This window comes from Kitasatospora purpeofusca, from assembly GCF_000718025.1.
Lineage (GTDB): Bacteria > Actinomycetota > Actinomycetes > Streptomycetales > Streptomycetaceae > Kitasatospora > Kitasatospora purpeofusca.
Genome location: NZ_JODS01000010.1, coordinates 57,672 through 171,082 on the forward strand (window position 1 = coordinate 57,672; position 113,411 = coordinate 171,082).

Genomic DNA, 113,411 nt, shown 5'->3' on the forward strand with positions numbered 1-113,411 from the left:
CGTGCACCCGGCCGCCGAGTGGCGGCAGTCCTACGCGGAGGCCGCGCGGATCGTCCGGGACCAGTTCTGGGACGAGGGGATGTGCGGACTGGACTGGCCCGCCCTGGTCGCCCAGTACGAACCGCTGCTGGAACGGATCGCCGGCCCCGACGACTTCGCCGACCTGCTGCGCGAACTCCTCGGCGAGCTCGGCACCTCGCACGCCTACGTCACCCCCTCCCGGCGCGGCGAGGGCCCCTCCCTCGCCCAGCAGCCGGTCGGCCTGCTCGGCGCCAACGCCCACCGCTCCCCGGACGGGCACTGGCTGGTCGACCGCATCCTGCCCGGCGAGTCCTCCGACCCGCGCGCCCGCGCCCCGCTCGCCACCCACGGCGTGCACGACGGCGACGAACTGCTCGCCGTCGCCGGGCGCCCCGTCGACCCCGTCCGCGGACCGCTGCCGCTGCTCGCCGGCACCGGCGGGACCAGCGTCGAACTCACCCTGCGCCGGGGCGGCCCCGAGGGCACCGCGCGCCGGATCACGGTCACCCCGCTCACCGACGAGCGGCCCATCCGCTACCAGGACTGGGTGGTCAAACGGCGCGCGCTGGTAAGGGAGTTCAGCGACGGCCGGTGCGGCTACCTGCACATCCCGGACCTCGGCGGCTCCGGCTGGGCGCAGTTCAACCGGGACGTGCGGCGGGAGATGGACAAGCCCGCGCTCGTCCTGGACGTGCGCGGCAACGCCGGCGGCAACGTCTCCGAACTCGTCCTGGAGAAACTCACCCGCCGCGTCCTGGCCTGGGACTTCAGCCGCGGCCGGGAACCCGTCCGGTGGCCGCGCGACGCACCGCGCGGGCCGGTGGTGGCACTCGCCGACGAGGCCACCAGCTCGGACGGGGACGTCGTCATCGCCGCGATCCGGCTGCTCGGGCTCGGCCCGGTGGTCGGCAACCGCACCTGGGGCGGAGTGGTCGGCATGACCGGGCGGCACCTGCTCGGCGACGGGACGCAGATCTCGGTGCCGAAGAACGCCTCCTGGTTCACCGGCGGGCTCGGCTGGTCGATCGAGAACCGGGGCGTCGAACCGGACGTGCACGTGATCCGCGCACCCAGGGACTGGGCCGCCGGGCGCTACCCGGAACTCGTCACGGCGGTGCGGCTGGCACTGGAACTGCTGGAGGACGCGCCCGCCGCGGTGCCGCCGCCCGCGGACACGCCGCGCCCGGACCTGCGGCGGCCGCCGCTACCGCCCCGGGAGCGGTGAGCGGCGGCTGTCGCGATCCGGCCGCGGATCCGGACGTCAGCCCCAGGGGTCGCCCTCGGCGGTCATGTCCTGGCGGGCCCGCTCCTCCGCCTCCCGCTCGCCGATCGCGGCCGACTCCCGGGCCTCGCGCGCCTTCTCCGCCTCACTGCCGAAGGCGTCGGCGGCCTCGTCGTGCGCGAGCGCGGCACGCTGGGCGGCGTCGTTCATCGCGGTGGTGTCCTGCTCGGGGCCCCCGCCGAGCGAGGACCTGGCCTCCTCGGCGGAGTGCTGCGCCTTGTGGCGGAACCTGTCGAAGATGCCCATGACTCCTCCTCCGGGCGAATTCCGGTTTGCCCCCACTCTCACACCGCAGTGCCGGGGCCGCACCCGCTGGCATTGAGCCCTTGGTCCCTGGTGGTGGGCACCGAAAGGCCGTAGCCGGGGCAAGCGGGCGGGGGAAGGCTGGGAACCGTCAGCCGGTCCGTCCACCCCAGGAGCCCGCCGTGACCGTCGCCGCCCGCCCCCGTGTCCCCCGTCCGAGCGAGGACCCGCACGGCGGGCCGCGCCGACTGGTCGGCTCACTGGCCGCACTCGGCGGACGGCTGCCCGGCGCCCACGACCTGCTGCTGATGCAGTGCACCAGCTCCCTGCGGCCCCTCGACGGCGGCGAACTTCCCGCCTGGGCCCGACAGGTACTGCGCGCGCATCCCTGGGTGACGGTCGCGCGGGCCCCCTCGGTGGCGGGGTCACCCGTCGACACCCCGCATCCCGTGCGCTGCACCCGGGACGTGTCGGCCGCCGCCGAGACCTGGATCCCGGTCACGGTGCGCGGTCCCGAACGCGGGCAGAGGTTGGACGCACTGGCACCTCGGGCGGCGGTGGCCCGCACGCTGCGCCCCGAGCAGTTGCCGGACCGGATCGGCCTGCTTCCGCCCGGGCGGACCGCCGCGATCCCGGCCCTGGCGGTGCTGCCCGCCGCCGGGCAGCTGATCGCGGACCACCGGCTGGCCTGGGGCCCGATCGGCGCGATCGGCTACGAGCTCGCCACCGGCGAACCGGTGGCAGGACCGCTCAGCCCGCTGCGGGTGGTGCTGCGCGCCCCGCAACCGGTCAGCCGCCGCGACGCGCTGCAGCTGCGGCGGGCGCTGAGCAGGCTGCGGGTACCGATCCAGGCCGAGCTGGAGACGCGTCATGGAGCGGTCCAGCTGGCCGAGTACGCGGCCTCGCCGCTCGCGCTCACCCTGTTGACGCCGGACGGACCCCGGGAGGTCCACGACCCCTGGTTCCCCCGGGAGTTGTGAATCCTCGGGCTCGGCGACCGAGGACGACCAAGGGTTCTCGAAGGGCTGTTGAGCGCGCCGCCTCGCCGACGACCTCAAGAGCGGGTGATCACCCGGTTGCCCCACACTTTCTCAGGCGGCCGCCCGGGTCAACCGCACCCCGCGGCCGGGAACGTCCGACCCCACCCCCATAATTCTCACCAATGCTCCGCAGACACTCCATCGGGTCGGACACGGCCCGACCGGGTCGGGAACGGCCCCGAGTGTCGCGGCTTTGACGACTCTTGGGGGAGAAGTACACCGTGCGCATCCGTCACACGGCCGGCCTGGGCGCCGCCGTGGTCTCCGCCGTGGTGAGCCTGCCGCTGCCCGCGACGGCGGCCGAACCGGCCGCCGTCCTGTACGTCCAGGGCTCCGACGGCGCCTGCACGAACAGCGGTCCGGGCACCCGGGCCCAGCCGTTCTGCACCATCCAGGCCGCCGCCGACCAGGCGCTGCCGGGCCAGACCGTGGAGGTCGCCCCGGGCACCTACGCCGAGGACCTGGTCATCAAGCGCTCCGGCGAGCCCGGCAAGCCGATCACCTTCCGCGGGGGCGGCAGTCTCCTCGAGCGGAAGTCCTTCCCGGTCATCAGCAGTGCGCAGAAGCAGCCGGTGAAGATGTCCGGTCGGCACGACATCGTGTTCTCCGGCTTCAACCTGACCCACTTCGAACTCGACGCCGTCAGCCGGGTCGAGCTCTCCGGCAACTGGATCCAGCAGCCGAACGGCGACATCCGCCGGCCCGCCGTGAGCATCACCGGTGCCAGCGACGGCGTCCGGGTCGAGCGCTCGCTCGTCAGCCTGCCCCACGGCGGCGTGAAGGTCGGTCCGGGCGCCACCGGGACGGTGATCGCCGGCAACGACTTCAGCTCCACCTTCGGGTCGGCCGTGTCGGTGACCGACGCGCCGAACACGGTCATCACCCACAACACCGTGCGCTACCAGTGGAACGTGTCGACCGCGATCGACCTGGCCGGCGCGTCCCACCACGCGACGATCACCAACAACGTCGCCGACGGGTCCGTCGTCCAGGTGTCGGCCGGCTCGACCGAGGCCACCGTCCTCGACCACAACACCGTCGTGTCGCCCTCTCCCGGTAACATCCCGGTCTACAAGTGGGGCGGCGCCGACTACCTGGAGGCCCCGCAGCTGAAGGCCGCGACCGGCCAGGGCGCCCACGACCTGAACCCGTACTCGATGAGCTTCGACTTCGACCAGTTCCCGTTCTCGGTGCCGACGGCCGTACTCGACACCTGGCAGCCCGGCATCGTGGTCGACTCCGCCGGTCCCGACGTGCCCGGCACCCCGGCCGTCGACCTGTTCGGCCACCGCCCGATCGACCACCCCGACGCCCCCGACGCCGGCCCGAGCGGCGCGTTCCGCGACCGCGGCGCCTACGAGGTCGTCGGCTCCTTCAAGGCCGACCTCAAGGTGACCCCGGAGAGCGGCTCCGACCCGCTGGCCGTCCGGATCGACGCCAACCCCGTCATGCCGACACGGATCGCCAACTACTCCTACGACTTCGGCGACGGCACCACGGTCTCCGGACCCGACCGCCCCGTCGAGCGCCACGTGTACGCCAAGCCCGGCAACTACACGGTGAAGCTCACGGCCACCGACGAGCTCGGTGCCACCCTGACGGGCCAGCGGTGGTTCAGCGTCGACTACACCCCGGCCGGCTACACCGCGATCGCGCCGACCCGTGTGCTGGACACCCGTGAGGCCGGCAGCCGCTACCCGCGGCTCGGCGCCGGCGAGACCATCGCCCTGGACGTCCGCAAGCCCGGCTCCGCCACCCTGGTGCCCGCGGGTGCCACCGCCGTCGTGCTCAACCTGACCGCGACCGAGGGCACCGCCGACAGCCACCTGGACGTCTACCCGTCCGCCGCCGCCCGGCCGACCACCTCGAACGTGAACTTCGGCCCCGGCCAGGACGTCGCCAACCTGGTGACCGTCCCGATCGGCCCGGACGGCAAGGTCGTGGTGCGCAACAACTCGGGCACCGTGCACGCCGTCGCCGACGTCCTCGGCTACTTCACGGCCGCCGCCCCCGACCGCTTCACCTCCCTCGCCCCGGCCCGGCTGCTCGACACCCGCTCCGACGCCACCCCGCTGACCGGCGGCACCCCCCGACGCCTCCAGGTCGCCGGCACCGGCGGCGTCCCGGCGGGCGCCACCTCCGCGGTGCTCAACGTCACCGCCACCGAGTCCGCCTCGGCCGGCTTCGTCGCCGTCTACCCCGGCGGCGCGGCCCGCCCCGCGGCCGGCTCCAACCTCAACACCGCCCCCGGCCGGAACATCGCCAACCAGGTCGTCGTCCCGCTCGGCGCCGACGGCAGCATCGAACTGTTCACCAACGCCGCGAGCTCCCACCTCGTGGTGGACGTCTCCGGCTACTACAGCCCGGACGGCAAGGGCCTGTTCACCCCGGTCACCCCGACCCGCCTGCTGGACTCGCGGGGCAACGTCACCTTCGCGCCGTTCACCAGCCAGCGGGTCTGGCGCGTGCCCACCGGCGCGAGCGCCGCGGTGGTCAACCTGACCGCGACCGGGACCCTCGGTGCCACCCACCTCACCGCGTGGGCCACCGGGACGGCCAAGCCCGACACCAGCAACCTCAACGCCACCCCCGGGATGGACGTCTCCAACCACACCACCATCCCGGTCAGCCCCCAGGGCACGTTCGAGATCGCCAACCACGGCGGCACCACCGACGTGATCGCCGACCTCTTCGGCTACTACCGCAACCAGTAGCAGCGGCCCGGAGAACCGAAGAACGCCTGAGGCCCGGCTCCCTCCCACGGGGGAGCCGGGCCTCAGGACGGCGTCACAGGTTCCTGGGCCGACGCGACCGCCGGCCGGTCCGTCCGTCACCGTCCCAGAAACTGTTGTGCAACTGATCGACTGCGCCGGAGCGAGTGACCACCCGGTTGCCCGACACTTTCTCAGCCGGTGATGCTGGCCGTGCCGGTCTCCAGGTGGCCGGTGAAGCGCTGGGACCAGGTGGCGTCCACGTTCACCGTCACGGTGAAGTCGTACCAACCGTTGGTGTAGGCGACGGCGTTGAAGAAGTCCGTCACGCTGCCGCCGGCCGGGACCTGGTACGTCCAGGGGCCGTCGGTGCGGTAGTTGGTCGAGGTGATGGTGAAGGTCATCGCCGTGGTGCCGGTGTTGGTGAGCTGGAAGTACACCGCGAGCTTGCCCGTGCCCGGCTCGACCGCGTAGGAGCAGGTGACGGCCGCGTTCTTGCCGGCCTTGTTGGCGTCGCCCTTGAAGCGGCGGAGGAAGCGGTTGGGGCCGATCACGCTCAGGTCGTAGGGGCCGCCGCCGAAGCCGGTGCCGCAGTTGAAGAAGTCGCTCTGGTTGCCGCCGGGGTCGACGGTGTACTGCCAGGGGCCGCCGCTGCGGTAGGCGTTGGCGTAGGCGGCGAAGTGGGCGGACTTGGTCGCCACCGCGCCCTCGTTGGCCATCTTCAGCCAGACCTTGATGGCGCCGGCCGAACCGTACTCCAGGTGGTCCAGGTTGGCGTTCGGCTGGTGGGGCAGGGCGCGGGCCGGGCGGGTGCCGGGCTCCTGGGTGGGGAGCTTGTTGTCCACCGGGGCCGGGTTGGGCAGCGGGCCGCAGCTGGACATCCCGACCACCGCGCCGGCCGTGTCGGGCAGCCCGGGCAGGCCGTAGACCGGGTTGGCGAAGTCGAACAGGCCGGTCAGGTCGCCGCAGACCCGGCGGCGCCAGTCGCTGATGTTGACGCAGTTGGCGGGCTTGCCGATGGCGGCGGTCCACTTCTCCATGAAGCGCAGCACCGAGGTGTGGTCGAAGACCTCGGAGGAGACCCAGCCGCCGCGGGTCCACGGGGAGACGGCGATCAGCGGGACCCGGAAGCCGAGGCCGAGGTTGGTGCCGCCGTAGAACTCGCCCGGGGTGCCGGCCGGGGCGGCGGGCGGCGGGACGTGGTCGAAGAAGCCGTCGTTCTCGTCGTAGTTGAGGAACAGGACGCTGGAGTTGAAGACGTCCGTGTCCGCGTTGAGCGCGTCGATCACCCGGTGGACGAAGTGCGCGCCGTCGGCCGGGGTGGCGTAGGGGTGCTCGGAGACCTCCTGGTTGGGGACGATCCAGGAGACCTGCGGGAGCGTCCCGGCCAGCACGTCGGCCTTGATCGCGGCGACGATGTCGTCCGGGGTCTTCCCGGTGACCTTGGGGACGGAGCCCATGCCCTTGACGGCGAGCGGGCTGCCGGCCGGCGCGTTGGCGAACTGGGTGAAGTAGGCCAAGGCGTTGTCGCCGTAGTTGTCGGCGGCGTTCTGGTAGACCTTCCAGCTGACGCCCGCGTTCTCCAGCGCCTCGGCGTAGGTCTGCCAGCGCAGGCCCTTCTCGTCGCCGCCGTCGTAGGCCGGGCCGCCCGCCGCGCCGGTGGGGTCGATCTGGCCGGACCAGTGGTAGGTGCGGTTGGGGCCGGTGGCGCTCAGCATCGAGCAGAAGTAGGCGTCGGCGATGGTCCAGTTCTCGGCGAGCGCGTAGTGGAACGGGATGTCCTGGCGGGTGAGGAAGCCGAGCGGGCGGTTGTTGCCCTTGGCCGCCACCCAGGAGTCCATCTTGCCGCCGTTCCAGGCCCGGTGCTGGTCCCCCCAGCCGTGGGCCAGGTCGCCGTTGCACTGGGCGAGGCGCTCCGGGTCGGCGCCGCCGGCCGGCTTGGTGAGGCTGAACTGCCACGGGTACTGGCGGCCCAGGCCGTTGGGCTGGTTGAAGACGGAGTAGCCGCCGGCGATCTGGATGGCGGAGCGGTCCGCGAAGCCGCGGACGCCGCGCAGCATGCCGAAGTAGTGGTCGAAGCTGCGGTTCTCCTGCATCAGGATCACGATGTGCTTCGCGTCGGCGAGGGTGCCGGTCTGCGACAGCGCCGCCGAGGGGGCAGTGGCGGGCACCTCCCCCGGCGCTCCGGCGGCCGGGGCGGCCCCCGCTCCGGTGCTGCCGGCACCGGCCGCGGCGAGGCCCGCGGCGGCGGCGCCGGACATGGTCACGAACTTCCTACGACTCAACTCGGCCATCAGCCCAGCCCGTCCCTTCACTGGCGAGGTTGTGCACACAACTCGGGCCCACTCGATCGCGCAGCATCTTCCACCCGCCCGGAACGACCCGACCAGAGGCCGGGGGCAGGTTTGTCGGACTGTTCTCCCGGCCGTCACCGAACGACCGGAAGCTGAACGGGCGGCTCAGTCGTCCTTCACCGTGATGCCCAGGGCCTGGGCGAACTGAGGCGCCAATTCGAGGAGTTGGGTGGAGCTGATCAGGGCGCCGCGCAGGCCCTGGTGGCCGTCGGGGAGGTCGAGGGAGACGGCGCCGCGCAGGTCGACACCGCTCAGGGTGGCGCCGCGCAGGTGGACCTCCTCCAGGGTGGAGCCGGGGAAGGACACCCCGGTGAGCTTCGCGTCGCCGAAGTCGACGTCGCGCAGCAGGCAGTCCTCGAAGACGACGTCGCGCAGGACGGCGGCGCGCAGGTTGACCGCCTCCAGCTTGCAGCCGCGCAGCACCACCCGGCGCAGCGCGGCGCCGTGGGCGGCGATGCCAGCCAGGACGCCACCGGTGACGGCGCTGTCCTGCCACTCGCTGTCGACGAGGTCGCACGCCACCCAGCGGCCGGCCTGCGACCAGACCTCGTTGAACCGGGCCTGGCGGAGCTTGACGCCGCTCAGGGCGACGCCGGTCAGGGCGCACTCCAGGAAGGTGGCGCCGGCGGCCGACTGGTCGGTGTACTCGCCGCCGTCGAAGTGGACGGTGTCGTAGCGGTCGTCGCCGCGCAGCGGACCGCGGTGCGGGACCAGGTGGTCCGCGTACGGCAGGTCCTCCAGGCGGTCGGGGACGTGCTGGGGCTTGGACGGCGGCATGGCGGCGGCACCTCGTGGTCGGCGGCGGACTGGTCCTCGTCCGCATGCTCGCACGGGGCACCGACAGTGCCGGGGGGCGGCGCGAGCGGGCGCGGCGGTGGCACGGTGGGGCGCCCACCGCCGGCCCTGCTCAGGTGCGCCTCCAGGACATTCCCGGGGCGGGAACGCACGCGGGGCGGCCCGGTCGCCGGGGTTCCGGCGACCGGGCCGTCCACTGCGGTGCGGGAGGAGGATCAGCCGGCCAGGCCGTTCCGCCACAGGGTGTTGACCCGGCTGCGCTCGGCGCTGTTCGGGTTCGGGTTGGTGCAGGAGGTGCCGGGGCCGCCACCGGACATCAGCTCGCTGCACGGGCCCGAGTAGTGGTCCGGCAGGCCGAGCACGTGGCCGGTCTCGTGCGCGACGACGCGCAGCGAGCTGTACTGGCGGTTCTGCGCGTAGTCGAGGAAGACGTAGCCGCTGCCGTGGCCGTCGGTGCTCGCGTAGGAGCCGCGCGAGTCGTTGCCCTCGTAGTAGCGGAAGTCGGCGGCCGAGCCGGAACGCAGCTGCACGTTGGTGACCGAGCTGTTCCAGATCTGCGCGCTCTGGGCTATCTGGTTGCGGAAGGTGGGCGCGCTGCTGGCGTCGTAGGTCACGGTGACGGCGAGCAGGAACGGGTTGGCGGCCTGCTTGGCCCGCGCGGACTTCATGACGGCCTCGTAGAACGCCTTGTTGTTGGCGTCCTCGGTGGGCGAGCCGGCGTAGGCGGAGCCCGAGGCGGTGTAGCCCTGGGTCGGCGCGGCGGCGGCGGTGGTGGTCGGCAGGACGGCCAGACCGGCGGCGAGCGCCAGTCCGACGGCGGCGGAAAACGTGCGCGAGACACGGTTCATGTGGGGGCTCCCGTTCAAGGACCGAGGGATGGGGGTTACTGCGGGTGGGGGTGCTTCGGTGCTGCGGTGGTGCGGGCGCGCCGGACCGGCCGGAGGGGCGGCCGGGCGGCGCGCGTCGGGGGGCCGCCCGCCGGACGGGCGGGCCGCGAAGGGTGGACCGGCAGGTCGGCAGGCCGCCGGGCCGGAAGGCCGGAGAGGAAACAGGTCAGCAGGTCAGCGGGCCGGAAGACCGGCGTCAGCCCGCCAGGCCGTTGCGCCAGAGGGAGTTGACCCGGCTGCGCTCGGCGCTGTTCGGGTACGCGTTGGTGCAGGACGGGCCGGGGCCGCCACCGGACATCAGCTCGCTGCACGGGCCCGAGTAGTGGTCCGGCAGGCCCAGCACGTGGCCGGTCTCGTGGGCGGTCACCCGCACCGAGGAGTACTGCTGGTTCTGGGTGTAGTCGAGGAAGATGTAGCCCTGGCCGTGGCCGTCGGTGCTCGCGTAGGAGCCGTTGTCCGGGTCGTCGCCCTCGTAGTAGGCGAAGTCGGCGCCGGAGCCTTCCTGCAGCCGGACGTTGGCGACCGAGCCGTTCCAGATCTGCGCGCTGCGGGCTATCTCCGCCGCGAAGGAGGGCGCGTTGCTCGCGTCGTAGGTGACCACGACGGCCCGCAGGTACGGGGTGGCGGCCTGCTTGGCCCGCGCGGACTTCATGACGGCCTCGTAGAAGGCCCGGTCGTCCGCCTTGCCGGCGCTCTTCGCGGCGGCGCCCGGGGTGTACCCGTGGGCGGCGGCCGGACCGGGGGCGGTCACCGGGGCGGCGGTGGCGGCGGCGGGCAGGGCGGCCGTTCCGAGGGCGAGGGCGATTCCGAGCGCGAGGGAAAGCGTTCGCGGCACGCGGTTCATGTGGGGGCTCCGATTCGCGAGTGCGCCGCGGACGGTGGGGGCCGGACCGCGGGCATCGGATGAATGCTTGCTGCCCACAGAGCTTCGGCCAGGCCGGCGGCCCGGCGGATGATGTCAACCGGCGATAGCCCGAACCAATCACCCGCACCCGCCGGGGATCGGTCCGGGAGATCGGCCCGGGAGTCGGCCGGGTGTCGCCCAGGGGTCGTCCGGGGGTCGTCCGGGATCCGCCCGTGCGGTCCGGCGCCCGTGCCCCTGCCGACCCGACAGCCTGTCATGTCCCTGGCGTCATCCCGTTTTGGCCGTTACGCTCCCCTGTGTGGAGCTCGACGTGAGACACCTGCGGGTGCTGTGCGCGATCGCCGACACCGGAAGCCTCCGCAAGGCCGCGCTGCAGCTCGGGATGACCCAGCCGTCGCTCACCACCCAGCTGCACCGCATCGAACGGGCTGTCGGCGGAACGCTGTTCACCCGGGAGCAGACCGGCAGCCGGCCGACCGCGCTCGGCCACTCCGTGCTGTCCAGAGCCAGACCGGTGATCGCCGAGATGGCCGCGCTGGTCGCCGCCGCGCGCCAGGAGGCCAGGGAGGCCGCCGGCGGCGAGCGGGCCCGCCGGCTGCGCATCGGCAGCGTCGGCAGCCGGGCGGTGGCCGCGTGGCTGCGCCGGGTGCACGAGCGGCTGCCGGAGACCGACACCACGATCCAGATCGACATCTCCGCCAACGCCCTGCTCCGGATGATCGCCGCCGACCAGCTGGACGTCGCCTTCGTGCACGAGAGCGAGGGCTTCCCGGTGCGGCTGCCGCCGGACGCCGAGCACCGGGTGCTGCTCGCCCGCGAGCCGCAGTTCGTCGCGCTCACCTCGGGCCATCCGGCGGCCGCGCGGCAGGTGGTCCGGCTGGCCGAACTCGCCGAGGACACCTGGATGGTGGACCCGACCGCCGACCACGAGTACGCCGCCATGCGCCGGGTTTTCCGCGCCGCCGGGCTCAATCCGCGCGTGGTCCAGGTCCGGGACAACGCCACCGCCGCCGAGCTGGTCGCCTCCGGCGAGGCGGTCCGCCCCTGCCAGCCGACCTCACTGCCCGGACCGGGCACCGTCGTCCGGCGGCTGCAGGGCGACCCGCTGACCGTGCGGCTGCTCCTGGTCTGGCGGCCGCGCGCCCTCGGCCGGCCGGCCCGCGAGGCGCTGTACGAGGAGCTGCGGGCGGCCTATCTGGACCTCGCCCAGGCCAGTCCCGCGTACCGGGCCTGGCTGTCCGGGCACGGCGAGGTCCTGCACGGCCTGCTGGGGCCCTCGACGGCCGACCCGCCGCGCGCGGACGCACCGGTCGCGGCGGGCCTCGCCACCGGAGCGGGCCTCGCCACCGGGGCGGGCCCAGTCACCGCCGCCACCGGGGCGGGCCCAGTCACCGCCGCCGCCGGGGCGGGCAGCGGGAGCAGGCCCACCGCCGCGAACCGGTCGAACGGCTCCACCGCCCCGGCCGGCCCCGCCGCGCTCGCTCAGCGCTCCCTGGCGTGCAGCGCCACCCCGACCGCCACCGTCAGCGCCGTCACCAGGCCCGCCACCAGGACCCCGGAGCCGCCCGCCGCCGTACAGGCGAGCACCGCCACCGAGGCGCCCGGCAGCAGCGCCTGAGCCGCGCCGGTCTTGACGTGCCGGGAGTGCAGCGCCCACACGGTGACGAGGTAGAGCGCGGTCGGCACGGTCACCGTCGCGGTGGCGGCCGTCTCGGACACGTGCGCCTTGTGCACGGCCGATTCGACCGCCACCTCCAGCCCGGAGCCGATCGCCGCCGCCGCGCCGAAGACCAGGTAGTGGCCGTACCCCCAGAGGAAGGCCTGCCGGTTGGAGCGCAGATGGTCGTGCACCGGCCGGGCGAAGTAGATCCACCAGGCCGAGAAGCAGATCAGCAGACCGCCGGCCGCGACCGGCAGCAGCCGGGTCAGCCCCTCGTGCTCGTCCACCGCGGACTGCACCGCGACGGTCGCCGCCGCCACCGTCTCACCGAGCACGATCAGCGTGAACAGGCCGTACCGCTCGGCGATGTGGTGCGGGTGCCAGGAGGTCTGCATCCGCAGTTCGGCGACCACCGGCACGGACAGCTCGGCCAGGATCCCGATCGGGATGACCACCGCCCGGACGTCGTGCGGGAGCACCAGCACCACGGCCCAGCCGATCTGGCAGAGGGTGATCCCGGCGGCGTAGCGCAGCGCCACACCGCGCGCCGGCCCCTCCTCGGCGGCCGCCGCGCGCAGCCACTGGGTGACCATGGCCAGCCGCATCACCACGTAGCCGACCACCGACAGCACGATGTCCTGGTCCGCGAAGAGCCGCGGCACCCCGGCCGCGAGGATGAGCACACCGGCGATCTGGACCAGGGTGGTGACCCGGTACGGCACGTCGTCGCAGTCGTAGGCGGAGGCGAACCAGGTGAAGTTCATCCAGGCCCACCAGATGGCGAAGAAGGCGAAGAAGTACCCGCTCAGCCCGTCGCCCCAGTGGCCCTCGGCGAGGTCGTGGGCCAGCTCCCGGCCGGCCTGGCCGACGGCGACCACGAAGCAGAGGTCGAAGAAGAGTTCCAGCGGGGTGGCGACCCGGTGCGGCTCCTCCCGGCCGCGCGGGACCATCCGGCGCACCGGGCGCGGGTCGGCGTGGTGCGGGCCGGCGTGGTGTGTTGGGGGGACTGCGGCGGACTCGCTGCTCATCGACGGTTCTCCGGACTGCGGACGGGCGGGCTGACCCGCCGCATCCTGGCAGCGCGCGCAGCCCCGCGCACGCACCGTCGCCCGCTCCGGCGCGGTCGGCGGAGCGCTCCGATTGCCCCGCAACGGCCCGATTTGCCCTGTCGTCAGCGAGAGTTGACGCCTCGGTGCGCGAACCGGGTGACAGCACGGCGGGTTTCCGGGCGCGCCCCGCGCGGTAGGGCGCGAGGGCCGGACCGCCCCGCTAGATTCGTCCCGGTTCGAAGCGAGCGGGGTCCGGGGACGGACCCCACGACACGGGCGGCCTGCGGGCATCGCGGAAGGTCAAGGCGGGTGGCAGGACAGCGGGGGCGGCAGCGCCGGTACCCCCGTGTCCGTACCACCGGCCTCGTGATCACCGCGCTGCTCGCCAGCGCCTGCCGTGCGCTCGCCGGCCTCCGCCGCGCGCCCGCCCCCGCTGCGGCCGTGCCTCCGGCAACGGCCCCGCCCCCGGCGGCTACTTCTCCCAGCCGACCTTGGTGTAGTCCGTGCTCGCCAGACCGAAGGCACCGTAGTTGGCGAGCCCCTTGCGGGCCGCCACCACGGTCGGCCGCTGGTACAGCTCGAAGGTGTGGCCGAGCTCCCAGATCTTGGCGTCCGCCTGGTTGTAGAGCTTCGCGGCCTCCACCGGGTCGATCGTGCCGGCCGCCTTCTTCAGCAGTCCGTCGATCTCCTCGGTGCCCAGCTTGGAGAAGTTGCCGAACACGTTGTCGCCCTGCGGCAGCCGGAAGTTGGTGAGGCTGCTGGAGAGCGGGAACGAGTCGGTGTTGCGCCAGCTGGCGATGTCCCACTTGCCGGGGTTGACGTACTTGGTGAAGAAGTCGTTGGCCGCGACCTTGTCGACCTCCACCTTGACCCCGGCCTGCAGCCACATCGCCTGGGCGGCGGTGGCGAGGTCGACCTGGGCCTGCGGGGTGGACTCGTTGAGCACCCAGTGCAGGGTCAGCGACTGGCCGTCCTTGGTGCGCGGCTGGCCGCTGCCGGCCTCCTTCCAGCCCGCCTCGTCCAGCAGCTTCTTCGCCGCGGGCACGTCGAACTTCGCCCACTCGCCGGAGTTGTCCTGGTAGCCGGCCTGGTTGGGCATGAAGATGTGGTTGCCGAGCGGCTTGAACTCCACCGGCACACCGTTGTTGGCGATCTTGATGAGCGCGTTGCGGTCCAGCGCCTTCCCGAGCGCCTGCCGCACCTTCTGGTCCGCCAGCGCGCCGCCGCCGCCGAAGGAGATGTGCACCTCGTCCCAGGGGCTGGCCGAGCGGATCACCGCGTCCTTGGCGTCCTTGAGCTGCCCGTAGGCGGTGGCGGTGCCGGCCGTGGCGTAGTCGATCTCGTTGTTGAGGAAGGCCTGGGTGGTCGCGGACTGCGACATCACCCGGAAGACGATCCGCTCCGCCTTGGGCTTGGCACCCCACCAGTTCGGGTCCGGGACCAGGGTCAGGGTCTGCGCGGTCTTGTCGGCCGTGCCGATCTTCAGCGCGCCCGCGGTGATCGGGACCTTCTCCACCCAGCCCTTGTTGAAGTCGTCGGCGGTGGCGATCCCGGCGGCCGGGATCAGCGGGCGGAAGAGGTTCTGCCAGTCCGCGTACGTCTCGGAGAAGGTCACCTTGACCTCGGCCGGGTCGGCGCCCTGCTCGACGGCGGAGATCAGCTCGTAGCCGGCCGAGTCGGCGATGTTGTAGCCGTCCTTCTTGCCGTTGCTGGCCTCCCAGTCGGCCTTGAAGTCGAGGTAGCTCAGCGGCTTGCCGTCCGACCACTTGGCCTTCGGGTTCAGCTTGTAGGTGACCACCTGCGGCGAGGTCGAGGTGACCTTGGCGTCCACCAGGTAGTCGGCGTTCGCCTTGAAGGTGCCGGTCTCGTCGGTGGTGAAGAGGTCCGGCTCGACGGTGCGCATGATCTCGACCGCGTCGCCGTACCGGCCGTCCACCTGGAACGGGTTCCACTGGGTGATCCACTGGTAGAGCGGGAAGCGGACCTCGCCGCCGTCGCGGATCTGGTCCACCGTCTTGGCGTTGATGTCGATGGAACCCTGCCCCGGCGCCGCGCTCTTCACCGCCGTGTCCGCCGAGCCACCACCGCCGGAGCTGCACGCGGTGGCCGCGAGGGCGACGGCGAGAGCGAGGACGGCGGCGCGGCCGAGTCGGCGCGCAGGCGTGGCGGAAGCGTGCATGAGGGTTCCCCCCGTGAGGTCCGGCGAGTGGTGAGAGATGAGCGTCGCGAGGTGTGGCGAGGCTTGAGCGTGGGCAGCCAAGTCGGTGCCGGGGACCGAACGTAACAGCCGATCAGGACGAGTACCAGGGGGCGTGGTGGACACCTGATCCAAACGAAACGGGGCGCAACACGACCGCAATACCGCGGCCGTGCGCCGGTGCCAGACTCTGACCTGCGCGCTTTCCTGACCACGGTCAAGAAGGCGGCCGGGACCACCCTCGACCCACCCGCCCCCGGTACGCCGCACCCGCATCCGCGCCACGGCGCCCCGCTCCCCCACCCTCGACCCGAAGGCCACCCTCCGATGCCCACCAGACGCGTCGGCCCCGCCCCCACCCAGGGCGGCCGCTGATGCTCCGTTACCTGACCAAGCGGTTCGCCTACTACGCCGTCCTGCTGGTCGCCGCCGTCTTCCTGGCGTACGCGCTGGCCGGCGCCGCACTGCAGCCGCGCGTCTACTTCGAGGCGAAGGTGCCGCGCCCGGCCGCCGCCTCGGTCGAGCGCCAGCTCACCGACCTCAACCTCAACGACCGCACCCCGGTCGTCGAACGGTTCGGGCACTGGGCGGGTGACCTGCTGCTGCACGGCGACCTCGGCCGCACCATCCACGACACCCCGGTGATGGACGACTTCCGCCGCCGGGTCTGGGTCTCGCTGCGGCTGCTGCTGATCGGCAGCCTGCTCGGCATGGTGCTCGGTGTCGCCGCCGGGGCGTGGAGCGCCGTGCGCCAGTACCGGATCTCCGACCGGCTGCTCACCGTGCTCTCCTTCGTCCTGCTCTCCACCCCGGTGTTCCTGGTCGCCCTCTTCCTCAAGAACGGCGCCATCGCCGCCAAGGACGCCGTCGGCCACGAGGTCGTCCCGTTCACCGGGTACGAGACCCCCGGCCTCAGCGGCGGACTCGGCGCCCACCTCGCCGACTGGGCGCTGCACCTGCTGCTGCCGACCCTCTCGCTGGCGCTCGGCGGCCTCGCCACCTACAGCCGCTACCAGCGCGGCACCATGCTCGACGTGCTCGGCGCCGACTACCTGCGCACCGCCGAGGCCAAGGGCCTCACCCGGGGCCGCGCCCTGGTCAAGCACGGGCTGCGGACGGCGGTGATCCCGATGTCGACGATGTTCGCGTACAGCTTCCTCGGCATCTTCACCGGCGCCGCGTTCACCGAGACCATCTTCGGCTGGCACGGCATGGGCGAATGGTTCATCCAGTCCGTCAACGAGCAGGACGTCAACGCGGTCGTCGCGGTCAACCTGTTCGCGGCGGTCGTGGTGCTCGCCTCCGGCTTCCTCGCCGACACCCTGCACGCCGCCCTCGACCCGCGCGTGCGGTCCTGAACCGAGGAGAGCCCTCTTGACCGCCGTCATCGCGGAGTCCGCCGGCCCCGCCGAGCCCGCCGGACCCGGTTCCCCCGCCGCTCCCGCCGTTCCCGGGCCGACCGGCCGGGGGCGGATCGTCCTCGCCCGGCTGCTCGCCGCCCGCTGGGCGGTGGTCGGCGCGGTGATCGTCCTGCTGCTGTTCCTGCTCGCCTTCGGCGGCGGGTTCCTCACGCCCTGGGACTACGCCACCCCCGACTACGGCGCGCTGCGCCAACCGCCCTCGGGCACCCACTGGTTCGGCACCAACGGGGTCGGCCAGGACGTCTTCGCGCAGACGGTCCGCGGCCTGCAGAAGTCGCTGGTCATCGGCCTGCTGGTGGCGCTCTTCTCGACCGTGCTGGCCTCCCTGGTCGGCGCCTGCGCCGGCTACTTCGGCGGCTGGACCGACCGGCTGCTGATGTTCCTGGTCGACCTCATGCTGGTCTTCCCCAGCTTCCTGGTCATCACGATCGTCTCGCCCCGGCTGAAGGGCGCCGGCTGGCTCGCCTTCGTGCTGCTGCTCGCCCTGTTCAACTGGATGATCACCGCCCGGGTGGTCCGCTCGATGACCATCTCGCTGCGGGAGCGGGAGTTCGTGCGCGCCGCGCAGTTCATGGGCGTCCGTCCGCTGCGGATCATCTCCCGGCACATCCTGCCGAACGTCGCCTCCTTCCTCATCATCGACGCCACGATCGCGGTCGGCGGCGCCGTGATGAGCGAGACCGCGCTCTCCTACTTCGGCTTCGGCGTCAAGGCGCCGGACGTCTCGCTCGGGACCCTGCTCGCCGCCGGCACCAGCGAGGCCCCGGTCTTCCCCTGGCTGTTCTACTTCGCCGCCGGGCTGCTGGTGCTCTTCGTCCTGGCGGTCAACCTGATCGGCGACGGGCTGCGGGACGCGCTCGACCCCACCTCCGAGGGCGCCCGGCGGCCCCGGCGGTCCCGGCGGTCCCGCACCCGTGCCGGTGCCGGTGCCAGCGCCGGTGCCAGCGCCGGTGCCAGTGCCGGTGCCAGTGCCAGTGCCAGTGCCAGTGCCAGTGCCAGTGCCAGTGCCAGTGCCACGACGAAGAGGACCAGCGCGTGACCACCACCGCCACGACCACCGCCACCGGGACCCCGCTGCTGCGCGTCCGCGACCTGCGGGTCGAGTTCACCGGCCCGCGCGGCGCCGACCCCGTCCCCGCCGTGCGCGGCGTCGACCTCACCCTGCACCGGGGCGAGACCCTCGGCATCGTCGGCGAGTCCGGCTCCGGGAAGTCCGTCACCGCGCTGGCCGTGCTCGGCCTGCTGCCCGGCACCGCCCGGGTCCGGGGCTCGGTCCGGCTGGACGACCGCGAGCTGATCGGCCTGCCCGGACGCGAACTGGCCGCCGTCCGCGGCCGCCGGATCGCCATGGTGTTCCAGGACCCGCTCTCCGCCTTCACCCCCGTCTACCGGATCGGCGACCAGCTCGTCGAGGCGCTGCGGATCCACCGGCCCGGCCTCGACCGCGCCGCCGCCCGCAAGCGGGCCGCCGAACTGCTCGACCTGGTCGGCATCCCGGCCCCCGACCGCGCCCTCGACAGCTTCCCGCACGAGTTCTCCGGCGGCATGCGGCAGCGCGCCATGATCGCCATGGCCGTCGCCAACGACCCCGACGTGCTGCTCGCCGACGAACCCACCACCGCCCTGGACGTCACCATCCAGGCGCAGGTGCTCGACGTGCTGCGCACCGCCCGCCGCGAGACCGGCGCCGCGCTCGTCCTGGTCAGCCACGACCTCGGGGTGATCGCCGGGATGGCCGACCGGGTCGCGGTGATGTACGCGGGCCGGGTGGTCGAAACGGCGGGCGTGGACGAGCTGTTCGCCGCGCCGCGCCACCCGTACACGCTGGGCCTGGTCGGGGCCGTCCCCCGGCTGGACGGGAACCGCGGACCGCTGGTGCCGATACCCGGCACGCCCGCGCCGATGGCCGAACTGCCGCCGGGCTGCCCGTTCGCCGCCCGCTGCCCACTGGTCGAGGACCGCTGCCGCACGGCCGAGCCGCCGCTGACCGGCGACGGGACGTCGGGCTCGGACCCCGGCACGGGGGCCGACGGCGCGACCGCCCACCTCGCGGCCTGCGTCCGGGCCGGTGAGCTGGCCGAACGGCGGCCCGCGCCCACCGAGGTCTACCCCGTGCCCGAGGTCCCGGCCGCGTCCGCCGCCGCACCCGTCCCCCGGGAGCAGCGCCCGCCGGTCCTGGAGGTCGAGGGGCTCACCAAGACCTTCCCGCTGCTCAAGGGCACCGTGTTCAAGCGCCGGATCGGCTCGGTCCACGCGGTGGACGGCGTCGAGCTGTCGATCCGGGAGGGCGAGACCCTCGGCCTGGTCGGCGAGTCCGGCTCCGGCAAGTCCACCACCCTGTTCGAGCTGCTGCGCCTGGCCGCCCCCGAGTCCGGGCGGATCGAGCTGCTCGGCCGGGACACCGCCGCGCTCTCCCGCGCCGAGGCCCACCGGATGCGGTCCGATCTGCAGATCGTCTTCCAGGACCCGATGGCCAGCCTGGACCCCCGGATGCCGGTCGGCGACATCGTCGCCGAACCGCTGCGCGCCCAGCGGGCCGCGAAGGAGGAGATCGCCCGCCGGGTGCCCGAACTGCTCCGTCAGGTCGGCCTCGACCCGGCCCACGCCGTCCGCTACCCGCACCAGTTCTCCGGCGGGCAGCGCCAGCGGATCTCGATCGCCCGCGCGCTGGCCGTCCGGCCCCGGCTGCTGGTCCTGGACGAGCCGGTCTCCGCGCTGGACGTCTCGATCCAGGCCGGGGTGCTCAACCTGCTCCAGTCCCTCAAGGCGGAGCTGGGCCTCTCCTATCTCTTCGTCTCGCACGACCTCTCGGTGATCCGGCACCTCGCCGACCGGGTGAGCGTGATGTACCTGGGGCGGACGGTCGAACAGGGCGAGGTGTCCGCCGTCTTCGACCGCCCGCGGCACCCCTACACCCGGGCGCTGCTCTCGGCCGTCCCGCTGCCGGACCCGGCCGCCGAACGGAGCCGGACCCGGATCCTGCTGGCCGGCGACCCGCCCTCCCCCACCGTCCGGCACACCGGCTGCCCGTTCCGCGCCCGCTGCCCGGTGTACGCGGGACTCGACGAGGGGTCACGCGGCCGGTGCGAGACGGAGGCGCCGCCGCTCACCACCGCGGGGCCGGCCGCCGCGGGTGCGCCGGAGCCCGACCACCGGGCCGCCTGCCACTTCCCGGAGGGGTGACGGGGCGTCCGCCGCCGGGGCCTTCGAGATCCTTCTCGCCGGACCGCCGGTCACCCACCGCCCCGCGAACACGGTGGGTGACCGTCCTGTCGCGATTCGGCGGATCGGCCCGATTGCGTGTAATGTCTTCCAGGTCAGCAGGCGCCGCTAGCTCAGTTGGTTAGAGCAGCTGACTCTTAATCAGCGGGTCCGGGGTTCGAGTCCCTGGCGGCGCACAGACGGCCGAAGGCCCCCTCGCAGCAGCGAGGGGGCCTTCGGCGTTCCCGCACACTCCCGATCGTTCCCTCCCGTTCCCCGGAAGTCCCGGAAACGGCGGCGGGTCGGCGGATAGCGTGGGTGTCCGTCCTCGCACCGGAGGTGCTGTCGCCGTGACTCCCCTCGGTCCGCCCGATCCGTACGCCGCCTCCGACCGCCTCCCGCTCTCGCTCGCGGAGGAGCTGGTCCTGCTCTTCACCGACCCGGACAGCGGCACCCTGCGGGTCTCCCGGAACGGCTTCCAGCGGGCGATCGCGGCCGCCGTGCTCGCCGAGCTGCTGCTGACCGGCGGCATCAAGGTCCAGGACCGGCGGATCACCGGATTCCGCCCGGACGGGGCGCGCGACGAGGTCACCGCCGAGGTGCTCGACCGACTGGGGCGGGCCCCGGAGTGGCGCCGGCCCGGGCTGGACGCGGCCCTGCGGCGGGTGCCGCGGGGGCCGGCGGTGCGGATCTTCCGGGAACGGCTGGTGGCGAGCGGGCACCTGACCCTCGAACACCGCCGGTTCCTCCTGCTGGTGCCGTACCGCGCCTGGCTGCCGGTACGCGCCACCGTCGGCGCCGAGATCGCCGAGCGGATCGCCGCCACCCTGCGGGGCGCTTCCGGTCCGCGCGGCGCCTCCCCCTCGGCCCAGCGGGACCTGCACCTGGCCGGACTGCTCTGGGCCGCGCAGCTGGACCGCCGGCTCTTCCCCGGCCGGGTCCACTCCGAGCTGCGGAAGTCCTTCCGGGCGGTCGCCCGGGAGCAGCCGATAGCCCGGGCCCTGCGCCGGGTGGTCGGGGCGGACAACGCCAGCGGCGGCTGAGCCGCCCCGGCGGCCCGGCCCGGCGGGGTTCAGCCCGGCCCGCGGGAGGTGTCCAGGACCGCCGAGGCCACCGCGTCCGGCCGGTCGAACATGAGCAGGTGCCCGGCCGGGGCGGTGCGCCGGTACTCCGCGCCGAGGAGTTCGGCGAGCCCCTGCTGGGCGGCCAGCCACTCCTCGGTCCGGGGGCCGCTCAGACCGTCGTCGGCGGCGAGCACGGTCACCGGCAGGCCCGCCGGCAGCGGGGCGGTGCCGCGCAGCGCGGCCAGCTCGGCGGCCATGTCCAGGTAGTGGGTGTTCTCCCGGAGCAGTGCCCGCAGCGAGCGTCCGGTGCGGTAGCAGTGCCGGACCAGCGGCGCCGGGGCGAGGTCCTCGTGCCGCACCGTGGTGGCGCGGGCGACCGTCCGGCGCACGGCGGGCCCGAGCAGGTAGGGCACGGCGACGGCGGTGGCGGCGGCCGCGGTGGCGCGCGCCGCGAGGTCCCGCAGACGGGGCGCCGGGCGCGGCCGGGGGTCCGGTTCGACGCTGCCGTCCAGCAGGACCAGCCCGGCCGTCCGCTCGGGGTACAGCCGGGCGAACGCCTCGACGTGGAAGCCGGCCAGCGAGTGCCCGGCCAGCGTGCAGCGTCCGGGCAGGCCGAGCGCGTCGAGGACGGCCCGGATCCGGGCCGCCTCCCCGGCGGCGGTCGGGACGGGCCGGTCGGCCGGTTCGGGGGCGCTGAGGCCGTAGCCGGGCCGGTCGTAGCGGACGACGGTGCGGTACGGGGTGAGGAAGGGGACCACCAGGTCCCAGTCGAACCAGCTGCTGCCGAGCCCGCCGGTGAGCAGGCACACCGGCCCCCGGCCCTCGACCCGGACGTGCAGCGGGACGCCGTCGATCCGGACGAAGGCGGCCGGCGCCGGGCCGGAGCGGGAGGCGGGCGGGTCCTCGGAGCCTTCGGCCCCGCCGTTCGCGGCCGGGCCGCGATCGCCGGTCATACCGGATCCCGCCGTTCGGTCCGGGACGGCGCGGCGGCGGCCGGGGCGTCCCGGACCGTGCCGTCGACGAGCGTCCCCCGCGGTCCGACGCAGTCCCGGCCGCCCGTCCGGCCGACGGCCGCCGCGAGCAGCGCGAGCCAGAGGGCGACGAGCAGCACCTGGAGCCGCTGGCCGGCGCCCAGCGCCCAGGTGCCGCGGCCCGCCTCGAAGGCGGCGATCGCGCCCAGGCTCCAGCCGGTGGCGAGCAGCTCGGCGCCCAGCAGCCACGGCCCGTACCGGGCCACCGGCGGCCACCGGTGGTAGCGGCGGGCGGCGACGGTGAGCGCGGTCAGCCCGCCGAGCGCGCCGAGCACGGCCAGGCTGCTGGTCACGGCGTGCGCGGTGTGGGTGGCGGGGACGAGGCCGGCTGTCTCGCGGGCGGCGCACATCTCGTCGCTGGTGGGCGCGCAGCTCAGCGGCAGCCGGGAGTCGGCGGCGGTGGCCGCGCCGAACAGGGCGAGCGCGGCCCAGCCGCCCGCCGCCCAGGCCCGCCGGACCGGGCTCCCCCCGGCCTCCGGGGGTGCCGGGCGGCGGAAGTGGAAGGCGGACAGCGCGAGCAGGGCGGCCGCCAGCACGGCGAGTCCGGCGACCAGGTCGGTGGCCCGGAAGAGGCCGCCCAGCGGCTGGTCCTCGGCGGCGAGCTCGCTGATGTAGGCCTGGACCGGGTCGAGCCCGGTGCTGAGCACCACCTCCAGGACCCACGCGGTGTAGGCCACCGCGCTGAGCAGCAGCAGGGCGGCGACGGCCCTGGCGGCGGCCTCCGGCCGGGCCGGAACGGACACCGGGGCTGACACCGGAGCGGACGCGGGTGCGGAGATCGGGGCGGGGGTGCGCCGAGCGTTCCGGCGACCGGGGTGGGAGCTGGGCACAAAACCACCCTAACCGTCGACAAACGGCACCCCAACCGGGCGGAAACGGACAGGCTGCCCCCGGTGACGTCCGGGTGGTTCGAGGCACCCTTCGGAAGCGTGTATTGTTTTCCCCGTCAGCAGGCGCCGCTAGCTCAGTTGGTTAGAGCAGCTGACTCTTAATCAGCGGGTCCGGGGTTCGAGTCCCTGGCGGCGCACCGACACCGGGGAGCCTCTCGTACACACGAGGGGCTCTCCGGCTTTTCGCTGCCCATTGACGCCCGATTTGTGTGTGATGTCGGTCTCGCTTCCCGCCGTGGTGGAGCCAACCGGTACCTTCGGCGCGTTCTGGGCTGTACACCGGAAAAGGGGCAAAGGCCCCCGACCGCCGACGGTCCTGTCCGCGCGGGCCGGCCCGGCCGTACGTGCCGCCGCCCGCCCGTGCACCCTCCCCGTCGTTCGCCCGCAGGAAAGGCCGCCGCTTTGTCCCGTAACGCCCCGAGCGGCGCGCCGCGCATCCGGAAGACCAAGGTCCGACGGCCCAGGCGCACCGGCTGGCGCCGGCTGATACCGACCTGGCGATTGACCCTGGTGGGCCTGGTGGCCTCGGTGCTGCTCGGGGTCGGCCTGTTCGCCCTCGGCATCGCCCTGGTGAAGGTCCCGGACGCGCACGCGGCCGCGACCACCCAGAGCAACACCTGGCTCTACCAGGACGGCTCGGTGCTCGCCCGGACCGGCCAGACCAACCGCCAGAACGTCCCGCTGGACAAGGTCTCCCCCGCCGCGCAGCACGCGACCCTGGCCGCCGAGGACCGCAACTTCTACCACGAGGGCGCCGTCAACGTGGCCGGCATGGTCCGCGCCGCCGTCAACACCGCCAAGGGCGAGGGCACCCAGGGCGGCTCCACCATCACGCAGCAGTACGTGAAGAACACCTACCTGAACCAGCAGCAGTCGGTCACCCGCAAGGTGAAGGAACTCTTCATAGCGATCAAGGTGGACGCCACCGAGACCAAGGACGAGATCCTCTCCAGCTACCTCAACACCTCGTACTACGGGCGCGGCGCGTACGGCGTCCAGGCCGCCGCCCAGCAGTACTTCGGCATCGACGCCGCGCAGCTCGACGCCGCCCAGGGCGCCTACCTGGCCACCCTGCTGAACGCCCCCAGCGCCTACGACGTCGCCACCGCCACCCCGGCGGGCAAGCAGAACGCGGTCAACCGCTGGAACTACGTGCTCGACGGCATGGTGAAGGAGGGCTGGCTGTCCGCCGAGGAGCGGGCCGCCACCGCCTTCCCCGAGGTCAAGGACCCGCAGGCGCAGCTCGGACTGTCCGGCCAGGCCGGCTACCTGGTCAACGCCGCGACCGAGTACCTCACCACCAACCAGGTCATCGGCGAGTCGGAGCTGGCCAAGGGCGGCTACACGATCAAGCTCACCGTCGACCCGACCCGCCAGCAGGCCCTGGAGGACTCCGTCCAGGCCCAGCTGCACGACACCCTCAACCCGGACAAGCGGAAGAAGGACGCCGCCGTCCAGGCCGGTGCCGCCTCGGTGGACCCGAAGACCGGCGCCGTGGTCGCCCTGTACGGCGGGGTCGACTACACCAAGCACTACATCGACAACGCGACCCGGCGGGACTACCAGTCGGGCTCGACCTTCAAGGCGATCGCACTGGCGGCGGCCCTGGAGAACAACGCCAAGACCCAGACCGGCCAGGCCGTCACCCCGCGCACCGTCTACGACGGCACCAGCGAGCGCAAGGTCCGCGGCGGGAAGGGCACCGCGTACGCACCGCCGAACGAGGGCGACAAGAGCTACGGCCAGATCACCCTCCAGCAGGCCACCGACTGGTCGGTGAACTCGGCCTTCGCCCAGCTCGCCCAGGACACCGGGCTGGCCAAGGTGCGGGACACCGCGATCGCGCTCGGCCTGCCCAGCAACACCCCCGACCTGAACGCGGTGCCGTCGATCCCGCTGGGCACCTCCACCCCCAGCGTGCTCGACATGGCAGGTGTGTACGCCACGCTGGACAACGGCGGCAAGCAGATCACCCCGTGGCTGGTGCAGTCGGTGGACCGCGAGGGCGAGGCGGTCGCGCTGCCCGCCCACAAGACCACCCAGGCGGTGAGCGAGCAGACCGCGCGCCAGGTCACCTCGATGCTCCAGGGCGTGGTGGCCGACCAGGGCGGCACCGGCTGGCGGGCCAAGGCGCTGGGCCGCCCGGCCGCGGGCAAGACCGGCACCACCGACGAGCACCGGTCGGTGTGGTTCGTCGGGTACACCCCGGAGCTGGTCACCTCGGTCGCGCTGTTCGGCCAGGACCCCGGCACCGGGGCCCAGGTCAGCCTGAACGGCACCGGCGGACTCGACGGCGCGGCGGGCGGCCAGTACCCCGCGCAGATCTGGACCGCCTACATGAAGGCGGCGCTCAAGGGCCAGCCGGTCTCCGACTTCCCCGCGCCCGCGGGCGCCGACGACTCGGGGCGTGGCGGCTGGGGCTCCTCCGGGGCCGGCGCCTCGCCCAGCCCCTCGGGCGGCGCGAGCTCCGCGCCGGCCACCCCGGACGGGTCGGCGACGCCCTCCGGCCAGCCCTCGCCGCCGGCCGGCCAGGGCGGGACGGGCGGCTCCGGCGGGACGGGCGGCTCGGGCGGACCGGGCGCCGGTCCGGAGCCCACCGCCACCCCGTCCGGCGGGCCGACCACCGCACCGCAGCCGACCGGCGGCACCGGCGGGGCGACCAGCACCCCGACCCAGCCGACGACGCCGCAGCCGACCAGCCGGCCGACCAGGACCCCGGCACCCACCACCGCCCCGACCACCGGGCCGACCACGGCACCGCAGCCGACCGGCGGCACCGGCGGCACGGGCACCGGGTCCGGCGGCGGCACCGGGGCGGACGCGGGCACCGGGACCGGATCCGGCCAGTAACTGCGGCCAGTGGCTGCGGCCGCGGCGCCGGTCGGTAGCTGCCGACCGGCGCTGCGGTCGGTGGCGGGGGCTCACCCCCGGGTGATGTGCAGGACCGAATAACGAAATGACCCCTTACCGAATTGCGGTCCTACTGTCACAATTCGTCGGTGCACAGCTCGAAGCCCCCGCTCGGCCGCCCCTCGGGCCGGACCCTCGGTCTCACCCTCGCCCTCGTCTCCGCGATCGCCTTCGGCGGCTCCGGCACCGCGGCCAAACCACTGATCGAGGCCGGGCTGTCGCCCCTGCACGTGGTCTGGCTGCGGGTGACCGGCGCCGCCGTCGTCCTGCTGCCGCTGGCCTACCGCCACCGCGATGCCGTGCTGCGGCGGCCCGGCCTGCTGATCGGCTTCGGCCTGCTGGCCGTCGCGGGCGTGCAGGCCTGCTACTTCGCGGCCATCTCGCGGATCCCGGTCGGCGTCGCCCTCCTGATCGAGTACCTCGGCCCGCCGCTGCTCATCGGCTACGTCCGGTTCGTCCAGCGCCGGCCGATCAGCCGGGGCGCGGCGATCGGCGCCGGCGTCGCGGTCGCCGGACTCGCCTGCGTGGTCGAGGTGTGGAACGGGCTGAGCTTCGACCTGCTCGGCGTGCTGTTCGCCCTGGGCGCGGCCTGCTGCCAGGTCGGCTACTTCGTGCTCGCCGACGCCGGGAGCCGGGGCGACCGCCCCGTCGACCCGATCGCCGTCAGCGCGTACGGCCTGCTGATCGGCTCGGTCGTGCTCACCGCCTTCACCCGCCCCTGGCAGGCGGACTGGAGCAAGCTCGGCGGGGACGTGGTGATGAACGGGCACACCCTGCCCGCACTGCTGCCGGCCGCCTGGATGGTCCTGATCGCGACCGTGCTCGCCTATCTGACCGGCGTCGTCGCCGTCCGCCACCTGTCGCCGCCGGTCGCCGGTGTGGTGGCCAATCTGGAGGCGGTCGTGGCGACCGTGCTGGCCTGGGTCCTGCTCGGCGAGCACCTCGGCCTGCCGCAGGTGACCGGCGGTCTGCTGGTACTGGCCGGCGCCTTCGCGGCGCAGGCGAGCAAGCCCGTCGCCGTGGAGATCACGGGAACGGCGGGGACGACCGGCAGGGACGTGGAGGACGCGGGCCGCGCGGCGGTCCCGGCGGGCGCGACCGCGCTCGGCGAGCGGCTGGCACGGGCGGCCGGGGCCGAGGCGGGCGAGGCCCTGGAGAAGGAGCGGTAGCCGGGAGGAGCCACCGGCGCCCGGCCGCAAGGCCGGGGTCGGGGCAGGGCCGGGGCCGGTCCCGGCCCCGGCCCCGGCCGGATCAGCGGCCGACCCAGCCGAACCAGTCGAGATGGCCGAGCGGCCACACCACGGCCGACACCGGACCGACCACGTTGTCCACCGGCACCGCGCCCCCGCCCGGGCCCCGCTGGTGGTACCGGGAGTCGGCGGAGTCGCTGCGGTGGTCGCCCTCGACCCAGACATGGCCCTGCGGCACCGTCACCGGGCCGAAGTCCAGACCGGCGCAGGAGTCGTCCCCGGGGTGGAGGTAGGGCTCGTCGACCTTGGCGCCGTCGACGGTCAGCGTGGTGCCCGCGCACTGCACGGTCTGCCCGCCCGTCGCGATCACCCGCTTGACCAGGTAGTTGTCGTCCTTCGGCGGCACCAGGCCGACGAAGGAGAGCGCCGAGCCCAGCGCGTCGGTCAGCGGGTTCCCGTCGGTCGCCTGCGGCGGCAGCCAGCCCCCCGGGTCCTTGAACACCACGGGCTGGCCCGGCTCGGGCTTCCAGCCGGTCAGCGGGGCGAGCTTGTTGACGCCGACCCGGTCGCCGATCCGCAGGGTGTTCTCCATCGAACCGGAGGGGATGGTGAACACCTGGAACAGACAGGTCTTGATCAGCAGCGCGACCACCAGGCCCACCGCCGCCATGGCCGGGATCTCGATCCACCACGGCCGCGGCCGGCGCCCCGGGCGGCCGTTCTTCGGCGAACCGTTCTTCGACGGCCTGCTCCGGCGGCCCTCGGCGGCCCGCCGTGCCCGCCGGGCCTCGGCCCGGCCCCCGACCGGGGCACCGGGGGCGGCGGCACCGGCCCCGGCGTCGCCGCCGTGCGTGTCCGGCAGGTTCACCGCCATCGTCGCTGCTCCACTCTCCGGCTGCGGGGGAACCCGCACGCTACGCCAATCGGGGATCCAGGCGAAATCGGGCTTTTACCCATGTCCGACATCCCCGGGCCCGCCGTCCGCCCGGGCCGGCGGTGACGGCGGCACCGGCCCGCGGCGACGGGCGGCACCGTCGGCCCGGGCGGCGGCGCGGGCCGGGTCGGCCGTCAGACGGCGTCGTTCCCGCCGGTCACGGTGTCGCTCGCGATGGCCTCGTGGTGGCGGATGACCTCGGCGATGATGAAGTTGAGGAACTTCTCGGCGAACACCGGGTCCAGGTGCGCGCCGGCGGCCAGCTCGCGCAGGCGCTTGATCTGGGCGCGCTCACGGGCCGGATCGGCCGGGGGGAGCTTGTGCTCGGCCTTGAGCCGGCCGACCCGCTGGGTCGCCTTGAAGCGCTCGGCCAGCATGTGGACCACCGCGGCGTCGATGTTGTCGATGCTCTCGCGCAGGCTGGTCAGCTCGGCCCGCACGGCGTCGTCGACCCCCTCGGGCAGTCCGGCATCGGGGGTCGTGGGGTGGTCCGTCATCGGGCAGGCTCCGCGGCTCTCTCGTCTTGCGCCCGGCCGTCCGGCGGCCGGGCCCGGGCCCGGGCAAATCTAACAGGGCGCCCGACGTCGGCCCGCACCATTTGGCCGATCGGTCCACGATATGGACGGCACACGGACCGACCGCCGGACGGCGCTCCGAGCTGCCCGGGCCCGCCCGCCGGAGGCCGCGCCCACCGGGGCGGCCGAGGGATTTTCGGACTCGTGAGACCGGGGCGCTACTTGTGGCAGGCCCCGGACCTGCACGTAGGCTGGGGCGCGGCAGGACCGGACGTGACGAACCAGCAGTTCCTCATTCGACGGAGGTACCGATCGTGGCAACCACTCGCACCGCGCGCACCGCTTGGGAAGGCAACCTGCTCGACGGCAAGGGCCAGGTGACGTTCGCGTCGTCCGGCATCGGCGAGTTCCCGGTGTCCTGGCCGGCCCGCGCCGAGACGCCGAACGGGCTGACCAGCCCGGAGGAGCTCATCGCGGCCGCGCACTCCGCCTGCTTCTCGATGGCGCTCTCGCACGGCCTGGCGGGCGCGGGCACCCCGCCCACCAAGCTCGACACCCAGGCCGATGTCACCTTCCAGCCGGGCACCGGCATCACCGGCATCCACCTCACCGTGACCGGTGAGGTGCCCGGGCTGGACGAGGCCGGTTTCGTGGCCGCCGCCCAGGACGCCAAGGCGAACTGCCCGGTGAGCCAGGCGCTGACGGGCACCACCATCACCCTCACGGCCAACCTGGCCGGCTGACCGTCCGGTCCTCCGCTCCTCCTGCTCCTCGGGCCCGATGGGGCGCGCGTTGGCGCTCCGCCGGGGCCCGAGGGCGCACTGCCGGAGCACGCGCCCCCGGTGCACATCATGTGATGTGTACCGGGGGCGTCCGCATGTATCGCCGCACTTGACCCCAAAGCCGACGAATCACCCTGGCGGCGGTCACCGCGCGTTGCCGTCGCGTCCTATGATCGGCCGCAGCACCCTGTTCCTCACGGTTCCTCAGGCGGGCTTCGGCCCGGCCCGCTCCGTCCCGAGCGTTCCGCCGCGCCGCCGCCCCAGGAGCCCCGGCAGGGTGCGGAGCCGGCCGCCGCAGTCGGGTGACCGGCCGGACCAGCGTCAAGCGTCAGCAGCGGACGGGAGCATGCCGTGCCGGGCCAGAACGAGGGGGCCGACGCTCACCACCCCGGCGTACGGCGCGAAGAGGCACGCGCGCACCACCGCCTCCCGCCGCCCGCCGGCAGCACCAACGGCACCGGCCCCGGCAGCACGAACGGCACCACGAACGGCACCACGAACGGCACCGGCGTCGGCACCACCCAGGCCGTCCTGGACGGCGTGTCCGGCGGCGCCCTGCTCTGCCCGACCTGTGCGAGGCCGCTCGCCGACGACGCCCACCGGACGGCGGACGACAGCCCCGGCACCGGGCCCGCACAGCCGGGACCGGCCACCGCCGAGGACGGGGACCCGCTGCTGGCCGCCCTGCGGGTGAGCGAGGCCCGGCTGCGGGCCGCCTTCTGGGACGCCGGTATCGGCATGGCCCTGATCGACCCCGAGGACCGGATCATCGAGGTCAACCCCGCCTTCGCCACGCTCACCGGCCGCACCGTCGGCGAACTGGCGCGGACCCACATCCACGAGATCTTCGACCCCGAGGGCATGCCGCACCGGCTCTTCCCGGCCCTCGTCCACGGCGAGCGCGACCGGCTCCGGGTCGAGAAGCAGCTCAAGCACCGCGAGGGCCGGACGGTCTGGAGCAAGGTGACCGTCTCGCTGATCCGGGACGCCTCGGGCGGGCCGCTCTACACACTCGCCCTGGTCGAGGACATCACCGAGCAGCGCCGGCTCGGCGACCGGCTGGAGTACCAGGCCCTGCACGACCCACTGACCCGCCTGCCCAACCGGACGTACTTCTTCGAACGCCTCGACGCGGCCTGCCTCACCGCCGACCGGTCGACGGCGCCCCCGCCGGCGCCCGCACCCCCGGACCCGGCCACCGGGGCCGAGGACGAGGGCGACGGCCCCCGGGTCGGCGTCTGCTACCTGGACCTCGACGGGTTCGCCGCGATCAACGAGACGCTCGGCCACCACATCGGCGACCAGTTGCTGATCGCCGTGGCCACCCGGCTGCGGCGCGGCTTCACCGCGCACGGCACCCAGCTGGTGGCGCGGATGGGCGGTGACGAGTTCGCCGTCCTGGTGACCGACAGCCGGGGCAGCGACCAGCTGACCGACCTGGCCACCCGGATCCTCGAAGCCCTGGAGCGCCCCTTCGACGTGGCCGGCCACCGCCTGGTGGTCACCGCCAGTGTCGGCGTCGTCGAGCGCTCCGTGCAGGAGACCACCCCCACCGACCTGGTCAAGGACGCCGACGCCACCCTGTACTGGTCCAAGGCCGACGGCCGGGCCCGGTGGACCCTCTACGACCCCGACCGGGGCGCCCACCAGCTGACCCGCCAGCTGCTCGCGACCGCGCTGCGCCCGGCGCTGGAGCGCGGCGAGTTCACCATCGAGTACCAGCCGCTGGTCGGCCTCGCCGACGGTGCCGTGCACGGCGCCGAGGCCCTGGTCAGATGGCGCCACCCCCGCTACGGGACGCTCTCGCCGGACCGCTTCATCCCCCTCGCCGAGGAGTCCGGGGCGATCGTGCCGCTGGGCAAGTGGGTGCTGGAGGAGTCCTGCCGGCAGGCACGGCGCTGGCTCACCGAGTTCCCCGAGACCGAGACCTTCGTGAGCGTCAATCTGGCCGCCCGCCAGATCTGGGACTCCGACGTGGTCGCCGATGTCGCCCAGGCCCTCGAACGCACCGGGCTGCCGGCCCGGCTGCTGCAGCTGGAGATCACCGAGAGCGCGCTGCTCGGCCCCGGCGGACGCCCGCTCCAGGCGCTCCAGGCGCTCGCCGACATGGGCGTCCGGATCGCGATCGACGACTTCGGGACGGGCTACTCGAACCTCGCGTACCTCTCCCGGCTCCCGGTGCACGTACTGAAGCTGGACGGCACCTTCATCGAGGGCTTCCGCGACCCCTCCCCGACCGGCTCCCGGGCGGAGATGCCCGGGTTCGGCGCGCGGCGCAGCGACGCGGACGAGCAGATCGTCGGCGCGATGGTGCAGCTGGCCCACACCCTCGGTCTGACCGTGACCGCCGAGGGCATCGAGAGCGCCGCCCAGGCCGAGCGGCTGCGGCTCACCGGCTGCGACACCGCCCAGGGCTGGTACTTCGCCCGCCCCGGCGAGGCGGAGCTCGTCGCGGCGATACTCCGCGACAACCGGGACGGGCGGGACCGCCAGGACAGCGGGGACAGCCGGGACGGGCAGGACGGGCGTGAGGGCCGCGAGGGACAGGACGGCCGCGAGGCCCGGGGCTGACGCCGGTCAGCCGGCCGAACCGCCGGCCCCGGTCAGGCCGTACGCCTCGGCGATCAGCCCGTAGGAACGCAGCCGCGCCTCGTGGCCGTGGATGTGCGAGGTCACCATCAGCTCCTCCACCCCGGTCCGCTTGCGCAGCGCCTCCAGCCCGTCGGCCACCTCTCCCGGCGAGCCCAGCACGACATTGCCCAGCCACTCGTCGATGAAGTCCGCCTCCATCGGGCTGTACGGGTAGGACTCGGCCTCCTCCGGGGTGGGGATCGGGCCCGGGTTGCCGCGGCGCAGCCGGAGCATGCCGAGGGCCGCGGAGCGGGCGAGGCGGCGGGCGGCGTCCCGGTCGTCGGCCGCGACCGCGCCCACCCCGATCAGCGCGTACGGCTCGTCGAGCACGGCCGAGGGGCGGAACTCCGAGCGGTAGAGGTCGAGGGCGGGGAGGGTGTTGACGCTGCTGAAGTGGTGCGCGAAGGCGAACGGCAGCCCCAGGCGCCCGGCCAGCTGGGCGCTGAAGCCGGAGGAGCCGAGCAGCCAGACCGGCGGCCGTCCCTCGCCCTTCGGGACGGCGGTCAGCCGGGCGTAGGCGTGCTCGGCCGGGAAGCTGCCGTCGAGGAAGTGGGTCAGCTCCGCGAGCTGGCGGGGGAAGTCGTCGGCGCCCTCGCCGAGGCCCCGGCGCAGCGCCCGGGCGGTGGCGGCGTCGGTGCCGGGGGCCCGGCCGAGGCCGAGGTCGATCCGGCCGGGGTGGAGGGCTTCGAGCAGGCCGAACTGCTCGGCGATCGCCAGCGGGGCGTGGTTGGGCAGCATCACGCCGCCCGAGCCCAGCCGCAGGGTGGTGGTGTGGGCGCCGAGGTGGGCCAGCAGGACGGCCGGGGTGGAGCTGGCGACACCGGGCATGCCGTGGTGCTCGGCCACCCAGAAGCGGTGGTAGCCCCATTCCTCGGCGCTGCGGGCGAGGGTGGTGGTCGCGGCGAGCGCCTGCGCGGGTGTGTGGCCGACCCCGACGGTGGCCAGGTCGAGAATCGACAGCGGGGCGGGCGCCGATCCCCGGGCCGTGCCCCGGATCGCGTCCGCGGCGGGTGCCGCGCTCCCGCCGTCCCGCTGCTCCGCCCGCCTGTCCTCGGTCGTCATACCGTCCGTCCTCCTGGCCGTGGTCGTTCCGTCCGCCGGTGCGGTGCACCGGTGCCGGCCACCGGGTCGGCCGGTGCCGCCGCCGGTGCCGACAGTGGTCAACCCCGGCCGCGGTCCACCTTGTTCCCCGCCCCGGGCCCGGCCGCGCCCCGGGCGACCCGTTCGCGAACGCCCGTCCCTTCCGTCGCCCGGGCTCCCCGGGGACCCGGCTCCCGGTTGACACAGAGCCAGCGGACGAACACCCGTGGCGACTTCACGCCAGCGCGGGAAGTCGCCAGCCGGAGGGCTCGCGGGCGGCCTCCGGCGTCCGGCAGGCTTGGTTCCCGGCGGATCACCCAACCGGATCCGCACTCACCAGCAAGATCGTCGGGCTGGACCAGCGCCGACCGATCCCCGCGAGCCCCCGGAGCGGCACCCCGCCCCGGGGGCTCGTGCCATTCCGGGCCCGATCGACTCCGATCGACTCCGACCGCCTGCCGGGCAGGTCGGGGCATGTGGGCCCCGACACCTGTGAGCCGCCGCACAACCGGGGTGCTTCATGGCATGAAAAGTCGAGGCGCTAGCGTTGTCCCTTGCAACCACTGCTCCCCCGGGCAGCCTGGAGGGAGGAAGTACATGGACATCGCGACACTGGCCGGATCCTCGTGGATCTGCGCCCTGGCGCTCTGCGCCGTCCTCGGCGACGCCTTCCTCCCCTTCATCCCGAGCGGGACGCTCGTCATACTCGCCGTGCTCAAGACGGCACAGATAGACGGCGCGCCCGTACTGCTCGGCCTGGGCGTGGCCACCGCCTCCTTCCTCGGCGACCTGCTGCTGCTCCAGCTGGCCCGGCGCGGCGCGCCCATGGTCAACCGGCGGCTGGAACACCGGCCGAAGCTCGCGGCGAGCGTGGCCCGGGTCCAGCAGGCGCTGGACGGGCGCACCACCCGGGCGGCGGCCGTCATGGTCGTGGTCGCCCGCTTCGTCCCGGCCGGGCGGACCGTCCTCGATCTGGCCATCGGCCACTCCCCCGAGCACCCCCACCGCTTCCTGCGCTGGTCGGCGCTGGCCGCGATGATCTGGGCGGCGTACATCGTGACCCTGGGCTGGCTCAACAGCCACTGGTTCGACACCGCCTGGCTGAGCCTCGCGGTCTCCTGCACCGCGGCCACCGCGGTGAGCACCGCCATCGCGCGGATCGTGCGCCGCAACCGCCGGCTCTCGCTCGGCTGACGCCGCGACGGCACGCCCCTCGAATCGGGCGAAGCGTCACAGGACGGCAACAGAAGACATTTCTTCGCATCCCGTACAGGCGTATCGAGCGTGTTCATGGTCGGCGGCCCCCCGGGTTCCTTGGTGACCCGTGTGTTCGCATGCAATCCTAACGACGGATAATCACTCAATTGTCCGAATTGACTGATACGGGCGCGGCCACGGCCACCACCCGGTCCGGACGACCCCAGGGGAGACGATGGGCAGCATCTCGCGCAGGACCGTGCTCACAGCCACCGCCGCGACCGCGGCCCTCGGAGCGGTGACGGCCTGCTCCGGGGGCGGCTCGGGTTCGGCCGCCGCCTCGGGCTCCAGTTCGGGTCCCGCCCCCGCCCCCACCACCGGCACGGCGAGCACCGGAACCGGCACCACCCCGAGCGGCACCCCGACCAAGGGCAAGCCGATCGGCGACGGCTCGACCGCCGACACCGGCCCGCAGCCGAACCAGCCCAAGCCGGAGAAGCTCAAGCCCGGCGAGCGCCCGCCGCAGTTCGTGGTGTTCTCCTGGGACGGTGCCGGGGCGACCGAGGACGGCCAGTTCCCCCGGTTCCTCAAGCTCGCCGAGGAGCACAAGGCCGCGATGACCTTCTTCCTCTCCGGCATATACACGCTGCCCAAGGGCAGGTCCGAGCTGTACCACCCGCCGCTGCACTCGGTCGGCGCCTCCGACATCCCCTACCTGTCGGACGGCGCGGTCAAGAACACCATCAAGCTCGTCAGCCAGGCCTGGCTGGCCGGCCACGAGATAGGCACCCACTTCAACGGGCACTTCTGCTCGACCCGGCCGGACGGCAACGGGGTCAACAAGTGGAGCCCCGACGACTGGAAGAGCGAGATAGACCAGGCCGTCGGCTTCGTGACCCAGTGGCGGACCAACACCGGCTTCACCGACGTCGACCCGCTCCCCTTCGACTACAAGAAGGAGCTGATCGGCGGCCGCACCCCCTGTCTGGAGGGGCAGAAGGCCCTGCTGCCGACGGCCGCCGCCCTCGGCTGGAAGTACGACGCCAGCTCCTCGGGCGGCCAGCAGATCTGGCCCCAGAAGGTGCAGGACGGGAAGGTCTGGGACCTCCCGCTGCAGAGCATCCCGTTCCCCGGGCACACCTTCCAGGTGCTCTCCATGGACTACAACATCCTGGCCAACCAGTCGAAGGTCACCAATGGGGACCCGGCCAAGTTCAACGACTGGCGCACCCAGGCCAGGGACTCCTACCTGGCCGGTTTCGACCGCGCCTACAACGGCAACCGCGCGCCGTTCTTCATCGGCAACCACTTCGAGCAGTGGAACGGCGGCATCTACATGGACGCCGTCGAGGAGACCCTCAAGACGATCGCGGGCAAGCCCGAGGTCCGGCTGGTCTCGTTCAAGCAGCTCGTGGAGTGGCTGGACGCGCAGGACCAGTCCACCCTGCGCAAGCTGCGCACCCTCAATGTGGGGCAGGCGCCGACCGGCGGCTGGGAGTCCTTCCTCGGCACGGCCGGCTGAGCGTCTCCTTCGGGCTTGTGGGTCTCCGGCGGCCGCCTACCCTGTGGCGGCCGTCGCCAGGCCCAGTGCGTACGGGAGCCAGAACTCGCCCGCCCGGGGCTCGCCCCGGCCGCACTCGCCGTCCGACTCGCCCGGGTTCTTGATCCAGAGGAAGGCGTCGACCCCGGGCTGCCCGGTCTCCGTCGTGGGCGGCGTGCCGAGCGCGCGGCCGGGCGGGTTGCACCACGCCTCCGCTCCCAGCGGGCCGTTGCCGTTGCGGCTGGTGTCGACGACGAAGTGCTTGCCGTCCAGCAGGGCGGACAGCTGGGCCCCGTACGCGGTCGTGCGGTCGGTGGCGTAGAAGTTGGAGACGTTCAGCGCGAAGCCGTCGGCCGCCGCGATCCCGGACTTGCGCAGGGCCTCGGCCAGAGCGGCCCGGTCCTGCACCCAGCCGGGGTTGCCCGCGTCCAGGTAGACCCGCACCTGCGGGCGCTTCTTCAACTCCTGGACGGCGAAGGCCAGCAGGCCGTAGCGCTCGGCGGCGGCGTCGCCCTTGACCCCGCAGGCGTCCAGGGTGTGCGCGACCGCGTCGGGCTCCAGCACCACCCAGGCCCGGCGGTCACCGAGCGCCTCCGCGAGCCCGGTGATCCAGGCCCGGTACGCGGCCGCGTCGGTGGCGCCGCCGGCCGAGTAGAGACCGCAGTCCCGGTGCGGGATGTTGTACGCGACGAAGACCGGCGTCCGGTCGGCCTCGGCGGCGCGGCGGCTCACCTGCTCGGCGGTGCTCCGGGCGGCCTGGTCGGTCAGCCACTGCGAGGAGGGCCGGGCGGCGATCCGCAGCAGGGTGTCCGCCTCCGCCGTCCGGCCCTGGCCGCGCAGCGCGGTCACCTGCTGGGCGGCGGCGGTCCGGTCGGAGACGTAGAAGGTCTGGCCGGGCAGCTGCGGCAGGGCGCCGGGCAGTGGCGCCCCGGCTGCGGTCGCTGACCCCGGCACCGCCCCGGACGCGACCGCCGCGGATGTGGCGGGTGTGGCCGCCTGCGTGACCGCTCCCGTCGGGCTCCCCCCGGCGCAGCCCGCGAGCCCCGCCACGAGCCCCAGCAATGTCGCCCCCACGGCCGGCCGGAACCCAGCCCCTCGCCCAACTCGGCGCACGTACCGCCCCTCCCAGATCCGGCCCGGCGACCCGGTCCGGCCCCAGCTTCGCACACCGGGCACCGCCCGCCGTCCACCGGAAGGTGAACGACGGGCGGCCCGCAGCGCGGAGACGGAGCGTCAGGGACGGACGCCGGTCCGAGCGGATCGGTCCGGGACGCCCCGGCCCGGCTCAGGCCTGCTTGAGGTCCGGGATCCGCCAGTCGATCGGGTCGACGCCGAAGCCCTCCAGCGCGGTGTTGATCTGCGAGAACGGGCGGCTGCCGAAGAACAGCTTGGCGGACAGCGGCGACGGGTGCGCGCCCTGGACCACCACGTGCTTCCCGGTGTCGATCAGCGGGAGCTTCTTCTTGGCGTAGTTGCCCCAGAGCACGAAGACCACCGGCTCCTCGCGCGCGCTCACCGCCTGGATCACCGCGTCGGTGAACTTCTCCCAGCCCTTGGCCTTGTGCGAATTGGCCTCGTGCGCACGGACCGTGAGCACCGCGTTGAGCAGCAGCACGCCCTGCTCGGCCCAGTGCATCAGGTAGCCGTTGTCCGGCGCCGGGATGCCGAGGTCGGCGTCCAGCTCCTTGAAGATGTTGCGCAGCGAGGGCGGCGTCCTGGTGCCGGGCAGCACCGAGAAGCTCATGCCGTGGGCCTGGCCGTCGTCGTGGTACGGGTCCTGGCCGAGCACGAGCACCCGGACCTTCTCGTACGGCGTGGCCTCCAGCGCGGAGAACTCCTGCCCGCTCGGCGGGAAGACCTGGTGCTCCGCGCGCTGGGCCGCCACGAAGGCCGCCAGCTCGGCGAAGTACGGCTTCTCCGTCTCGGTGCCCAGCACCTCCCGCCAGGACTCCGGCAGCTCCAGACCGGCTCCCGATTCCGCCCCGCCCACGTTCGCCTCGACCGTGTCCGTCACGACGACATCTACCTCCCACCGGACGGCCGCTCACCGCGGCACCGCCCCGACCTGCGGGCATATCGCGCCCCTCGCGCCGTACGCCCTCTTTCACCCCGAACGCTACACAGGCCCACCGACAACCGGGGCCCCGGCCGCTTCGCCGGAGGACTCCCCGACCGCTTCCGGAGCCGCTTCCGGGGGCGTTTCCCGGACTGCTTCCCCGGCCGCTTCCGCGACCGGTTCCGCGGCGGCCGCCGCCGCGTTCACGCGCCGGTGCTCGACCACGTTCAGCACCACCAGCACCACCGCGAGCGTCACCAGCGCGGCCAGCGCGGGCCAGCGCACCATCGCGGGCGCGAGCGCCAGCACCACCGCCGCCGCCACGATCCGGGTGGTCGCGAGCGATCGGAACATCATCCAGCGCGTGTAGCCGAAGGTCAGCAGATACAGTCCGCACCCGCCGTACAGCAGCCCCACCGAGGCCGCGCCCAGCGCCCGGCGGGGATCGGCCACCGTCTCGCCGAAGCCCACCGCCACCGCGATCACCGCGGCCGCCAGCGCCAGGTGCCCGTACTGGAAGACCCGGCGGACCATGTCCCGGCGCGAGTCGGCGACGGTGACGGCGTGCCGCATGGCATCGGCCGCGAAGACGAAGTACTGCCACCAGAGCCCGGCCGAGATGGTGAACGCGGCCGTGACCGCGACGAGTTCGGCCGCGTCGAGGCGAACGGCCGCCGCGCTCGCGCCGATCCCGACGATCGACTCCCCGAGCGCCACCAGCAGGAACAGGGCGAACCGCTCCGGCATGTGCGACGGGTGGTAGGCGACGGCGGCCAGCTTGCGGCGGAACACCACCGGCCCGGACAGGTCGCAGAGCGCCGCCAGCGCCCAGAGGCAGACCCTCGGCCCCTCCGGCAGCAGCCCGCCCGCCACCAGCAGCGGCCCGCTGACCAGCACACCCACCCCGTACGGCCCGCGCCAGACCCCCGGGATGCGCGCCAGCAGGAGCAGCAGCACCACCCGGGCCGCCCAGTACCCGGCGCCGAGCAGCACGCCCCGGTTCCCGTACGCGCCGGGAACCGCCAGCGCCATGACCAGGCCGGTGAACCCGACGGCCAGGATGCCCAGCCGGTCGCGCGGGGTGTCCACGTCGCGGATGTTGGCCTGCACGGTGGTGCCGACCCAGCACCAGTAGACCGGGACGAACACCACCAGCGCCTGCGCGATCCCGAGCGGGTCGTGGCGGTGGTGCAGCAGGCCGGAGACCTGGGTGATCGCGAAGACGAAGATCAGGTCGAAGTACAGCTCCGCCCAGGTGACCCGCTTCTCCGGCGCCTCCCCGGCCTGCTGTTTCCCCTCCGGCTGCCTCCCCGCCGGCCGTCTCCCCGTCGGCCGTCTCTTCTCCGACCGCTCCCCCGTCCGGACCGCCGATTCCTCGGCCCCCACCGGAAGCTCCCCCGTTGTGCTCATCCGCCCCTCCTCGGCGCACACAGCGAACGGGCCCGCCCGGGACATCGGCCGGGGCGGGGCCCGCAACAGCAGTGCCGAGGCTAGACCAGCCCGCCCCGGCCCAGCGCCCCGGTCCACCGGTCGGCAGCCCCTACGTGCGGCGGCCCGGGACGACTAGGCTGATCGCTGTTGGGGCAGCCATTGGCGCCCGGCCGGCCGCTGGTGTCCGGTCCGGTGCGATTTTCGAACCATCGCAAGACCTAGGAGACACCACCGTGGCAGACCGCAAGCCCATCGACACCTGGCTGACCGACATGGACGGGGTCCTCATCCACGAGGGCGTGCCGATCCCCGGCGCCGATGCCTTCATCAAGCGGCTGCGTGAGTCCGGCAAGCCGTTCCTGGTGCTCACCAACAACTCCATCTACACCCAGCGCGACCTGCACGCCCGGCTCTCCCGGATGGGCCTGGACGTCCCCGCCGAGCACATCTGGACCTCCGCGCTGGCCACCGCGAAGTTCCTCTCCGACCAGCGCCCGAACGGCACCGCGTACGTGATCGGCGAGGCCGGTCTGACCACCGCGCTGCACGACGTCGGCTACGTGCTCACCGACACCGACCCCGACTTCGTCGTCCTCGGCGAGACCCGGACGTACTCCTTCGAGGCCATGACCAAGGCCGTCCGCCTGATCAACGACGGCGCCCGGTTCATCGCCACCAACCCGGACGAGACCGGCCCTTCGGCCGAGGGCGCGCTCCCCGCCACCGGCTCGGTCGCCGCCCTCATCACCAAGGCCACCGGCGTGGAGCCCTACTTCGTCGGCAAGCCCAACCCGCTGATGATGCGCGCCGGCCTGAACGCCATCGGCGCCCACTCCGAGCGGAGCGCGATGATCGGCGACCGGATGGACACCGACATCGTCTCGGGCATGGAGGCCGGCATGTCGACCTTCCTGGTGCTCACCGGCCTCACCCTGGCCAGCGAGGTGGAGCGCTTCCCGTACCGGCCGACCCAGGTGGTCGACTCGATCGCGGACCTGGTCGACCTGATCTGAGCCGCGGTCACCGACCCTCGGTGCCGAGGCACCTCGAAGGCCCTCCCGCTTCCGCCGCGGGAGGGCCTTCGCCGTGGCGGCCGCCGCCCGGCGCGGTCCGGCCGCCCCTCAAGGACTCCTTAAGCCGCCCCTAACCGCACCGATGACCCTCAGCGGCGCGGCCGGGCGCGGTTAACGTGAGCGCCACGCCGGGTCCCCCACACCGGCGCCGGCGGCCACCACCGTCGGTCTCCACCCGGGTCTGCCGCCGCCGCGCCCCCCACCGCGGCGGCGGCAACACCTGGACGGCCCGGTCCGACGACACCGGGCCGAATGCCCTCTGTCCACAGGCCCTGAGCCCGAACGCCCCGGTCCGAACGCCCCGGTCCGACGCCGAAACCGGGGCCAACCGGGCACACCGTGGTTGAGTAGGGCTCATGACCACCTCCGCGCGCCCCGCCGCCCCCGGAGCTCCCGGCTCCCGCCCGCCCTTCCGCGTCGGCCTCGTCGGCTACGGCCTGGCCGGCTCCGCCTTCCACGCGCCCCTGATCGCCACCACCCCCGGACTCCGGCTCGCCGCGGTGGTCACCGCCAACCCCGACCGCCGCGCCCAGCTGCGGCAGGAGCACCCCGACGCCCAGGCCGTCGACACCCCCGAGCAGTTGCTCGCCGACCCCGACGCGCTCGACCTGGTCGTCATCGCCTCCCCCAACCGCACCCACGCCCCGCTCGCCCGCGCCGCCCTGCGGGCCGGGCTGGCCACCGTGGTCGACAAACCGCTCGCCGCCACCGCCGCCGAGGCCCGCGAACTCTGCGCGCTCGCCGGATCGAGCGGCACCCTGCTGACCGTCTTCCAGAACCGCCGCTGGGACGGCGACTTCCTCACCGCCGGCCGCCTGGTCCGCGAGGGCGCGCTCGGCCGGGTGCACCGCTTCGAGTCCCGCTTCGAGCGGTTCCGGCCCAAGCCCAAGGCCGGCTGGCGCGAGCTCGCCGACCCGGCCGAGGTCGGCGGCACCCTCTACGACCTCGGCAGCCACCTCGTCGACCAGGCGCTCACCCTCTTCGGGCCGGTCGACACGGTGTACGCGGAGATCGACGTGCGGCGCGACGGCGCGGTGGTCGACGACGACGCCTTCCTCGCCCTCACCCACGCCAACGGAACCCGCTCCCACCTGTGGACCAGCGCGATCACCCCGCTCGTCGGCCCCCGGCTGCGGGTCCTCGGCGACGCCGCCGGATACGTCAAGACCGGCATGGACCCCCAGGAGGCGGCCCTGCGGACCGGCCTGCGTCCCGACGGCACCATGCCCTGGGGCACCGACGACCCCGCCCAGTACGGCACCCTCGGCACCGACGGGTCCACCACCGCACTGCCCACCGACCCCGGCGACTACCCCGCCTTCTACGCGGGCGTCGCCGCCGCCCTGGCCACCCCCGGCACCCCGCCCCCGGTCGACCCGCGCGACGCCGTCGCCACCCTGACCGTGCTGGAGGCCGCCCGCGCCTCGGCCGCCACCGGGACCGCGGTCCGGCTCGAAAGCCTTCCCGCCTGAGCCCGCCCCGTCGGCCGCCCGCGCCCCTGCTCCGGGTGCGGGCGGCGGGGTGCGGGCGCAGGGGCACTCAGATCCCGATGACCTCGACCGCCGAGCCCAGCCCCTTGAAGTCCGAGATGTTGCGCGTGTACAGCGGCAGCCCGTGCGCGGAAGCGATCGCGGCGATCATCAGATCGATCCGCCGCGGACGCGGCTGCCGCCCGGCCGCGATCGTCAGCGTCACCAGGGTCCCGTAGCGGGCGGCGGCGGCCCCGTCGAAGGGCAGCGGCTCGAAGTCCGCCATCGCCGCGCCCAGCACCTCCAGCCGGGCCGCCCGGCTGACCGGGTCGCGCGCCATCGACACACCCTGCTGCAGTTCCGCGAAGGTGATCGCGGTCAGCTCCGGCACCGCCGGCAGATCGGCCGGGCTCAGCAGCGCCAGGTCGATGTAGACACACGTGTCCAGCACCCCGGCGGGCCGCCGCCGGGGAGCCCGCCGCCGCTCAGCCACGCGGCCGCTCGAACGGGTCGCCGTCCTCGTCCCCGACCAGCTCCTCCGGCCCGAAGTACTCCTCGGACTCCTTGCGCATCTGCTGGTAGTCCACCCGCGGCAGCTTCACGTGCCGCGCCACCAGTTCCTCGGCCGTGAGCCGTCGGCGCCCCGCCACCGGCCGCAGCTCCGCGACCTCGACCCCGTTCCTGGTGATGTGGAAGATCTCCCCCGCCTCCACCGCGTCCATCACCGCGGCGGAGTTGTTCCGGAACTCCCGCTGGGTAATCGTCTTCATGCTTTCCAAGGTAGCCCCGTGTAGCACCCACGGCTACGCCCCGCGCACCGGTCCGCCGAAAATCCACCACCCCAGCACCCGCCGCCGCGTTACCGTACGACATCGACCGATCACGCTGGGGGGCTCCGACCGTGGCCGACACGACCACCGAAGCACAGCAGAATCCGTGGCTCCACGGCCAGGACGGCCCACCGCCCGGCATCCCGCGCCCCGCCGCCGGTCCGGCCCCCTGGGCGAACGGCCCCTCGGCCGGCGCACCCGTCCACGTCGAACCGGCCGCACTCCGGATCGCCGCCACCGCCTCCCGCCGCCTCCAGGGCGAACTGCGGCAGGCCGTCGGCCACGCCGAACCCGACACCGGCGCCGCCGCCACCGCCCTGACCGCCGACGGCTTCGCCACCGGCGCCGCGCTCACCCAGGTCCTCGGCTGGTGGAAGACCCGCTGGACCGGCCTCGACCAGCGCCTCGGCCTCGCCGCCGACCGGCTGGAGGCCACCGCCACCGCCTACCGGTCGACCGACACCGGCGCCGCCTCCGCGTTCCGGGCGCCCTGAGCCGTGGTGACCTTCGACCGGCTCCGGCACGCCGCCCTCGCCCCGCTCGACCGCACCGGGGACACCTGGAACGGCCTCGCCGGCCACGCCGAACAGCTCGCCGGCCAGGTACGCTCCGGCGTCCTCCAACCGCTCACCGGCGCCGCGCCGAGCCCCCTCGCCACCGCCGGCGCCCGCGCCTGGACCGGCGTCGCGGCCGACGAGGCCACCCGGGAGATCGGCCTGCTCGCCGACGAGCTGACCGCCTTCCACTACGAGGCCCTCGCCGTCACCGCCGCCCTGCGCCGGGCCGCGTCGGTATTCACCGGCGCCCAGCAGGACCTCCGGCGCGCCATCGACGACGCCGAGGCCCTCGGCGCCACCGTCACCACCGACGGCACCGTCACCCTGCCCCCGCTCCCGCCCGAGGACCGCAACGACCCCGACGCGATCGCCTACCGGCGGCGGCAGTGGGAGGAGCTCCAGCAGCACGTCGAGGCAATGCGGAAGGCGGTCACGGCCGCCACCGAGGCCGATGCGGTGGCCGCGGCGGCGCTGCGCACCCTCGACCCGGCGGAGGTCGACCCGGCGACCCACCCGGGGGCGGTGGCGGCCGCCAAAGCCGATGTGATCGGCGCGGTCGGCATGCCGAAGGACCGCAAGGACATCCCGGCCTGGTGGGCGACAGTGGACCCCGCCGTCCGCGCGCAGTTGCTGGAGCTGGCACCGGGCCGCCTGCTCGAAGCCGGGGTCCTCGACCCGACCTATGTGTGGACGGCCCCGGACAGTGGGGCGGGCCCGTTCTACTCCCGCGAACCCGGTGTCGGCGAACACTCGTTCCGCGCGTTCGCCGGGCTGCTAGTGGCTGGCGGCACCTTCGCGGACCGCACGGACGCGGCCCGCAATCTGCAGCACTTCCTCGAAGGGACCGGTGAGCCGCTGACCGTGGATGTGGACCGGATGCTTCGCGACGACCCCCAGTTCCGCGACCATGTGGCGACCCTGCTCACCGCGAACGACGCCCAGTGGCGGGAGACGGCGCTGGCCGCGTACCAGAAGTCGGGCGGCGCTCCGGTCGCCATTCCGGTGGAGACCCAACGCAACCAGGACAACGACTACACGTTCCCGGAGGGCAGTCAACCGAACTGGTTCACCGCCGTGGGCAGTCAGGCGTGCGTTCTGTCGGGCGTGGTCACGGTGCGGCCCGGGCCCGACGGCAATCCCTCGGTGTCCATGAAGTACCAGGTCAATGTGTGGGACCGGTACAACTGGGACGCGGGAAAGACCACCAACATCGCCGGTGTGCGCGTCTCGGACTCGGACATGCAGGGCCTCCATCAGACCGGCCTGGCGCAGGAGTACGACCTGAGCGGGCGGAGTACTCCCTACGACCGGGTGGTCGGTCCCGGCACACCGCTCGTACCGAAGGGCACGGGTGAGCGCTACAGCGACCGCGAGGGCGGTCTCGCCGACCCCGGGAGGGAGACCCGATGAGTTCCACCATTCGCCCGGCACCGGCAGCCCCCCGCTCCCGCCGGAGGCTGCTGCTCGGCGTGCTCGCGGCGTTCATCCTGCTCCTGGCCGCCGGGGTGGCCGGGCTCTACTGGGTCGACTACGACCTGCGCCATCCGAAGCCGGACAGCGGGCGGCCGGGAGCCTGGATGACCGTCGACCGGGACGAGGTGTCCGGGTTCGCCCACGTGACGGTCCCGGTGTCCGCCCAGGATGTCCGATGGGGTTACCAGAACGGCTTCCAGGACGACTTCGCCGTTCTCGCGTTCCGGATCCCACAGGACGAGCTGGAGGAGTACAAGAGCTCTCTCCCGGCTTCCGAGTGGACCGACAGGCAATATGTCCAGCGGGTCGACCTCGACGGCTTCCAACACATCGGCGCCCCCGCTCCCTCGACCACTTCTCCGCTGACCTGCGGAGGCTTCTACACTCCCGGCAAAGCCAAGAACATCGGCACCCGGATCTGCCTCACCTCCCGGTCCGACGGGACGAGCCAGGTCTGGGTCAGCGCCTTCCACACACCCTGAGCGCCCCGTCTGGCATCATCAATGGCAGTACTGGTCCGGAGCGCAGAGGAGGCAGGGACGTGGCCGTGGTCGCGATGCTGCTCGGGCTGCTCCGGGTGCTGAGTGGGGAGTGGCTCGCCGAGGGTGGCGGGTCGCTGACGTCGGTGGCGGCAGCGGCCGCCGTGGTGCTGGTGACCGGGGCGGTCGCGGGGGCGCTGGTCGTCGCGCGGCTGCTGGGGGCACGGGCGCCGGCGAGTGTGCGGGCCGGGGTGCTGCGCCGACGCGCGGCCCGGACGGCCTTCCTCCCGCAGCGTGATCCGGATGCCCGGGGCCGTCAGCGCCCGAGGGCCCCGGGAGCGGTCCCGGCGGCCGCGTAGCACCGGGATTCCTTCACCACCGGCCCGTCGCGGCCGTCCTCCGTCGATCACTCGTACCCCGAGACCCCCGGAGGGCTCGCTCCACCATGTCCGTTTTCGCAATCCTCGACCCGGCCGTCGGCCTGGCCCACGATGTCGTCGCCGCGCTCGCACAGGTCGTCCCGACCGCGCTCGCGATCGTCCTGTTCACCGTCTGCGTCCGGCTGGCGCTGCACCCGCTGGCGCGGGCGGCCTCGCGCGGCGAGAAGGCCAGGGCCCGGCTGGCGCCGCGGATCGCCGAGTTGAACCGCAAGCACAAGGGCCGTCCGGAGAAGCTCCAGGCCGCGCTCGCCGAGCTGTACCGGGAGGAGAAGGCCTCGCCGTTCGCGGGCTGCCTGCCGATGCTGGTGCAGATCCCGTTCTTCTCGGTGATGTACCGGCTGTTCACGACCCCGAACGATCTGCTCGGCCACACCCTGTTCGGCGCCCCGCTGGGGTTGCACGTGGGCTCGGCGCACGGTGCGGGCGAGTGGGTGGTGTTCGGGGTGCTGTACGCGGGGCTGGCGGCGCTGGGGTACGTCAACTTCCGGCGGGCCCGCCGGGCCCAGGCCAAGCAGGCAGCACAGGCGGCCCAGTCGCCGCAGTCGGCCCAGGGCCAGGGCCAGGGCGCGCAGGCACAGCCCGCGCTCGCGTTCCTGCCGTACCTGTCCTTCGGCACCGTGCTGTTCGCCGCCCTGGTCCCGCTGGCGGCCGCGGTCTACCTGCTGACCACCAGCACCTGGACGGCGGCCGAGCGGGCCTGGCTGTACCGGGACGGGGCGCCGGAGCCGGCGGTTCCGGCGCTGGCCTGAGGCCGGGTCCGCCGGTCCGCCCCGGCTCCTCCAGCCTGTGTGATCGTTTGGGCCGGTCGGCCGGACGATCACGCAGGTGGACTCGGGTGAAGGGAAGGGTGGCGTCATGGCGGTCGCTGCGCCGGCGTTGGCGGAGTTGCGGGAGGTCTGTCAGCCGCGGGCGAAGCTGGCGAGCCGCAACGGGGAGCACTGGGCGGGCCGGATCTACATGCGCGCGGTGTCGTTGCGGGTCACCCGGCAACTGGTGCGGACCTCGGTGTCGCCGAACACCCTGACCTGGCTGATGGTGGCCTGCGGGGTCGGGGCGGGGGCGGCGCTGCTGGTCCCCGGGTTGCCGGGCGCGGTGCTGGCGGCGGTGCTGTTCCAGGGCTTCCTGCTGTTCGACTGCGTCGACGGCGAGGTGGCCCGCTGGAAGCGGCAGTTCAGCACGGCCGGGGTGTACGTGGACCGGCTCGGCGCGTATCTGGCGGACGCGGCGCTGATGGTCGGCGCGGGTGTCCGGGCGGCCCGGGGCGGGTCGGAGTTGTGGGTGTCGGTGGGCCTGGCGGCGGCACTCGGGGTGGTGCTGCTGAAGGCGTCGACCGATCCGGTGGACGTGGCGCGGGCGCGCAGCGGGCTGGCTCCGGCGGACGAGGAGTCGACGCAGCCGCGTTCGCAGGGCATCGCGACGGCGCGACGGCTGGCGTCGGTGTTCAAGATCCACCGGGTGACCAACGGCATCGAGGCCTCGCTGGTGCTGCTCGCGGCGGCGGTGGCGGACGTGGCGGTCGGCGGCATCGGCCCGACCCGGGCGGTGGTGGCCGGCATCGCGGTGATCACCTGGGGCATGGTGGTGGCGCACCTGGCCTCGATCCTGTCCTCCTCGCGACTGCGGTAGGCCGCCGCGCCGTCGGGCGCTGGAGTGGCGAACTAACCTACGCGGAGCCCGCGTTGGCAGGCACAGGGGCTGCCCGCCGTCAAGCCCGGTGATGCCGAGCGGCCGCCGCTCGACCCCCGCCGTTCGACCGGGGCACCCGCTACCCCTTTCGTACGGCCGGGGGCGGCCGGGGCCGGTCCGCAGGATGACGCGGCCCGGCCGGGGCAACTGCGAGCCTGGACCCGGAGGGCCCGAGGTCCGGGCCGGAGGGGTTCACCATGACGTTCAGTCAGAATTTTTACTTGGCGCAGAAGTTGCGGGGTCATGGCCGACTGGGCCGGAGGCTGGCCGCCGCCGCCCTGGCGGGTGCCGTCGTCGGCACGCTCGCCCCGGCCGCGATGGCGGCGCCCGCACCGGCCGGGGCCGATGCCCGCCGGGGCGGGGTCGACGCGCGGGCGGAGCTGCGGGCGTTCCTTGCGGGCGACGCCTCGACGGCCGCGTTCGCCGAGGTCCGGGAGGACGGCCGGCGGATCTGGCGCGACGCGGTGGGCACGTCCGACCTGGCCACCGGGCAGCCGGTCAGGCCGGACGGCCGGTTCCGGATCGGCAGTGTCACCAAGTCCTTCGTGTCGACGGTCCTGCTGCAGCTGGTCGGGGAGGGCCGGCTGCGGCTGGACGACCCGGTCGAGCGCCACCTGCCGGGCGTGGTCCCCAACGGCGGCGCGATCAGCGTCCGCCAGCTGCTCAACCACTCCAGCGGCCTGTACGACTACCTGGAGGACCCGCAGTTCTTCTTCCAGGACGAGGCGAGCCTGCGCGACTACGCGCTCGGGGACCGCCGTTGGCAGGACTACCGGCCGGAGCAGCTGGTCGCGATCGGCGTCGCGCACGCGCCCTACTTCGCCCCGGGCCAGGGCTGGAAGTACTCGAACACCAACTACATCCTGGCCGGGATGCTGATCGACAAGCTCACCGGCCACAGTTGGCAGAGCGAGGTGACCCGGCGGATCGTCCGGCCGCTGCACCTGGACGACACCGTGTTCCCCGGCTCGGAGACCGGGCTGCGCGGCCCGCACGCCCGCGCCTACGCCAAGCTGCCGGAGGGGCCGGCGGACATCACCAGGCTCAACCCGACCGTGGGCGACGCGGCCGGCAACGGCATCTCCACCACCACCGACCTCGACCGCTTCCACGCCGCCCTGTTCGGCGGCAAGCTGCTGCGGCCGGCCGAGCAGGCCGCGCTCACCACGACCGTGCCGACCGGGTCGGGCCACAGCTTCTACGGGCTCGGCGTGGCCCAGGCCGACTTCGGCTGCGGCCCGCTGTGGGGCCACGACGGGGGCCTGCCCGGCTGGGGGACGCTGATGTTCGGCACGGCGGACGGGAAGCGGCAGGTGGCGCTGTCGTACAACCCGTACGAGGGCAACGACCAGTCCGGGCTGGAAGCGGCGGTCGTCTCGCTCGCGGTGAAGACGCTCTGCGGCCCGACGGCACCGGCCGGGGCGGCCTCGGCGGCGGCGGACGCGCTGTCGGCCCTGCGGGGCGCCGGCCGCTGAGGAGCGGCGGCCGGTAACCGAAAAACACTTGCCCCACCGGGGGCACGACGGTCGGATAGTGCCCCATGAGCAGCGACACCGTGCACCTGCACCCCGGCCAGCACCCCATCGACGAGGACCTCGTCCGGCGCCTGGTCGCCGACCGGTTCCCGCAGTGGGCCGGGCTGCCGGTGACCCGCTTCCCCTCCGGCGGCACCGTCAACGCCATGTACCGGCTGGGCGAGGCGATGGTGGTCCGGCTGCCGCTGGTGGACTGGGGGGCGTCCGACGTGGCGATGGAGCAGGAGTGGCTGCCGAGGCTGGCGCCGCTCCTGCCCGTCGCCGTCCCGGAGGTGCTCGGCGCGGGCGGGCCCGCCGAGGGCTACCCGTGGCCGTGGTCGGTGTACCGCTGGCAGGAGGGCGCCAACCCGCAGGCAGGCGCGCTGCGCAAGCCGGTGCGGCTGGCCGAGGACCTCGCCGGCTTCGTGACCGCGATCCGTTCGCTCACCCTGCCGGACGCCCCGCCCGCCCACCGGGGCGGGCCGATCGAGCTGCTCGACGAGGAGACCAGGACGGCGATCGGGGAACTGCGGGCGCTGCCCGAGGAGGGCGTCGACTGCGCGGCCGTGACCGCCGTCTGGGAGGACGCGCTGGCCGCACCGGCCTGGGACGGGCGGACGGTGTGGCTGCACTCCGACCTGATGCCGGGCAATCTGCTGGTGGACGAGGACGGACGGCTGACCGCGGTGATCGACTTCGGCTGCGCGGGCGCCGGCGACCCGTCCTGCGACCTGTTCCCGGCCTGGAACCTGCTGCCGCCCGACGCCCGCGCGGTCTACCGCGCGGCACTCGACGTCGACGACGCCACCTGGCGGCGCGGCCGAGGCCGGGCCCTGGCCCAGGCCCTGAACGCCCTGCCGTACTACCGGGAGACCAACCCGGCGATGGCCGAGAACGCCCGGCATGTGATCCGAGAGGTCCTCGCCGAGTCCTGAGCCCTCCTCAGGGCCGGACCAGAGTCCACCAGATGCGGTGGTCCGTGCGCATGCTCATGGTGAGCCGGTGCCCTTCGCCCTCGGTGGCGCTGTTCGTCAGCATGAGGTAGCACCGCTGGGGCGCGTCGAACCGGACCGTCACTATGTACCCGGCGTCCGATTCGTAGTAGTCCGACCAGCTGCCGTCCGTAACCTCCCACAGGGCGGCCGCCCCCATGGCCGCCGCAGGTTCGAGGCAGGCGGCGGCCGGTATCACGGACGGGCCGAGCCGCCCGCCCTCCAGCAGCTCCAGCCCCGTTCCGTCCGTCCCCTGCCCGACCCACCGGCCGACCGGGCTCGGCGGCGCGGGTTCGACGAGGACGGCCCGCAGGACATACAGGCCGAGCGGCACAAGCAGGAACGCGAGCACGACCGCCGGTATCGCATACCTCGTGGCTCTGGTCATGCCGGGACGCTAGCAGCACGGCCCGTCGGGGCTCCGCCTGCGCTTCGGGGAGGAGCACGCTCCCGCCGATCGGCAGATGGACGGCGGCTCCTGACCCCGGGGACGATGAGGTGCGCCCCCGACCTGGCCGACCGGGCAGCCGGTCAGGCCGGGCGCGCACGGCCATTCGGACATGCGGTGGTTGTCCTCGTGGTGACGGTCGTGAAGGAAGCCCGACCGGAGCCGTCGACGGCGGGGGCGATGTTCGACGCAGCCTCCGGCCCGCCGAGGTGGCACAGTTGACCCCTGCTGAGTTGGTCGACCTCCTGGCCGGGGTCCGCAGCGGGGAGTTCGACGTCTGCCCCCGGCGCCCCACGGCCGGTGCCCCGACCCTCGGGGTGCCGACCTTCCCAATTTCCCCAAGATTCTCTGGAACCGTCTCCGCCCTGCGGACACCAGATCTGCGTGGAGTCCTCCTTGTCCAGTAAGCAGACGCAGGCCGGCGAGCGCCAGATCTTCGCCGAGCTCTACGATCAGCACGCTCGCACGGTCTTCGCGCACGCGTACAGATCGACCGGGGACCGCGACCTCGCGGACGACATCGTGTCGCTGACCTTCCTCGAAGCCTGGCGGCTCCGGAAGAAGCTCCGCGACGAGGTGCTGCACCCCCGGGCGTGGCTGCTGGCCATCGCCACCAATGTGCTCCGCAACACCGCCCGGACGGCGCGCCGGCACCGCGACGCGATGTCCCGCCTCCCCCGCCGTGATCCGATCCCGGACTTCGCCGACGAGGTGGTCGGCCGGATCACCGACGCCAATACGGCCGCGGCCGCCGTCCGCGCGCTCGACCAGCTCGCCGTTCCCGAGCGCGAGGTCTTCACACTCGTCGTCTGGTCGGGGCTCGGCTACGCGGAGGCCGCCCGGGCGCTGGGCATACCCGTCGGCACCGTCCGGTCCCGGCTCTCCCGGGTCCGGGACAAGCTCCGCCGGATTGTCGACGCCGAGGATCCCCCCGCGCCACGGGTCCCCTCCGCCTCGTCGACGCCCGCCGGTCTCACCATCAGTCATCAGTCCGTGGGCCACCACCAGGAAAGGCGGCCATGACCAACCCACGCACCGACCACACCGAGTGGGACGAGCACTACGAGCGCCGTGAACTCGCCCGGCTGCTCCCCCCGCCGCCCCACTTGGAACCCTCGCTCTCCCAGCTGGCCGACCGCCGTGACTTCCTGCTCACCGAGTTCGCCCGCCCCCGCCCCCTCTCCGGTCTCACCACCCGGTGGCGGGGCCTGGTCCTGGTCACCGCCGTCGCCACCGCCGCGGCCATCACGGCGATGACCCTCGCACCGGACTCCTCGTCCACGGAGGAGGCCCCGCCCGCCACCGCCGCCTCCGTCGAGCTCCTGGACCGGATCGCCAGGGTCGCCTACACCCAGCCGCAGCCCTCGGCCCAGGACAGCCAGTACACCTACATCAGGACCGTCGGCCACACCACCGCGCTGGCGGAGGCCGCCGACGGTTCGATGCAGCGCAGCACCACCACGACGAACACCGAGCGGTGGACGGCGGTGAACGGCGCCCGCCCGGGCCTCCAGCGCCGGGACGGCGGTGACCAGCAGCTTCCCGCGCCGGACCCGGTCTCCCTCAACGCGCCCAGCTACCGGATGCTGGCCGGTCTGCCGAGCGACCCCGAGGCCCTGACCAAGCTCATCTACGCCGATGCCGGGTACAACCACGGCGCCGGGTCCGCTTCGACCACCGGTTCCGACCAGGAGGCCTTCGTCACCATCGGCGACCTGCTGTGCAACGCGGTCGCGCCGCCCGCCGTCTCCGCCGCCCTGTACCGGGCGGCGGGCCGGATCCCGGGTGTGACGACCGTCGACGACGCGGTCGACGCGGTCGGGCGGCACGGGGTGGCCGTCGCCCGGGTGCACGACGGCACCCGGTTCGAGTGGATCTTCGACCAGCGGACGATGCGACTGCTGGGCAAGCGCGCCGTGCTCGTGAAGGACGGTCCGTGGGGCCGGGCCGGGGACGAGGTGAACTCCGTCGCCCTGGTCGCGCAGGGCATCGTGGGTGCTCCTGGTGAGGGGGTCGCTATCGCGACCGCAGAATCAAGCCAATGACCGAATTCGGTCAGCCATTGTCCGGTCCTCGTCGGAACTATTGTGCGAACGGCGGATCCGGCGTTGGGTCGTGGCAGCACTGTCCTGCCACGACTCACCAAGGGAGAAGCTGACCGTGCGTTCCTTCCGCACGCTCGCCGTCGTCACCGCTGCCGCCGGCGCGCTCGCGCTCGCGGCCCCGGCGGCCATGGCGACGCCCGCGCCGTCCGTTCCGACGGCCCCGTCCGCCGACGCCCCGCAGTCCGTCAGCCCGGCGAAGGCAACGCCGTCGACGCCGGTGATCGCCACCTACCGGGGCAAGAAGATCGACCTGGCCAAGGGCTGGGCGGGCGCCAGCGTCTGCACCGAGGTGAAGGGCGGTGCGGTGTACTGCCACGACAGTGTCGCCGAGGCCGACCAGGCGCTCACCACCCTCGACCCGGCGGCGGCCCGCGCCGTCCAGGCCGCCAAGGCCGCCGGCGCCGCGGCCCCCGCCACCGGCGGCCAGGTGGCGCAGTCCACCGCGGACTGCCCGTCCGGCTGGGCCTGCCTCTGGGAGGACATCAACTTCTCGGGCCTGCTGCTGCGCTGGTCGGAGCCCGGCACCAAGTACCTCTCCGACTGGTCGTTCCGCGACCGGGCCAGCTCCGCCTGCGTGTTCCGCAACGGCGGGGACCTCACGCTCTACGACGACCGCACCCTGCAGCCGGACCCGTCGGTCTACCTGTGGAACGGCAACTGCTACAACCTCACCGGTCTCAGCTACCCCTACGGCGGCAGCTGGAACGACAAGGCCGACTACATCGTGCTCTGAGGCGACCTTCTGAGGCGACCCTCCGAGTACCCCGAGGCACGCGAAAGGCCGGCCCCCCGTGACGGGGGCCGGCCTTTCGCGTGCCTCAAGTGCCTCGTACCGGTCAGACCGCCAGCTCGGCCACGTCCTCCTTGGCCGCACCGGGAGCCCCGGGGGCCTCCGCGGGGGCTCCCGGCTTGCGGTTCCGCAGCACCAGCGCCGCCACCAGGGCCGCCGCCAGCACACCCGCCGCGCTCACCATGAGCGTGGTCGACATCGCCGAGGTGAACGCCTCCCGGGCGGCGTGCACCGCGGCGGGGTCGCCCTTGGCCTCGGCCAGCGCGCCGACGATCGACTGCTTGGCCTGCTCGGAGGAGCCGGCCGGCATCTTGTCGGCGTAGCCGCTGGCCAGCAGGGAGCCGAGGATCGCGATGCCGAGCGCGGTGCCAGCCTGCTGGATGGTGTCGTTGAGCGCGGAGCCGACGCCCGCCTTCTCGGCCGGGATCTCGCTCATCAGCGCGCCGACCGCGGCCGGCATCGCGAGGCCGGCGCCCAGGCCGAGCAGGCCCAGTGCCACCGCCGGGATCGTGAAGCCGGTGTCCGCGTCGACCGTGCTCAGCAGGACGAACGAGCCCGCCATCAGGGCCATGCCGACCAGGACCAGCGGCCGGTGGCCGGTCTTCGCACTCAGCCCGGCGCCGGCGCCGTTGCCGATCAGCGCGGCGACCGCCATCGGCACGAAGGCCGTGCCCGCCTTGACCGGCGAGTAGTCCAGGACGAACTGCAGGTACTGGGTGAGGACCAGCAGCAGGCCGCCGTTGCCGATCTGCACCAGGGTCAGCGAGAGCGAACCGCCGCTGAAGTTGCGCTTCTTGAAGAGCGCCAGCGGCACCATCGGCTCGGCGACCTTGTTCTCCCAGACCACGAAGCCGCCGAGGGCCCCGACCGCGACCAGCAGGGAGACCAGCGAGGCGCCGCCGAACGCGCCGTGCTTCGGGATCTCGATGATCCACCAGATCAGCGCCGTCATACCGACCGCCGAGAGGACCGCGCCCAGCGGGTCCGGCTTCTGCCAGGGCCCCTTGGACTCGGGCATCAGGAGCAGCGCGGCCGTGATCGCCACGACCACCACCGGCACGTTGATGAAGAAGATCGAGTGCCAGGAGAAGTGGTCGATCAGCACACCGCCCAGCACCGGGCTGCCGACCAGGCCGAGCATCGAGACCGAGCCCCAGGCCGCCATGGCCTTGCCCCGCTCGTCCTCGTCGAAGACGGTGATGAGGATCGACAGCGTCGAGGGCATGATCAGCGCGCCGCCCACGCCCATCGCCACCCGGCTCGCGATGACCTCACCGGGGTTGGTGCAGAGCGTCGCCGCCAGCGAGGCCGCGCCGAAGAGCAGCAGACCGGCGATCATCACCTTGCGGCGGCCGAACCGGTCGCCGAGGCTTCCCGAGGTCAGCAGCAGGCCGGCGAAGACCAGGATGTACGAGTCGAGGATCCACTGCGTGTCCTGCGCGGTGGCCTTGAGGTCCTCGGTCATCGACGGCACCGCCACGGTGAGCGCCATGCTGTCGACCACCAGGACGAGCGTGCTGAGGCACAGCACGAGCAGGATCCACCAGCGCCGCGGGTTACGGCCTTCCATGTTTTTTCCCCTCCGAAGTACGCCCGATGCGTACGATGTACCGTCGATGCGAACACTGTACGCACAGCGGAACAGTGTGCGCAACCCTGATTCCTGTACGCTGATGCGAACGGTGTACGCAGGGATTTCCGTTACCGACTCCAAGGAGGACCAGCGGTGGCCGCCAAGGCGACGAACCCGATCCCGTCCGTGTGGGCCCGGCAGCAGCGGGAGCCCGAACAGCCCGCGCTCAGCCGGGACGCGATCGTCCGCGAGGCGATCGCGATGCTCGACGCCGACGGCGTCGAGGCGCTCTCCATGCGCAAGCTCGGCGCCCGGCTCAACGCCGGCGCGACCTCGCTCTACCGGCACGTCGCCACCAAGGACGAGCTGATCGAGCTCGCGCTGGACGAGGTGTTCGGCGAGATCCCCGTCCCGGACCCGAGCGCCGCCGACTGGCGCGCCGATGTCACGCTGACCTGCGAGTCCTTCCGGGCCACCACACTGCGCCACCGCTGGCTGGGCTCGGTCATCGGGCAGGCCGGCCTGGTCCACCTGGGCCCCAACCTGCTGACGGTGTCCGAGCGGATGGCCGCGCTCTTCTCGGCCGCCGGCTACCCCGAGCCGTCACGGGCCATCGACACCGTGCTCTCCTACGTCCTCGGGATGAGCACCACCGAGGCGGCCTTCCTCACCACGGTGGCCAGGAGCGGCGACACCGAGGGCGAGTTCATCGCCCGGCTGATGCCCGCCGTCGCGGAGACGGTGGCCGGGCACGACTTCCTCGCCGACGCCTTCGCCGAGGCCGCGGCCGACGCCGTGGCGAACCCGGCGGCCCTGCGCGACCAGAAGTTCAACTACGGCCTGGAGGTCGTGCTCGACGGCCTGGCGCTCCGCCTGCCGCGCTGATCCCCCGCCGACGCCACTGACACCGACCGGCGCCGGGGCGACCGCTCCCCGGGGCCCGCGGCCGTCCCCCGTCCGGACGGCCGCGGGCGGTCTGGAAGGCGAGCCCTAGGCGCGCCGGATCACGATGTCGCCGACCTGGGTGCGGGCCGTGAGCCGGACGGTCTCCCCGGTCCCGGCGGGCGCCTCCGAGGCGTCCAGTGCGTTCCGGACCGAGCCGACCTGGGTGTGCACGTCGAGCCAGGCGGCGGTGCCCTCGGCTATGCCCACCTCGACGGTGCCGATGGCGGTCTCCAGCGCGGCGCGGCCCCGGACGAGCTCGCCGATCCGCAGGCTGCCGTTGGCGGACCGGAGGTCGACCCCGGCCAGCGCGGTGCCGACGGTGACGCCGCCGTTGGCCGCCTCGCCCCGCAGATCGCCGCCGACCTCCCCGACGACGGTCTCGCCGTTGAGGTTCTTGACCTTCAGCGTGCCCCCGACGGTGCCGATCTCCGTCCGGCCGGAGGACTCCACCTCGGCGTCCCCGTCGGCCCGCCCCAGCCGGACCTCCCCGAGCTCGTTCCTCAGGTCGACGGCCGCCGCCTCGTCGATCCGGATCCGGCCGACCGCCGTCCTGATCCGGCAGTCGCCGAAGACACCCTCCAGCAGGAAGTCGCCCATCGGCGCGTCGGCGTCCACCGAGGACCCGACCGGGACCTCGACGGTGATGTCGACCGATCCGGTCTTCCCGAAGATCCCGCGCTTCTTCGGGACCTTGACGACCAGGGCGCCGTCGGCGCAGGAGACCGCGGCCTGCTCGGCGAGCCGGACGTCCAGCGCGGCGCCGGGATCCGTCGGGCGGACCTCGACCAGGGTGTCGGTGCGCTTGGCGGCCGCGATCCGGACCGAGCCGATGTCGAACCGCAGGGTGGCGCGGATCGGGCCCGGAGTGTCGAAAGAAGGCATGGCTGTTCCGTCCTAGTGGCTCTGTGCTGCGTTTCCGCAGGTGAAAGGGGTGACTGACGGATGATCGAGGGGCGGGGGCCGGAGGCTAGCGGACCCAGCCCGTGAAGCCCTGACCGACCCCGCGGCCGGTCCTCGGCCCGGGCCTGGCGGGTGCGGCCGGCTCCAGCGCGGCGGCGACGGCCCGGACCAGCCAGGCGTTGACGGAGAGGCCCTCCTGCCCGGCGGCCTCCTCGACCCGGGCCTTGAGGTGGCCGGGGAGCCGGAAGTTGATCCGGGCGGTGGTGCCGTCCTCGGCCTCCCCGGCCGCACCGGACGGCGCCACCGGTGGCGCCATCGACGGTGCCACCGGACCGGGCCCGGTCGGCCCCGCCTCGTGGAACGGCCCCGGCCCGTGGAACGAGTCGGCACCCGGCGCCACGGTGACCACGAACTCCGGGTCGAGCCCGCGCAGCCGGACGTCCACCGATCCGGGGGCCAGCTCCCTGGTCACCTCCCCCATCGCGGCGGAGAGTGCGTTCAGCAGCGTGAGCCGGGCGGCCGACTCCAGCGGCAGGGTCAGGCGCTCGGCCAGAGCGCGCGCTTCGTCCCCGCCCGCACCCGCGGCCACCGCGAGCTCGTGCCGGAGATTGTCGACGTACGGCGTGAGGTCCATGTCCAGAAGAATGGCACACCCGTGGCGCCATGTCGAGCGATTTGGCGCCATCATCTGGCGCCACTCGAACGAGTGAATGGCGCCATCCCCGGCGAACGGCCCCACCGGGAACGCCGACCCGGCCGGCCCGGACCGGCCCGGACCGGCCCGGACCGGCCGGGAAACGCCGAGGGCCCCGTCGGCAACCGCCGACGGGGCCCCGGAGCTGCGGGAGGCCGCCGCTCAGGCCTGGCGCCACCGGGTCAGGTGGGCGTCGATCTCCCCGGCCAGCCGGGCCTTGCCGGTGGCATCGAGGAAGGACGCCTCCACCGCGTTCTTCGCCAGCGCGGCCACCCCGGCCTCGTCCAGGCCGAGCAGTCGCGCCGCCACCGCGTACTCGGTGTTGAGGTCGGTGCCGAACATCGGCGGGTCGTCGCTGTTGACGGTCACCAGCAGCCCGGCGTCGACCATCCGCTTGATCGGGTGGTCCTCGATCCGCTCCACCGCCCGGGTGGCGATGTTGGAGGTCGGGCAGACCTCCAGCGGGATCCGGTGCTCGCCCAGGTGGTCGATCAGCGCCCGGTCCTTGACCGCCTGGGTGCCGTGGCCGATCCGCTCGGCACCGAGCACCCGCAGCGCGTCCCAGACCGTCTCCGGCCCGGTGGTCTCCCCGGCGTGCGGGACGCTGCGCAGGCCGGCCGCCCGCGCCCGGTCGAAGTAGGGCTTGAACTGCGGGCGCGGGACACCGATCTCCGGGCCGCCGAGGCCGAAGCTGACCAGGCCCTCGGGCGCCAGGTCGACGGCGAGCCGGGCGGTCTCCTCCGCGGCCGCGAGACCGGCCTCGCCGGGGATGTCGAAGCACCAGCGGAGCACCACCCCGAGCTCCTTCTCGGCACGGTGGCGGGCGTCCTCGATGGCCTCCATGAAGGCGACGTCGGGGATGCCCCGGCTGACCGAGGAGTACGGGGTGACGGTCAGCTCGGCGTAGCGGATGTTCTGCCGGGCCATGTCCTCGGCCACGCCGTAGGTGAGGGCGCGGACGTCCTCGGCGTCCCGGACCAGGTCCACGACGCTCAGGTAGACCTCGATGAAGTGCGCGAAGTCGGTGAAGGTGAAGTACTCGGCGAGGGCCGCCGGATCGAGGGGCACCTTGGTCCGGCCCTCGTGCCGGGCCGCCAGTTCGGCGACCACCCGGGGCGAGGCCGATCCGACGTGGTGGACGTGCAGTTCCGCCTTCGGCATCGCGGCGATGAACGCCTCGATGGAGCGGTCCGCGGACTCCGCGGGGGTGCTGCTGGGGGTTCCGATCCGACTTCCGTCCGGCTGGACCACGGTGGTGCCCTTTCTTCCTCTGCCTCGACGAGCCGCCGCGCCGCGCGCACTTCTACGCGCGTACGAGGTGGTGCTGGCAAGGATAGAGGCGGGCGGAGCGGTGGGGACGGCGGGCACACCCCCGTGCCGCCCGCTGTCCCCGCCGTCCCGCCCGCCACCGCGTCGTCGATCTGCGGGCGGATCTGCGGCCCGGTCGATCACCGTGCCGCGGAACCTGCTGGGACCACTGTGGCGCACGCCGCCGGGGCCGACGGACCGTTTTCGGCCGTCCCACCGCTCCCCCGACCCCCGCCGAAGGCATTTCCGCAGGTCAGAGCCCTGGTGCGGGTGGTGTCTCAAGCTTCGTTTGGAGACACCGGCGCTGTCTCAGCCGCCGAACGCGACCGCCACCGAGTGGATCAGCAGCCCGGCCAGCGCGCCGACCACCGTGCCGTTGATCCGGATGAACTGGAGGTCCCGGCCGACGTTGGCCTCGATCTTGCGCGAGGCGTCGTCGGCGTCCCAGCCCGCCACCGTCTCGGAGATCAGCGAGGTGATCTCGGCGCGGTAGGTGTCGACCAGGTACTGGGCGGCGTCCTGCAGCCAGCCGTCCGCCTTGGCCTGGAGCTTGGGGTCGGTGGCCAGGCGGGTGCCGAAGGTCCGCACGCCCTCGCGGATGCGCCGGCGCAGCTCGCTGTCCTCGTCCTCGGCGGCGTTCAGCACCAGCGAGCGCACGGCCGCCCAGGTGGAGGCGATGAGCTCCTGCACCTCGGGCCTGACGAGCAGCTCGCCCTTGGCCCGCTCGACCCGGGCGATGGTCTCCGGGTCGGTCTGCAGCTCGGTGGCGAAGTCGGCGAGGAAGTTGTCGATCGCGCCGCGCGCCGGGTGATCCTGGTCGTCCCTGATGTCGGTGACGAACCGCATCAGCTCCTTGTAGACCCGTTCGCCGACCTGGTGGTCGAGGAACTTCGGGGTCCAGCCGGGGGTCTTCTGGGTGACCCGCTGGACCACCTCGGCGTGGTTCTCGGCCAGCCAGTCGTGCGCCCGGACGGCCACCAGGTCGACCACCCCGTGGTGGCCGCCGTCCGCGACCACCTTGCCGAGCATCCGGCCGGCCGGTTCGGCGACCGAGGTGGCGGCGGCCCGCCGGGTCACCGCCTCGGCGACGACCGCCTGCACGTCGTCGTCGCGGAGCACCGCCAGCACGCCGCGCAGCGCCGCCGAGGCCTCCTTGGTGACCCGTTCGGCGCTGCCGGGCGCGGCCAGCCACTCGCCCAGCCGGCGGGCGATGCCGAGCGCGGCGAGCCGCTCGCGCACCACCTGGCCGGAGAGGAAGTTCTCCCCGACGAAGTCGCCCAGCGACCGGCCGAAGGAGTCCTTCTTGGTCGGGATGATCGCGGTGTGCGGGATGGGCAGGCCGAAGGGGCGCCGGAACAGCGCGGTCACCGCGAACCAGTCGGCCAGCGCGCCGACCATGCCGGCCTCGGCGGCGGCCGCCAGATAGCCGGCCCAGGCGCCGGCGCCGGCCGCCTTCGCCCAGGTGGCCAGGGCGAAGACCAGGGTCGCGAAGGCCAGCAGGCCGGTCGCGATGGTCTTCATCCGGCGGACGCCGCGTCTCTTCTCCTCGTCGGCCGCGGTGAACCGCATCCCGGGGCCGGTCCCGCTCAAGGCTTCGTCGCTCACCCCGCCAGTCTGCCCGTTGCCCGGCGCGAACGGACGGCGCGTCCGGTGGCCGCGCGCCGGTCGACCACCGCGCCCGCCCCGCGCCCGCCCCGCACAGCGGGCGGTCACCCGGCCTCAGGCGCCCCCGAGCACGATCCGGCGCACCCCCGGCACGCCCGCCCACCGGTCGGGATCGGTGCACCGCCGGCCGTCCAGCAGCACCCTGACGCCCGGCAGGTCGGCCGGGGCCAGCTCCCGGTACTCCGGGTGGTCCGCCTGCAGCACCGCCGCCGCCACCGGCTCGCCCCCGTACGCGGGCAGGCCCAGCGCCGTCAGTTCCGCCGCCGGGTACAGCGGGTCGGCCACGTACGGCCGGGCGCCCGCCGCCCGCACCGCCTCCACCAGCGGGAACACCCCCGAGTAGGCGGTCTCCTTGACCCCGCCCCGGTACGCGGCGCCGAGCACCAGCACGCCCTGCCCGGCGATGCCGCCCTCCAGCGCGCCGTCCAGCACCCCGACCGCGTAGCCCGGCATCTCCAGGTTGGCCGCCCGGGCCGCCCGGACCACCGTCGCCGAGGGGTCGTTCCACAGGTAGAGCCGCGGGTAGACCGGGATGCAGTGCCCGCCGACCGCGACGCCCGGCCGGTGCAGATGGCTGAACGGCTGCGAGTTGCAGGCGTCGGCGACGGCGGCGAAGTCCACCCCGATCCGGTCCGCGTACCGGGCGAACTGGTTGGCCAGGGCGATGTTGACGTCCCGGTAGGTGGTCTCGGCGAGCTTGGCGAACTCCGCCGCCTCGGCGGACTCCAGCTCCCACACCCCGTTCGGCCGGCCCTGCGCCGCCAGGTCGGGGCGCGGGTCGAAGTCCAGCACCGCCCGGTAGAACTCGGCGCCGCGCCGGGTGGCGGCCGGGTCGGTCCCGCCCACCAGCTTGGGGTAGCGGCGCAGGTCGGCGAAGACCCGGCCGGTGCGGACCCGCTCCGGGCTGAAGACCAGTGCGAAGTCCCGGCCCGGGGTCAGCCCGGAGCCGGCCCCCAGGCGCGGCGCCCACCGTCCCCGGGTGACGCCCACCGGCAGGGTGGTCTCGTAGCTGACCAGCGTGCCCCGGCGCAGCCCGGCCGCGACCGCGTCGGTGGCGGCGTCGAGCAGGGTGAAGTCGGGCGTGCCGTCGGCGGCGGTGACCAGCGGGACGACCAGGACGACCGCCTCGGCCCCGGCGGCGGCGGCCGAGGTGTCGGTGGTGGCGCGCAGCCGGCCCTCGGCGACCACCCGTTTGAGCGCCTCGTCCAGTCCGGCCTCCCGGGGGAACGGCGGCCGGCCCTGGTTGACCGCCTCGACCACCGGCGGGGCGACGTCGGCGCCGGTCACCCGGTGGCCCTTGGCGGCGAACTGGACGGCGAGCGGCAGGCCCAGCTTGCCCAGGCCCACCACGCAGATGTCGAGCGGGCCCATCGCCGTCCCCCGTTCCGACCGGCTCATCGCCGCTCCCCCTTCCGGCCGCGTCATCGCCGTCCCTCTTTCCGGCCGCGTCATCGCCGTCCTCCGTTCCGGCCGTCGGCGGCCACGGCGTCGGCGAGCCGGCGCCAGGCCGGGTAGCCGCGCAGCCGGCGGCGCACCTGGGCGGGCACCGCGCCGCGCCAGAGCTGCTGCACCAGCGTGGGCGGCAGCCCGCCCCTCCCGCCCGCCTCCGGGTCCACCGGCGCCTCCGCCCGCTCCTCCCCGAGCAGGAACAGCTCGTCCGGCAGCCCCGCCGCGCCGTCCCGGAACACCGGGTAGGCCGCGTACCGCCGCCGGACCCCGTCCGCCCCGGTCTCCGACACCTCCGGCGGCGCGCCGTGCTCCGCCTCGTGGGCGATCAGCTCGCGCAGTTCCGCGTACCGCCCGGTGGCGGCCAGCTCCAGCCGGACCCGGTCGGGCACCGCGAGCCGGTGGTACACCTCGCGGGCGCCGAACTGCCGGACGAGTTCGCCGACGCCTTCGCAGACCTGGTCCCGCAGCCCGGTGTCGAGGGCGAGCAGGCCCTCCTGGAGCAGCTGCGGCACCTCCCAGCCGAAGTGCCGCGCCCTGATGGCGTCCAGCTGCGCGCCGGGAGCGGCCAGTTCGGCGGCCACCCACTGCACGGCCGCGACCCCGCGGATCCGGTCCAGCGCGCCGGCCCGCTGGGTGACGTTGCCCCGGTCCTCGCGCAGCACCAGGAAGTAGTGGTCGTAGTCGGCGAGGACGGAGATCCGGCGGGCCCGCAGGCAGGCGGCGAGGGTGAAGGGCTGGTCGGAGTAGACCTTCAGCTCCTCCTTGCGCGCCAGGTTGTGCCGCCGGACCAGGTCGAGCCGGAACAGCTTGGTGTCGGCGAGCGCCCAGGCCAGCGCGGAGTCCTCGAAGCCGACCGAGGCGGCGGTGGTGTCGAAGATGCCCTGCGGCACCAGCCGGCCGTTCACCCCGACCTGCTTGGGGATCAGGACGTCCGACCCCCAGTCGTCGGCGGAACCGACCATCCGCGCCAGGGCCTCGTCACCGAGCCAGTCGTCGGCGCCGAGGAAGAGCACGTAGCGGCCGCGGGCGAGCGCCAGCCCCCGGTTGGTCGGCGCGGCCGGGCCGCCGGAGTTGGCCTGGTGGACGACCTGGAACAGCCCGGGGTGCCGGGCCGCGTAGGTGTCGAGCAGTTCGCCGCCGCCGTCCGTGGAGCCGTCGTCGACCGCGACCACCTCCATGCGCGCGTGCCCGATGGTCTGCCGGACCAGCGAGTCCAGACAGGCGGTCAGGTACGGCATGGTGTTGTAGACCGCGATCACCACGGTCACGTCGGGTACGGTCATCGGGCGCTGCCCTCCGGTGCGCGGGTCGCCGAGCGGTCGCCGCCCGGCGACGCGCCGTCCGCGGAACGGGGCGGGCGGCGCGTCGCCGGGCGATGCAAGGTCAACTCGGCGGCACGCCGTGGGGTCACGTCCGCCACCCGCACGAGCGAGGCGGGCCGAACGCCCGGCCGAGCACCGAACGCCCGGCCCCTCCAGGACGGCGGCCCCGACCGCTCAGCTCGCCCCGCCGATCGCCCGGCCCACGGCTCAGCCGATCGCGACCTCCGCGTACATCCGGGCGATCACGTCCTCGATCGCCGGCTCCCGCACCGACAGGTCCACCAGCGGGTAGCGGGCGGCGACGGCCGCCACCACCGGGGCCGCGCTCTCCTGCGACGGGAAGGCCAGCCACTGGCGCGGGCCCTCCACCCGGACCACCCGGGCACCGGGCACCTCGATCGGCGGATGGCTCCCGGCCAGGTCGACGACCAGGGTCCGCTCGCTGTCGCCGGCCGCGTGCAGGGCCTCCAGCCCGCCGTCGTGGACCACCCGGCCGTGGTCGATCACCATGACCCGGTCGCACAGCTGCTCGATGTCGGTGAGGTCGTGGGTGGTGAGCAGCACCGTGGTGCCGAGGTCGCGGTTGACCTCGCGCAGGAAGTCCCGCACCTTGGCCTTGCTGACCACGTCCAGGCCGATGGTCGGCTCGTCCAGGTACAGCACCCGCGGGTCGTGCAGCAGGGCGGCGGCGAGGTCGCCGCGCATCCGCTGGCCGAGCGAGAGCTGGCGGACGGGGGTGTCGAGCAGCGCGCCGAGGTCGAGCAGTTCGACGCAGCGGTCCAGGTTGGCGCGATATCGGTGGTCGGGGATCCGGTAGAGCCGGCGGGCGAGTTCGTAGGAGTCGCGCAGCGGGAGGTCCCACCAGAGCGTGGTGCGCTGTCCGAAGACGACGCCGATCCGGCGGGCCAGGGCGACCCGTTCGCGGGCCGGGTCGACGCCGGCGACGCGCAGCCGTCCGGCGGTGGGGACGAGGATGCCGGTCAGCATCTTGATGGTGGTGGACTTGCCGGCGCCGTTCGGGCCGATGTAGCCGACGCACTCGCCGGCCTCGACGGTGAAGGTCAGCCCGTCGACGGCGCGCACCTCGCGCTTCTCCCGCCGCAGCCGCCCGGCCTTGGCGCGGACGGTGAATGTGCGGCGGACGTCGTCGAGTTCGATCAGAGCCATGGTGCTTCCTCAGGTGTCGGGGAGGGGGGTCAGCCGCCGGCGCCGCGGTAGGCGCGCAGCCCGGCGCGCCAGGCCAGGCCGGCGACGGCCAGGGCGAGCGCGGCCGCGAGCGGCGAGGCGTACTGGAAGGCGGTGGGCAGGCCCAGCGGGTCGGGCCGGTCGAGGATCCGCAGCGCCGGCAGCCAGTTGACGAAGGCCAGCGGGATGCCGAACACGGTGCCGGCGACGAGCTCCTTGGCGAAGACGGTCGGCGGGTACTGCAGCACCGTGGCGCCGCCGTAGGTGAAGGAGTTCTGGATCTCCTTGGCCTCGCCCCACCAGAACTGGAGGCTGGCGAAGCCGATGAAGACCGCGGCGAAGATCAGCGTGCCGCAGACCACCAGGACCGGCAGCAGCAGTACCCGGTCCCAGGTCCAGTGGACGTCCAGCGCCGTCAGCGACCAGAGCAGCACGGCCGCCGCCTGGGCGGGCCGGCCGAGCCGGCGCAGCGAGAACCGCTCGGCGCACAGCTGGGCGAGCGCGGGCGCGGGCCGGACCAGCATGATGTCCAGCGTGCCGGTGCGGATCCGCTCGCCCAGGGCGTCGACGGAGCCGACGAAGAGGTTCGCCAGCCCGAGGGCCAGCGCCGAGGTCCCGTAGAGGAAGCCGAGTTCGGGCAGGGTCCAGCCGCCGAGGGTGTCGGTGTGGCGGAACATCAGGATCACCACGACGAAGTCGAGGAAGGTCACCACGACGTTGGCGCAGAGCATCATCACGAACGACGCCCGGTAGGACATGATCGCCCTGGTCCACATGGCGGCGGCGAGCCACCAGGAGCGCACCGCCCAGGCCACCCTGGCGGCCGGGGACTCGCGGGTGACGGCGGGCAGGGGCGCCCGGGTCACGACGGCCTGGTCAGCCACCCTGGACCACCACCTTGCGGGTCGCCAGCAGCTGGACCAGCCGGCCGGCCGCGAGCAGGACGACGGCCCAGCCGAGCTGGAAGCCGAGCGCGCCGAGCAGGCCGGGGCCGGTGACGCGCTCCAGGAAGACGTCGGTGGGCACCTTCACCAGCGCCGCCCAGGGCAGCAGTGGCGCGAGGTCGCCGAGCAGGCCGGGGAAGAGCGCGAGCGGCAGCAGCATCCCGGAGAAGAACATCGACACCACCAGGGTCACCGAGCGCACGCCCTCGGAGTCCTGCAGCCAGAAGCCGGTGAGCGAGACGAGGAAGCGCACGCCGAAGCTGACCACCACCGCGAGCACGGTAGCGAGCAGGAAGTACACCCAGGTCAGCGGGTGTTCGGGCAGCCGGACCCGGAACACCAGGGAGCCGACCAGCATCGGCGGCACGCCGCGGGCGAGCAGGTGGAAGGCGGCCCGGCCGAGGTCGGTGGCCAGCCACCAGCCCTGGAAGTCCACCGGTCGGTAGAGGTCGATGGCGATGTCGCCGCTGCGGAAGCGCTCCTGGACGTCGTCCTGGAAGCCGCCGCCCATGACGGCGACGGTGACCAGCAGCCCCTGGCTGACCCAGATGTAGGTGACCGCGGTGACCTCGTCGTAGCCGCCGAGGCCGGGGCGGGCGTGCCAGAGGGCGAGGAAGGTGGAGGCGAGGATGAGACCGAAGACGGTGTTGGTGAAGGCCCCGGCGAGGCTGGCAGCCCGGTAGGTGGCGAAGCGCCGGAACGCGCCCCGGGCGACGGCCGCGTAGAGCCGCAGGGCCGCGAGGAGGTCCGGTGCGAAGCGCCCCGGTGCGGCGTCCGGCCGCCGCGGGCGCGGGGGTGCGGGGGTGTCGCCGACGGGATCAGGAGGATGGAGTCCAGCGTTCTGCATATTGTCTCCTTGTCGACAAAGAGCGGCGCAGGGAGACCCCTGGCCGCGGGAGCGCATGCCGGACCGGCCCCGACCACCGCACCCGGGGGGTACCGGGCCCGACGGGCGGAGCTGTCGCGGGCCGGAGCCCGAAGTGGCCGCGCTATGTCGTTAGCACCTTTCACCGTAGCGCCGGACAACCCACCGCGCACCCGGTTTTCCCCCGACCGCCCGGCCCCGCCCCACCGCCTGATCCACGGTCAAATAGCACATAATCTCGGCATGACCTTGAGCACCCGCCGCAGTGCCAGACGGGCCGCCCGCCGCGAGGCACGCCGCGCCCTGCCGCTCCTGCGGCGGCTGCTGCCCACCTGGCGGATGTGCCTCGGCGCCCTCCTCGGCGCCCTGCTGATCGCCGTCGGCGCCTTCGCCGTGCTCTACGTCATCGTCCCGCTGCCCGACCCCAACGCCCAGGCCGTCGCCCAGAGCAACGTCTACCTCTACGCCGACGGCGTCACCGAGATCGCCCGCACCGGGACCGTCAACCGCACCGACGTCGGCATCGAGCGGATCCCCGTCAGCACCCGGCAGGCCGTCGTCTCCGCCGAGGACCGCACCTTCTACCAGAACCGCGGCATCGACCTGAAGGGCATGGTCCGGGCCGGCTGGAACACCCTCACCGGCCAGGGCATGCAGGGCGGCTCCACCATCACCCAGCAGTACGTCAAGAACTACTACCTCACCCAGAGCCGGACCATCGAACGCAAGGGCCGCGAACTCCTGATCGCCCTCAAGGTCGACCAGCAGCGCGACAAGAACGAGATCCTCGCCGGCTACCTCAACACCAGCTACTTCGGCCGCGGCGCCTACGGCATCCAGAGCGCCGCCCGCGCCTACTACGGCGTCGACGTCTCCGAACTCACCCTCCCGCAGAGCGCCTACCTCGCCGCCCTGCTCCAGGCCCCCAGCGCCTACGACGTCAGGACCGCCACCCCCGCCAACCGCGAACGCGCCCTGGCCCGCTGGCAGTACACCCTCGACGGCATGGTCCAGCTCGGCTTCATCAGCGCCACCGAACGCGCCGACGCCGCCTTCCCCGACCCGATCGACCCGCAGCCCGCCACCGGCCTCGCCGGTCAGGCCGGCTACCTGGTCGGCGTCGCCGACGACTACCTGGTCACCAACCGCATCCTCGACTCCGCCACCCTCAAGGCCGGCGGCTGGCGCATCACCACCACCTTCGACCAGGACAAGCAGGACGCCTTCGCGCGCGCCGTCCACGAGGAACTCACCGACGAACTCGACCCCGCCGCCCGGCCCGCCACCGACACCGACGTCCGGGTCGCCGGCGCCTCCGTCGAACCCGCCACCGGCCGCGTCGTCGCCGTCTACGGCGGCCCCGACTACGCCAAACAGCCCTACAACGACGCACTGCGCCAGGACAACCAGATCGGCTCCACCTTCAAACCGATCGACCTCGCCGCCGGGATCAGCTCCCACCGCGGCAGCAGCTCCGACGGCCTCCCGATCAGCACCGAGACCCGCTACGACGGCACCAGCGAACGCCCCGTCACCGACGGCCCCACCCCGTACGCGCCGCCCAACGAGGACGACCTCGACTACGGCTCCATCACCCTGCGCCAGGCCATGGTCAAGTCCGTCAACTCGGTGTACGCGCAGGAGGGGGTGGACGCCGGCCTCGCCCACGTCCGGGAGACCGCCGTCCGGCTCGGCATCCCCGCCGACGTGCCCGGCATGGACCCGGCCAACACCTCGATGACCCTCGGCACCGCCACCCCCAGCGCCCTCGACCTGGCCGGCGTCTACGCCGCCCTCGCCAACCACGGCGAGGCGCACCGCCCCTGGTCGGTCGCCAAACTGGAACGGGTCAACCCCGGCCCCGGGCAGCTCGACGTACCGGACCTGCCCGACCAGCCCGCCACCACCGCCCTCGACCGCGGCACCGCCGACGCCGTCACCGACGTCCTGCGCGACGTCGTCGGCCCGCACGGCACCGGCGCCGCCGCCCTCGACCTCGGCCGCCCCGCCGCCGGCAAGACCGGCACCACCGACGCCAACCTCTCCGCCTGGTTCGCCGGCTACACCCCCGAACTCGCCACCACCGTCGGACTCTTCCGGGAGAACCCGAAGACCCACGCCAAGGAACCGCTGGCCGGCACCGCCGGCTACGCCCGGATCAACGGCGGCGCCTTCCCCACCCGGATCTGGACCAGCTACATGGGCGACGTCCTGGACGGCACCGTCGTCCGCTCCTTCGACCTCCAGCCCACCGAGGCCACCAAGTGGCCCGTCGTCGCCGGCCCGAGCACCACCCCGAGCACCACCGCACCGGCCTCGGCCTCCCCGTCCGCCACCCTCGCCCCGTCACCCCCGACCGGAGGCACCGGCGGCACCGGAGGCACGGGCAGTACCGGCGGCGCGCCGGTCCCCGCCGCCCCGGCCCCGACCGCCCCCCGCCGACCCACCGCCAGCACCGGCCCCGGCACCACCGCACCGGACCCGGTCATCACCATCGTCACGCCCGAACCCCCCACCCTGGTGCCACCCACCCGGCCCGAACCCACCCAGACACAGCCCTCCCCCACCGCCCGACCCACCAGCACCCGGCCCACCACCGAACCCGGCACCACCTCCCCCACCCGAACCCCGGAACCCACCCGCTCGCCCGCACCGCCGCCCACCGGCGCCACCAAGCCCCCGAGCACCAGCAGGCCCCCGGCCACGGCCGACCCGGCCGGCCCGCCGCCCGCCTGAGCCCTCCCGCCCCGGCCCGCCCCGCACCGACCCGCCCTGCCCTGCCTGCGGGCGGCTCGGGCAACCAGCTCAGGGCACCAGCTCGGGCAACCAGCTCAGGCCACCAGCTCGCGCTCCAACGGCGTCCGGAACCTCGGCGTCACCCGCACCTCCCCCAACCAGCCCACCAACCGCTCCGCCTCCGCCCCCACGGCCGCCACCGCCTCCGCCCCCACGTCCTCGAACAACCGCCACACCACCTCGCCGTCCGCCCGCTGCGCCCAGCCGCCCACCACCCGGCCGCACCACCACACCGTCGGCCCCGCGTTCCCCGCCCGGTCGAACAGGGCCGGCACATCCTCCGGCCGCAGGTACCAGTCCCGCCCCCGCCAACCCATCACCGCCGGATCCAGCCCCGGCAGCAGCGCCGCCCACGGCTCCGGCTCCGCCACCGGCGCCTCGTCCCCCGGCAGCACCGACCCGGCCACCGAACCCCCCGCCGCACCGCCCGACAGCGCCACCTCCACCGCGCCCACGTCGGCCAGCGCCCGGCGGACGTCCCCCAGCGTCCAGCCCGTCCACCACTTCACGTCCTCGACCGTCCCCGGCCCGTACCGCGCCAGCCAGCGCCGCACCACCTCCGCCTTCGCCTCCCGCACCGGCAGCTCCGGCCACTGCGCCACCGGCGCCCACGGATAGCTGCTGCTCAACCACGACCCGCGCGGCCGCGACCGCCGCACATGCCCGTCCGAGGCCAGCAGCCGCAACAGCCGGCTCCCCACACTCTGCTTCGCCTCGTACGGCTTGCCCACCGCCATCAGCATGGTCTCCCGCAGCGCCGGCACCTCCGCGCCCAGCTCGGCCGTGGTCGCCTCCCCGCGCGCCGCGAGCACCGCCAGCACCGCCCGCTCGGTCTCCGCCAACCGCGCCTCGCTCCACCCCTCGGCGAACTCGCCCAGGTGCTTCAGCAGCGTCGCCCGCTCCTTCACCGCGATCGGCCGGGCCGCCGCCGCGCTCACGTACGGCGCGAACTCCTCCGTCACCGCGAACAGCGTCCGCCGCATCGACAGCAGCTTCACCAGCGAGACGTCCTCGTACAGCGCCCGCTCCACCTCCCCCGCCGACGGCTCCCGCAGCCGCGCGCACGCCGACAGGTACACCGTCGCCGGATCGGAGGCGTGCAGCCCGACCACCGCGTCCGCGGTCTCCTCCACCCGCGCCACCCGCGCGGCCGGCGCCAGCAGCTGCCGCAGACCCAACCTCGCCCGCCGCTGCCCGTCACCGACCGGAACCGCCCCAGTGCTCACCATGCGCGGATCCTACGACCCGTCACCGACAACTACCGGAAAGGACTTTCGACCGGCGCGGACACCGGTCTTGACCAGACCCGGCGCGCCCGGGCGACACTGGGAGCGCCCTGAGCGTCCGCCGTCGCCACGGCCGCCAGGCCACCACCGAGGAGTTCCCATGAACCGTTCCTCCGCGCTGCGACTGCGCGCCGCCGCGGCCCTCACCCTCCCCGCCCTCCTGTTCGGCGGAGCCGGCACGGCCCTGGCCGCCCCGGCCACCCCCACCCGGGCCACCGCCGCCCGGACCGCCGCCTGGACCGCCGCCTGGACCGAGACGGCGGTCTTCGTCGGCACCGCCCACGGGCACACCCCGAACTCGGCGATCGTCGCCGCCGGCGAGGTGGCCTACACCAAGGCCGTCTCGGCGTTCTGGCTGCGCAGCCAGTGCAACATCGGCCTCACCAAGGCGACCCCGGACGGGATCGGCTGGTACCTGGGCGAGGCCCGTCTGTACTGCCGACGCTGACCGGCCTCCGGGGTGCACCGGACACCCCGGTGCGCCCCGGGGGGCTCAGCTGTCGGGCGAGAGGATGAACAGCGGCAGCACCCGGCGCTCCGGCACCCCGCCGGTCTCCGCCATCGCCGCCCGGATCTCCCGCAGATGGTCGACCGTCAACTGCAGCGGCACCTCGTACGGCTGGTAGGTGTACCGGATCGGGTAGTCCACCCCCGGCTTCACGCTCATCTCGATGTGGCAGCCCAGCACATGGCCGACCGCCCGACCCTCGCAGAACTCCACCAGCCGCCCGATCGAACGCCCGAACGCCGCCCAGTCCTGGATGTACAGCCGCCCGGGGTAGACCGTGTCACCGGTGAGCAGGAACCCGGTCCACGGGTCGAAGAACGTCACCGCCGCCTCGTGGTGCCCCGGCGTCGCCAGGCACTCCAGCACCCGGCCCCCGAGGTCGACCCGCGCCACCGCGTCCGGGTCCGCGTCGAAGCCGAGGAACGCCCACGCGGTCGCCTTGTCCGCCCGCACCAGCCGGGTGTCCGGCCGCCCCTCGAACTGCCCGTCCCCCGCGACATGGTCCCCGTGCGCGTGGGTGTGCAGCACCAGCAGCTCGTACCCGTCCCGCGGGTTGCGCTCCAGCCACTCGCCGAGGAGCCCGTCGACGGTCTCCCGCAGCGGGAAGAACTCCGCCGACGCGGTGGCCCCGGTGTCGATCAGCACCGCCCGCTCATTGCCGAACAGCAGGAACAGGAACGGCGCCTCGTAGTTGACCGCCATGTTCTGCCGCAGGATCACGGTGTGCTCGTCGTAGCGGTGGACCTGGATGTCCGGATCGGTGTTGTGCTTCGCCGACTCCGAGCCGTGGATCCACCGCACCCCCTCCAGCCCCCGCACCTCCGCGGCGGTCCCGCCGAAGTCGATCGAAGAGCCGTTCCCGCCCATACCCGTCCCCCTTGCTCCGTGTACGCCGCCACCTGGAACCCGCCCCCTCGGCGACGCTACCACCGCGCCGCACCGTCCCCCGGGGTCCCGGGGAACGACGGCGGGCCGCCGCGCCCACGGCACGGCGGCCCGCCGGAAGCACGCGCTCAGCGGCTCACAGGTACAGCCCGGTCGACCCCTCGGTGTCGCCGAAGCGCATCGCGGCCACGGCGTGCAGATCGCGCTCGCGCAGCAGCACATAGGTGGCGCCGCGGACCTCGACCTCCAGCTTGTCCTCGGGGTCGTAGAGCACCCGGTCGCCGGGCTCCACGGAGCGCACGCTCTGGCCGACGGCGACCGCCTCGGCCCAGGCGCAGCGCTTGGAGATCTCGGCCGTGGCCGGGATGAGGATGCCGCCGGTGGAACGGCGCTCGCCCTCCCCGGCCTCGGTCCGCACCAGCACGCGGTCGTGCAGCATCTTGATCGGCAGCTTCTCGCCCAACCGGTCGTGGCGCCGCTCGTCGGCCTCGGCGGGGAGGGACTGCTGGGTGGGTTCGTCGTTCGTGCTCACGACCCCGAAGGTACCGCCCCCGGGCGCGCCGCGTGACGCCAGCCCGGCCCCGCCATCACGGGCGAGGCCGGGACGCGCCCGCCCCGTCCCGGCCCCGCCCCGGACGACGTCGGGCCGGGCACCAGGTGCCCGGCCCAGGACGTACCGCCGCGGATCAGCCCTTGCGGCGCTTGCGCGCGGAGGCGAGCAGCAGCACCAGGCCGACCCCGACCAGCGCCGCCGGGACGATCCGCTCCTTGCGCGGCTGCCCCTTCTCGTCCACGAACTGCGCCCGGGCCTGCTCGACCAGCCCGCTCGCGGCCACGTACGCCCGGCCCGCCTTCTCCTCGACCGTGGCCACGGCCTTCGCCTTGACCTGGGCGGAGATGGTGGTCGGATGCACCCGCACGGCGAGCTCGTCCAGGGTCGCCGCCAGCTGGGTGCGGGTACGGGTGATGTCCGCCTCGATCTGGGCGGTCGTCCGCGCCGACTTGTCCGTAGTGCTCGCCTCGCCCACTCGGGCCACCCCATTCACTGATGTTGTCCTGTGCGACTGACCCAGTGTGTCAGCTGCCACCCGGGCCCGCGCGGCCCCACCCACCATCAGGGGTAAGTTGGCCGTGGTACGACTGCCCGCCCAGCACCAGGAGAAACCCCGTGAGTGAGCGTCTCCAGCCCGGTGACACCGCGCCCGCCTTCACCCTGCCCGACGCCGACGGCAACGACGTGTCCCTGGCCGGACACCTCGGCCGCAAGGTGATCGTCTACTTCTACCCGGCCGCGCTCACCCCCGGCTGCACCAAGCAGGCCTGCGACTTCACCGACAACCTCGAGGTCTTCGCCGGCGCCGGCTACGACGTCATCGGCATCTCGCCGGACAAGCCGGAGAAGCTCGGCAAGTTCCGCGAGGCCGAGGACCTCAAGGTCACCCTGCTCTCCGACCCGGAGAAGAAGGTGCTGGAGGCCTACGGCGCGTTCGGCGAGAAGAAGCTCTACGGCAAGACCGTCACCGGCGTGATCCGGTCGACCGTGATCGTGGACGAGCAGGGCAAGGTCGAGCACGCGCTGTACAACGTGAAGGCGACCGGCCACGTGGCCAAGCTGCTGCGCGACCTCAAGGTCGAGGCGGCCTGACCCGAGGCCCGACCCAGGGCCTTCCCCGGGGCCTTTCCCGGAGCCCTTCCCGGGGCCTCCTCCGAAGGACGAGAGCCCGGACGACGCAGCGGTGGCGGCGCACCCCCCGACCGGGTGCACCGCCACCGCCGTCTCTCACCTCAGGCGACCGCTGTCATCAGCAGGCGCCGAGGTCGCTCCAGACACCCCAGGCGCCGCTGGCGCTCGGGTCGTCGCCCTTGGTCCACCACTTGTTCTGGTAGTAGTGGCCCTTCCAGGAGACCTTGGTCGTGGTGGCGTAGGTGGTACCCGCGTCCCAGCTCGGCGCACCCGCGCAGCCGGCCGGCGGCGTGGTGGGCGGCGTGGTCGGCGGGGTCGTCGGCGGGGTCGTCGGAGGCGTGGTGGGCGGGGTGGTCGGCGGCGTCGTGGGAGGCGTCGTCGGCGGGGTGGTGGGCGGCGTCGTCGGCGGCGTGGTCGGCGGGGTCGTACCGCCGTCCACCGCGCCGCGGGTCAGGTCGCCCTTGAGCCCGTACAGCGTGCCCGCCACGTTGACCGTCCAGTTGGACGGCGTGGACACCGGCAGGTAGTAGACGAAGTCCAGGTCGACCGAGGCCCCCGGGGCGAGCGACTGCCAGCCCGGCAGCTTGACCGACACCCGGTTGTAGTTGCCCTTCAGGCCGCCCACGTTCGGACCGGTGTGGTCCTGCTTGATCACCGTCAGACCGAAGCCCGACTGGTCCTTGGCGTTGCCCGGGGCCGAGTTGCCGTAGTCGAACTGGAACTCGGTGCCGCCCGGCAGGGTCAGCGTCGAGTTGTTGACGATGTGGATCTTCGGGTTGATCGGGTAGTTCGAGTCACCCAGCGCGAAGTTGGTGAACGACACGTCGACCGGCAGCGTCTGCTGCGGCAGCGCCGTCGTCGAACGGATCGCCCCGTACGGCGAGGCCGCCTTGAACTTGTCGTACATCAGCGAGGTCAGCGTGCTGCCGGGCACGTACTGGCCCTTGCCGCCGTTCGCGGCCGCGTCCCACTTGTAGTCGCCCGCGAGCTCCCAGATCATCGCGCCGCCGGCGCCCTGGTTGACGATGTAGTCGGCCTTGGCGCCGACCGACTGCTCGTCCTCGGTCGACAGGAAGACCTTCTTGGTGTCGTTCCACAGCCACGGCGCGACCAGCGAGGAGCTGTAGTTGCGCACGTAGCTGCCCTGCAGCGCGGTGTCCTTGACCCCGTACTTGGACAGGTAGTCGGGCAGGATGCCCTTCTCCAGGTTCTTCGCGTGCCACATCGGGTTCGACCCGGCCGGGGACTCCTTGCCCGCGTCGTCCTTGTCGTTCCAGATGTTGTCGATACCGACCGCGCCGTCACCGCAGGAGGTCAGGCCGGCGCCGACCGGGCAGGTCGTCGCCGCGGCGGTGCCCCAGAGGCCGTTGGTGCCGCCCTGGACGTTCTTGAAGCCGCGGGTGTAGTACGGCAGGCCGACGTTGACCCGGCCGCCCGGCATCGAACCGCGGAAGTAGTGGTACGACCAGTCGGCGTTGAGGTACCCGATCCCGCCGTACTGGCCGGTGCCGTAGACGTTGGCCGCCGCCAGCTCGCCGTCCTTGCCGTCGTCGAACAGCGAGGCGTTCGGGCCGACGTACTTGTTCCAGGCGCCGTGCAGGTCGTACGACATGATGTTGACGTAGTCCAGGTACTGCGCCACCTGGAAGGTCTCCATGCCGCGCAGCAGGTAGCCGGACGACGGGGCCGCGACCGAGAGCAGGTAGTGCTTGCCGTCGGCGGCACCCGCCCGGTCCAGCTTCTCCCGCAGGGTCTTCATCAGGGCGGCGTAACCCTTGGCCAGCGAGCCGCGCTTGCTGTTGGCGAGCTGCCAGTCCAGCGGGTTGCCCGCGTCCTTCATCGAGGTCGGGTACTCGTAGTCGATGTCGACGCCGTTGAAGCCGTACTTCTTGATGAAGTCGACCGACGAGGCGGCGAAGGTGTCGATGCCCGCCTGGTTGACGCTGCCGTCCGGGTTGACGGTCATCGAGTAGAAGCCACCGGTGTTGACGCGCTTGCCGTCGTCACCGAAGTAGCCGCCCGTCTCCGTCCAACCGCCCACCGAGATGAGGGTCTTGACGTTCGGGTACTGCTTCTTGTACTTGGTCAGCAGGTTGAAGTGCCCCTTGTAGGGCAGCGACGGGTCGAGCTCCGCGCCGGGCACGCCGGGGAACGAGATGCCGGTGGCCTCGTTCTTGTCGTTGTCGGTGCCGACGGACAGCTTGTTGTCCGAACCGACGTGGCCGAAGGCGTAGTTGAGGTGGGTGACCTTGTCCCACGGGATGTCGCTGACCAGGTACGGCGGCGTGCCGTCCTTGCCGGTGCGCCAGCCGGTGAAGTAACCGATGATGCGGCGCTGGTGGTCCGCGCCCATCTTCTCGCGGCCGTTGGTGTCGTAGACGCTGCAGTACGGGACGTCGACGCCGGGCGTGGCGTAGAGGCCGTCGGGACGACAGGCGGCATTGTCGACGGTGGCGGACGCCTGGGAGGGCGCCGCGCCCAGCGTGGCCATCAGCAGGCCGGCCATGGTGGCCGCAGCCAGCGAGGCCAGGCCGGCGCGGGCCGCCGGGCTCTTGGACCGACGGGCAGCGGTGGGACGCCGCTCCGCCGTGGATCGGATCAACACTCGGTCCTCCGGGCAGAGTGTCGGCGCGTGCCTGTGGGGGAGCACGCACGTGGGGGAAAGCAGATTGGCGCTGAAGCTATGTGGTCTGAACCACATAGGTCAATAGGTCTGTACCAATTGGTAATCAATTCCCCAACCCCGCCGGTCCGGCAACCCCCCTCCACCCGTCACCCGAACCCCACCAACCCCACCCGCCCCACCACATACCGACCGGATCACCCCTCGGGGGCAACCCCCGTAACCGATCGCCCCCGCACTCGTTCGCACACACGGGGGACGGGCACACACGAGCCCGAAGGGGGAGCACCATGCCTGCCGAGTACACCCGTGACCTGCTCGCGGAGAAGGCCGCGGCCGCCGCATCGCTCGACGAGATGCTCGTCGCGCTGGGCAAGGAGCCGAACAAGGACCGCCGCAAGTACCTGCGGCGCAAGCTGACCGAGTTCGCCGTCGACACCTCGCACTTCCGCCCCGGGGGAAGCGTCTACACCCGGGACCTCCTGCAGGAGGCGGTCGACGCCTCCCACAGCATCGCCGGGGCCGTACGCCACCTCCAGCTCCGGCAGGCCGGCGGCACCCAGGCGCACATCGGGCGCCGGATCAAGGCCCTCGGCATCGACATCTCGCACTTCACCGGGCAGGCCCACGGCCGCGGCAAGCACTCGACCAAGCGGCTCTCCCCCGAGCAGGTCCTGGTCCGGCGGCCGCCGGAGGCCAAGCGGCTGCCCGGCGCCCGCATCCGCGCCGCACTGGCCGAACTCGGCCGACCGGAGCTCTGCGAGGGGTGCGGCACCGGCCCCGAGTGGCTGGGGCGTCCGATGACCCTGGAGGTCGACCACATCAACGGGGACTGGTCCGACAACCGGCCGGACAACCTCCGCCTGCTGTGCCCGAACTGCCATGCCGTCACCGACACTTACTGCGGCCGCAACAGGAAGCGCCGGCCGGAGCCCGCACGGTGCGGCACCCAGGGCGGCCCGCGCCCCGGAATGACGGTGTCCCCGCACCGCACGACCCCCTAGACTGAAGGCCGTGCGGCCTTGGCGTAACTGGCAGCCGCGTGGGTTTTAGGTGCCCATGGGAGAAATCTCGTGAGGGTTCGAGTCCCTCAGGCCGCACTGGGCTTCGAAACGAAGGCCCGCCCGGAGTGATCTCCGGGCGGGCCTTCGTCGTTCGCGGGGTTCCGGATCAGCCGATCAGGTCCTTCACGACCGGGGCGAGGGCGCGGAAGGCCTGGCCGCGGTGGCTGATGGCGTTCTTCTCGGCGGGGGTGAGTTCGGCGCAGGTGCGGGTCTCACCGAGGGGCTGGAGGATCGGGTCGTAGCCGAAGCCGCCGTCGCCCGCCGGGGTGGTGCGCAGGGTGCCGAGCAGGCGGCCCTCGACGACGCGCTCGGTGCCGTCCGGCAGGGCGAGGGCGGCGGCGCAGAAGAAGTGGGCGCCGCGGTGCTCGGGGGCGATGTCGGAGAGCTGGGCGAGCAGCAGGTCGAGGTTGGCGCGGTCGTCGCCGTGCTTGCCGGACCAGCGGGCGGAGAGGATGCCGGGGGCGCCGCCCAGGACGTCGACGCAGAGGCCGGAGTCGTCGGCGACGGCGGGCAGTCCGGTGGCGCGGGCCAGGGCGTGTGCCTTGAGCAGGGCGTTCTCGGCGAAGGTGATGCCGGTCTCGGGGACGTCGGGGATCTCCGGGTAGGCGTCGGCGCCGACCAGTTCGACGTCCAGGCCGGCGTCGCCGAGGATGTCGCGGAGTTCGGCGACCTTGTGCTGGTTGCGGGTGGCGAGGATGAGTCGGGTGGTCATGGATCCACCCTAAACGGACAGGGCCCGTGAGTCCTCGTCAGTCGGCGCGGAGCCGGTCAGCGCGGAGCCGCTCAGCGCGGAGCCGGTCGGCGCGGAGTCAGCCGGTGCAGACCTTGGTGAGGTTGGAGGCGGCGTTGCCGAGCGGCTTGAAGTCCGGGACCTGCTTGTTGTTGACGGCCTGCTGGACCTTGTCGACCTGGGTGTTGAGGTCGTTGATGGCCTGGACGACGTCGGTGTCCTTGGAGTTCTTGCCGAGCTGGTCGAGGTCGTTCTTGAGCTTCTGCAGTGCCTGCCCGGCGGCGGCCGAGTCGTTGCTCGCGTTGCTGTAGGCGTTGCTGACCTCGTTGATGTCCCCGGTGATCTTGACGGCGGTGTTGCCGCAGTCGAGTGCCTTCTGGGCCGCGGAGCAACTGACCGCGCTGAGGGGGAGGATGGCGATCAGGCCGGCCACGGCGAGCATGGTGGGGCGGGCAATGCTCTGGGGCATCCGGTCCTCCTGGGTGCGCGGGTCTCCGGAAGGGAAGGACGCGCGCTGAGGGGTGCGCGGTTCCCGGAACGGGGTGCTGCGGGAACCGTACGGGCTCCGGACCCGGCGTGTACAGCGGCCTGGTCCGGAGCCCGGGGTATTTCGCGGAACCGAAACGGAACCGGTATACGGGCGTGCCGGCGTCAGCTCTCCAGCTCGCCGAGGACCTTGCGCTGGACCTCGTCGAGCTCGGCGCAGCCGAGGGTGCCGAGGTCGAGCAGCTGGTCGAGCAGGGCGCGGTCGAAGGGGGCGCCCTCGGCGGTGCCCTGGACCTCGACGAAGCGGCCGTCGGAGGTGCAGACGATGTTCATGTCGGTCTCGGCGCGGACGTCCTCCTCGTAGCGGAGGTCGAGCATGGGGGTGCCGTCGATGATGCCGACGCTGACGGCGCTGACCCCGCCGGTGATCGGCTTGCCCTTGGCGCGGAGGAGCTTGCGCTCGCGGGCCCAGCCGACGGCGTCGACGAGGGCGACGTAGGCGCCGGTGATGGCGGCGGTGCGGGTGCCGCCGTCGGCCTGGAGGACGTCGCAGTCGAGGACGATGGTGTTCTCGGCGAGGGCGCGGTGGTCGACGACGGCGCGCAGCGAGCGGCCGATGAGGCGGCTGATCTCGTGGGTGCGGCCGCCGAGGCGGCCCTTGACGGATTCGCGGTCGCCGCGGGTGTTGGTGGCGCGGGGGAGCATGGAGTACTCGGCGGTGACCCAGCCTTCGCCGCTGCCCTTGCGCCAGCGGGGGACGCCCTCGGTGACGCTGGCGGTGCACAGCACCTTGGTGTCGCCGTAGGAGATGAGGACGGAGCCTTCGGCGTGCTTGCTCCAGCCCCGTTCGATGGTGACGGGGCGGAGCTGGTCGGGGGTGCGGCCGTCGATGCGTGACATAGGCACCGAGCGTAGTCGGTCGTCGGGGGCGCCCCGGCGTGCCGCGGCCCGCCGACCGGAGGGGTCGGCGGGCCGGGGTGGCGGGCGCGGAGGCCGGGACCGGGGTGGCGCGGGCGCCGGGTGGAGCGAGCCGGTGGGCTCAGCTCACATCATGTCCTCGATGTCGGCGGCGATCGGGTCGGCGTCGGTGCCGATGACGACCTGGATCGCGGTGCCCATCTTGACGACGCCGTGGGCGCCGGCGGCCTTCAGCGCGGCCTCGTCGACGAGGGAGGCGTCCTTGACCTCGGTGCGAAGGCGGGTGATGCAGCCCTCGACCTCTTCGATGTTGTCGATGCCGCCGAGACCGGCGACGATCTTCTCAGCCTTGCTGGCCATTGCTTTCTCCCTCTGTCTCGGCTCGTCGGCTGCTCTGCCGGGTGCCGTCCTGCGCGGTGACCTCGGTCGCGGATGACGCGTGGTCAGTGGTCGGTCGTGCCGTGGCGTGCTGTCGGAGCAGCGCGACCAGCATGACGCGATCCGGACCGATATGTCACGTTAGTCCACTTTTGGCCCACTCCAACGCGCATACCCCTGGTCGGCACCCGAGGATGACGAGCAGCGGGGCCGGTCTCCCGGTGCGCGGACTGCGTCCCAAAGTGGTCTACACCAATATATGTGTACTCCGATGAACGCAGGAAGGGCCCCGGGTGTTCCCGGTCCCCGCCCGAGGTCCCGCCGGGGACCACCGGACGGCAACCGCACTCGGAGGGCGAAGGATGAGTTCGGCAAGCGCCGCGGCGTCACAGAGCACGTGGTGGCACACCTTCTACGGCGGACTCCAGAAGATGGGCCGCTCGCTCCAGCTGCCGGTGGCGGTGCTCCCGGCCGCCGGCATCCTCAACCGGCTCGGGCAGCCCGACGTCTTCGGCAAGGACGGCCTGGGCTGGGACAACGTCGCCAAGGTCTTCGCCGCGGCGGGCGGTGCGCTGCTGGACTCCTCGCTCGGCCTGCCGATGCTGTTCTGCGTCGGCGTCGCGATCGGCATGGCGAAGAAGGCCGACGGCTCGACCGCGCTCGCCGCGGTGGTCGGCTTCCTCGTCTTCTACCGGGTGCTGCACGCCTTCCCCGAGCACTGCCAGCCGCCGACCGTGCTGGTCAGCGACCAGTGCGTGGACTACACCTCGGCGAAGGCCGCCGCCGCGACGTACCAGAACCCCGGGGTGCTGGGCGGCATCCTGATCGGTCTGATGTCGGCCTGGCTCTGGGTGCGCTTCCACCGCACCCGGCTGGTCGACTGGCTGGGCTTCTTCAACGGCCGCCGCCTGGTGCCGATGATCACCGCCCTGGTCGGGATGGTCCTGGCCTGCCTGGCGCTGTGGGTCTGGCCGCCGATCGGGCGGGGCCTGAACGACTTCAGCCAGACCCTGGCCGACCTGGGGTCGGTCGGCGCGGGCATCTTCGGCGTGGCCAACCGGGCCCTGCTGCTGATCGGCATGCATCAGCTGCTGAACACCTTCGTCTGGTTCCAGTTCGGCGAGTTCACCAAGCCGGACGGCACGGTCGTGCACGGCGACATCCCGCGCTTCCTGGGCGGGGACCCGACGGCCGGGCAGTTCCAGTCCGGCTTCTTCCCGATCATGATGTTCGCGCTGCCGGCGTGCGCGCTGGCCATCGCGCACGCGGCCAAGCCGCACCGGCGCAAGGAGATCTACGGCCTGATGGTCTCGCTGGGCCTGACCTCCTTCGTGACCGGTGTCACCGAGCCGATCGAGTACTCCTTCGCCTACATCGCCCCGGCGCTGTACGCGGTGCACGCCCTGCTGACCGGCGCCTCGATGGCGATCACCTGGGCGCTGGGGGTGCACGACGGCTTCAGCTTCTCGGCCGGCCTGATCGACTACGCGATCAACTGGAGCCTGGCCACCAAGCCCTGGCTGATCATCGTCATCGGCCTCTGCTTCGCCGCCGTGTACTACGCGCTCTTCCGCTTCATCATCGTGAAATTCGACCTGAAAACCCCGGGGCGGGAGGACGAGAGCGAGGTCGAGGACGTGACCAAGGCATAAACCGAGCGTCACCGCCGCCAATCCGAAAAGGCCCCCGGACCCATGGTCCGAGGGCCTTCGGCATATCCGGCCCGGGCCGATGGTCCCGGTGCGGAACGCCGGACCGTCACCGGTGACGAGCCATCGGTCACCTGCCGGGGAGTCCCGGGGGCCGTCGGCTTTTTGTTGCGCAATTAGCCAAAATACCAATCACGGCGGGTAATCAAGATCGTTGATCCGCAAGTAGGTTTCGATTTCATAGCGCTTCCCATCAGCACCGCTTTCGAGGGTTCCCCGCCCCCTCCACCCGTGCTACAAAACTGGTCTACACCACGTGTGGTGTAGACCAGTTCGCGGTTCGGCCCCTGTGCCCTCCCCCCGACCGACCCGCCCTTGCCGTAAGGAATCCACCCCCATGAGTCAGTCTGCGCAGGCACCGGCGCCCGCCACGGCTCCGGCCGCACCCAGTCCCGCCAAGAAGTTCGGCCAGAACCTGCTCCAGGGCCTGCAGAAGATCGGCCGCAGCCTCCAGCTGCCCATCGCCGTCCTCCCCGCCGCCGGTCTGCTGATGCGACTGGGCCAGGACGACGTGTTCGGCAAGGACGGCCTCGGCTGGGACAAGGTCGCCGCGGTGTTCGCCGCCGCGGGCAACGGCGTCTTCGACAACCTGCCGCTGCTCTTCGCGGTCGGCATCGCCATCGGCTTCGCCAAGAAGGCCGACGGCTCGACCGCGCTGGCCACCCTGGTCGGCTTCCTGGTCTACAAGAACGTGCTCACCGCGTTCCCGATCGCCGAGGGCCACATCGCCGACGGCAAGTGGGTCCCCGCCACCTACCAGAACCCCGGCGTGCTCGGCGGTATCGTGATCGGTCTGCTCAGCGCCGTGCTGTGGCAGAAGTACCACCGCACCAAGCTGGTCGACTGGCTCGGCTTCTTCAACGGCCGCCGCCTGGTCCCGATCCTGATGGCCTTCGTCGGCACCGCCGTCGGCGTGTTCTTCGCCCTGACCTGGGGCCCCATCGGCGACGCGATCAAGAGCCTGAACGACACCCTCATCGGTGCGGGCGCCGTCGGCGCCGGCGCGTTCGGCCTGGTCAACCGCGGTCTGCTGCCGGTCGGCATGCACCAGTTCGTCAACTCCTACGCCTGGTTCCAGACCGGTGACTTCACCAAGCCCGACGGCACCGTCGTGCACGGCGACCTGACCCGCTTCTTCGCCGGCGACCCGACCGCCGGACAGTTCATGTCGGGCTTCTTCCCGATCATGATGTTCGCCCTCCCGGCCGCCGCCTTCGCGATCGCCCACACCGCCAAGCCGCACCGCCGCAAGGCCGTCACCGGCATGATGCTGTCGCTGGCCCTGACCTCCTTCGTGACCGGTGTCACCGAGCCGATCGAGTTCTCCTTCGTCTTCATCGCCCCGGTGCTGTACGTCATCCACGCGCTGCTCACCGCCGTCTCGATGGCCGTCACCTGGGCGCTCGGCGTGCACGACGGCTTCACCTTCTCCGGCGGTCTGATCGACTACGCGCTCGCCTGGAGCAAGGCCACCGACCCGTGGCTGATCATCCCGATCGGCCTGGCGTTCGCCGCGCTGTACTACTTCCTCTTCCGCTTCGCGATCGTGAAGTTCGACCTCAAGACCCCCGGCCGCGAGGACGAGGACGAGATCGAGGACGTCACCAAGGCCTGAGGCCCGACGCCCGGAACCACCCGCACGCCGCTCACGGCCCCGCCCCGCCACCCGCTCCCCCGGGTGGCGGGGCGGGGCCGTTCCGCATGCCCGGAGCCGGTTCGCCGAAGTCCCCGGCCCGGCTCCCCGCGTGCCCGCACCGGCCGCGCGGGCGTCCGCCGAGCTGTCCACCGAGGTGGCCACCCGCTGGGACGACGGTTGACGAACCGGCGAGGGCGCTGGTCAACTGGGGCGGTGAACGCCTCCCACCCGCTGGTGACCCGCAGCCACATCGACTTCGGTCGCGTGTGGTCCGCGGCGTGTCGCGGCTGACCCGAGCGCTCCTCCCGCCGCCGCCCGGCTGACGTCCCGCCGCGCCCGGCCGTTCCTCCCCTCCCCCGCGCCCGCCCGTGCCCCGGGCGCGCGGCCCCGTGCCCGTCCGCACCGCCCGTCCCCGTACCCGCAACCGCCCCGGCCGCGCCACCGCGTCCGGGCCGCGGGCTGCGGCGGTCGCGGGCCGGTCCGCGACCGCCGCACGCACCGCTTCCGTACGAGGAAAGTCAAGGCCACCCATGCCCCGCCAACTGCACCTTTCCGCCGCCCTCGACAGCCCCGGCCGGTTCGACGCCGCCCACTTCACCGACCTCGCCCGGCTCGCCGAACGGGCCACCCTCGACTTCGTCACCCTCGACGACTCCTACACCCCCGAGCCCGGCCGGCTCGACGCGCTGGCGACCTTCGCCCGGCTCGCCCCGGTCACCAGCGGCCTCGGACTGGTGCCGACCGTCACCACCACCCACACCGAGCCCTTCCACACCTCGATCGCGGTCAACACCCTGGACTGGGTCAGCGAGGGCCGGGCCGGCTGGCTGGTCGGGGTCTCCGACACCGAGGCCGAGGCCAGGGCCTTCGGCCGCCGGGGCACCGCCCCCGCCGAGGAGCTCTGGGCCGAGGCCGCCGACGCCGCCGACGCCGCCTCCCGGCTCTGGGACAGCTGGGAGGACGACGCGGAGATCCGCGACGCCGCCACCGGCCGCTTCGTCGACCGCGCCAAGCTGCACCACATCGACTTCGAGGGTCCGTACTTCTCGGTCCGGGGGCCGTCCATCACCCCGCGCCCGCCCCAGGGCCGCCCGGTGATCGCGGTCACCGTCGCCGCCGCCGACCTCGCGCCGGACGCCGGACCCGGCGGCCGCGCCCGGGTCGCCACCGCCGTCCGGCACGCGGACGTCGTCCTGCTCGACGCCCCCGACCGGGCCACCCGGCTGACCGCCGCCACCGAGCTGCGGCTGCGCGGCGGCGAGGTGCTGCGGATCCTGGCCCGGATCCCGGTCGCGCTCACCACCGCCGCCGCGACCGCCGACCTGCTCACCGAGGCCACCGAGGGCGGCGGCGGGGTCGACGGCTTCCACCTGGTGCCCGCCGACCCGGCCCGCGACCTCGCGGTGCTCGCCGACCACGTGGTGCCGGCCCTGCGCGAGCGCGGCCTGTTCCGCACCGGCTACACCGGCCGCACCCTGCGCGACCGGCTCGGCCTGGCCCGGCCGGCCAGCCGCTACGCGGCCGCCGCCGCCACCCCTGCCACTGCCACTGCCGCTGCCACCGACACGTCCGCCGCCGGAACGCCCGCCGCCGGTACGCCCACCCGCTCCGCCGCGACCGCCGAGGTGACCCGATGACGGACCGTCCGCTCAAGCAGATCCACCTCGCCGCGCACTTCCCCGGCGTCAACAACACCACCGTGTGGACCGATCCGGCCGCCGGCAGCCAGATCGCCTTCGAGTCCTTCCGCCACCTCGCCGCCACCGCCGAGCGCGGCCGGTTCGACTTCCTCTTCCTCGCCGAGGGCCTGCGGCTGCGCGAGGTCAAGGGCCGGATCCACGACCTGGACGTGCTGGGCCGTCCCGAGTCGATCACCGTGCTGAACGCGCTCGCCGCCGTCACCACCCACCTGGGGCTGGCCGCGACCGTCAACGCCACCTTCAACGAACCGTACGAACTGGCCCGCCGCTTCGCCTCCTTGGACCATCTCTCCGGCGGCCGCGCGGCCTGGAACGTGGTCACCTCCTCGGACGCCTTCACCGGTGAGAACTTCCGCCGCGGCGGATACCTCGACCGCGCCGACCGCTACACCCGGGCCGCCGAATTCGTTCAGCTGGCACGGGAGTTCTGGGACGCGGCGGGCACCGGCACGGTCCGCCACCAGGGTCCGCAGTTCGACGTCGAGGGCACCCTCTCGCTGCCCCGGCCGCCGCAGGGCCACCCGGTGGTGATCCAGGCCGGGGACTCCGACGAGGGCCGCGAGTTCGCCGCCGCCACCGCCGACGTGGTCTTCAGCCGGCACTCGACCCTGGCCGCCGGGCAGGCCTTCCACGCCGACGTCAAGCGTCGGCTGGCCGCGTACGGACGCAAGCCCGACGAGCTGAAGATCATGCCCGGGGTGACCTGGGTGCTGGGCGACACCGAGGAGGAGGCCGTCGAACGGGCCGCCGGGATCCGCCGCGCCCAGGTGAGCCCGGCCACCGCGATCGCCTACCTGGAGCAGGTCTGGGGCGTCGACCTCTCCGGCCACGACGTGGACGGCCCGCTGCCGGAGGTCGACCCGGTGCGCGGGTCCGGACTGGTCCAGGGGCGGACCTCGCTCGGAGATCCGCTGGAGATCGCCGCCGAGTGGCGGGCGGTGGCCGCGGCCAAGGGGCTCAGCAGCCGCGAGCTGGTGATCGAGGTGACCGGTCGGCAGTCCTTCGTCGGCACCCCGCGGAGCGTGGCCGAGCAGATCGACCGCCATGTGCAGAGCGACGCCGCGGACGGCTTCATCCTCGTCCCCCACCTCACTCCGGGCGGGCTGGACGAGTTCGTGGACCGGGTGGTGCCGCTGCTCCAGGAGCGCGGGGTGTTCCGCACCGAGTACACCGGGACGACCCTGCGCGACCACCTCGGCCTGCCGGTCCCCGGCCGCCGCTGAGCCGCTGACCCGCCGTCGGGCTGCTGCCGGGATCGGCCCCGGCGGCGGCCCGGACGGGGGCTCAGATCTCGTAGACCGCCCCGGCCCGGGCGATCTCGACCGGCCCGGGATAGGCCGCGGCCGCGTCCCGCCGGTTGAGCTCGGCGTCCGTCCACGGCGGGATGTGAGTGAGCACGAGCCGACGGGCGCCGGCCGCGGTGGCGTGCTCGCCCGCCTCGCGGCCGTTGAGGTGGACGGCCCGGTAGGTGTCCCGGCCGTCCAGGTAGGCGGCCTCGCAGAGGAAGAGGTCGGTGTCCCGGGCGAGCTCGACGAGTTCGGCGCTCTCCCCGGTGTCGCCGGAGTAGACCAGGCTGCGGCCGCCGTGCTCGAGCCGGAAGGCGAAGGCGTCGACGGGGTGGTTGACCTGGGCGACGTCGATCCGGAAGGGACCGAGGTCGAAGCGGCCCGGGGTGAGGGTGCGGAACTCGAACACCTCCTTCATCCCCGGGTTCTCCGGCATGTCGTAGGCGCGGGCCATCCGTTCGGCGGTGCCGGCCGGGCCGTAGACGGGCATCGGCGCGGGGCAGCCCTCGGCCCGGTAGTTGCGGGCGACCCAGTAGGCGCACAGGTCGATGCAGTGGTCCGCGTGCAGGTGGCTGAGCAGGATCGCGTCGACCTCGTAGATCGAGGCGTACTTCTGGAGGGCGCCGAGCGCGCCGTTGCCGAGGTCGAGCACGACCCGGTAGCCGTCGGCCTCCACGAGGTAGCTGGAGCACGGCGAGTCGGCCGACGGGAAGCTCCCCGAGCACCCCACCACGGTCAGTTTCATCCGAGCCCCTCCGCCCCGACACGTCCTGGCTGCCGCTGGTCATGACAGCGGGCCGGGAGTACCGGCCGGAGGCGCTGCCCTGCGCGTGTTGTCGAGAGTAAGGGCGGAGCGGCACTTTGCCCCCGTCTCCGTGCCGTGCTGTGGCTGGAATCACCAGAACGCCGGGGGGACGGGGGACGGACGGTGCGCCGGTGGTGCTCCGGCGCCGGCCGGGCCGACCGGCGCCGGACGGCGGTGGGCGGCTCAGCGGTGGCCGGGGCGGTTCCGGGCCCAGGCGCGGACGGTCTCGGGGTACCAGCGCGGGTGGCCGCCGTCGACCACGTCGGGTTCGGGGAGCAGTCCGTGCCGCCGGTAGTTGCGGACGGTCTCCGGCCGGACGTTGATGTGACGGGCGATCTCGGCGTACGACCACAGGTCGGTACTGCGACTCACGGGCCACCTCCGCTGGTGCGTGGGGAGACGTTCGTGAGCAGCCTTTCCGCGCCGGGCGGCGGCCCCGCACCGGAACGGCCACCGTGGTCGTACCGTGACGAACCGGGAGCACGGTACGGACAAATCCCCGATCGTCACGATCGGGGCGGCGGGGGTTTCAGGCCCAGAGCTGGCCCTGCAGCGCCTCGACGGCGGCCTCGGTGGACTCGGCGGTGTAGATGCCGGTGGAGAGGTACTTCCAGCCACCGTCCGCGACCACGAAGACGATGTCGGCGCGCTCGCCGGCCTGGGCGGCCTTGCGGCCGACGCCGATCGCCGCGTGCAGGATCGCGCCGGTGGACACGCCGGCGAAGATGCCCTCCTCCTGGAGGAGTTCGCGGGTGCGGCGGACGGCGTCGGCGGAGCCGACCGAGAAGCGGGTGGTCAGCACCTCGGCGTCGTACAGCTCGGGGACGAAGCCCTCGTCGAGGTTGCGCAGCCCGTAGACCAGGTCGTCGTAGCGCGGTTCGGCGGCGACGATCCGCACGCCGGGGACCTTCTCGCGCAGGAAGCGGCCGACGCCCATGAGGGTGCCGGTGGTGCCGAGTCCGGCCACGAAGTGGGTGACGGTGGGCAGGTCGGCGAGGATCTCGGGGCCGGTGGTGGCGTAGTGGGCGCCGGCGTTGTCGGGGTTGCCGTACTGGTACAGCATGACCCAGTCGGGGTGCTCGGCGGCGATCTCCTTGGCGATCCGGACGGCGGTGTTGGAGCCGCCGGCGGCGGGCGAGGGGATGATCTCGGCGCCCCACATGCGGAGCAGTTCGCGCCGTTCCTCGCTGGTGTTCTCGGGCATGACGCAGACCATCCGGTAGCCCTTGAGCTTGGCCGCCATGGCGAGCGAGATGCCGGTGTTGCCGCTGGTGGGTTCGAGGATCGTGCAGCCGGGGGTGAGCCGGCCGTCGGCCTCGGCGCGCTCGATCATGTGCAGCGCCGGGCGGTCCTTGATGGAGCCGGTGGGGTTGCGGTCCTCCAGCTTCGCCCACAGGGTGACCCGGCCGTCGGTGTTGCCGGGGACCGCGGCGGACAGCCGGGGCAGGCGGACCAGCGGGGTGTTGCCGACGGCTTCGAGCGGGCTGTCGTAACGCAAGGGGTCCTCCGGCGGCGGCGGCGGTTCGGTCGGGTCCGGTCGGGCGGTGCCCGTCCCGGCCCGGGCGGAGCGCCGGGCCGGGACGGGCGGGGTGTCAGCGGGCGCCGCCGGCCACGGCGGGCAGGATGGTGACGCTGTCGCCGTCGGCGAGGGCGGTGGAGATGCCCTCCAGGAAGCGCACGTCCTCGTCGTTCAGGTAGACGTTGACGAAGCGGCGCAGCTCGCCGCCGTCCAGCAGTCGGGCGGCGATGCCCGGGTGGCGGGCGTCGAGGTCCTGGAAGAGTTCCCCGAGGTTGCTGCCGGTGCCCTCGACGGCCTTGGCGCCGTCGGTGTAGGTGCGGAGGATGGTCGGGATGCGGACCTCGATGGCCATGGGTGCGCTCCTGTGCGAGTCGTGAGGTGGGTGGGCCGCAGCGGGCGCGGCAGGGCGTGACGGCCCGGGGCGGAGGGATCCGCGGCGGGCCGGGACGGGCGGCTCAGCGCGAGCGCGCCGGCGTACCGGGACAGATCGCGCCGGCGTGCCGGCACAGGTCGATGTGCAGGCGCGCCACGAGGCGGGTGCCCGGGGCCTGGTTGCTAACATCGACGGAACGCATGGGCTCATCGTATAGATTCCCGGGCCCGCTCCTCCATGCCCGTCCCGGCATTCGGATGGTTTCGTCCCCCATGTCGAGATACCCCGGGAACAGCAGTGGCCCGCCGACCACTCGCGGAGGTCGGCGGGCCCCGCCCAGGTGGGTGCGGGTCAGGCCTGGTGGGCCTCGACGACCTGGACGTCTTCCTCCGTGATCACACCGTCCACGATGCGGAACGAGCGGAACTCGTACGGGTCTTCGGCGCCGTTCCCCTCGGCGGTGGAGACCAGGACGTAGTGGGCGTTCGGCTCGGAGGCGTAGCTCACGTCGGTGCGCGAGGGGTAGGCCTCGGTGGCGGTGTGGGAGTGGTAGACGATCACGGGCTCCTCGTCCCGGTCGTCCATCTCACGGTAGAGCTTCAGCAGGTCGCCCGAGTCGAACTCGTAGAACGTGGGCGAGCGGGCGGCGTTGAGCATCGGGACGAACCGCTCGGGGCGGCCGCTGCCTTCCGGACCGGCGACCACACCGCAGGCCTCGTCCGGGTGGTCGGCGCGGGCGTGGGCGACGATCGCGTCGCGCAGTTCTCGGGTGATGGTCAGCATGGCGTCAGGATAGCCACGCCCCGGCGGGTCACCGCCGGGGCGTCCACGACGGCCGGGGGTGCCGTCTCAGTGGGTGTCGGCTCCGTCGCCGGACGCGTGCAGGTGGTCGTGCGCGACCGCGTGCACCGCCTCGGGGCGGCGGCGCTTGAGCACCTGGTAGCCGACGACGAGCAGGACCGCCCAGACCGGGAAGACGTACAGCGAGATCCGGTTGTCCTTGTCCAGGGCGATCAGGACGACCACGAACACGAGGAAGGCGAGCGAGGCCCAGCTGCTCCAGACGCCGCCGGGGGCCTTGAAGGTGGGAGGCGGCAGGTGGCCGCCCTGCCAGGCCTTCCGGTAGCGGATCTGGCAGATCAGGATCATCGCCCAGGTCCACAGGCCGCAGACGGTGGCGACCGAGGTGATGTATTCGAACGCGCGGGCCGGGACGAGCGCGTTGAGCACCACGCCGGCGCCCATCAGCAGGCAGGACAGGGTGATCGCGACGGACGGCGAGCGGTGGGAGTTGAGCTTGGTCAGCCGTCCGGGGGCCTGGCCGCGCATCGCGAGGTCGCGCAGCATCCGGCCGGTGGAGTACATGCCGGAGTTGCAGGAGGAGAGCGCGGCGGTGAGCACCACGAAGTTGATGATGCCGGCCGCGGCGGGGATGCCGATCTTGCCGAAGGCGGCGACGAACGGGCTGACGCCGGGCTGGAACTCGGTCCACGGCACCAGCGAGAGGATGATCACCAGGGCGCCGATGTAGAACAGCGCGATGCGCCAGGGCAGGGTGTTGATGGCGCGCGGGAGGGTCTTCTGCGGGTTCTCGCTCTCCCCGGCGGTGACGCCGACGAGTTCGACGCCCAGGTAGGCGAACATGACGATCTGCAGGGTCATCACGGTGGCGCCGATGCCCTTGGGGAAGAAGCCGCCGTTCTCCCACAGGTGGGTGATCGAGGCGGTGTCGCCGGCGTCACTGAAGCCCAGGGTGAGGACGCCGATGCCGATCAGGATCATGCCGATGATGGCGGTGACCTTGACCATGGAGAACCAGAACTCGATCTCGCCGAAGAGCTTCACCGAGATCAGGTTGGCCCCGTAGAGGATCACCAGGAAGACCAGCGCGCTGAGCCACTGCGGGATGTCGGGGGCCCAGAAGCGGACGTAGACGGCCGCGGCGGTGGTCTCCGCCATGCCGGTGACCACCCAGAACAGCCAGTACGTCCAGCCGGTCACATAGCCGGCGAAGGGGCCGAGGAACTCCCGCGCGTACTCGGCGAAGCTGCCGGAGACCGGGCGGTAGGTGAGGAGTTCGCCCAGCGCCCGCATGATCGCGAAGATCACCACGCCGGCGACCGCGTAGGAGAGGATCAGGCTGGGACCTGACTTGGAGATCGCGGTGCCGGCGCCGAGGAAGAGTCCGGTGCCGATCGCGCCGCCGATCGCGATCATCTGGATCTGGCGGCTGCCGAGCCCCCGCTCGTAGCCCTCCTCGTCCGGTTTCGCGTCGACGACCTCGTCGTAGAGCTGTTCGGCCATGGTGCACCGTCCTGGATGGGATCTCGTGGTGGGACTCGTGGGGGTGGGGAGCAGTCGTACCACGCCCGATCCGGACAGCGGTGTCCATCTGAGCGATATTTGAGCATGTCCCGATAGGGTTTCGCCCGTTTTGACCGGAAAAGCCCCGGCCGCCCGTCCAGCATGCGGACGGGCGGCCGGGGCCTGTGCCGAACCGGGGCGGCCGCTCCTGGGGCGCCCCGGCGGCTCAGCCGGCCATCGCCTCCAGCAGCGACTCCTGCAGCGCGCCGAGCCACAGGTAGGCCATCACCAGCGGCTTGCGGTCGTCGCTGTCCGGCAGCTCGTAGAGGCCCCGCTCGTCCTCGTCGGTGACCTCCAGACGCACCCCGAGGGTCAGCCGCAGGTCGTTGAGCGCGCCCAGCCAGTGCCGGCACCCGGTGGCGTCCAGCTCGACCGTCCCGTCCTCGCCGCCCAGGCCGTCCAGGGTGCGCACGGCGTACAGCGCGTCCTCGCGCTTGCGGGTGCGCAGATCCGGCTCGGTGTAGCGGCGGAACTCCCCGGCCGCCTCCCGGGACTCCGGGTCGGCCGGTCCGGCGGGATCCCCGTAGGCGTCGGGGAAGAGCCGCGCCAGCGCCGGGTCCGCGGGCGCCTCGGTCGGCCCCTCCGCGAACAGCGCCGCCAGCGGGTCACCGCCGTCCCCGCCGGGGCCCGGCCCGATCAGCTCCAGCATCTGCACTTCCAGCGAGCGCAGGATGGAGGCCTCCAGCTCTTCCAGCGCGAGCACCGCGCCCCCGCCACCGGCACTCTCGAACAACCCAGCCATCGGTATCGGTCAGCCCGTCTTCGTCTTCGTCGCCGTCATCGTCGCCGTACTCGCCACCGCCGCCCCGGCGGGCGCCGCGGCCTCAGTCGTGCTGCAGGGTGGCCCAGAGACCGTAGCCGTGCATCGCCTGCACGTCGCGCTCCATCTCCTCGCGCGAGCCGCTGGACACCACGGACCGGCCCTTGGTGTGCACCTCCATCATGAGCTTCCTGGCCTTGTCCTTCGGATAGCCGAAGTAGGCCTGGAAGACGTACTGGACGTAGCTCATCAGGTTGACCGGGTCGTTGTGCACGATGGTGACCCAGGGGGTGTCCGGTTCCGCCACCGGTACGCCCTCGACCTCCGGGCGCTCGATCTCCACGGGCGCGACACTCACCGCGGGGTCCCTCCTGTCGCCTGGCTCTCCAGGTGGCTCCCACCTGGCCGTCACGTGGTTGCCACGTGCCCCTTCAGCCCCATGCTGCCATCCGGGGGACCTCGGGGCGATTCCGCCCCCGGCCCCGCGGACCGCCCCCGACCCGCCCCCGACCCCGCCCGCGGAGCGCCCGCCGACCGTCCGCGAGGGGCCCGGGAGGGGCCCGCGACGCGCCCGCCGAGGATCCGCCACGAGAAATCGTCACTTTGACGCTAAGGGGTAGTAGCATCATCCTCATGGACGCCACTTCCGTGACTGCGGCCGGCTCGACCGCGCTGCTCACCGACCGCTACGAGCTCACCATGCTCCAGGCCGCCCTGCGCAGCGGGGCGGCACACCGCCGCTCCGTCTTCGAGGTGTTCACCCGCAGGCTGCCCGCGGGCCGGCGCTACGGCGTGGTCGCCGGCACCGGCCGGGTCCTGGACGCGGTGGAGAGCTTCCGCTTCACCTCCGCCCAGCTCGACTGGCTCTCCGACGAGCGGATCGTCGACGAGGAGACCCTGCGCTTCCTCGCCGACTACCGGTTCACCGGCGACATCCACGGCTACCCCGAGGGCGAGGTCTACTTCCCCGGCTCCCCACTGCTCACCGTCGAGGGCAGCTTCGCCGAGGGGGTGATCCTGGAGACGGTGATCCTCTCGATCCTCAACCACGATTCGGCGATCGCCGCCGCCGCGTCCCGGATGACCTCCGCGGCCGGCGGACGCCCGGTGATCGAGATGGGCGCCCGGCGCGCGCACGAGCGGGCCGCCGTCACCGCCGCCCGCGCCGCCTACGTGGCCGGCTTCACCGCCACCTCCGACCTGGAGGCCGGCTTCACCTACCGCATCCCGACCACCGGGACCGCGGCGCACGCCTTCACCCTCGTCCACGACAGCGAGCGGGACGCCTTCCGGGCGCAGATCGACTCGATGGGCCGGGGCACCACCCTGCTGGTCGACACCTACGACCTGCGGGAGGCCGTGCGCACCGCCGTCGAGGTGGCCGGCCCCGAGCTGGGCGCCGTGCGGATCGACTCCGGCGACCTCACCCTGCTCGCCCACCGGGTCCGCCGCCAGCTGGACGAGCTCGGCGCCACCGGCACCCGGATCATCGTCACCTCGGACCTGGACGAGTACGCGATCGCCGCGCTCGCCGCCGCCCCGGTGGACGGCTACGGCGTCGGCACCAGCCTGGTCACCGGCAGCGGGCACCCGACCTGCGCGATGGTCTACAAGCTGGTCGCCCGGGCGGCCGGCCCGGACGGGCCGCTGGTGGCGGTCGCCAAGCGCTCGGCCGGCGGCAAGACCAGCGTCGGCGGGCGCAAGTGGGCCGCCCGGCGGCCGGACGCGGACGGCGTCGCCGACGCCGAGGTGGTCGGCACCGGGACGGTCCCGGCCGAACTGGCCCCGCACGTGGTGCAGGTGCCGCTGGTCAAGGCGGGCGAGGTGGTCGGCCGGGAGCCGCTGGAGGCCGCGCGCGAGCGGCACGTCCGGGCCCGGGCGAGTCTGCCGCTGTCGGCGACCCAGCTCTCCAAGGGCGATCCGGTGCTGGCGACCGAGCTGCACGTGTGACACCGGGGCAGACAAGGCGGCGGGGCGGTTCCGGGTGGGACGGTTCCGGACGGGGGGCCGGGTTCCGCACAGGAGGGCTCGGTGGCGCGGGTCCGCGCGACGGTTCGTCCACGGGCCGAGGGGCCGGGCCCGCCCCGGGCCTTCCGCCCCCGGATGCCACTGCCTACAGTCGACCGTAGAGTTCCCCTCACACGGGGCCTGAGGTCCCCTCACGCCCCCTTCCCCACGTCCTCCGCAGGACCCCACCGGACCGAGGAATACCAGCCATGCACCGGGCACTGATCGTCGTCGACGTGCAGAACGACTTCTGCGAGGGCGGCAGCCTGGCCGTCGCGGGCGGGGCCGAGGTGGCCGCCGCGATCACCGACCTCATCGCCGAGTCCGCCCCCGGCTACCGGCACATCCTCGCCACCCGGGACAACCACATCGACCCGGGCGACCACTTCTCCGACGACCCCGACTACGTGCACAGCTGGCCGGTGCACTGCGTCGCGGGTACCGAAGGGGTCGGCTTCCACCCGAACTTCGCGCCCTCCGTCACCTCCGGCGCGATCGAGGCGGTCTTCGACAAGGGCGCCTACGCCGCGGCCTACAGCGGCTTCGAGGGCGTGGACGAGAACAACCGGGGGCCCGCCGAGTGGCTGCGCGAGCGGCAGGTCACCGAGGTGGACGTGGTCGGCATCGCCACCGACCACTGCGTCAAGGCCACCGCGCTGGACGCGGCGCGGGCCGGGTTCACCACCCGGGTGCTGCTCGACCTCACCGCCGGGGTGGCCGCGCCGACGACCGCCGCCGCGCTGGACGAGCTGCGGGCGGCCGGGGTGGAGCTGGTCGGCACCCCGATGGTCGGGGGCTGAGCCTGGCCCCGTCCCGTTCGCGGGAGCGGCCCCCGGGACCGCTCCGGCGTTTCGGACCTTCCGGCGGCGGCAGTGGCGGCTCCGGACTCCCGGGCGCTCACCGCTCGGTGACCAGCAGTTCCACCACGTCGGTGCCGCCCAGCCGGAAGGCCTCCCGCAGTTCGGCGCCGACCGCGTCCTCGTCCTCGGCCAGCCGCGCGCCGGAGACGTACACCACCCGGACCCCGAGGTACTCCATCCGGTGCTGCCCGCCGCGCACCCAGGCCGCCTCCCCCTCGCTGACGCAGCGCAGCTCCGAGTCGACCTCGACCGCGACACCCGCCTGCGGCCAGTAGAGGTCCGGCACGGCGACGTAGGTGCCGCCGCGCATCCGCAGCTCCGGCGAGGTCAGCGGGACCGGCAGCAGCCACTCGTCCACCAGCTCGCCGACCCGCCCCAGCACCCGGTCCCGCTCGGCGGCCAGCAGGCCGTCCAGCACGGCCCGCACCCGGGGGTCGGCGGTCAGTCCGGACTCGGCCAGCTCGGCGGCCAACTCCCCCACCGAGCAGTGCAGCTCGGGCCGGCGGACGGCCTCGCCGAGCACCTCCCGGACCGGCGCGGGGGCGAACACCCCGGCACCGGCCCCGGCCGTCCACTCGGCGGAGGTCCACTCGCGCAGCGCGTCGGCCACCGCCCTGGCGACCGGCGCACAGGCCAGGCCGTGCACCGAGCGCGCCACCAACTCCCGCTCGGTGCGCCGGATCCGCACCTCCCCGGCGTCCTTCAGCCGGCGCTGGCGCGGCACCAGCACGTCCACCCCGGTGACCGCCGGCAGCCGGGGTACCGCGGCGAACCCGTACAGCGCGAGCGCGGCCGGGCCGGTGATCACCGCCCCCTCCCGGCTCCCCTCCTCCCGGCCGTTCTGCGCCGCGTACAGCAGCGCGGCCCACATCCGCTGCTCCGGCGAGGGCTCGCCGGACTGCATCAGATAGACCCGGGGCAGCAGCCGCTGCCAGGGCCCGCCGCGGCGGCAGTGCTCGCTGACGACCCGGGACGGCACGCCCCTGGCGCGCAGCTGACCGGCGGTGAGGACGTTCTGCTGACGGCGCGCCAGCTCCTCCAGGGAGGGCGGCGGCGTGGGAATCCGGTAGTTCATGCCGACACCATCCCCAACGCTCCGGAGCCTTTCCCGGCCGCCTGACGCACTGTTACCCAACCGTCGCGAAACCGGGACCAGCCCGCACTAAAGTCCTCATACCCTCACCCATTCGGAGGAATGGGTGATCATCGTCTTGTCATACTCGATCAGTCTCGATCGACCACCTGGCCGTCTGACCGTGCGTGACCAAGCACATACGGCAAAGTCACCTCCGGGCGTCACTCCAGCCCGCCGGATTGCCTACCCTTAGTACATGTCACGTGACGAGACCGCCGGCCTCCGCGCGGCCCAGCTCCGCCTCGGACGCCTGCCCGGATACGTCCGCCGGCCGGACCCGGCCCGCCGCAGCGGCGCACAGGGCCATACTTACAAGAAGGGTTGGGAGGTCCGCTTCACCGCGCGCAGCGAAGCGGAGATAGCCGAGATCCGCGACCTCGTGGTCGCCGCCGGATTCGCGCCCGCCCGACCCTTCTTCAAGGGCCATCAACTGATTCAGCCCGTCTACGGGATGGCAGCCGTCCAGGCCTATCTGGCGGCTAGACAGGCGGCCGAGGAACAAGCGGCGCGCACCGCCCCCGGACGGGTCCGGGGGACCTCCGCGACGGCCCGCCTGCGCACGGCCACCAGGGCCGCGCACGAGGCCGCCGAAGGCACCGCGCACGAGCTGCGCGAGCTCCACGAGGACCCCGGCCGCGAAGCCGCGGAGCACCCCGACCCGGGGCTCGCCGCCCGGGACGGCGATGCGCCGGGCGCCGATCTGCCGGAGCTCCCGGACCTGCCGGACGGCGGCGCGGCGGGACGCGGGACCGCGGACCACGGCACGGCCGATCTCCGCCCGGAGGAGCTCCGGGGCCGGGAGCACGAACGGCAACGGCTGGCCGTGGCCGAGGAAGTGGCCCGCACCGCAGGGGCCGCGGCTGCGGCGGCCGCGCGGCGCGCCCGCCGCCGGGCCGCGGAGGCCTTCCCCGCCCAACTCGCCCGGGGCACCGCACCGGACGACCTGACCGCTCCGACGAAGACCCGCAACACGACCTGACAGTTCGTCAACTCTTTGCTCGTACACGGCGATCCGCCGACGAAGGGCCGGGCACGCGGGACGCGTGCGACGGGGCCGGCCCACCGCCCCACCCCCTCCGGAAACGCACCGCCAGGCCGCTGCCCGCGTCATCGCCGCAGCCCGGCCCGGCCGACCCAGCGCGCGAGCGGTGGTGCGCACGGTGGTGCGGGCGCGGCTTCGCGCCGCAGGCGTGGACGGGAACCGCCGAACCGCTTACGGTGGCACATCACACCCCCCGCGGTGGCGCACCGACCGATCCGCCACCACGGCCGTGCCACCCCGCTGACCGGCCACGAAGCACCGCACCCCAGCCTCTGACACCACTGCGCAGCACTCCACGCCCCTCCGCCACCGCCGCACCGCACGCCGGCCCCCACCCGGCCACCGCCGGAACCGGCCGCACGGCGACTCCTTCCGGGCATTCCATCCGATTGGTAACCCAGCGCACCGAGCGCCTACCGTAGAGTGAGCACAGATGATCGACCGTCAGATGCCCATCTCACTTGCCGAGAAGCCGAGATGACCCAACGCCACGACAGCACCGCCGAGCCACCCCCGGGGCCCGGCGAACCTCCCGCCGTACCGCTGGAGTTCGCGGCATTCTGCGAACTGCACCGGCCGCGGTACCTCAGCTACGCCCGGGTCTGGCTGCCGGACCCGGACCGGGCCACCGGCGCCGTCCAGCAGGCCTTCGCCGAAATCGCCGTCGAGTGGCGCGAATTACTGGGGAGCTCGAATCCCACCGCGCACGCCTGGCAGATCCTGCGCACCACCGTCGACGAGCACACCCGGCAGAGCGGCCTGCCCGCAGCCCGCCCCGCCGCCCAGGACCGTCCCGGCCACGCCGCCGACGACGACCTCGCGATCCTGCACTACGTCGTCGGTCTCGCTGCACCCGAGATCGCCGACGTCATCGGCACCGACACCGCCAGCGTGGCCGGCCGGCTCCGCCGCACCATGCTGCGTGAGGCCTCCGGCTGGTGAGCCGCCGCCGGGCCCCGACCCGGCCCGCACCGGCCCGCACCGGCTCTCCCGGGCCCCATCCGGCCCGCCCGGGCCCGACCCCGGGCTCCCGTGCTCAGACCCGCTCGCCCGTCACGTCGTACAGGTGGTGGACCGGGTCGTGGATCAGGTAGCGGGCGAACGACTCCACCGTGAACCGCGCCCCGTCGGAGCGGTTGCCGGTCCGCTCCCACCGCGCGCCCGCCACCCCCTCGAACGCCGCCGCCAGCGCCTCCGCGGCCTCCGCCAGCTCCACCGCCACCACGGCCGGCCGCTGCTCGCCGTAGCGCTCGGCGACCGCCGTCGCGTCCTGGTCCCAGTTGGCGAACAGCGGGTCGTCCTGGTCCAGCATCAGGTCCAGCCGGACCCGGAACAGCCGGAAGACGTCGCGGACGTGGCACGCGTATTCGAGATCCGACCAGATCTCCGGACGCGGACGACGACGCAGCGCCTCCGGGTCGCCGCCCAGCACCGCCGTCCAGCCGGCCGCGTTCGCCCGGACCATCCCGGCCACGTCCTCCCGCACCACGGCGCCCGCGTCCAGCCCGCAGTCGGCGCAGGGCTGCTCCAGCACCCAGGTCCAGTCCTTGGTGTCGGGGACGATCGCGTCGGCGGTGACGGCGGGCTCGGGCGAGGTGTGCTCGGAATCGGTCATGCGCCCAGGATGGCCGCGCCGCGACCGCCCCCACCAGCGGCTTCAGCGCCAGCGGTCACCGAAATCCTGCCAGCCCTACCGCTCCGCGAGCTCGGAAGCCCGCTCGGAAGCCTCACGTGCGGCGAGCAGCTCCGCCAGATTCGCCCGGCTCCAGTCGCACAGCGCGTCCATCGGCCCCAGCAGCGTCCGCCCGAGCGGCGTCAGCGCGTACTCGACCCGCGGCGGGTTCTCCGCGAACTCCGTCCGCTCCAGCACGCCGTCCTGCTCCATCGACCGCAGCGACTCGGTCAGCACCTTCGCCGTGATCCCCACCAGCGGCACCCGCAGCTCCGAGAACCGGCGCGGGCCGCCCTCCAGACAACGCAGGATCCGCCACGCCCACTTCTTCCCGCCCAGCACCGGAACCGTCGGCACGGGGCAGTCCGGGTCGAAGAAGTCCGGCGGCAGCGGCGCGGGCACGGTCCGAGTCATCCCCCGACCGTAACCGAGGAGAGGTCCCCGCCGGTACCGTTGAAGTAACCGGCACCCCCCGGTCTACCGTCACCGCACCAGCGGACGGCCACCCCGGCCCCCGCCCCGAACCACCGACGGAGACCGCCATGAGCCGCACCCCCGCCACCACCACCGACCTCGTCGTCTTCGGCGCCGGCGGCCAGGTCGGCCGCGCCGTCGTCGCCGAGGCCCGACGCCGCGGACTGACCGTCACCGCCGCCGTCCGCGCCCCCGAACGGCACCCCGACCTGGCCGGCCCCGGAATCACCCTGGTCCCCTGCGACGTCACCGACCCCGACGCCGTCGCCACCACCGCCCGGGGCCACGCCGCCGCCGTCAGCACCGTCTACACGCCCGAGGTCCCCTCCGGCGAGTTCTACCCCGCCGCCACCCGCGCCCTGATCACCGGCCTCGCCACCGCGGGCGTCCACCGCCTCGTCCACGTCGGCATCGCCACCACCCTGGAGACCGCCCCCGGCGTCGCCGTCCACGACGACCCCGCCTTCCCCGAGGCCCACCGCGCCTTCTCCCTCGGCCACGCCGCCGCCCTCGACCTGCTCCGCGACTCCCCCGCCACCCTCGACTGGGTCGTCGTCACCCCGCCCCTCGACCTCGACCGCACCGCCCCCGGCACCGGCCACTACCGCGTCGGCGGCCCCCAGGTCCTCGGCGCCCGGATCGCCCAGGCCGACCTCGCCGCCGCCGTCACCGACCAGCTCACCGGCCCAGCAGCCCGCCACCGCGAGCAGATCGCCGTCGCCGAATAGCCCCTCACCCCTGCCGCGGCGGCGGATACCCCTGGTACGCCGCCGCGGCCGCCCGGTCCCGCCGACGCCGCCCCCGCACCACCAGTACCGCCACCACACCCCCCACCAACAACGCACCGGCAACCCCCGCAGCCCCCACCAGCACCCACCGCACCCCGCGGTTCCCCCCGTCCGCCACCGGCGCGGCGGCCTCCGGCGACTCCCACGCCTCCTCGGTCGGCTGCGGCCCGTTCCCCTGCGACTCCGCCCGGCCCAGCAGCGGGTTCTCCCGCGAGCCGCTGTCCACCGCCGGATTCGCCTCCAGCGCCTTGCCGGGCGCCAACACCCCGTAGCCGTAGCGGTTGCTGGGGACGGCCGACCCGTCGGCTGGTGCCGAGGCGGACTTGATCATCCGGTTGATGACCTGCCCGGCGGAGAGCGACGGGTACTTCGCCCGGATCAGGGCGGCGGTGGCGGAGACGTAGGCGGTGGCGTCGGAGGTTCCGTTACCGATGCCCTGTGCACTCGTCGACTTGGCGCCGGCCTGGGGAATGTCCGCACCGGGCGCCACCAGGGTGGTCTCGGGACCGACGTTGGACTTGCTCCAGAGTTGGCCGTTCCGGTCGACGGCGCCGACCGCGACGACCCCGGGGAAGGCCGCCGGGTAGAGGACGGAGCTCGTCTCATTGCCTGTGCTTGCCACCAGGACCACGTCCTTGTCTACCGCGTACTTGACGGCCGCACGCGCCTCGGGATCGATCCCGGAGACTCCACCGATGGACATACTGATGACGCTCGCACCGTGGTCCGCCGCGTAGCGGATCGCCATGGCGAGCTCCGACTGCGGCGAGAGCGACTCCCCCTCCATCGGGATCCGAACCGGAAGGATCTTGGCCTTGGGAGCCAGCCCCATGATGCCGTCCCCATCGCCGTGGCCATGGCCGGCGATGAGGCTGGCCATGCCGGTTCCGTGGCCATTGGTGTCCACGGTGCCGTCGGTGTTCGCCCCGGTGAAGTCCTTACCCGCCAACACCTGTCCTGTCAGGTCTCGATGGTCCTTCAGCACACCGCTGTCGATGACCGCGACCGTGACACCGTCTCCCTGCGAGACCGGCCAGACCGCGGACTCAGCCCGGTACGTGGCAAGCGGCCACTGAGAATCCCTCACGCTGTCGGCGCGGGACATCCCAGCACCGACCGCTGCCAGCAACACCCCCGCCAACACGGCTGCCCCGCGACTCAGACGCCAGCCACTCAAGCCCTGCCACCCCACTCAGCGCAGAGGCTGCCCCAGGTCCGAACGACCCGCAGGGCAACCGATCGATTGGCCCGGGCCCGAAGGCCGACCGTCATTCCACCACGTTCGGATTTGCAGGCTGGTCGGACGCCCAGGTCTCCTCGTCCTCGACCAGGTAGTCAGGACGTCGCCGCTTCTTCTCCTCGTCCTTCCTCCCCCTGTCGGAGCTGCCGAAGGGCATCAGAGGCGCCTGCGTCGAAGGACTCCTGCCACCGGTCTCCGCCTGGATCCGCCCACGCGCTCCCAACCCCGAGCCGCCTTCGGTGAAGGCTTGCTTGCCTCCGCCACCCTTCCCGGGCCGGTCACCGACACCGACAACCGTGCCTCCGGCGCGCCCGGCCGCACCTCCGGCAGCGCCTCTCCCCCGCGCAGAACCGGCGCCGGTGGTCCCGCCTCCACTCATGCCAGGCATGCCCGCCGCACCGAAGGCCGCACCACTGCGACCAGCTGCGTTGCGGCTCGGTACCCCTTCCTTACCGGCCCGCACAGCCGCAGGTCCTGACGTGTCGCGCCGAGCCCCCGAGCCGGTCCCTTGGCTACCGACAGGGGTGAAGGGCTGCACCGTCCCGCTCGGATGAGGAGATGTGCCGCCGATTGCCTGCGACGCAACCGGCTGGGCCACAGGGCTGCTCGGCAGAACTTGATTGCCACCGCTCCCCGGCGTACCGAGCAGAGACGTACTGCTCGGGTCCGGCTTCCTGCCGGGCACCTGAGAGAACCCGGGCTCGGTGCCGTCCACTACCGTTCCGGAACCGAAGCTCACCGGAGGGGACTTGGGTGGCGGCATGGCAACCCCACCTTTGACACCGGGGTCGGAGGGGGCCGACGGTTGCTTCGAGAACGACGGACCCGCCGTCCGGGAGGTCGAGCTTCCAGTACCGCCCATCTGAGGATCCACCACTCCCGCGCCGCGCGAACGGGAGGCGGGCGCCGTACCCGGCCCGGGACTGCTTGCCCCGACACCGCCGAGAAAGCCACCCACAGCCGCGTACCCGCTCGCTCCGGCGTCGCCGTCCTCAGGCAGATCCGTGTAATCGGCCTTCTCTCCCGGCTTCGGCAGCTGCCCCGGTGGCGGCGGCTTCAGCATGGGGGCGGCGGTGCGGTAGTGCATGGCGAGGGTCTGGAGGACGGTGGCGGCCTCGGCCTTCTTCTGGTTGGCGAGGTCGGTGCGGGAGTCCTCGTCGTCGGCGCCGAAGAGGGAGGAGAAGGTGTCGCCGACGCCGTCCTTGAACTGGGCCCAGCCGCTGGGTTCCTCGGGCATGTTGCGTTTGGCCTCGGCGATGGCCTCGGAGACCGCCTTGAGGGTGATGGCCGCGTCGTTGGCGTAGGAGGCGGCGGTGTTGATGGTGGTGGCGAGGTGGAGCATGCGGGTGTGGAAGGCGTCGCTGGTGCTGCCTTCCCAGCTGGTGGCGGCCTCGGTGCTGGCGCGGGTGAGGGTCGTGCGGATGGCCTTGAGGGTGTCGGCGGCGCGGCGCCAGGGGTCGGCGGCGGCCATCACCTCGCCGGGGTTGAGGGCCTGGACCATGGCGCGGAGTTCGGCGTGGCTGAACTGCCGGAAGTCGGTGTACTTCATCGGACGCCCTTCCCGTCGTCGTGCTGGGCCGGGGCGGTGGTCCGGGCGTAGGCGGCGGTGCTGGTGGCCGAGGGGTCGGCCACGGACCAGCCGTCGTCGCCGAGCTTCAGCTTGGTCCGGGTGCGGTGTTCCTGTTCCTCGTAGTTGGTGGCGGTGAGTTCGGCCTTCTTCTGGGCCTCGTCGACCGCTTCCTGGAGCTGGTCGAGGACGTCGCGCAGGCCGTCGCGCATGGTCTGGTAGCGGCCGTGCAGGTCGGTGGCCTCGGCGAAGGTGCCGAGGGCCTTGGGGCCGATGCCGCTGCGGCCGTGGGTGGCGGTGCCGTCCGCGTGGTGCTGGAACTCGGCCAGGAGCAGCCGCACTTGGGCGGCGAAGGCGCGCAGTTGCTCGACCTCGACGCGGTAGCCGCGTCCGGACCCGCCGGTCGATCCTGTTCCGTTCCCCGTTCCGCTTCCCGTTGCCACTGCGGCGCCTCCCCCGTGCGTCCGGCCGGTGTGTCGTTCACGGTTCTGCTGATCCGGTCATGTCTAACACACGATCCGCGCCCCTGGCGTGCCGTCAGTTCACGTCCGACGTAACGACGGTGGTGCCGGTGGCTCCGGTTGCGGTGAGCGCGGCGAGGGCGCGGCGGCAGAGCGAGTCGGCGTGCCGGGTGGTTTCGGGGAGGCGGTAGTGGGGGGTGAGGGCGAGGGTGGTCTCGACGGCTTCGGTGAGGCCGATGCGGTGCCCGACGGAGACGAAGACGGGTTTGACACCGGCCCGGGTGCGGACGGCGCTGCCGACCTCCTCTCCCGTGGCCGGGTCGGTGAGCGGGGTGCGGTCGCCGCGGTCGGGGCCGGGGGGCCGGTGGTCGAAGGTGAACGGGGTCTTGGCGACGCCGAGGGTGCGCAGGCCGGTGAGGACGCCGAGGTGGCTGGCGAGGCCGAGGCGGCGGGGGTGGGCGAGGCCGTAGCCGTCGCAGACGACGGTGCCCGGGCGGTGGGTGAGGGCGTCGAGGGCGTCGAGGACGGCGGGGATCTCGCGGAAGGCGAGCAGGCCGGGGATGTACGGGAAGGCGATGCGTCCGGTGGCGGTGGCTTCGTCGACGACGGCGAGGGTGGCGCGGTCGAGCACCACGGCGGCCGCGACGACGAGGTCCCGTTCGTCGTCGTAGGCGACGTCGACGCCGGCGATCAGCCGGTCGTCGCCGACCGGAACGGAGGAGGCCGCCCCGGTCGGCTCGACCAGCGGGCGCAGGCGTTCCTGTTCGGCGAGCGCCTCGGCCTCGGTGGTGGGCCAGTCGGCGGGGATGGGCACGGCGGTTCCCCCTGGTGCGTGGTGCGGTGCTGCGGTCGGGCCCACGGTACCGAGCGGGACGGACGGGGTCGGGGGCGGTTCCGTGAGCCCGTGCGCCCCCCGTGCCCCGGGCGCGCCGGGCTAGCCTGGACGGAATGCCGCGGACGAACCGCCGGAACGCGCCGAACGCCCTTGCCCCGCACGGTTCCCCGCCGCGGCCCGGGCGGCACCGGGGCGGCCGGTGTCCGACTCCGGCGGCGGCCCGCCCGTTCCCCCCGACGCGCGAAGGACTCCGCCATGTCGCACCGCCCGACCACCGCGCAGTTCGCTCTCGGTGTCTTCACCGTGGTCGCCGCCACGGTCGCCCTGCTGGCCGCCACCGGTGTCTCGGGTGTGCTGGGGGTCGCCGTGGTGGTGCTCTTCGCGCTCGCGCTGGGCACCTTGGTGACGGTGCTCGCGGCGCCGGCCCCGCACGCGGCCGACCGGCGCGCGGAGCACCGCACGCCGGTCGGCGGGCACGAGTAGGAAGCCGCTCGGGCCACCCGCGCAGGCGCCACCCCACAGGCGCCACCCGCACAGGCGCCGCCCACGCGGGTTCAGGCCGTGGAGACCACCACGGTCTTCGCGGCCTTGTCGTGGATGCACTGCCGGTACGGCTTGTCGAACACGCCGAACACGCCGTCGATCAGCCACCAGAGCACGGCGCAGCAGAGCACGGCGGGCAGGATGAAGACCGCCGCCCTGGTCCAGGCGGCCGACGGGGTCGGGGTGTTGCCGTCGACCAGCATGGCCACCCGGACCTTCATGGCCTTCTTGCCGAGGGTCTGGCCGTCCCGGCTGAGCATCACGCCCTCGTAGACGAGCCAGATCCCGCAGGCGAGCCAGAACGAGCCGGCCGAACCGGAGCGGTCGGTGAGGCTGGCGAAGGGCAGGACCAGGACCAGGGCGACGGCCTGGACCAGCAGGTAGTCGATCAGCCGGGCGAGGATCCGGTTGGGCCAGGTGCCGAGCGGGGGCATCCCGGGGACGGGGCCGCCGCCGGGCGCGCCGTATCCGGCGGGGCCCTGCCCGGGCGGTGGCTGGTCGTAGGGCGACTGGCCGTAGGGGCCCTGGCCGCCGGGGGCTCCGCCGTAGGTGCCGCCGTACGCGCCGGGGCCGCCGGCTCCGGGGCCACCGGGGGGCGGCGGGGTGCCGTACGGGTCCGACGGCGCACCTTCCGGCGTGCCGCCGCCCTGCTGCGGGGGCTGCTTGCCGAAGGAGGGCTTGCCGCCCCCCTCCGGCTCGGGGCCTGAGGGGTCGTAGGTACTCATTCCCCGAGTAGAACATCACGCATTCTGTGAATTCGGGATATTCAATCCGTTTTGTCCGCCGAGGCCACCGACAGGGCGGCGTTCAGAGCTGGCGTCAGAGCCGGGGTCAGAGCCGGACGACCCGGGTGCGGGCCGCCCGGTCGTGCCAGCCGCGCCGGGCCGGGCGGTCGAACAGCGGCCAGAGCAGTCCGACCACCAGCAGCGCCGACACCTGCCCGACCAGCCAGCGGACCAGGGACCGGCCGAGCCCGGGGCGGTTCCGGGCGGCGGCCTGGCCCGCCCCGGCCGCGGCGACCACCCGGATCCGGGCGAGCCGCTTGCCGAAGGTCTGGCCGGTGCGGGCGGTCGGCAGGGCCTCGTAGAGCAGGCCGACGAAGAGCAGGATGCCGAGCAGCACGGCGACCTTGCCGAGCACCGTGCCGTCCACCAGCCAGACGTCCACCTGACGGCGGGTGAGACTGCTCGCCATCCGGGCCTGGTCGAGCTTGCGCTGGAGGTGGGCCTCCACGGAGCGGCCGAGCGGGACTCCGGCGGCGACGCCGACCACGGCCAGGACCGCGGTGTCGACCAGCCGGGCGACGAGCCGGCGGCCGAGGCCGGCGGGGCGGAGCGCCGGTGCCGCCCCGGTGCGGCGGCGGGAGGCGGGGGACGACGCCCGGGCGGGCGCCTCGGCAGCGGCGGTGGCAGTGGCAGTAGCGGCGGGGACGGGAACCGGACGGCGGGCGGGAACGGCGGCGGCCGGGGGCGGCTCGACGGCCTCCGCCACGTCCACCACGTCCACCACGTCCACCGCCTCCTCCGGTTCCGACTCCGACTTCGGCCGCGCCCGGAGCTCCACGACGGCGGACGGCACCGGGGCCGAGACCCTCGGCACCGGGACGGCACGCGGCTCGTCCGGACCGGGGGCAACGGGCGAGGCCGCCCCGGAGAACGGCTCGGAGAGCGACGGGGAGAGCGGTGCGGGCACCTCGACCACGGCGGGCACCTCGGCAGGCACCGCACCGGACGCCTCGCCGGACGGCCCCTCCGTCCCGGGAATCACCCCCCAGGACACCCACCGCGGCGCACTCCCCGTCTCCATCAGGCCGCGCTGCGCCCGGGGGTCCGCCTGCCAGCCGGCCGGCTCCGGTACCGACCGGTCCGGCGTCTCCGGGACCGGGTCGGGCACCGGTCCCGCCGTCCCGTCGACCACCACCGGCCCTCCGCCGCGGCGGAACACCGGGCCGTTGTCCGGGGCCGCGAAGGTGAACGACGCCCCGCCCGCCGTCCGGTCCAGGTACACCGGCCCGGTCTCCCCGCCGGACGCCGGTTCCGGCACCGGCGGGGACACCGGCACCGGCACCGGCTCGGCGACCACCGGCGGCGGCACGTACCGGGCCCCGGCACCGGCGCCCGCGGCGGCGGCGGGACGGCGGGTCGCGTACCGGGGCGGCTCCAGCACCTCGCCCTCGGCCGGGGCGGCCCTGCTGGTGCCGGGCACCCAGGCCGAGCCGCCCCAGTAGCGGACGAAACCGGGAACGGACGGGTCGGGGTAGTAGCCCGGCGCGGGGCCGACGGCCGTCTCCGTGCTGCCGCCGGCGTGGGGCCGGTCCGTCATGGGGGTCTCTTTCCTGGCAGGGCCGATGCGGCTCGCCCGGCGAGCGGGGTGTGCGCGACGGTGGCACGGGCGACCCGGATGGCTCCGCCGTCGGCGCGCGCGAGGGGGTTACCGCCGAGGAGGCGGACAGTCGCCGGGCAGTCACAAAGCGTAGTACCTCGGCGGGGGCGCGGTGCGAAGTTGCCCATTCGGGGGACAGCCCGGGGCCGCCCACGGTAAGGAATACGGCGCACATGCCCGACCGTGCGCCCGCCCTTGCCCGTTCACCACTCCGTGTACCACCGGCAACGGGCCGGCCGGGGAGTCCCGGGCCGAAGAAATTCCGGAAACCCGTGTAAGAGCGCTCCCGGGCCGCGCTCTCCCAGGTGACAGGGCCCGACACCGGGCACGAACCGCAGGCAGAGAGGAACCCGATCATGGAGCGCCCGACGAGCGTGGTCGAGCACGAGCTGGAGCTCAACCTGGTGCTCTCCCCCGAGCACAGCGTCCCCGTCCCCGCCCGGCTGTCCTACGGCAGCCACGACCCGTACGCCGTGCACATCACCTTCCACCTGGACACCGGCTCGCCGGTCACCTGGGTGTTCGCCCGCGAGCTGCTGGTGGAGGGCACCTTCCGGCCCTGCGGCCAGGGCGACGTGCGGATCTGGCCGACCAGGTCGGGACGGCGCAGCGTGCTCTGCATGGCGCTGAGCTCCCCGGCCGGGGACGCGCTGCTGGAGGCGCCGCTGCCGGTGGTGGCCGCCTGGCTGGAGCGGGCGCACCGGCTGGTGCCGCCGGGCAGCGAGATGGCCGCGCTGGACATGGACGGCTCGCTGGCCGAGCTGCTCGCGTGAGGCGCCGCGTCCCGGCCCCGCGAACGGACCGGACGGCTCGAACGGATCGGGCGGACCGACGGGGCCCCACCGGCAGCCGGACGACCGTCCCCGACGCCCGTCCGGCCCTCCCCGCCCCCGCCCCCGGTACCCGGGCCGAGTCAGCGGGCCGCGGGGGCCTGCTGACGCTCGCGCGCGGACTCCGACGAACCGCTGTCGCGCTGACCGGGCAGCGCGGTCGGCGCCGCCCCGGCCGCCAGGCGCCGGGCCCGTACGCGTAGCGCGGCGGCCAGCAGGAAGCAGATCCCGACGAGCGGGTAGACCGAGGTCGGGATCTGGTGGAGCGGCGACAGCTCCAGCACCAGCGCGCCCTTGGGCTTGGCGAGCCACATCGCGAACGACAGGAAGGCGATCAGCGTGGCCCCGAAGGCGAGCCGCCAGCGCAGCTTGCGGACGGCGGCCGGGCGGGCCCGTTCGACCGCCGCCTCGCTCGCGAGCAGCACCAGCAGGGGCACGCACCAGACCCAGTGGTGGGTCCAGCTGATCGGCGAGATCAGGACGGCGGTGACGGCGGCGCAGCAGACGCCCCAGGCCTCGGAGCGCGCCAGCCGGCGCGAGCTGCGGGCGGCCCAGGCGGCGACGCCGAGGCCGGCCACCGCGACGGCGACGGCCGCCAGGGTGCCGGCGAGGCCCGGTGCGGGGGTGTGCAGCAGCCGGGCGACGGCGCCGCTGAGCGCCTGGTTGTCGACGATCTCGGTCTTGCCGACCCGCGAGGAGTCGTAGAGGTACTTGGTCCAGAAGCCCCAGGTGGCGTCGGGCAGGACGAGCGCGCCGAGCAGGAAGGTGCCGAGGAAGGTCGCGCCGGCCACGAACGCGGCCCGGATCCGGCCGGTGAGCAGCAGGTAGACCGCGAACAGGCCGGGGGTGAGCTTGATGCCGGCGGCGATGCCGATCGCGACGCCCTTGCTGCGCTTCCCGTCGGGCCGGGTGAGGTCCCAGAGGATGAGGCAGGCCAGCGCCAGGTTGATCTGGCCGTAGCGCAGCGTGGTGTAGACGGGTTCCAGCCAGACTCCGGCGCCGGTGACCAGGATCACGGCGATCGCGCGGAGGTCCCGGCGCGGCCAGCCGACCAGCTTGAACGACAGGTGGGCGAACAGCGCGAGCAGCCCGAGGTTGCAGAGCGTGATCGCGACCCGCAGGAACGGCACCGGGAACCAGGTCGTCGGCACGAACAGCATCGCGGCGAACGGCGGGTAGGTGGCGGGCAGGTTCCACTGGGTGACGCGCAGGCCGTAGAGGTCCCCGCCGTTGACGACGGCGGCGCCCTCGGCCCGGTAGACGATCATGTCGACCATCGAGGTGTGCGCGAAGTGCCGCACCACCGCGTAGCCGAGCAGGGAGACCAGCGCGAGCACGGAGACGATCAGCAGCGGACGGCGCGGGGCCTCGCGCAGGGCGCGGACGGGCGCTCCGAGGGCCGTGCGCAGCCGGTCCGACAGGGGGGCGGGCGTCAGGTCGGGTGGGGTGTCCACCGCGCCGCGCTCGTCTTGCACCGCTGTCACTTCTCGCTCCGTCCGCCGATCGGCCAACCAGCGACGATACCGGATGCCCGGCGGACGGGCCGGTTCGTCTTCGTCACGGAGAGTGATGGTCGGGGAAATTGGAGCCGGCCGGCCGTGCCCCGTTGCGGTCGGGGCACGGACGGCCGGAGTCGGTGCGGCGGACGGGTCCGCCGGGTGCCGTACCAGGTCGGCGGCCCCGGTGGGCCGGTCGGCCGGGGGGCCGTCGCGGACAGGCGGGCCGGTCAGCCGGTGTAGGCGCCCAGGGCCCGGGTGAAGTCCAGCGGCTGCTGGACGATCGAGCTGCAGCTCGCGTCCGCGTACGCCTTGGCGCCGCCCTCGCAGGCCTTGTCGCGGGTGCCGGACCACATCGCCAGCCAGGCCAGGTGCTTGCTCCCGGCGAACTCGGCGAGCTGCTTGGCGTCCGCGACGGTGAAGACCTCGCTGGCCACGTCGTTGACGCCGATCATCGGGGTGACCGCGACCCGGCGCCAGGCGGCCGCGTCGTCCAGGCCGAGCACGCTCTTCACCTGTGCCTGGGTGGCGGTGGCCGCGGCGATGGCGTAGGTGCCCATCCTGCCCTGCGGGGAGGGGGCGACCCCGTCGCCGTAGTCCATCGCCATGATGTTGACCGCCCCGATCGCCACACCGTTGTTCTTGGCGTCGGCGACCAGGTTGACGCCCTCCTGGGTCAGTCCGGAGGGCAGCGCGGGGAGGGTGAAGGAGACGTCCAGGGCCTTGCCCTTGGCGGCGGCGTTCTTCTGCAGCTGGGCGACGGCCTGGGCGCGCCGGGTGTTGGCCGCGGTGTTGGAGATCGCGCCGCCCTCGACGTCGAAGTCGAGCCGGGTGAGGCCGAAGGCGTCGACGGTCCGCTGGTAGACGGCGGTCAGCTCGGCGACCGAGGAGCAGGCGAGGGCGAGCTCGCTGCCGTTGGCGCCGCCGAAGGAGACCCGGACGTCGCCGCCGATCGCCCGCAGGGCGCCGATCCGGGCCGCCACCGCGTCGTCGGCGAGCTCGGTGACGCCGCCCCACTTCGGGGTGCAGCCGCCGCCGGAGACGACGAAGGCCAGGGTGAAGTCCTTGACCCCGGTGGCCTTGGCGGTGGCGACCAGGTCGTACGGCGGGTAGAGCGAGGTGTCGACGTAGGGCGCGAAGCGGCCGCCGCCCGCGGGGGCGGGGGTGCCGGTCGCGGTGGCGGTCGGCGCCGGGGTGGTGGGCACCGGGGTGGTGGGCGCGGCGGTGGCGGTCGTGCTGGCCGACGCGGTCGGAGAGGTCGGGGTGGTCGGGGTGGTCGGCCGGACGGTCGCGGTGCCGGTCGGAGCCGGTGCCCCGGTGGTGGGCCGGGCCGTCCCGGTGGCGGTGGCCGAGGCGGAGGCCGTCGCGGTCGCCGGGACGGAGGCGGAGGCGGACGGCGAGGCGGAGGGCGAGGCCGTCGCGGTACCGGTCGGACGGCCGGAGGGGGTGGGCACGGTGCCGTCCCCGGCCTTGCAGGAGGTCTTGTTGATCAGGCAGTTGCCCGGCTCGGCCTGGGCCGCGCCGGTGCCCTGGGCGACGTAGCCGACCACGACGCTCCGCCCGGGCTCCAGCCGCTTGCTCCACTCCTGGGGCCGGACGGTGATGTGCCCGCCCTCGGCGGTGAAGGTGGCGTTCCAGAGCGAGTCGATCTTCGCGCCGGCGGGCAGGTCGAAGGTGAGCGTCCAGTCCTCGATCGCCCGGTCCGCCGGGTTGGTGACCAGGTACTGGCCGGTGTAGCCGGAGTCCCAGCCGCTGGTGCGGGTGTAGACGGCGCCGAGCGGCGCGGCACTGGCCGAGGAGGCGAGGACGACGACTCCGCCGGCGACCAGGGCGGCGGCGACCGCCGAGGCGCCGAGCACCGTGCCCCTGCGGCTGCGCCGACGGCGGCCGCCGGGGCGGCGGTGGGGCTGCTGGGTCGTCATGGGGCGTACCTCCGGAGCTGGCAGATGCGCGGTCGGGGGGTGACCGGCGCGGCCGACGCGGACGACGCTAGCGGGGCCGAACGGCCGGAATCCGACTGCTGAGCCAGGGGTAGACCTCCCTTACGGCGCGCTTAAGAAACGCGCTCAAGAAAGTGGTCCTCCGGCCCGCCACCGGCCCTGCCCCCGGCCCGGCCCGGCCCGGCGCCGAAACCTTTCTTCAACCGCTCCACGGCACCCCTGCTCAACGCGCGAACAGCGATCCCCGGCCACGGCGCCGGCCGGTCCGGGGCGTGACGGTGCCGTCCGGCCGGGACCGCAGCCGCAGCCTGATCTCGGCCCCGCCCAGCACCGCCGACCGGCCGAGCGCGAGGTCCCCGCCGGTGGCCTCGGCGAGCTTGCGGACGATGTCCAGCCCGAGCCCGGTCGAGCCCTCGCCGCCGTGGCCCTCGCCCCGCACCATGGCGGCCTCCGGATCGGTGAAGCCCGGACCCGCGTCGCCGACCAGCACGATCACCGAACTCCCGGTGGCCAGCACGTCCACCGAGAAGGCGGTGCCGACCCCCGTGTGCCGGAAGACATTGCCGAGCAGCGCGTCCACGGCGGCGGCCAGGTCACCGCGCTGGACCGGGACCGGAGTCTCCCGGTCCGCGCCGGCCAGCTGCCAGCGGCGGCCCTCGTCCTCGGCGAGCGCCGACCAGAAGCCGACCCGCTCACGGATCACCTCGGCCGCGTCGCAGCCGACCGTGACGGCGGGCGCGTCCTCGGGTGCCCGGCGGGCCGAGCGGATGATCTGGTCGACCTCGCGCTCCAGCTGCGCCACCGCGTGCCGGGTGGCGTCGGCCGCGTCGCCCTCGCCCAGCGAGGCCGCGTTGAGCCGCAGCACGGTCAGCGGGGTGCGCAGCCGGTGCGACAGGTCGGCGGCCAACTCCCGCTCGGCGGCCAGCAGCTGGACCACCCGGTCGGCCATGGCGTTGAACGCGTGGGCCGCCTCCCGCAGCTCCTCGGGGCTGCCGGCGGCCTGCTTGCCGTCCACCGGCACCCGGACGGCGAGGTCGCCCGCGCCGAGCGAACGGGCGGCGGCGGCGAGCCGGCGGGCCGAGCCGACGATCCGGGCGCCCATCCGGTCGGCGACCAGCACCGAGACGGCGACCAGGCCGAGCGCGACCCCGGAGAGCACCTGCCAGGCGGTGGCGACGCCCCGGGTGAGGTCGCCGTCGGCCACGAACACCTCGACCACGGCGGTCCGGGCGGTGTCCACCGCGACCGGCTGGAGCAGCGCGTAGCCGCCCGGGACCTCGACGGTGAAGGAGCGGCCCTGGCCCCCGGCGCTGGCCACATCGGCGGCCAGTGCCCGGACTTCGCCGATGGTCGCGCCGGCGGCCGGCCCCGATCCCGCGGCGGCGCCCGCCACCGCGGGGTCCGAGACCTTCCCCGCCGGGGCCGTACCTCCCTGGGCCGTGCCCCCCTGGGCCGTCCCGCCGGAGGCCGTCGCACCGGGCGCCGAGGCCACCCCGCCGGCGCCGCCCGGTCCCGACAGCGCCCCCGCGCCGGCCCCGGCCGCCCCGGCCGGCGGCAGGTGCACCGCCATCCGCCCCTGGGTGCCGGCGTCCGTCGAGGCCACCGCCCGGGCGATGGCGTCCTGGTCGGTGGTGATGGCCAGGGCCGGGCCGAGCGCCGCCGCCTGCCGCTCCGCGGCCGTGAACGCCCGGTCCCGGGCGGTCTGCTGGACCATCAGGCCGAGCGGGATGAGGAAGGCCAGCGCGACCATCGTGGTACCGGCCACGGCGGCCTTGATCAGGGCCCAGCGAAGCGAGTGCCGCAACCGCCTCATGTCCGGCGCTCCACCGGGACGGGCCCGGGCCCGGCGGGATGCCCGGACGCCTCCAGCCGGACCCCGACCCCGCGCACGGTGTGCAGATAGCGCGGGCTGGACGCCGTCTCCCCGAGCTTGCGGCGCAGCCAGGACAGGTGCACGTCGATCGTCTGGTCACCGCCGTAGGTCTGCCGCCACACCTCCGCCAGGATCTCCTTGCGGGGCACCACCACGCCCGGGCGGGCGGCGAGGAAGGCCAGCAGGTCGAACTCACGCCGGGTCAGGTCCAGCGCCCGCCCGTCCAGGGCGGCCTCCCGGCGCTGGAGGTCGATCGCCAGCCCGCCGACCCTGAGCACCTGGCTGACCGGGGCCGCCCCGCCGCCGAGCCGGCGCAGCACGGCGGCCATCCGGGCGCTGAGGTGCTCCCCGGAGAACGGTTTCACCAGGTAGTCGTCGGCGCCGTCGTTGAGCAGCCGGACGATCTCGGCCTCGTCGTCGCGGGCGGTGGAGATGATGACCGGCACGTTGGTCAGGCCGCGGATCATCTTGAGCGCCTCGCTGCCGTCCAGATCCGGCAGTCCGAGGTCCAGGATCACCAGGTCGCAGCCGACCTGGGCGACCTCGCGCAGCGCCTCGAGTGCCGTGCCCACGCTGCGGACCGCGTGGCCGGTGTCGGACAGGTGGCGGATGAGGGCGGATCGTACGAAGGGGTCGTCCTCGACCACGAGCACTGTTGCCATGGGGCTGCACGGTACGGCATCGGCCCCGAATGGTCTGTACCTCGGGGTCGCCCCGGGCAGCGCTTCGTGAACCTTCGGGAAGGGTTCGCCCGGAACGTCGCGGGTTTGTGCAAGTCCCCTGTGGAAGTGCGGGGGTGCCCACCTGCCGGGAGCGGTGATGGGGCAGGATGTGCGCACTATGCGGAACGGACTGGTACAGCTCGGCGCCTGGGCGGCGGCCACCGGGGCGGCGGTGGCGCTGTCCTGGTTCGGCGTGCACACGGTGCTGACCGGGGCCGCGTTCGAACAGCCCACCGCGCTGCCGCTGCCCTCGCCGGCGTCGGCCGGTGGCGCGAGACCCACGCCGACACCGTCGGCGGAACCCACGCAGTCGGCCGGCCGGCCGGATCCGGCCGCGCCGCCGTCCACCGC

At 73.6% G+C, this 113,411-nt stretch carries 102 protein-coding genes, 3 tRNA genes and 1 pseudogene (2 of these 106 cut by a window edge); 47 read left to right on the forward strand and 59 right to left on the reverse strand.

Features of this window, described 5'->3' with window-relative positions; genetic code table 11:
* Positions 1-1,246: the final stretch of a S41 family peptidase gene (locus IF01_RS0116360; RefSeq protein WP_030394157.1), read on the forward strand. The gene continues 1,982 nt to the left of window position 1, outside the view; only the last 1,246 of its 3,228 coding nucleotides appear in the window; the start codon falls outside the window, past its left edge; it ends in the stop codon at positions 1,244-1,246.
* A 36-nt stretch (positions 1,247-1,282) separates the two neighbouring features.
* Here IF01_RS0116360 and IF01_RS0116365 read toward each other — a convergent pair whose 3' ends face one another.
* Complete coding sequence (locus tag IF01_RS0116365) at positions 1,283-1,549, reverse strand: hypothetical protein (RefSeq protein ID WP_030394158.1); 267 nt, start codon at positions 1,547-1,549, stop codon at positions 1,283-1,285.
* Between the two features lie 179 nt (positions 1,550-1,728).
* Here IF01_RS0116365 and IF01_RS0116370 point away from each other — a divergent pair, with 179 nt between their 5' ends.
* Both IF01_RS0116370 and IF01_RS51000 read left to right on the forward strand, forming a co-directional pair.
* The gene (locus tag IF01_RS0116370) at positions 1,729-2,526 is read left to right on the forward strand and encodes a phosphoribosyl-dephospho-CoA transferase MdcG domain-containing protein (RefSeq protein WP_051755468.1); all 798 of its coding nucleotides are present in this window, start codon (positions 1,729-1,731) and stop codon (positions 2,524-2,526) included.
* 281 nt (positions 2,527-2,807) lie between these two features.
* Positions 2,808-5,300 carry a PKD domain-containing protein gene (locus IF01_RS51000; protein WP_157855247.1) on the forward strand — a complete coding sequence of 831 codons (2,493 nt, stop codon included), beginning with the start codon at positions 2,808-2,810 and terminating at the stop codon, positions 5,298-5,300.
* A gap of 191 nt (positions 5,301-5,491) precedes the next feature.
* Here IF01_RS51000 and IF01_RS0116380 read toward each other — a convergent pair whose 3' ends face one another.
* The 4 genes from IF01_RS0116380 to snpA (IF01_RS0116395) form a co-directional block, all read right to left on the reverse strand.
* Positions 5,492-7,591 carry a phosphocholine-specific phospholipase C gene (locus tag IF01_RS0116380; RefSeq protein WP_030394161.1) on the reverse strand — a complete coding sequence of 700 codons (2,100 nt, stop codon included), beginning with the start codon at positions 7,589-7,591 and terminating at the stop codon, positions 5,492-5,494.
* A 165-nt stretch (positions 7,592-7,756) separates the two neighbouring features.
* Complete coding sequence (locus tag IF01_RS0116385; protein WP_051755470.1) at positions 7,757-8,428, reverse strand: pentapeptide repeat-containing protein; 672 nt, start codon at positions 8,426-8,428, stop codon at positions 7,757-7,759.
* 233 nt (positions 8,429-8,661) lie between these two features.
* Positions 8,662-9,294, reverse strand: coding sequence for a snapalysin (gene snpA, locus IF01_RS0116390; RefSeq protein WP_030394163.1), 633 nt, complete (start codon positions 9,292-9,294; stop codon positions 8,662-8,664).
* A gap of 235 nt (positions 9,295-9,529) precedes the next feature.
* Entirely contained in the window at positions 9,530-10,177 is a 648-nt protein-coding gene (snpA, locus tag IF01_RS0116395) for a snapalysin (protein ID WP_030394164.1), read from the reverse strand.
* Between the two features lie 331 nt (positions 10,178-10,508).
* Between snpA (IF01_RS0116395) and IF01_RS45540 the strand changes: the two are divergent.
* Positions 10,509-11,447, forward strand: a pseudogene (locus IF01_RS45540) (LysR family transcriptional regulator); the annotation flags it as partial.
* Between the two features lie 233 nt (positions 11,448-11,680).
* Here IF01_RS45540 and IF01_RS0116405 read toward each other — a convergent pair.
* Positions 11,681-12,886: a low temperature requirement protein A gene (locus IF01_RS0116405; protein ID WP_030394166.1), complete on the reverse strand. Its 1,206-nt coding sequence runs from the start codon at positions 12,884-12,886 to the stop codon at positions 11,681-11,683.
* 493 nt (positions 12,887-13,379) lie between these two features.
* On the reverse strand, positions 13,380-15,086 hold the full coding sequence (locus IF01_RS0116410) for an ABC transporter family substrate-binding protein (protein WP_030394167.1): 1,707 nt from the start codon (positions 15,084-15,086) through the stop codon (positions 13,380-13,382).
* Positions 15,087-15,478: 392 nt separating this feature from the next.
* Between IF01_RS0116410 and IF01_RS0116415 the strand changes: the two genes are divergently transcribed.
* The 5 genes from IF01_RS0116415 to IF01_RS0116435 all read left to right on the forward strand — a co-directional run bounded on the left by IF01_RS0116415 (position 15,479) and on the right by IF01_RS0116435 (position 20,769).
* Positions 15,479-16,462: an ABC transporter permease gene (locus IF01_RS0116415; protein ID WP_030394168.1), complete on the forward strand. Its 984-nt coding sequence runs from the start codon at positions 15,479-15,481 to the stop codon at positions 16,460-16,462.
* A 16-nt stretch (positions 16,463-16,478) separates the two neighbouring features.
* A complete protein-coding gene (locus IF01_RS0116420) occupies positions 16,479-17,564 on the forward strand; it encodes an ABC transporter permease (RefSeq protein ID WP_244215529.1) in 1,086 nt (361 codons plus the stop codon).
* A complete protein-coding gene (locus IF01_RS0116425) occupies positions 17,561-19,708 on the forward strand; it encodes a dipeptide ABC transporter ATP-binding protein (protein ID WP_030394170.1) in 2,148 nt (715 codons plus the stop codon). Before IF01_RS0116420 ends, IF01_RS0116425 begins: the two co-directional genes overlap by 4 nt.
* A gap of 141 nt (positions 19,709-19,849) precedes the next feature.
* Positions 19,850-19,923 (forward strand) — tRNA-Lys (locus IF01_RS0116430).
* A 153-nt stretch (positions 19,924-20,076) separates the two neighbouring features.
* On the forward strand, positions 20,077-20,769 hold the full coding sequence (locus tag IF01_RS0116435) for a GOLPH3/VPS74 family protein (protein WP_030394171.1): 693 nt from the start codon (positions 20,077-20,079) through the stop codon (positions 20,767-20,769).
* A gap of 29 nt (positions 20,770-20,798) precedes the next feature.
* Here IF01_RS0116435 and IF01_RS0116440 read toward each other — a convergent pair whose 3' ends face one another.
* Positions 20,799-21,743, reverse strand: coding sequence for an alpha/beta fold hydrolase (locus IF01_RS0116440; protein WP_078880017.1), 945 nt, complete (start codon positions 21,741-21,743; stop codon positions 20,799-20,801).
* Positions 21,740-22,564, reverse strand: coding sequence for a DUF998 domain-containing protein (locus IF01_RS0116445; RefSeq protein WP_078880018.1), 825 nt, complete (start codon positions 22,562-22,564; stop codon positions 21,740-21,742). Before IF01_RS0116445 ends, IF01_RS0116440 begins: the two co-directional genes overlap by 4 nt.
* A 210-nt stretch (positions 22,565-22,774) precedes the next feature.
* Between IF01_RS0116445 and IF01_RS0116450 the strand changes: the two genes are divergently transcribed.
* From IF01_RS0116450 to IF01_RS0116460, 3 genes are all read left to right on the forward strand, one after another.
* Positions 22,775-22,848, forward strand: a tRNA-Lys gene (locus IF01_RS0116450).
* A gap of 265 nt (positions 22,849-23,113) precedes the next feature.
* On the forward strand, positions 23,114-25,561 hold the full coding sequence (locus tag IF01_RS0116455) for a transglycosylase domain-containing protein (RefSeq protein WP_051755472.1): 2,448 nt from the start codon (positions 23,114-23,116) through the stop codon (positions 25,559-25,561).
* 149 nt (positions 25,562-25,710) lie between these two features.
* Positions 25,711-26,790: an EamA family transporter gene (locus tag IF01_RS0116460; protein WP_078880020.1), complete on the forward strand. Its 1,080-nt coding sequence runs from the start codon at positions 25,711-25,713 to the stop codon at positions 26,788-26,790.
* An 82-nt stretch (positions 26,791-26,872) separates the two neighbouring features.
* On the opposite strand, the gene lepB is transcribed toward IF01_RS0116460, so the two are convergent.
* Both lepB and IF01_RS0116470 read right to left on the reverse strand, forming a co-directional pair.
* Positions 26,873-27,685: a signal peptidase I gene (lepB, locus tag IF01_RS41825; protein WP_051742557.1), complete on the reverse strand. Its 813-nt coding sequence runs from the start codon at positions 27,683-27,685 to the stop codon at positions 26,873-26,875.
* A 194-nt stretch (positions 27,686-27,879) separates the two neighbouring features.
* On the reverse strand, positions 27,880-28,242 hold the full coding sequence (locus IF01_RS0116470; protein ID WP_030394177.1) for a chorismate mutase: 363 nt from the start codon (positions 28,240-28,242) through the stop codon (positions 27,880-27,882).
* A 332-nt stretch (positions 28,243-28,574) separates the two neighbouring features.
* Here IF01_RS0116470 and IF01_RS0116475 point away from each other — a divergent pair, with 332 nt between their 5' ends.
* Both IF01_RS0116475 and IF01_RS0116480 read left to right on the forward strand, forming a co-directional pair.
* Positions 28,575-29,003: an OsmC family protein gene (locus IF01_RS0116475; RefSeq protein ID WP_030394178.1), complete on the forward strand. Its 429-nt coding sequence runs from the start codon at positions 28,575-28,577 to the stop codon at positions 29,001-29,003.
* A gap of 390 nt (positions 29,004-29,393) precedes the next feature.
* Positions 29,394-31,613 (forward strand): putative bifunctional diguanylate cyclase/phosphodiesterase, encoded by a 2,220-nt coding sequence (locus IF01_RS0116480; protein ID WP_094745572.1) that lies wholly within the window; start codon positions 29,394-29,396, stop codon positions 31,611-31,613.
* A 6-nt stretch (positions 31,614-31,619) separates the two neighbouring features.
* Here IF01_RS0116480 and IF01_RS0116485 read toward each other — a convergent pair whose 3' ends face one another.
* Complete coding sequence (locus IF01_RS0116485) at positions 31,620-32,735, reverse strand: LLM class flavin-dependent oxidoreductase (protein ID WP_030394180.1); 1,116 nt, start codon at positions 32,733-32,735, stop codon at positions 31,620-31,622.
* 615 nt (positions 32,736-33,350) lie between these two features.
* On the opposite strand from IF01_RS0116485, the gene IF01_RS46860 reads away from it, so the two are divergent.
* Positions 33,351-33,947 (forward strand): DedA family protein, encoded by a 597-nt coding sequence (locus IF01_RS46860; protein WP_051742556.1) that lies wholly within the window; start codon positions 33,351-33,353, stop codon positions 33,945-33,947.
* A 238-nt stretch (positions 33,948-34,185) separates the two neighbouring features.
* On the forward strand, positions 34,186-35,472 hold the full coding sequence (locus IF01_RS0116495) for a polysaccharide deacetylase family protein (protein WP_030394182.1): 1,287 nt from the start codon (positions 34,186-34,188) through the stop codon (positions 35,470-35,472).
* Between the two features lie 36 nt (positions 35,473-35,508).
* On the opposite strand, the gene IF01_RS0116500 is transcribed toward IF01_RS0116495, so the two are convergent.
* The 3 genes from IF01_RS0116500 to IF01_RS0116510 all read right to left on the reverse strand — a co-directional run bounded on the left by IF01_RS0116500 (position 35,509) and on the right by IF01_RS0116510 (position 38,956).
* Complete coding sequence (locus tag IF01_RS0116500; RefSeq protein WP_244215530.1) at positions 35,509-36,444, reverse strand: glycoside hydrolase family 6 protein; 936 nt, start codon at positions 36,442-36,444, stop codon at positions 35,509-35,511.
* 331 nt (positions 36,445-36,775) lie between these two features.
* Positions 36,776-37,504, reverse strand: coding sequence for a uracil-DNA glycosylase (locus IF01_RS0116505; protein ID WP_078880022.1), 729 nt, complete (start codon positions 37,502-37,504; stop codon positions 36,776-36,778).
* Between the two features lie 102 nt (positions 37,505-37,606).
* Positions 37,607-38,956 carry a low temperature requirement protein A gene (locus IF01_RS0116510; RefSeq protein WP_078880023.1) on the reverse strand — a complete coding sequence of 450 codons (1,350 nt, stop codon included), beginning with the start codon at positions 38,954-38,956 and terminating at the stop codon, positions 37,607-37,609.
* Between the two features lie 254 nt (positions 38,957-39,210).
* On the opposite strand from IF01_RS0116510, the gene IF01_RS0116515 reads away from it, so the two are divergent.
* Entirely contained in the window at positions 39,211-39,990 is a 780-nt protein-coding gene (locus IF01_RS0116515; RefSeq protein WP_030394186.1) for an HAD-IIA family hydrolase, read from the forward strand.
* Positions 39,991-40,406: 416 nt separating this feature from the next.
* Positions 40,407-41,522: a Gfo/Idh/MocA family oxidoreductase gene (locus tag IF01_RS0116520; RefSeq protein WP_030394187.1), complete on the forward strand. Its 1,116-nt coding sequence runs from the start codon at positions 40,407-40,409 to the stop codon at positions 41,520-41,522.
* A 67-nt stretch (positions 41,523-41,589) separates the two neighbouring features.
* Here IF01_RS0116520 and IF01_RS0116525 read toward each other — a convergent pair whose 3' ends face one another.
* On the reverse strand, positions 41,590-42,012 hold the full coding sequence (locus IF01_RS0116525) for a type II toxin-antitoxin system VapC family toxin (protein ID WP_037779991.1): 423 nt from the start codon (positions 42,010-42,012) through the stop codon (positions 41,590-41,592).
* Positions 42,005-42,289 (reverse strand): type II toxin-antitoxin system Phd/YefM family antitoxin, encoded by a 285-nt coding sequence (locus tag IF01_RS0116530; RefSeq protein WP_030394189.1) that lies wholly within the window; start codon positions 42,287-42,289, stop codon positions 42,005-42,007. Before IF01_RS0116530 ends, IF01_RS0116525 begins: the two co-directional genes overlap by 8 nt.
* A 131-nt stretch (positions 42,290-42,420) precedes the next feature.
* Here IF01_RS0116530 and IF01_RS0116535 point away from each other — a divergent pair, with 131 nt between their 5' ends.
* The 8 genes from IF01_RS0116535 to IF01_RS0116570 all read left to right on the forward strand — a co-directional run bounded on the left by IF01_RS0116535 (position 42,421) and on the right by IF01_RS0116570 (position 49,433).
* Positions 42,421-42,843 carry a hypothetical protein gene (locus tag IF01_RS0116535; RefSeq protein WP_030394190.1) on the forward strand — a complete coding sequence of 141 codons (423 nt, stop codon included), beginning with the start codon at positions 42,421-42,423 and terminating at the stop codon, positions 42,841-42,843.
* Positions 42,844-42,846: 3 nt separating this feature from the next.
* A complete protein-coding gene (locus IF01_RS51005; protein WP_157855248.1) occupies positions 42,847-44,316 on the forward strand; it encodes a hypothetical protein in 1,470 nt (489 codons plus the stop codon).
* On the forward strand, positions 44,313-44,861 hold the full coding sequence (locus tag IF01_RS0116545) for a hypothetical protein (protein WP_157855249.1): 549 nt from the start codon (positions 44,313-44,315) through the stop codon (positions 44,859-44,861). The genes IF01_RS51005 and IF01_RS0116545 overlap by 4 nt, the downstream gene beginning before the upstream one ends.
* Before the next feature lie 59 nt (positions 44,862-44,920).
* Positions 44,921-45,217 (forward strand): DUF6412 domain-containing protein, encoded by a 297-nt coding sequence (locus IF01_RS0116550; protein ID WP_030394193.1) that lies wholly within the window; start codon positions 44,921-44,923, stop codon positions 45,215-45,217.
* An 86-nt stretch (positions 45,218-45,303) separates the two neighbouring features.
* Positions 45,304-46,047 (forward strand): YidC/Oxa1 family membrane protein insertase, encoded by a 744-nt coding sequence (locus IF01_RS0116555; RefSeq protein ID WP_030394194.1) that lies wholly within the window; start codon positions 45,304-45,306, stop codon positions 46,045-46,047.
* 106 nt (positions 46,048-46,153) lie between these two features.
* Positions 46,154-46,924 (forward strand): CDP-alcohol phosphatidyltransferase family protein, encoded by a 771-nt coding sequence (locus IF01_RS0116560; RefSeq protein ID WP_030394195.1) that lies wholly within the window; start codon positions 46,154-46,156, stop codon positions 46,922-46,924.
* A 257-nt stretch (positions 46,925-47,181) separates the two neighbouring features.
* On the forward strand, positions 47,182-48,459 hold the full coding sequence (locus IF01_RS0116565) for a serine hydrolase domain-containing protein (RefSeq protein WP_094745573.1): 1,278 nt from the start codon (positions 47,182-47,184) through the stop codon (positions 48,457-48,459).
* 65 nt (positions 48,460-48,524) lie between these two features.
* Positions 48,525-49,433, forward strand: coding sequence for an aminoglycoside phosphotransferase family protein (locus tag IF01_RS0116570; protein WP_030394197.1), 909 nt, complete (start codon positions 48,525-48,527; stop codon positions 49,431-49,433).
* Positions 49,434-49,440: 7 nt separating this feature from the next.
* Here the strand turns inward: IF01_RS0116570 and IF01_RS0116575 are convergent, their stop codons facing one another.
* The gene (locus IF01_RS0116575; protein WP_030394198.1) at positions 49,441-49,878 is read right to left on the reverse strand and encodes a hypothetical protein; all 438 of its coding nucleotides are present in this window, start codon (positions 49,876-49,878) and stop codon (positions 49,441-49,443) included.
* A 456-nt stretch (positions 49,879-50,334) separates the two neighbouring features.
* Here IF01_RS0116575 and IF01_RS0116580 point away from each other — a divergent pair, with 456 nt between their 5' ends.
* The 3 genes from IF01_RS0116580 to IF01_RS0116590 all read left to right on the forward strand — a co-directional run bounded on the left by IF01_RS0116580 (position 50,335) and on the right by IF01_RS0116590 (position 52,776).
* On the forward strand, positions 50,335-50,961 hold the full coding sequence (locus IF01_RS0116580) for an RNA polymerase sigma factor (protein WP_055731163.1): 627 nt from the start codon (positions 50,335-50,337) through the stop codon (positions 50,959-50,961).
* A complete protein-coding gene (locus IF01_RS0116585) occupies positions 50,958-51,983 on the forward strand; it encodes a CU044_5270 family protein (protein ID WP_051742552.1) in 1,026 nt (341 codons plus the stop codon). Before IF01_RS0116580 ends, IF01_RS0116585 begins: the two co-directional genes overlap by 4 nt.
* 115 nt (positions 51,984-52,098) lie before the next feature.
* Positions 52,099-52,776 (forward strand): peptidase inhibitor family I36 protein, encoded by a 678-nt coding sequence (locus IF01_RS0116590; protein ID WP_030394201.1) that lies wholly within the window; start codon positions 52,099-52,101, stop codon positions 52,774-52,776.
* Between the two features lie 103 nt (positions 52,777-52,879).
* Here the strand turns inward: IF01_RS0116590 and IF01_RS0116595 are convergent, their stop codons facing one another.
* Entirely contained in the window at positions 52,880-54,403 is a 1,524-nt protein-coding gene (locus tag IF01_RS0116595; RefSeq protein ID WP_051755479.1) for an MFS transporter, read from the reverse strand.
* A gap of 156 nt (positions 54,404-54,559) precedes the next feature.
* Between IF01_RS0116595 and IF01_RS0116600 the strand changes: the two genes are divergently transcribed.
* On the forward strand, positions 54,560-55,291 hold the full coding sequence (locus IF01_RS0116600; RefSeq protein WP_030394203.1) for a TetR/AcrR family transcriptional regulator: 732 nt from the start codon (positions 54,560-54,562) through the stop codon (positions 55,289-55,291).
* A 105-nt stretch (positions 55,292-55,396) separates the two neighbouring features.
* Here IF01_RS0116600 and IF01_RS0116605 read toward each other — a convergent pair whose 3' ends face one another.
* From IF01_RS0116605 to IF01_RS0116645, 9 genes are all read right to left on the reverse strand, one after another.
* Positions 55,397-56,233, reverse strand: a complete 837-nt coding sequence (locus IF01_RS0116605; protein ID WP_030394204.1) for a DUF4097 family beta strand repeat-containing protein — start codon at positions 56,231-56,233, stop codon at positions 55,397-55,399.
* A gap of 85 nt (positions 56,234-56,318) precedes the next feature.
* Entirely contained in the window at positions 56,319-56,885 is a 567-nt protein-coding gene (locus IF01_RS0116610) for a toxin-antitoxin system HicB family antitoxin (RefSeq protein WP_030394205.1), read from the reverse strand.
* 222 nt (positions 56,886-57,107) lie between these two features.
* Complete coding sequence (locus IF01_RS0116615; protein WP_030394206.1) at positions 57,108-58,127, reverse strand: adenosine deaminase; 1,020 nt, start codon at positions 58,125-58,127, stop codon at positions 57,108-57,110.
* A gap of 435 nt (positions 58,128-58,562) precedes the next feature.
* Positions 58,563-59,858 (reverse strand): DUF445 domain-containing protein, encoded by a 1,296-nt coding sequence (locus tag IF01_RS0116620; RefSeq protein ID WP_375340982.1) that lies wholly within the window; start codon positions 59,856-59,858, stop codon positions 58,563-58,565.
* 114 nt (positions 59,859-59,972) lie between these two features.
* Positions 59,973-61,316, reverse strand: a complete 1,344-nt coding sequence (locus IF01_RS0116625) for a nucleotide sugar dehydrogenase (RefSeq protein ID WP_244215531.1) — start codon at positions 61,314-61,316, stop codon at positions 59,973-59,975.
* A gap of 50 nt (positions 61,317-61,366) precedes the next feature.
* The gene (locus IF01_RS0116630; protein ID WP_051755484.1) at positions 61,367-62,650 is read right to left on the reverse strand and encodes a glycosyltransferase family 2 protein; all 1,284 of its coding nucleotides are present in this window, start codon (positions 62,648-62,650) and stop codon (positions 61,367-61,369) included.
* A gap of 246 nt (positions 62,651-62,896) precedes the next feature.
* Positions 62,897-63,856, reverse strand: coding sequence for an ABC transporter ATP-binding protein (locus IF01_RS0116635; RefSeq protein WP_037779992.1), 960 nt, complete (start codon positions 63,854-63,856; stop codon positions 62,897-62,899).
* Positions 63,857-63,885: 29 nt separating this feature from the next.
* Positions 63,886-64,758 carry an ABC transporter permease gene (locus IF01_RS0116640; RefSeq protein WP_341845490.1) on the reverse strand — a complete coding sequence of 291 codons (873 nt, stop codon included), beginning with the start codon at positions 64,756-64,758 and terminating at the stop codon, positions 63,886-63,888.
* Positions 64,751-65,551: an ABC transporter permease gene (locus tag IF01_RS0116645; RefSeq protein ID WP_030394212.1), complete on the reverse strand. Its 801-nt coding sequence runs from the start codon at positions 65,549-65,551 to the stop codon at positions 64,751-64,753. Before IF01_RS0116645 ends, IF01_RS0116640 begins: the two co-directional genes overlap by 8 nt.
* Before the next feature lie 375 nt (positions 65,552-65,926).
* Between IF01_RS0116645 and IF01_RS0116650 the strand changes: the two genes are divergently transcribed.
* On the forward strand, positions 65,927-68,419 hold the full coding sequence (locus IF01_RS0116650) for a transglycosylase domain-containing protein (protein WP_051755486.1): 2,493 nt from the start codon (positions 65,927-65,929) through the stop codon (positions 68,417-68,419).
* Between the two features lie 95 nt (positions 68,420-68,514).
* Here the strand turns inward: IF01_RS0116650 and IF01_RS0116655 are convergent, their stop codons facing one another.
* Entirely contained in the window at positions 68,515-69,708 is a 1,194-nt protein-coding gene (locus IF01_RS0116655; RefSeq protein ID WP_030394214.1) for a winged helix DNA-binding domain-containing protein, read from the reverse strand.
* 157 nt (positions 69,709-69,865) lie between these two features.
* Between IF01_RS0116655 and IF01_RS49280 the strand changes: the two genes are divergently transcribed.
* Entirely contained in the window at positions 69,866-70,213 is a 348-nt protein-coding gene (locus tag IF01_RS49280; protein WP_030394215.1) for a hypothetical protein, read from the forward strand.
* Positions 70,214-70,258: 45 nt separating this feature from the next.
* Here the strand turns inward: IF01_RS49280 and IF01_RS0116665 are convergent, their stop codons facing one another.
* From IF01_RS0116665 to IF01_RS0116675, 3 genes are all read right to left on the reverse strand, one after another.
* Positions 70,259-71,140: an MBL fold metallo-hydrolase gene (locus IF01_RS0116665; RefSeq protein WP_078880025.1), complete on the reverse strand. Its 882-nt coding sequence runs from the start codon at positions 71,138-71,140 to the stop codon at positions 70,259-70,261.
* A 154-nt stretch (positions 71,141-71,294) separates the two neighbouring features.
* Positions 71,295-71,597, reverse strand: coding sequence for a GroES family chaperonin (locus IF01_RS0116670; protein WP_045944516.1), 303 nt, complete (start codon positions 71,595-71,597; stop codon positions 71,295-71,297).
* Between the two features lie 247 nt (positions 71,598-71,844).
* Positions 71,845-72,186, reverse strand: a complete 342-nt coding sequence (locus IF01_RS0116675; protein WP_030394218.1) for a DUF3618 domain-containing protein — start codon at positions 72,184-72,186, stop codon at positions 71,845-71,847.
* 140 nt (positions 72,187-72,326) lie between these two features.
* Here IF01_RS0116675 and bcp point away from each other — a divergent pair, with 140 nt between their 5' ends.
* On the forward strand, positions 72,327-72,803 hold the full coding sequence (bcp, locus tag IF01_RS0116680; RefSeq protein WP_030394219.1) for a thioredoxin-dependent thiol peroxidase: 477 nt from the start codon (positions 72,327-72,329) through the stop codon (positions 72,801-72,803).
* A gap of 157 nt (positions 72,804-72,960) precedes the next feature.
* Here bcp and IF01_RS0116685 read toward each other — a convergent pair whose 3' ends face one another.
* On the reverse strand, positions 72,961-75,348 hold the full coding sequence (locus tag IF01_RS0116685) for a chitinase C-terminal domain-containing protein (RefSeq protein WP_244215534.1): 2,388 nt from the start codon (positions 75,346-75,348) through the stop codon (positions 72,961-72,963).
* A 407-nt stretch (positions 75,349-75,755) separates the two neighbouring features.
* Here IF01_RS0116685 and IF01_RS0116690 point away from each other — a divergent pair, with 407 nt between their 5' ends.
* Both IF01_RS0116690 and IF01_RS0116695 read left to right on the forward strand, forming a co-directional pair.
* Positions 75,756-76,469 carry an HNH endonuclease signature motif containing protein gene (locus tag IF01_RS0116690; RefSeq protein ID WP_063764228.1) on the forward strand — a complete coding sequence of 238 codons (714 nt, stop codon included), beginning with the start codon at positions 75,756-75,758 and terminating at the stop codon, positions 76,467-76,469.
* A gap of 12 nt (positions 76,470-76,481) precedes the next feature.
* A tRNA-Leu gene (locus IF01_RS0116695) sits at positions 76,482-76,565 on the forward strand.
* A 70-nt stretch (positions 76,566-76,635) separates the two neighbouring features.
* Here the strand turns inward: IF01_RS0116695 and rdgB are convergent.
* The 4 genes from rdgB to IF01_RS0116715 all read right to left on the reverse strand — a co-directional run bounded on the left by rdgB (position 76,636) and on the right by IF01_RS0116715 (position 79,023).
* Positions 76,636-77,241 (reverse strand): RdgB/HAM1 family non-canonical purine NTP pyrophosphatase, encoded by a 606-nt coding sequence (rdgB, locus tag IF01_RS0116700; RefSeq protein WP_030394222.1) that lies wholly within the window; start codon positions 77,239-77,241, stop codon positions 76,636-76,638.
* 97 nt (positions 77,242-77,338) lie between these two features.
* Positions 77,339-77,728, reverse strand: a complete 390-nt coding sequence (locus IF01_RS0116705; protein ID WP_149030570.1) for a hypothetical protein — start codon at positions 77,726-77,728, stop codon at positions 77,339-77,341.
* Positions 77,729-77,910: 182 nt separating this feature from the next.
* Positions 77,911-78,645, reverse strand: a complete 735-nt coding sequence (rph, locus tag IF01_RS0116710; protein WP_030394224.1) for a ribonuclease PH — start codon at positions 78,643-78,645, stop codon at positions 77,911-77,913.
* Positions 78,646-78,789: 144 nt separating this feature from the next.
* The gene (locus tag IF01_RS0116715) at positions 78,790-79,023 is read right to left on the reverse strand and encodes a PTS sugar transporter subunit IIB (RefSeq protein ID WP_030060521.1); all 234 of its coding nucleotides are present in this window, start codon (positions 79,021-79,023) and stop codon (positions 78,790-78,792) included.
* 380 nt (positions 79,024-79,403) lie between these two features.
* On the opposite strand from IF01_RS0116715, the gene IF01_RS0116720 reads away from it, so the two are divergent.
* The 4 genes from IF01_RS0116720 (at position 79,404) to IF01_RS0116740 (ending at position 85,309) form a co-directional block, all read left to right on the forward strand.
* Positions 79,404-80,693 (forward strand): PTS transporter subunit EIIC, encoded by a 1,290-nt coding sequence (locus IF01_RS0116720; RefSeq protein ID WP_030394225.1) that lies wholly within the window; start codon positions 79,404-79,406, stop codon positions 80,691-80,693.
* A gap of 394 nt (positions 80,694-81,087) precedes the next feature.
* Positions 81,088-82,365: a PTS transporter subunit EIIC gene (locus tag IF01_RS0116730; protein ID WP_030394311.1), complete on the forward strand. Its 1,278-nt coding sequence runs from the start codon at positions 81,088-81,090 to the stop codon at positions 82,363-82,365.
* 551 nt (positions 82,366-82,916) lie between these two features.
* Entirely contained in the window at positions 82,917-84,023 is a 1,107-nt protein-coding gene (locus IF01_RS0116735; RefSeq protein WP_063764229.1) for an LLM class flavin-dependent oxidoreductase, read from the forward strand.
* Positions 84,020-85,309 (forward strand): NtaA/DmoA family FMN-dependent monooxygenase, encoded by a 1,290-nt coding sequence (locus tag IF01_RS0116740; RefSeq protein WP_030394227.1) that lies wholly within the window; start codon positions 84,020-84,022, stop codon positions 85,307-85,309. Before IF01_RS0116735 ends, IF01_RS0116740 begins: the two co-directional genes overlap by 4 nt.
* A gap of 61 nt (positions 85,310-85,370) precedes the next feature.
* On the opposite strand, the gene IF01_RS0116745 is transcribed toward IF01_RS0116740, so the two are convergent.
* From IF01_RS0116745 to clpS, 9 genes are all read right to left on the reverse strand, one after another.
* Positions 85,371-86,117: an MBL fold metallo-hydrolase gene (locus IF01_RS0116745; RefSeq protein ID WP_030394228.1), complete on the reverse strand. Its 747-nt coding sequence runs from the start codon at positions 86,115-86,117 to the stop codon at positions 85,371-85,373.
* 243 nt (positions 86,118-86,360) lie between these two features.
* Positions 86,361-86,549, reverse strand: coding sequence for a MerR family transcriptional regulator (locus tag IF01_RS0116750; protein ID WP_030394229.1), 189 nt, complete (start codon positions 86,547-86,549; stop codon positions 86,361-86,363).
* A 157-nt stretch (positions 86,550-86,706) separates the two neighbouring features.
* Entirely contained in the window at positions 86,707-87,675 is a 969-nt protein-coding gene (locus IF01_RS0116755) for a PLP-dependent cysteine synthase family protein (RefSeq protein WP_030394230.1), read from the reverse strand.
* Between the two features lie 94 nt (positions 87,676-87,769).
* Positions 87,770-88,048, reverse strand: coding sequence for a MoaD/ThiS family protein (locus IF01_RS0116760; protein ID WP_030394231.1), 279 nt, complete (start codon positions 88,046-88,048; stop codon positions 87,770-87,772).
* 103 nt (positions 88,049-88,151) lie between these two features.
* Positions 88,152-88,271 carry a putative leader peptide gene (locus IF01_RS51355; RefSeq protein ID WP_317621128.1) on the reverse strand — a complete coding sequence of 40 codons (120 nt, stop codon included), beginning with the start codon at positions 88,269-88,271 and terminating at the stop codon, positions 88,152-88,154.
* Positions 88,272-88,420: 149 nt separating this feature from the next.
* Entirely contained in the window at positions 88,421-88,852 is a 432-nt protein-coding gene (locus IF01_RS0116765; RefSeq protein ID WP_030394232.1) for a M67 family metallopeptidase, read from the reverse strand.
* 66 nt (positions 88,853-88,918) lie between these two features.
* The gene (locus tag IF01_RS0116770) at positions 88,919-90,373 is read right to left on the reverse strand and encodes an amino acid permease (RefSeq protein ID WP_051742547.1); all 1,455 of its coding nucleotides are present in this window, start codon (positions 90,371-90,373) and stop codon (positions 88,919-88,921) included.
* A 226-nt stretch (positions 90,374-90,599) separates the two neighbouring features.
* Complete coding sequence (locus IF01_RS0116775) at positions 90,600-91,175, reverse strand: DUF2017 domain-containing protein (protein WP_030394234.1); 576 nt, start codon at positions 91,173-91,175, stop codon at positions 90,600-90,602.
* A gap of 82 nt (positions 91,176-91,257) precedes the next feature.
* On the reverse strand, positions 91,258-91,551 hold the full coding sequence (gene clpS, locus IF01_RS0116780; RefSeq protein ID WP_030394235.1) for an ATP-dependent Clp protease adapter ClpS: 294 nt from the start codon (positions 91,549-91,551) through the stop codon (positions 91,258-91,260).
* A 275-nt stretch (positions 91,552-91,826) separates the two neighbouring features.
* On the opposite strand from clpS, the gene IF01_RS0116785 reads away from it, so the two are divergent.
* Positions 91,827-93,143 (forward strand): nicotinate phosphoribosyltransferase, encoded by a 1,317-nt coding sequence (locus IF01_RS0116785; RefSeq protein WP_030394236.1) that lies wholly within the window; start codon positions 91,827-91,829, stop codon positions 93,141-93,143.
* Positions 93,144-93,409: 266 nt separating this feature from the next.
* Positions 93,410-94,000, forward strand: a complete 591-nt coding sequence (locus IF01_RS0116790; RefSeq protein WP_030394237.1) for an isochorismatase family protein — start codon at positions 93,410-93,412, stop codon at positions 93,998-94,000.
* A gap of 97 nt (positions 94,001-94,097) precedes the next feature.
* Here the strand turns inward: IF01_RS0116790 and IF01_RS0116795 are convergent, their stop codons facing one another.
* Positions 94,098-95,135 carry a hypothetical protein gene (locus IF01_RS0116795; protein ID WP_051755488.1) on the reverse strand — a complete coding sequence of 346 codons (1,038 nt, stop codon included), beginning with the start codon at positions 95,133-95,135 and terminating at the stop codon, positions 94,098-94,100.
* Between the two features lie 256 nt (positions 95,136-95,391).
* On the opposite strand from IF01_RS0116795, the gene IF01_RS0116800 reads away from it, so the two are divergent.
* Together IF01_RS0116800 and IF01_RS43955 are read left to right on the forward strand one after the other, a co-directional pair.
* Positions 95,392-96,174: a hypothetical protein gene (locus IF01_RS0116800; protein ID WP_030394239.1), complete on the forward strand. Its 783-nt coding sequence runs from the start codon at positions 95,392-95,394 to the stop codon at positions 96,172-96,174.
* Positions 96,175-96,714: 540 nt separating this feature from the next.
* Entirely contained in the window at positions 96,715-97,179 is a 465-nt protein-coding gene (locus IF01_RS43955; protein ID WP_051755489.1) for an RNA polymerase sigma factor, read from the forward strand.
* A gap of 94 nt (positions 97,180-97,273) precedes the next feature.
* Here IF01_RS43955 and IF01_RS0116815 read toward each other — a convergent pair whose 3' ends face one another.
* The gene (locus tag IF01_RS0116815) at positions 97,274-97,852 is read right to left on the reverse strand and encodes a DinB family protein (RefSeq protein ID WP_051742544.1); all 579 of its coding nucleotides are present in this window, start codon (positions 97,850-97,852) and stop codon (positions 97,274-97,276) included.
* Between the two features lie 75 nt (positions 97,853-97,927).
* Positions 97,928-98,323 (reverse strand): winged helix-turn-helix transcriptional regulator, encoded by a 396-nt coding sequence (locus IF01_RS0116820; protein ID WP_030394242.1) that lies wholly within the window; start codon positions 98,321-98,323, stop codon positions 97,928-97,930.
* A gap of 128 nt (positions 98,324-98,451) precedes the next feature.
* On the opposite strand from IF01_RS0116820, the gene IF01_RS0116825 reads away from it, so the two are divergent.
* On the forward strand, positions 98,452-99,111 hold the full coding sequence (locus IF01_RS0116825) for an NAD(P)-dependent oxidoreductase (RefSeq protein ID WP_030394243.1): 660 nt from the start codon (positions 98,452-98,454) through the stop codon (positions 99,109-99,111).
* Positions 99,112-99,115: 4 nt separating this feature from the next.
* On the opposite strand, the gene mycP is transcribed toward IF01_RS0116825, so the two are convergent.
* The 4 genes from mycP to IF01_RS0116845 form a co-directional block, all read right to left on the reverse strand.
* Positions 99,116-100,276 (reverse strand): type VII secretion-associated serine protease mycosin, encoded by a 1,161-nt coding sequence (gene mycP, locus IF01_RS0116830; protein WP_157855251.1) that lies wholly within the window; start codon positions 100,274-100,276, stop codon positions 99,116-99,118.
* Between the two features lie 163 nt (positions 100,277-100,439).
* Positions 100,440-101,960 carry a WXG100-like domain-containing protein gene (locus tag IF01_RS0116835; protein ID WP_030394245.1) on the reverse strand — a complete coding sequence of 507 codons (1,521 nt, stop codon included), beginning with the start codon at positions 101,958-101,960 and terminating at the stop codon, positions 100,440-100,442.
* Positions 101,957-102,421 (reverse strand): DUF2563 family protein, encoded by a 465-nt coding sequence (locus IF01_RS0116840; RefSeq protein WP_149030568.1) that lies wholly within the window; start codon positions 102,419-102,421, stop codon positions 101,957-101,959. Before IF01_RS0116840 ends, IF01_RS0116835 begins: the two co-directional genes overlap by 4 nt.
* A gap of 94 nt (positions 102,422-102,515) precedes the next feature.
* Complete coding sequence (locus IF01_RS0116845; RefSeq protein ID WP_078880028.1) at positions 102,516-103,253, reverse strand: endonuclease V; 738 nt, start codon at positions 103,251-103,253, stop codon at positions 102,516-102,518.
* Between the two features lie 276 nt (positions 103,254-103,529).
* Between IF01_RS0116845 and IF01_RS41830 the strand changes: the two genes are divergently transcribed.
* A complete protein-coding gene (locus tag IF01_RS41830; protein WP_037779993.1) occupies positions 103,530-103,757 on the forward strand; it encodes a hypothetical protein in 228 nt (75 codons plus the stop codon).
* A gap of 71 nt (positions 103,758-103,828) precedes the next feature.
* Here IF01_RS41830 and IF01_RS51010 read toward each other — a convergent pair whose 3' ends face one another.
* Positions 103,829-104,542, reverse strand: coding sequence for an RDD family protein (locus IF01_RS51010; RefSeq protein WP_030394249.1), 714 nt, complete (start codon positions 104,540-104,542; stop codon positions 103,829-103,831).
* Between the two features lie 106 nt (positions 104,543-104,648).
* Entirely contained in the window at positions 104,649-106,139 is a 1,491-nt protein-coding gene (locus tag IF01_RS0116860) for an RDD family protein (RefSeq protein ID WP_030394250.1), read from the reverse strand.
* Between the two features lie 416 nt (positions 106,140-106,555).
* Here IF01_RS0116860 and IF01_RS0116865 point away from each other — a divergent pair, with 416 nt between their 5' ends.
* A complete protein-coding gene (locus IF01_RS0116865) occupies positions 106,556-106,972 on the forward strand; it encodes an SsgA family sporulation/cell division regulator (protein WP_030394251.1) in 417 nt (138 codons plus the stop codon).
* A gap of 140 nt (positions 106,973-107,112) precedes the next feature.
* Here IF01_RS0116865 and IF01_RS41835 read toward each other — a convergent pair whose 3' ends face one another.
* The 4 genes from IF01_RS41835 to IF01_RS0116885 all read right to left on the reverse strand — a co-directional run bounded on the left by IF01_RS41835 (position 107,113) and on the right by IF01_RS0116885 (position 113,000).
* The gene (locus tag IF01_RS41835; RefSeq protein ID WP_078880029.1) at positions 107,113-108,513 is read right to left on the reverse strand and encodes a glycosyltransferase 87 family protein; all 1,401 of its coding nucleotides are present in this window, start codon (positions 108,511-108,513) and stop codon (positions 107,113-107,115) included.
* Between the two features lie 242 nt (positions 108,514-108,755).
* Positions 108,756-110,447: a glycoside hydrolase family 18 protein gene (locus IF01_RS0116875; protein ID WP_030394253.1), complete on the reverse strand. Its 1,692-nt coding sequence runs from the start codon at positions 110,445-110,447 to the stop codon at positions 108,756-108,758.
* Positions 110,448-110,688: 241 nt separating this feature from the next.
* Positions 110,689-112,278, reverse strand: a complete 1,590-nt coding sequence (locus tag IF01_RS41840; RefSeq protein ID WP_037779995.1) for a sensor histidine kinase — start codon at positions 112,276-112,278, stop codon at positions 110,689-110,691.
* Positions 112,275-113,000 carry a response regulator transcription factor gene (locus IF01_RS0116885; protein ID WP_078880030.1) on the reverse strand — a complete coding sequence of 242 codons (726 nt, stop codon included), beginning with the start codon at positions 112,998-113,000 and terminating at the stop codon, positions 112,275-112,277. The genes IF01_RS41840 and IF01_RS0116885 overlap by 4 nt, the downstream gene beginning before the upstream one ends.
* Before the next feature lie 178 nt (positions 113,001-113,178).
* On the opposite strand from IF01_RS0116885, the gene IF01_RS0116890 reads away from it, so the two are divergent.
* Positions 113,179-113,411: the start of a hypothetical protein gene (locus IF01_RS0116890; RefSeq protein WP_037779999.1), read on the forward strand. The gene runs 337 nt beyond the window's last position; 233 of the gene's 570 nt are visible here — the first part of the coding sequence; its start codon is at positions 113,179-113,181; its stop codon lies off the right edge, out of view.

Coding starts and splice junctions, on each gene's coding strand:
- IF01_RS0116405 (WP_030394166.1), bottom strand. CDS start 12,886: ATGAGCAGCGAGTCCGCCGCAGTCCCCCCAACACACCACGCCGGCCCG.
- IF01_RS0116690 (WP_063764228.1), top strand. CDS start 75,756: ATGCCTGCCGAGTACACCCGTGACCTGCTCGCGGAGAAGGCCGCGGCC.
- IF01_RS0116835 (WP_030394245.1), bottom strand. CDS start 101,960: ATGAAGTACACCGACTTCCGGCAGTTCAGCCACGCCGAACTCCGCGCC.
- IF01_RS0116605 (WP_030394204.1), bottom strand. CDS start 56,233: ATGCCTTCTTTCGACACTCCGGGCCCGATCCGCGCCACCCTGCGGTTC.
- IF01_RS0116530 (WP_030394189.1), bottom strand. CDS start 42,289: ATGAAGACGATTACCCAGCGGGAGTTCCGGAACAACTCCGCCGCGGTG.
- IF01_RS0116790 (WP_030394237.1), top strand. CDS start 93,410: ATGCACCGGGCACTGATCGTCGTCGACGTGCAGAACGACTTCTGCGAG.
- IF01_RS0116795 (WP_051755488.1), bottom strand. CDS start 95,135: ATGAACTACCGGATTCCCACGCCGCCGCCCTCCCTGGAGGAGCTGGCG.
- IF01_RS0116720 (WP_030394225.1), top strand. CDS start 79,404: ATGAGTTCGGCAAGCGCCGCGGCGTCACAGAGCACGTGGTGGCACACC.
- IF01_RS0116485 (WP_030394180.1), bottom strand. CDS start 32,735: ATGACGACCGAGGACAGGCGGGCGGAGCAGCGGGACGGCGGGAGCGCG.
- IF01_RS0116715 (WP_030060521.1), bottom strand. CDS start 79,023: ATGGCCAGCAAGGCTGAGAAGATCGTCGCCGGTCTCGGCGGCATCGAC.
- IF01_RS0116595 (WP_051755479.1), bottom strand. CDS start 54,403: ATGGAAGGCCGTAACCCGCGGCGCTGGTGGATCCTGCTCGTGCTGTGC.
- IF01_RS0116730 (WP_030394311.1), top strand. CDS start 81,088: ATGAGTCAGTCTGCGCAGGCACCGGCGCCCGCCACGGCTCCGGCCGCA.
- mycP (WP_157855251.1), bottom strand. CDS start 100,276: ATGTCCCGCGCCGACAGCGTGAGGGATTCTCAGTGGCCGCTTGCCACG.
- rph (WP_030394224.1), bottom strand. CDS start 78,645: ATGTCACGCATCGACGGCCGCACCCCCGACCAGCTCCGCCCCGTCACC.
- IF01_RS0116665 (WP_078880025.1), bottom strand. CDS start 71,140: ATGGGCGGGAACGGCTCTTCGATCGACTTCGGCGGGACCGCCGCGGAG.
- IF01_RS0116705 (WP_149030570.1), bottom strand. CDS start 77,728: ATGCCCCAGAGCATTGCCCGCCCCACCATGCTCGCCGTGGCCGGCCTG.
- IF01_RS0116820 (WP_030394242.1), bottom strand. CDS start 98,323: ATGACTCGGACCGTGCCCGCGCCGCTGCCGCCGGACTTCTTCGACCCG.
- IF01_RS0116575 (WP_030394198.1), bottom strand. CDS start 49,878: ATGACCAGAGCCACGAGGTATGCGATACCGGCGGTCGTGCTCGCGTTC.
- IF01_RS0116800 (WP_030394239.1), top strand. CDS start 95,392: ATGTCACGTGACGAGACCGCCGGCCTCCGCGCGGCCCAGCTCCGCCTC.
- IF01_RS0116520 (WP_030394187.1), top strand. CDS start 40,407: ATGACCACCTCCGCGCGCCCCGCCGCCCCCGGAGCTCCCGGCTCCCGC.
- IF01_RS0116885 (WP_078880030.1), bottom strand. CDS start 113,000: ATGGCAACAGTGCTCGTGGTCGAGGACGACCCCTTCGTACGATCCGCC.
- snpA (WP_030394163.1), bottom strand. CDS start 9,294: ATGAACCGTGTCTCGCGCACGTTTTCCGCCGCCGTCGGACTGGCGCTC.
- IF01_RS0116735 (WP_063764229.1), top strand. CDS start 82,917: ATGCCCCGCCAACTGCACCTTTCCGCCGCCCTCGACAGCCCCGGCCGG.
- IF01_RS0116670 (WP_045944516.1), bottom strand. CDS start 71,597: ATGCTGCACGACCGCGTGCTGGTGCGGACCGAGGCCGGGGAGGGCGAG.
- IF01_RS0116685 (WP_244215534.1), bottom strand. CDS start 75,348: ATGGCCGGCCTGCTGATGGCCACGCTGGGCGCGGCGCCCTCCCAGGCG.
- IF01_RS51010 (WP_030394249.1), bottom strand. CDS start 104,542: ATGAGTACCTACGACCCCTCAGGCCCCGAGCCGGAGGGGGGCGGCAAG.
- rdgB (WP_030394222.1), bottom strand. CDS start 77,241: ATGACCACCCGACTCATCCTCGCCACCCGCAACCAGCACAAGGTCGCC.
- IF01_RS0116495 (WP_030394182.1), top strand. CDS start 34,186: ATGGGCAGCATCTCGCGCAGGACCGTGCTCACAGCCACCGCCGCGACC.
- IF01_RS0116655 (WP_030394214.1), bottom strand. CDS start 69,708: ATGGTGAGCACTGGGGCGGTTCCGGTCGGTGACGGGCAGCGGCGGGCG.
- IF01_RS0116775 (WP_030394234.1), bottom strand. CDS start 91,175: ATGGCTGGGTTGTTCGAGAGTGCCGGTGGCGGGGGCGCGGTGCTCGCG.
- lepB (WP_051742557.1), bottom strand. CDS start 27,685: ATGGCGGTGAACCTGCCGGACACGCACGGCGGCGACGCCGGGGCCGGT.
- IF01_RS0116380 (WP_030394161.1), bottom strand. CDS start 7,591: ATGGCCGAGTTGAGTCGTAGGAAGTTCGTGACCATGTCCGGCGCCGCC.
- IF01_RS41840 (WP_037779995.1), bottom strand. CDS start 112,278: ATGAGGCGGTTGCGGCACTCGCTTCGCTGGGCCCTGATCAAGGCCGCC.
- IF01_RS0116365 (WP_030394158.1), bottom strand. CDS start 1,549: ATGGGCATCTTCGACAGGTTCCGCCACAAGGCGCAGCACTCCGCCGAG.
- IF01_RS0116555 (WP_030394194.1), top strand. CDS start 45,304: ATGTCCGTTTTCGCAATCCTCGACCCGGCCGTCGGCCTGGCCCACGAT.
- IF01_RS0116635 (WP_037779992.1), bottom strand. CDS start 63,856: ATGGCTCTGATCGAACTCGACGACGTCCGCCGCACATTCACCGTCCGC.
- IF01_RS0116770 (WP_051742547.1), bottom strand. CDS start 90,373: ATGGCCGAACAGCTCTACGACGAGGTCGTCGACGCGAAACCGGACGAG.
- IF01_RS0116610 (WP_030394205.1), bottom strand. CDS start 56,885: ATGGACCTCACGCCGTACGTCGACAATCTCCGGCACGAGCTCGCGGTG.
- IF01_RS0116570 (WP_030394197.1), top strand. CDS start 48,525: ATGAGCAGCGACACCGTGCACCTGCACCCCGGCCAGCACCCCATCGAC.
- IF01_RS46860 (WP_051742556.1), top strand. CDS start 33,351: ATGGACATCGCGACACTGGCCGGATCCTCGTGGATCTGCGCCCTGGCG.
- IF01_RS0116440 (WP_078880017.1), bottom strand. CDS start 21,743: ATGACCGGCGATCGCGGCCCGGCCGCGAACGGCGGGGCCGAAGGCTCC.
- IF01_RS0116565 (WP_094745573.1), top strand. CDS start 47,182: ATGACGTTCAGTCAGAATTTTTACTTGGCGCAGAAGTTGCGGGGTCAT.
- IF01_RS0116385 (WP_051755470.1), bottom strand. CDS start 8,428: ATGCCGCCGTCCAAGCCCCAGCACGTCCCCGACCGCCTGGAGGACCTG.
- IF01_RS0116650 (WP_051755486.1), top strand. CDS start 65,927: ATGACCTTGAGCACCCGCCGCAGTGCCAGACGGGCCGCCCGCCGCGAG.
- IF01_RS0116510 (WP_078880023.1), bottom strand. CDS start 38,956: ATGAGCACAACGGGGGAGCTTCCGGTGGGGGCCGAGGAATCGGCGGTC.
- IF01_RS0116745 (WP_030394228.1), bottom strand. CDS start 86,117: ATGAAACTGACCGTGGTGGGGTGCTCGGGGAGCTTCCCGTCGGCCGAC.
- IF01_RS0116875 (WP_030394253.1), bottom strand. CDS start 110,447: ATGACGACCCAGCAGCCCCACCGCCGCCCCGGCGGCCGCCGTCGGCGC.
- IF01_RS0116470 (WP_030394177.1), bottom strand. CDS start 28,242: ATGACGGACCACCCCACGACCCCCGATGCCGGACTGCCCGAGGGGGTC.
- IF01_RS0116815 (WP_051742544.1), bottom strand. CDS start 97,852: ATGACCGATTCCGAGCACACCTCGCCCGAGCCCGCCGTCACCGCCGAC.
- snpA (WP_030394164.1), bottom strand. CDS start 10,177: ATGAACCGCGTGCCGCGAACGCTTTCCCTCGCGCTCGGAATCGCCCTC.
- IF01_RS41830 (WP_037779993.1), top strand. CDS start 103,530: ATGTCGCACCGCCCGACCACCGCGCAGTTCGCTCTCGGTGTCTTCACC.
- IF01_RS0116545 (WP_157855249.1), top strand. CDS start 44,313: ATGAGTTCCACCATTCGCCCGGCACCGGCAGCCCCCCGCTCCCGCCGG.
- IF01_RS0116825 (WP_030394243.1), top strand. CDS start 98,452: ATGAGCCGCACCCCCGCCACCACCACCGACCTCGTCGTCTTCGGCGCC.
- IF01_RS0116760 (WP_030394231.1), bottom strand. CDS start 88,048: ATGGCCATCGAGGTCCGCATCCCGACCATCCTCCGCACCTACACCGAC.
- IF01_RS0116625 (WP_244215531.1), bottom strand. CDS start 61,316: ATGAGCCGGTCGGAACGGGGGACGGCGATGGGCCCGCTCGACATCTGC.
- IF01_RS51355 (WP_317621128.1), bottom strand. CDS start 88,271: ATGCGTTCCGTCGATGTTAGCAACCAGGCCCCGGGCACCCGCCTCGTG.
- IF01_RS0116585 (WP_051742552.1), top strand. CDS start 50,958: ATGACCAACCCACGCACCGACCACACCGAGTGGGACGAGCACTACGAG.
- IF01_RS0116865 (WP_030394251.1), top strand. CDS start 106,556: ATGGAGCGCCCGACGAGCGTGGTCGAGCACGAGCTGGAGCTCAACCTG.
- IF01_RS43955 (WP_051755489.1), top strand. CDS start 96,715: ATGACCCAACGCCACGACAGCACCGCCGAGCCACCCCCGGGGCCCGGC.
- IF01_RS0116740 (WP_030394227.1), top strand. CDS start 84,020: ATGACGGACCGTCCGCTCAAGCAGATCCACCTCGCCGCGCACTTCCCC.
- IF01_RS0116785 (WP_030394236.1), top strand. CDS start 91,827: ATGGACGCCACTTCCGTGACTGCGGCCGGCTCGACCGCGCTGCTCACC.
- IF01_RS0116765 (WP_030394232.1), bottom strand. CDS start 88,852: ATGCTGACCATCACCCGAGAACTGCGCGACGCGATCGTCGCCCACGCC.
- IF01_RS0116560 (WP_030394195.1), top strand. CDS start 46,154: ATGGCGGTCGCTGCGCCGGCGTTGGCGGAGTTGCGGGAGGTCTGTCAG.
- IF01_RS0116860 (WP_030394250.1), bottom strand. CDS start 106,139: ATGACGGACCGGCCCCACGCCGGCGGCAGCACGGAGACGGCCGTCGGC.
- IF01_RS0116415 (WP_030394168.1), top strand. CDS start 15,479: ATGCTCCGTTACCTGACCAAGCGGTTCGCCTACTACGCCGTCCTGCTG.
- IF01_RS0116410 (WP_030394167.1), bottom strand. CDS start 15,086: ATGCACGCTTCCGCCACGCCTGCGCGCCGACTCGGCCGCGCCGCCGTC.
- IF01_RS0116630 (WP_051755484.1), bottom strand. CDS start 62,650: ATGACCGTACCCGACGTGACCGTGGTGATCGCGGTCTACAACACCATG.
- IF01_RS49280 (WP_030394215.1), top strand. CDS start 69,866: ATGAACCGTTCCTCCGCGCTGCGACTGCGCGCCGCCGCGGCCCTCACC.